Genomic DNA, 111,107 nt, shown 5'->3' on the forward strand with positions numbered 1-111,107 from the left:
GTCGCGGACCTGACCGACCAGCTTGCGATAGCGCTTGGCGAGACGGGTATTCTGGTAGGCGGTGAGATGCTTGGCGCGATGCTCGATCACCTCGTCCAGCGTCATGGCATCCAGCGTCTTCGGCGCAGCCACCTCGTCCGTTCCCTTCAGTATGTCGGCAAGACGCTTGGGATCGGCAACCGCGAGGCGGCCGAGGCGGAAGGCTTCCTTGTTCATCTTGATCGAGACGCCGTTGACCTCGATCGCCTGCTCGATCGCTTCCGCAGAGAGCGGCAAGAGACCCTTCTGATAGGCATAGCCCATCATCATCATGTTAGTGGCGATGGCATCACCGAGCAGCTGCTCGGCCGGCTTGGTGAAGTCGAAGAAGACGGAATCCTTGTGCAGCGCCGTCTCCAGCACCGCATTGAGCTTGCGGGTCTGGAAGTTGAAATCGCGATTGAGGATGAAATCGGCGGTGGGGATGACGTGGCTGTTGATGATGCCGCGGGTGCGGCTGGTGTCGCAGAGCGTGATGGTGTCCTTGGCGACCGCCACCACCTCGTCGGCCGCGAGCACGAGATCGGCGGTGCCGGTGACGATGCGCGAGCAGGTGACTTCCGCCGGATGATCCGACAGGCGGACATGGCTGAGCACCGCCCCGCCCTTTTGCGCGAGGCCCGACATGTCCAGGATCATCGAGGCCTTGCCCTCGATATGCGCGGCCATGCCGAGCAGCGCGCCGATGGTGAGCACGCCGGTGCCGCCGACACCGCCGACCGCGATGTTATAGGGCTTGTCGAGTGTCGGGCGCGATGTCGGCTCGGGCAGCTCGCCGATCTCAACGAGTTCGGCGGGCGCGCGGTGGCGCGGCGCGCCGCCATCGATGGTGACGAAAGACGGACAGAATCCTTTCAGGCAGGAATAGTCCTTGTTGCAGGATGACTGGTTGATGGCGCGCTTGCGGCCGAACTCGGTCTCCAGCGGCTCGACCGAGATGCAGTTCGACTGCACCGAACAGTCGCCGCAGCCTTCGCAGACGGCCGGATTGATCATGACGCGCCGCGCCGGGTCCTCCATCAGCCCGCGTTTGCGGCGACGGCGCTTCTCGGCGGCACAGGTCTGCACGAACACGATCGCGGAGGTGCCCTTGAACTCGCGGCACATCTTCATGACGTTGTCGAGCTCGTCGCGGTGATACTTCTTGACGCCGGGCGCGATGGTATCGGCCGGATAAGCGTCCGGGTTTTCGGAGACCAGATAGAGCTCGCGGATGCCTTCGGCATAGAGCTGCTGGGTGATCTGCTGCGGCGAGAGATCGCCGTCGTGGCGCTGGCCGCCGGTCATGGCCACAGCGTCGTTGTAGAGGATCTTGTAGGTGATGTTGGCCTTGGAGGCGATCGCCTGGCGGATGGCGAGAATGCCCGAATGGAAATAGGTGCCGTCACCAAGATTAGCGAAAATGTGATTCTCGTTGGTGAAGGGTGCGATGCCGACCCAGGGCACGCCCTCCCCGCCCATATGGGTGAACGTCTCCGTCGAGCGGTCCATCCACAGCGCCATGAAATGGCAGCCGATGCCGGCGAGCGCGCGGCTGCCTTCGGGAACTTTCGTCGATGTATTGTGGGGGCAGCCGGAGCAGAAATACGGGGTCCGGGAGACGGGTGCGACCGCCTGCATTTGCGTGGCCTGACGGCCGTTGAACCAGTCGGCCTTGGCGCGGAGCATCTCCGCGATCTCGGGATTGAGATTAAGCCGGAGCAGTCGCTCGGTGAGCGAGGTCGCGAGCGAGGCGACGCTGAGCTCGGCGGCGAAGGTCAGGAAACGCTTGTCGTGCTCGTCCATCTTGCCGACGATGCGCGGGCGAACGTCGTCGCGCCAGTTGAACAGCTCCTGCTTGACCTGGTTCTCGACGATCTCGCGGCGTTCCTCGACGATGAAGATCTCCTCGAGCCCGACCGCGAACTGGCGCACGCCTTCCGGCTCCAGCGGCCAGGGCATGCCGATCTTGTAGAGGCGAAGGCCGATTTTGGCGGCGACCTCCTCGGTGATCCCGAGCTCGCGCAGCGCCTGCCGCACGTCCTCGTAGCTCTTGCCGGATGCCATGATGCCGAAACGCGCGTTCGGCGAGTCCATGGTGACGCGGTTGACCTTGTTGGCGCGGGCAAAGGCGATCGCGGCAAAGCCCTTGTAGTCCTGCAGGCGGCGGTCCTGCTCGAAGCGGTCGTCGGGCCAGCGCAGATTGAGGCCACCGGGCGGCAACTCGAAATCGGTGGGGATGATGAAGGGCTTCATCTCGTCGGTGAGGTCGATCTCGGCGGTGGTCTCCACCGTCTCCGTAATCACCTTCATGCCGACCCAGCAGCCGGAATAGCGCGACATCGCGATGCCGAGCAGGCCCATCTCGATCATCTCGTGGATGCTCGACGGATAGAGATAGGGCATCAGTGCCGAGATGAAGGCATGGTCGGACTGATGCGGGACGGTGGAGGATTTCGCGCCGTGGTCGTCGCCGGCAAGGCAGAGCACGCCGCCGTTCTTGGCCGAGCCCGCGGCATTGCCGTGGCGGAACACGTCGCCGCAGCGGTCGACGCCAGGACCCTTGCCGTACCAGATGCCGACCACACCGTCATACTTGGCGCCCGGCGAGAGGTTGAGCTGCTGCGAGCCCCAGACGGCGGTTGCGGCGAGGTCCTCGTTCACGCCTGGCTGGAACTTGATATTGTACTGCTCGAGATGCTTGCGGGCGGCGAAGAGTTGCTGGTCGTAGCCGCCGAGCGGCGAGCCGCGATAGCCGGAGATGAAGCCGGCGGTGTTGAGGCCATTGGCGCGATCGCGCCGGATCTGGGCCATCGGCAGGCGCACCAGGGCCTGGATGCCCGTGGTGAAGACGTGTCCGGTCTGCTGGGTGTATTTTTGATCGAGACTGATCGGACCCTGGTTGATGCCCATGCTGTCCTCTTTAACCGCCCTGTTCAGGTCTTTGTCACTTAGCGTCGCTTAAGCCGTTGCATCCCCGTTGTTTTTAGCTAGGGCGCGCCGACCACTTCCGCCACTCTATGTCGGATATTTCACGATCCGCATCACAAATCTGGACCAAAGGGAGCCTCGGGTAAAAATCGCAATTTCGTGGCCTGAAACACGCTGAGCATTTTCAATTTGTGTCACCATACCCCCGCCGTCGCGAAATGAATTGATGCTCCTTTCACGCAGGTGGGGTCGATTGGTCGCAGGAGAGGCTTTCGATGCGGACGATTCTGGCTGGCTTGGCTCTTGCGGTTTTGGCGTTGTGCAGTGCGATTGGAAGCGCGGCCCGTGCCGCCGAGCCGTCGCCAGAGCTGATCGCCTATGGCAAGGCGCTGGTCGAGGCCGGCGGCTGCGCGGGCTGCCACACCGCTGATCCGGCAAGGCCCTTCGCGGGCGGCAAGCGCATCGACACCCCCTTCGGCGCGATCTATGCGCCGAACCTGACGCCGGACCGCGATGCCGGGATCGGCGCCTGGACGGATGCCGACTTCACCCGCGCCATGCGCTATGGCATCGCGCCGGATGGATCGAACTATTATCCGGCCTTCCCCTACCCTTACTTCACGCGGATGACCAAGGACGACACGCTGGCGGTCCGCGCCTATCTCGGCACGCTCGCACCGGTGGCGAGCGGCAACAAGCCACCGGAGCTGCGCTGGCCGTTCGGCTACCGCGGCCTGATGCGGATCTGGAACGCCATTTATTTCAAGCCCGGTCTGTTCGAGCCGGATCAGAGCCAGAGCGCGGCGTGGAACAGAGGCGGCTATCTCGTCACCGGTCTCGGCCATTGCGGCGCATGCCATACGCCGAAGAACTATTTTGGCGCCGACAAGCAGGCCCAGGCGCTCTCGGGCAACGAGGTCGGCGGCTGGTACGCGCCAAGGCTCGATGGCGCTGCGCGCACCGGGCTGAAATCCTGGAGCGAAGCTGATATCGCGGAGTATCTGCAAAGCGGACGCAACGCGAAAAGCCATGCCGGCGGCCCGATGGCCGAGGTGATCGTCAATTCCACGGCGAAGATGAGCGATGCCGATATTCGTGCGATCGCGCTGTATCTGAAAAGCCTGCCGCCGGCGCGACGCGAGACGATCGTGACGCCGCCGGACGAAGCCGAGATGAAGGCCGGCCAGGCGGTCTACGCAAAGCTCTGCATCGCCTGCCACGAGGCCGACGGCACGGGCAGCCCGCGAATCTATCCGCCGCTGCCGGGCAATGCGCTGCTGCAATCGATCAATCCGTCCTCGACCCTGCGCATCATCCTCGACGGCGCCCACACCGTGACGACGCCGCGTGCGCCGAACACCGGCGAGATGCCGGGCTATGCCAATCTGTCCAACGGCGAGATCGCCGCGGTGGCGAACTACATCCGCAATTCCTGGGGCAATGCCGCGCCGCTGGTGACGCCGTCGCAGGTAGCGAAGGCAAGGAAGGAGGAGTAGCTCGCCGCTGCCGCCCCGACGACATGGATGGAGCTACCGCTCCTCGTTGTCCGTGAACACGAACTTCGGCATCTCCCATTTGTAGCGCACCGCGAGCAGGCGGAAGCTGATGCCGAGGACGAAGGTCAGGATGGTCCAGAGCTCCGCGTTGAGCTGCAGGCCGAACGCGGTCGCATAGAACAGCCCCGTCACCACCGAGACGCTGGCGTAGAGCTCGGAGCGAAACAGCAGCGGCACGTCGTTGCAGAGCACGTCGCGGAGCACGCCGCCGGCGCAGCCCGTCACCATGCCGGAGACGATGACGATGGGCAGCGTCGCATCCATCTGCCAGGCAACGTCGCAGCCCGCCATGGTGAAGATCACGAGACCGATCGCGTCGAGCACGATGAAGGCGACCTTCAGCCGGTGCACGAGACGCGCGATCAGAATGGTGACGAAGGCGGCGCCGCCGGCGAGCGCGAGATAAATGGGGTTGGCGACCCAGGCCAGCGGATAATGTCCGAGGAAGAGATCGCGCAGCGTGCCGCCGCCAAGCGCGGTGATGCAGCCGAGGAAGCAGACGCCTAACCAATCCATGCTGCGACGCCCGGCAGCGAGCGCAGCCGTCATGCCCTGTGCGGCCACCGCAACCAGCAACAGGAAATGCAGCACGGTATCGGTCGGCGGCAGGCTCCACATCGCCCTGTTCCCCTCCTCGCAATGGAACTCACGCGCGGGATTCCCGACGGAACAGGTTCCCGATTCCCGAGAGTAGAGCAACATACGACGAAAGCATTGGGTGGCGCGGAACAGAAGCTCGCAGCTGAGGGTTGTCCCGAAGTCATAACCCGAGGAGAACCAATCGATGGCTGACGACCGTTTTCCCAACGATCCGTACCGCCCGAACCTCGCCGACGATGAGTATTCTCGCGCGGTGCGCCGGGATGCCGACCTGCAGGCCGATCCCGAGCTCGGCGAAGGCCCTGCCTCCAGCGGCAAGATCGCGCTGTTTGCGGTGGCGGTCGCCCTGGTGCTGGGCGCCGTGTTCTACGGCTTGAACAACACCACCACCAACAACCAGGCGGGCAATACCCCGTCAACGCAGACTGCGCAGCAGGCGCCGTCCGCCAATCCGGCCGCCCCTCCCGGCATGCGTGACGTGACGCCGCGGAGCAACACCGAGCCGGGCGTGACCACGGGTGCTGCGCCGAGCAAGCCCGCCCCGGATACGCAGACTCCGTCTGACGGCGCGAAGTAGCAGCCGCAAGCTGGAGCGGCGGGACCTCACATCCCGCCGCTTTTCGTTTTCGTAGCTATGCGCTTGCCTAAAGCGCGATGAGATTTGGATGAATCGTCATCGCGCTTTAGCTTGTTGTTTACGCATGATCTTTCCGGAAAACCGCTTCGCACTTTTCCGGATCATGCTTTAGCTGAACATCTTGTTGAGCTCACCGCCGGGATAGCCGCTGCCGAGCTCTGCGAACGTGCCCTTCTCCGCCATCTCCTTTGCCGCGCGCATGAAGCCGCCCCAGGCAGCGCGGGCGAGCGAGCCGCCGACGCTGATGCGCCGGACGCCGAGATCTCCGGCCTCCCGCAGCGACAGGCCGGACGCGCCGATCAGAAGGTTGAACGGCTTTGGATGCACCGCCTTCACCACCGCGACGATGTCCTCGCGGCTCTTCAGGCCCGGCGCGTACAGACAGTCAGCGCCGGCATCGGCATAAGCGGTCAGGCGGTCGATGACGAGCTTGAGATCGGTCACGCCCCAGAGATAGGCTTCGCAGCGGCCGACCAGCAGCGTGCCGCTGTCACCGATCGCCTCGCGCGAGGCCTTGATGCGCTCGACCGCGAGCGCGCGATCATAGAGCGGCTTGTCCTTGTCGCCGGTGGAATCCTCGATCGACAGGCCCGCGACGCCGGTGCGCACACAGCGCTCGACATTGTCGGCAACCTTATCCGGCTCGACCGCAAAGCCGCCCTCGAAATCGGCGTTCACGGGGATGTCGACGGCCGAACTCAATGCTGCCAGATGCTGACAGACGTCCTCGACGCTGACGTGATTGTCCGCCTTGCCGATGGTCCAGGCAAAGCCCGCGCTCGATGACGCAATCGCCTTGAAACCGAGATGCTGCAACGCTTTCGCGCTGCCGACATCGACCGGATTGGGCAAAATGAAGCAGCCGCTCTCGTGCATCTTCCTGAACGTCGCGCGCTTGTCAGCGGTCGTCACATGCATGTTTCTCTCCCTTGTTGGCCGCGCAGACATAGGCGCGCGGTTTCAAGTCCGCTAGTGCGCATCGTGCACGGCGCGGCTGTCCTTCGGGGCCTGCTCGCGGTCGGTCATGCTGTAGTCTCGGATCACGCTGGCGATGCGCAAATGATAATCCGCGAAGATTTGCGCGCGGCCTTTTGCCTGGGTGCGGCGGTGCTCCATGGTGTTGCGCCAGGCCGCCACCGCTGCCTCGTCCCGCCAGAACGACACCGACAAGATCTTGCCCTTCTCGGTCAGGCTCTCGAAGCGCTCGACCGAGATGAAGCCGTCGATGGTCTGCAGCAGCGGCTTCAGATCGGCCGCCAGGTCGAAATAGTCCTGGCGGTGTTCCGGCTTGGGCCAGACCTCGAAGATTACGGCGATCATGGGCGTCTCCTGCTGTTGGTCGGCTACAATACCACCTTGCGCAGGAAGGTGCGCTCTTCGGCGAGGATGAATTTGTTCTCCTCGGCGAAATGGAAGTTCGCCATGCCCTCGGCGTCCTGTCGCAGCCGCGCGCGATAGGCTTCATAGGCGGCCAGGCTCTCGAAGGTGATCAGCGCGAAGGCGATGTTGTTGGTGCCCTCATGGGGCATGAAATAGCCGATCAGGTCACCGCCGCATTTCGGGATGATGGTGAGCCAGCGCTTCGCATATTCCTCGAACTGCGAGCGCTTGAAGGGATCGAGCTGGTAACGGATGAAGACGGTGACGGGCATGCGGGATCTCCTCTGTTTCCACATCGTCATTGCGAGCGCAGCGAAGCAAATCCAGGAATCCCTCCGCGGAAAGGGTTCTGGATTGCTTCGTCGCAAGAGCTCCTCGCAATGACGACTTGGTGAGAGGCTACGCCCTTGCCTGACCACAATGCTTCGGCTACCATCGAAGCATGAAATCAGGCCCCGACATCGCCATGGTCGCCTCCCTGGTCGGCGACCCCGCCCGCGCCAATATGCTCACCGCGCTGATGAATGGCCGCGCGCTCACTGCCAGCGAGCTGGCACAGGAGGCCGGCATCACACCGCAGACCGCGAGCTCGCATCTCTCGAAGCTCGAGGCCGGCGGCCTCGTCGAGCCGGAGAAGCAGGGCCGGCACCGCTATTATCGCCTCACCGACGACGACGTCGCCGGGGTGCTCGAGGGACTTGCCGGCCTCGCCGCGCGGACCGGCCACATGCGCGTGCGCACCGGACCGAAGGATCCTGCGCTGCGTCGCGCGCGGATCTGCTACGACCACCTCGCCGGCGATCTCGGCGTGCAGATGCTGGACTCCCTGCGCCAGCGGCAGCTGGTCAGGCAGAGGAAACAGGACATCGAACTCACGACTGAGGGCGAGCGCTTCCTTGCCAAACATCTGCAGATCTCACCCGACATGCTCAGCCACCCACGCCGCCCGGTGTGCAAGGCCTGCCTCGACTGGAGCGAGCGGCGTCACCATCTCGCCGGGACGCTGGGCGCGGCCCTGATGCAGCGCTTCGCCGAGCTGAAATGGGCCTGCCGCGATGCCACGCCCGGCAGCCGCGTGGTGAATTTCACCCGCACCGGCGAGAAGCAGTTCGCCGCGTTGTTCGGGAATGGGAAGGACTGATCACGCACTCCACCTGTGATCGCACATTTGCGTGTGATTGGATGATCTCGTTATGGCCCGGCTTGACCCGGCCATCCACGTCTTTATGGCCACCGTCATTCCGGGATGGTCCGAAGGACCAGACCCGGAATCTCGAGGTTCTCAGGTGCGCAATTGCGCACCTGAGTTCGCTGCTTCGCATCGCCCCGGAACGACGTTGCCAAACACGGGATTTCGAATGAACCGCCTCCTCCCAGCCGCGCTCGCTGCCGCCCTCGTTACAATCCCACCCCCAACACACGCCGCCGATACCGCGCCGCGCGAACCCTATGGCATCGCGCTCGAAGGCTTTGCCTATCCCTACCCCGTGCACCTCTTGCCTGTCGTCAACGACGGCGAGCAGCTCAGCATGGCCTATATGGACGTGGCGGCCGCCCAGCCGAACGGCCGCACTGTCGTGCTGCTGCATGGGCGCAATTTTCCGTCGAGCTATTGGGCACCCGTGATCAGGATGCTGAGCGAGGCCGGCTTTCGTGTCGTGGTGCCGGACCAGGTCGGCTTCGGCAAATCCTCCAAGCCGCAGAGCGAGCTGCATTTCGACAATCTGGCGCGCAACACCATTTCGCTGCTCGACCATCTCAAGATCGACAAGGCCGAGATCGTCGCGCATTCGCTCGGCGGCATGCTGGGCGTGCGCATCGCCCGCGCCTATCCGGATCGCCTCGCCCATCTGGTGCTGACCGCGCCGATTGGCCTCGAGGACTACCGCCTCTACGTGCCGCCGACGCCGACCGAAAAGATGATGGAGACCGAGGACAAGCTCACCGCCGACGGCTATCGCAAGCAGCTCCAGACCAATTACGCGATCAAGCTGCCGCCTGAGGCGATCACGCCGTTCATCGATGCCCGCTTCAACATCAAGGGCAGTCCCGATTATCCGCGCTGGCTGCGCGCCTTCGTCTCGTCCGGCCAGATGATTTATCGAGAGCCGGTGGCGCACGAGATCCCGCTCATCGCGTTGCCGACGCTGTTCATCATGGGGGCCGACGATCACAACGCGCCGGGCCGACCACTCGCGCCGGAGGCGCTGCGGGCCAAGATGGGGCAGAACGCCGAACTGGCGAAGGCGCTGGCGGCGAAGATGCCGAATGCGCGGGCCGAAGTCATTCCCGACACCGGCCATCTCGTCTTCCTGGAGGCGCCGGAGACGTACAGGGAGGTGGTGCTGGGCTTTCTCGGCCGCTAGCGCCACATGCGTATCGTCTGAGGCAGGATGCGTGGAACGTTCATGCCGCATTCAGATCGTGATTGGCAGGCTTGGCTCGCGACGTGTTGGCAGGTCCCTGATTTAACGTGTCGAATCGTGTCTCTTGATTCATCCTGCGCTGCAAGCGCCCCTAAGCCTGACCTCAAGGACAAGAAGGAAGATCCAATGAAATACCTGTTTGCGGCCGTCATGCTCGCCAGTGCGGTCGTCGGTTTCAGCGAGGCGGCCAGCGCCGCCGGCGGTTGCGGCCCGGGCTGGTATCGCGGCCCCTATGGCGGCGGCTGCCGTCCGATGCGCGGCGCGGTCGTCGTTCGCCCCGCCCCCGTGGTGGTCGCCCCGGCGCCGGTCGTCGTTGTGCCTCGCGCGCGCGTGTGCCCCTACGGCTTCCGCTGGTACGCCGGCCGCTGCCGCCCGATCTGATCTCGTCCATTTGCGTTGCGGAGTGGCCGCGCGGCGAAAGCTTGCGCGGCCATTTCCTTTAGATTGCTCCCGACGATTCCATCCGCCGTGGAACTGGAGCGCCTTGGAACCAAAACGGGGATCGCCAGCTGCGATCCCCGTTCAATTTCCGCCGTGGGGCGAACTTACCAGTAGTGGCGGCGGTGCCAGCGCCGGTGATGCCGGCGCCAATGACGGCGGCGCCAGCCCCAATGGTGGCCGCGCCCATGCCAGTGCACCTGCTCAGGCGTCAGCTTGGCGGCTTCCTCGCTGGTCGTGACGGCAGGATGAACGTCGGGACTGCCTTGCGGCGTGCGGGCGGCATTACCAAGCGGCTGCGGTGACAACGGCGCGGCCTGCGCGGCGGTCGCGGCGAAGGCGGCGGCGCCCGCCGTCATCCCCAATGCAAGTTTCAAAAAGTTCCGGCGCTCCATGACTTCTTCCTCTTGGATCATCGTAAGAGTGATGCACAAGGAGTGTCGCGATGACGACATGAACCGAAGCTGAATCGCATATTCAGATTCACGATGAAGCCGAGAGGCGAAGCGCCCGGATTACGCTTGCGCCTCATCCGGGCTACAGGATCTCGTCGCGAACTCCTGCGCCAGCACCAACGTCTCGCGCGAGCGCTTCACGTCGGGCCAGTCGCGGTTGAAGTCGGCAACGAGCCTTTGTAGCGCATCACCTTGCAGCATCGCATTCAGCTTGGCCTCGTCATCGAACTGATACATCGCCTGGTGCAGGGAAGGATCGTCCAGGCTCCAGAAGCGCCAGGCCTTGGCTATGCCGAACGCCTTCGCTGCATCGGGCAGATGTTCCGTCTCGTACCATCGGTCGAAGGCGGCGCGCTTGTCGGGATCGGTGATGATGGCGCGGACGATGAAGAACGCTGACGGCATCGGGTTTCCTCCCATTGTTTGCGGCGAGACTAGCCGCTTCGGCAGCCGGGTACAAAAAAAGCTGGCGCCCATGTCGGAACGCGTGTTCTTCGTACGACCTTGCTTCGAACTACGACATGGAGATGCGGCATGGCCGACCTCACGCTGACCACCTTCGACTGGGTTCCCGAGATGCCCAGGGGTTTCGTGCGCGACCTCCGCGTGCGCTGGGCACTGGAAGAAGCCGCCCTGCCCTATCGCGTCGCCAGCGTGCCGTTCGGCGATCGCGGCGCGGCGCATCTTTCGCACCAGCCCTTCGGCCAGGTACCGTGGCTGACCGACGGCGACCTCTCGATCTTCGAGAGTGGCGCGATCCTGCTGCATCTCGGCGAACTCAGCGAGACGTTGCTGCCAGCAGATCCGCGCGGCCGCAACGAGGCGACGAAGTGGGTGTTCGCGGCGCTCAATTCAGTGGAGATGCCCAGCCTGCCCTGGACCATGTACAAATTCATGGGCATTGACGACGGTTCGCCTGCCGTGAAGTTCGTAGACGACTTCTTAAAGCTCCGCCTCAAGCACCTCGAGCCGGTGCTGGCTGCCCGCGAATGGCTGGCGGGCCCCTTCTCCATCGCCGACATCCTGATGGCAGACGTGCTCCGGGTGGTCGATCGCTTTGAGGGACTGGCGAACAGCCCAGCCTGCCGCGCCTACGTGACGCGCGCCACGGCGCGGCCGGCGTTCGTCAAGGCGCGCGCCGACCAGATCGCTCATTTCGCGGCGGCGGATAAGGCGCGAGGCTCGTGAAGGCGCCTCACACCAGCTTGAGCGGCGTATCGGCGACCACACGAAGATCGATGCTGCCGATCAACGCTGAACGCCGCGCCTCGGCGGCACCGATGGCGTCTTCCGTCTGCCGCAACGTGCTGATGTTCGAGCCGAGCGAGACGATCCCACCAAGAACCAACGCGATCGAGCCGAGCGCCGCGGTCTGACCGAAGCCAAACAGGCCGAGGATCGTAACGAGCAGCAGCGCCGCCCCGCCACCGATGGCAATCTTGGACGCCAGGATGTATTTGCGGCACCGGTCGGCGATCTCGGCGAGCGCCTCGATCCGATCTTCGATCTGTGAAATTTCATCGGTCAGATCGTCTTCGGTCATTGGATTTCAAGATTAGGAGCTCGATTGCGGATGGAGCGTCGTCGCTAGGTCATTCTCAGCCAGGCAGCTTGCCCCCAACCGTCCATTCGAGGCACCATGCGGTTTTGTACATAAAAGCGCCTGTGACCTCCTCACAACGGCAAATTGTCGTGCTTCTTCGCCGGCATTTCCGTTTTCTTGTCCTTCAGCATCGCCAATGCCCTTGCGATCCGCTTCCTCGTCGAGTGCGGCATGATGACGTCGTCGATGTAGCCGCGCTCGGCCGCGATGAACGGCGACAGGAAGCGGTCCTCGTATTCCTTGGTTCTTGCGGCAATCTTGTCGGGATCGCCGAGGTCGCTGCGAAAGATGATCTCGACCGCGCCCTTGGCGCCCATCACCGCGATCTGGGCGGTCGGCCAGGCGTAGTTCATGTCGGCGCCGATCTCCTTGGAGGCCATGACGTCGAAGGCGCCGCCATAGGCCTTGCGGGTGATGATGGTGACCAGCGGCACGGTGCACTGCGAGTACGCGAACAAGAGCTTGGCGCCATGCTTGATCAGGCCGCCATATTCTTGGCTCGTGCCCGGCAGGAAGCCCGGCACGTCGACGAAGGTGACGATCGGGATGTTGAAGGCATCGCAGAAGCGGACGAAGCGCGCGGCTTTCCGCGAGGCGTCGCTGTCGAGCACGCCGGCCAGCACCATCGGCTGGTTGGCGACGAAGCCGACGGTGCGCCCCGCAATGCGGCCGAAGCCGGTGACGATGTTCTTGGCGAAGGCTTCCGCGATCTCGAAGAAATCGCCCTCGTCCACGACCTTCAGGATCAGCTCCTTCATGTCGTAAGGCTTGTTCGGATTATCGGGAATCAGCGTGTCCAAGGACATGTCGACCCGCTCGATGGAGTCGAAGCTCGGCCATTCCGGCACGCCGTCGGTGTTGTTGGACGGCAGGAAATCGATCAGGCGCCGCATCTGCAGCAGCGTCTCGACGTCATTCTCGAAGGCGCCGTCCGCGATCGAGGAGCGCGTGGCGTGCACCGAGGCGCCGCCGAGCTCTTCGGCGGTGACGACCTCATTGGTCACGGTCTTCACCACGTCGGGGCCGGTGACGAACATGTAAGAGGTGTTCTTCACCATGAAGATGAAGTCGGTCATCGCCGGCGAATAGACGTCGCCGCCGGCGCAGGGGCCCATGATGACGGAGATCTGCGGGATCACGCCCGAGGCCAGCACGTTGCGGCGGAACACGTAGGAATAGCCGGCGAGCGCGGCAACGCCTTCCTGGATGCGGGCGCCGCCGGCGTCATAGAGGCCGATGATGGGCGCCCTCGCCTTCATCGCCATGTCCTGGAGCTTCGTGATCTTCAGCGCGTGGGTCTCGGACAGCGAGCCGCCGAACACGGTAAAGTCCTTGGCGAAGACGAAGGTCTTGCGGCCGTTGACGGTGCCCCAGCCGGTGACGACGCCATCGCCCGGCACCTTGGTCTTCTCCATGCCGAACTCGGTGGAGCGGTGCTCGACGAACATGTCGAACTCCTCGAACGATCCCTTGTCGAGCAAAAGCTCGATGCGCTCGCGCGCCGTCAGCTTGCCGCGGGCGTGCTGCGCCTCGATGCGCTTCTCCCCGCCGCCGAGCTTGGCGCCGGCACGACGATCTTCAAGGGCGTCCAGAATGTGTTTCATTTGCTCCCGCCAGGTCTTAAGTGATGCGGGGTTCTAACACGGCATTTTGCGGGCCGGAAAGCCGCTTTCGCGGTCGCAGGGCTGCCCTGCCGTAGCGGGAAAGCGCAAGGAATTACAGAGTTTTGGCACGAAGAGGCGGACCATGGATGAGGGCGTAGCCGAGACCGGCACGGCGACCGGCGGCGTCAGGCTGCTCTTGCGGCTGGAGGGGCTGACGCTGTTTGCAGGCATGACCCTGCTCTACGCCGCCTGGGGCGGCTCCTGGATGCTCTACCTGCTGCTCTTCCTGGCGCCGGACTTGTGCTTCCTCGCCTACCTGTCGGACGCGAGGTTCGGCGCGATCGTCTACAACGCTGCCCACAGCTACATGGCGCCGGTTACGCTGATGACGCTGGGCTTCGGCCTTGCCTCGCCCCTCACCTTGTCCATCGCCTTGATCTGGCTCGCCCATATCGGCATCGACCGGGCGCTGGGCTATGGCCTGAAATATTCGGCCGGCTTCGGCTTCACCCATCTCGGGCGGATCGGACGGCAGGACAGGACCTGACCTCTCGGTCTTGGCGGCGGACGGGACGGCAATTTTGCCACGGCTTTCCGTTGACCGGATCAGCCGATTCAGGCTTGCTGCAACTCGCGGACAGGCGCCGAATGTAGCGTGAGCTCAGTCGGTACGGCGGCGGTCATCGCGCCCGACTGGCCCCTTTTGGCATTCACACATGTCCGCGACGGTCGTCCCCCTGCCGCCGAACAGCGCGTCCGAAACCATCGACTTCCTGCGGAGAATGGCCAGCATGGTGTCAGGGCGCAACGGCGAGAAGCTGCTGCGCGCAGCGAGCCTGATCCAATCGCTGTCACAGCGGGCAATGTCGGCGGAGCGGCTGTTTCACGAGGCGCAGCAAGAAAGCAGACGCCATGCGGAGCTGCATGAGGCCGCCGAGCTCGCCTCCGATGCCATGATCGGGCAGATCGAGACGATGCGGACGCAGCTCACGGAGGTGACCAGCGCTGCCGCCGCCGAGCGCACCGCATTCGATGACGAGCGCGGCAAGCTGCTCTGTCTGATGCAGGATGCGGAAAGCCATATCCGCAGGCTCACCGCCGAGCTGGAGGCGCTGCGCGCCTCCGTCGACGGCTTCAACGACACCGTCGTCTCCGTGCCGATCGAAGTGCTGCGGCAGGCGCGCACGCAATTCGATTACCTCTCGAACGGCTTTGCCGGCAGAGGCGATGTCATCTCGCAGGCGATGAGCGAGATCGGCGGATTTGCGATCGACCAGGCGCTGACGGCGAAGAAGACGGCCGACTCGGCCTGAGGCGGATGCGCGCGGGCCCCTCACCATGAGGAGCCAGCACGTTCCCGCAGGGCAAAAGATCTCATCAGGAAGTCCGCCCAGGCATCATTGTCCCCTTTCCCGGTCGCGAGGCCAACCCGGCAGCCTCGGCGAAACCGGCGGACCTCCAAGAACCGTTGTCCGGTTCGCGCGTTGGAACGGTCAAATCCCTACGATGGAGATCCGCAAATGACAGGATATGGTATTGCGCGGGCAGGCCTACTCATGACGGCGCTGTGCCTTCCTTGTAGGGCTGATGCAGCCCAGGCTGCGGCATCTCCGTTTGTCGCCATGGCCGGCACATGGTCGGGCGGCGGCACGCTGAGCACGACCGATGGCGGGCAAGAGCGCCTGCGCTGCCGCGCAGCCTACAACGTCGCCGCAAGCGGCACCGAGCTTCGGCTCAATCTGAGATGCGCCAGCGAAAGCTACAATTTCGATCTCACGGGCGATGTCGAATATCGCGGCGGCGCCATTTCCGGCTCATGGAGCGAAGCCACGCGCAACGCATCCGGCACGATCTCGGGGCGCGCGGTCGGAGACCATGTCGACGCAGCCGCGCGCGGCAACAACTTTTCGGCCAATCTGTCGCTGACGACGCGGGGAAGCCGCCAGAGCATCTCGATCCGCCCACAGGGCACCAATGTCACGGGAGTTTCGTTGGCGCTCAATCGGCGCTAGATCGCGCCAATCTCGGCGAGACACGCCTGCGTCAGCGGCATTCGCTCGGCGATGAGCCGCTGCTCGCGGCAATCCATGTTGAGCGCGAATACGGTGTGCGCCTCGCCCTTCTCGGCCCAGCCGACCATCCAGCCCAATGACGGCTCACCGCGCTCGGCCCCCAGCAATCCGGACTTGGCGCGGATGACGCTGTCGCCGACCTTGGTCACCGGCAGGATGTCGGCGACGAGATCCTGGCTGCGCTTGCTGATCGGCAGCGCACGGCGGCGCAGCCGATCGACGAAATCGATCTGTTCAACCGGATCGATGCGCAGAGCACCCGTGAGCCAGAACTGGTCGATGCCGCCGCCGATGTCGCGATTGCCGTAGTCGAACTCGTCGATATATTTTTGCATACGCTCCTGGCCGATGCGGCGCGCGATCTCCTGATAGACCGGCACCGCGCTGACCGCGATCGCGCTGCGCAGCGTGTGATCCTTGTTCCAGGCCTCGATCGGACGCTTGACGCCGTCCCAGGGAAATACGTCCTTGTCGGGATCGGCGACGACACCGGTCTCCAGCGCGATCAGCGAGTTCGGAATCTTGAAGGTCGAGGCCGGCAACTTGCCCTCGCCCGAGCGCTCCTTGTCGCTGGCGACGATCAGATAGTCCTCGACCTTGTAGCCGACGAAGGTGCCTGACGTACCGAGATCGGTGAAGCGTCTTGCAAGTGTGTCGCGGATTTCGTTGCGCGGCGGCGCGACATGAGCGCGCGCAGGTAGCGGCAGGATCGCGGTTGCGGCGAGGAGGCCGAGGGTGGAGCGGCGGGTGAGCAAGGGCGGTGTCCATTGAGCCATGAAAGGGACGGCTACAATGCCGCCGATATCTGGTCAAACGATGACAGCGTGCTAGCGTCCCCGGCCCGACAGCCGCAGCACGAACACCAGCACCTCGGCGACGGCTTTGTAGAGATCCGGCGGAATCTCCTCACCGAGCTCGACCTTGGACAGCGCGCCGGCCAGAATTTCGTTCTCCTCGATCGGGATGTCGTGCGCTTTGGCGATCTCGACGATCTTTTCGCCGATCGTGCCCCTGCCCTTGGCGACGACGACAGGCGCGCCAGAACCCTTCTCGTAATGCAGCGCGATCGCGAGCCTGGATGGATCGCTCATGTCGCTCGATCCAGGAAGTGGCCGGCGCGGGCCGGCGCCGGTTGCGGCGGCGCGCCGTCGCGGACCACGATATCACCGGGGTTGAGCTCGGCCCTCGTCAATGCCCGGCTGAGCTCACCGACGCCCGCACGGAGCTGCTGCGCCGTTGCCGGCCGCTCCGCCCACATCCGCACGAAGGTCTTGTCGCCGTTCAGCGTGATCAGCGCATGCACGGGCCCCGCCGGCTCGACATTAAGCGAAAAGCGCGCGCGCCAGGCGCGCTTGGCGGGATCGGCGGGCTCGTTGCCCCCATCGCGCGAGATCTCGAACTGCGCCATCGCGGTGCCCTGCGGGGTTGCGAAGGGAATCTCGAAATTCCACTGCGGCACGGCCGGATCGATGCGATGCCCGCTGGCATCGGTGCGATCGGGAAGCGAGGCAACTTGCAACAGCGTCTGCCGCGCGATCGCGGCATCGGTATCGTCGAGCAGGCGATGCACGATGGCAGCGAGCGGCGTATCCGGCGCGAGCGATGGCGCGGCGATGGACTGCGGCGCGGGCAATGCACCGCGGAATGGCGGCGGCGGCGCGTGTGCGGCCTCGAGGATATCGCCATCCGGCACGGCCTTGTTGGCTCCCGGCGCGTTGCCGGTCAGGCGCGGCAGGTTTTGCGCAACCTCTTGCAGAAGGCTCGCGGCAAGACCTGCGGACATGGTCCGTGTCGCCGCCTGCGAAACGCCACCTGCGATGTCGGCGAGCACGGCAGCCGCGGGATTGGCGCTGCGCGGCACTTGCGGCTGTTGGGCGAGTTCGGTTGCTGGCGATGCGGCCTGCGCCGGCTCACCTGCTGCCGCCGGTGCGGCGCCGGCCTGCGGTGTCCCCGCGGCGCCAGTCGGAACCAAGGTGCCCTGCGTCGGCGGCACCGCGGTCTCAATCGTGGCCAGTGCCTGGCGCAGCACCAGCAGCGCCGCTTTCAAATCGGGCATTGTGCCAGACGACGGCGTCGCGCCCGCGGCGAGCGAAGCCTCCAGGAAAAGCCCTGATTTCTGGAAGGCCGATTCGATATCGCCGCCACCGAGGCCGGTGTCGAGCGGCGTCTGCTGCGCCAGCACGTCCAGCACCGCCTGCTTCAACCCCGGGGGCAGATGACTGCCGGTGACGACGGAGGCCAGATTGGCAAACAGCGGCGCCTGGCTGCCCTGCCTGGTGACGGCCTCGGCCGAAGCCACCGTGACGGCGACCTGCTCCGAAGGCGTCAGCGTGCTGCGTGCTGCGCCAGCCGATGGCGCAAGCGGCGGGCTCTCCACCAGCGAGGCCGCACGCGGCGTCAGCGTGACCAGGTCGGCGGACGCCTCGCCTGCCCCGCCCACGATGGCGAGGCGGATGGTACCGTCCTGCTGCGACACCGCCAGCTGGAGATTCTGCCCGGGCGACAGCGCGACTTCCGACATCACCTCGAGCGATAGATTTGCGATCGCGATCCGCACCAGATTATCGGCGAGGACGCTGACCACCCTGGCATCGACGACACTGCCGGCTTGAATGACAAGATCAGGTGTCGCCGCGTCAGCCAAGGGGCTTGCGGCGCTGACGGGAACGATGGAGGTGACCGGCGTCGGCATTTCAAGAGCCTTGGGGAGCGCCGGCTACCCTAACGCTGCGTCGTAAACCTCTCGTTAAGGACCTGTGGGCGGTCTTACGGCCGCCAGCACCGCCACGGCCGCCTCGAAATCCCTGAGGCGGACGGCCCGACGTTCAGCTGCTTCCTCGTCCACGCCCCATTGCTCGGCGTTCCAGTCCTCATCGACATGGGCGGCGGCCCAGACCTGGCCGGCGTCCCGCGCGCCATGGGCGAGCGCCAGCGCCAGCAGCGCCGAGCCGGTCAGGGTGGTCACCACGTGGAGCGCGGCGACCGACCAGGCATCCTGCGGCAGCGCGGCGCGTGCGGCCCGAACGGCCTCCTCCGGCTGCTTCACATGCATGATGCCCTCGGACAGGATGAAATGCGCGCCCAGCGTCTCCGCGGCCCAGAACAGCACGGGATCCCAGTGCGCGGCCTCGCGGGCGACCAGTCCCTCGGGATGGCCGGCACGATAGAACAGCAGGTCAGACTCGAAATATTTTGCGAGGTCGGCGCTGACGAGCTCGACGCGGTCGACGACTCCCTCCACCACACTGTTGGCTATCCGCGTCAGCGGCATGGCCAGGGGATCGATCGTCTCGCCCTGGGCTGCCCATTCGGCGGCGACTACATCCGCGAGCTCGCGCGAAGGGATCACCACCTGACGACCGGACGGCGTGCGGATCGGCTTGCCGTCGAGCACAACGACATACCCGCCCTCGGCCTCGCTCACGCCCGCCTCCTGGTAGAAGCGCTTGCGCTGCGGCGGACGTGCCGATTGGCGTGCCGCCTCGCGCGGATCGGTCGGGGATTGCCCCGCAGCTTCATCGAACAATTCGCGCATGTCGGTGTTTCGATCCCTTGTCGTCAACCAAGTTACCAGTGCCGTCGTGGCTTCGCCACGATGACGATGGAGCTGCTAGTTCGCGCAACTGCGCGCATAAGTGCCGCGATCGGCCGGGCCCAGTCCTGCGGCTGCAGCGTCGTCGAGGCACTTCGAGACGCGATCGCTGAACGAATTACGCGGAAGCGGCCGATCGTTGTAACTCGGCGGCGCATCGAGCCGCGGAACCTTCGGCGCCTCGATCTTCGGCGGCGGTGGCGACGAAGGCGGCGGAACGACCTGCGAGGGGGCCGGCAACACATATTGTGCCTGAGCCCCATGCCCCATGAGCAGCGCGATCGAAGCCATGAGACAGATCGAGAGCCGTTTCATGGGCCATATGTTGTGCTGCGACCGCTCCCGTTCAACTCAGCTATTCTTCAGGCGCGTTTTCGATCGGATCAAATCTGGCTGCGTCAAGCCCGAGCAGGTTCCACGACTGCTGCATGTGTGGCGGCAACGGCGCGGTGGCGTCGATCACGCCGCCGCGCGGATGCGGAATGACGATGCGCCGCGCCAAGAGATGCAGCCGGTTTTGCAAACCACCCGGCAGCTGCCAGTTCTCGATATTGAAATATTTGGGATCGCCAACGATGGGATGGCCGATATGAGCCATGTGGGCGCGCAGCTGGTGGGTGCGGCCGGTCACCGGCTTCAACGAGACCCAGGTCAGCTTGTTGCCGGCGGTCTCGACCACCGCATAATAGGTCACCGCGTGGCTTGCGCCTTCATCGCCATGCTGGGCGATGCGCATGATGGTGTCCTCCTCGCCCTCCTCTTTCGCCAGGAAGGTCGAGATGCGGCCCTGCTTGGGCTTGGGCAGACCGGGCACCAGAGCCCAATAGACCTTTCGCGCCGAGCGCGAGCGGAACGCGCCGGTCAGATGCGAGGCGGCAAAGCGCGTCTTGGCGATCAGGAGACAGCCCGACGTCTCCCGGTCGATGCGGTGCACGAGGCGCGGCTTCTGGCCCTTGGCGTCGCGCATCACCTCCAGCATCTGGTCGATGTGGCGTGTCATGCCCGAGCCGCCCTGCACCGCAAGGCCGGCAGGCTTGTTCAGGACGAGGACGTCGTCGTCCTCCCAGATCGTCATCTCCTTCAGCGCCTTGAGCGTCTTCTGCGCAGCTTCCGAAAGCTCGCCGACCACCTTCGGCGCGTCGAGCTTCAACGGAGGAATGCGGACGCTCTGTCCCTCCTCCAGACGGTCCTTGCTGTCGACGCGCTTGCCGTCGACGCGCAGCTCGCCTTTGCGGACGACGCGTTGGATGTGGGAGAACGACAGGCCGGGAAAGCGCGCTTCGAGGAAGCGATCGACGCGCATGTTGTTCTCGTCCGCCGTCACGGTGACGGTCTGCACCTTGGTCGGCAGCAATGCTTCGACCGGTTTTGCCGGCGCAGCTTTTTCCAACATAACTTTGGGCGTACGCCGCTCGGCGTGCTCGCCCGCAAAGCGGGGTGGCTTGCTGCCGGGCTTGCCGCCCGGACGCGACCCCACCTTCTTCGCGCCGCGCGTCTGATGCGGACGCGCGTCCTCACGCTCGTCACGCGAACGGGGCCTTGGATTCATTCTTTTGATGCGGCGGCTCATGATTGCCTGCCTAGCCTAAAAGCGGCCTTTCGTCACGACGAAATGGTCGCCTCTAGCGCGAGCCGCCCCGCTCCTTGCGCAGCTTGGCCCAGTAATCCAGCCGCTTGCGGATCTCGCGCTCGAAGCCGCGCTCGGGCGGGTCGTAGAAGGTCTGGCGGCCAAGGGCTTCCGGGAAGTAGTCCTGGCCTGAGAAGGCATCCGGGGCGTCGTGGTCGTATTCGTAACCGGTGCCGTAACCTTCCGACTTCATCAGCTTGGTCGGGGAATTGAGGATGTGCTTTGGCGGCAGCAGCGAGCCGGCCTGCTTGGCAACTTGCATCGCGGTGCCGAAAGCGGTGTAGACGGCGTTCGATTTCGGCGCGGTGGCGAGGTAGACGACAGCCTGCGCAATCGCGAGCTCGCCTTCGGGATGGCCGAGAAAGTCGAAGGCGTCCTTGGCGGCATTGGCGATGACGAGCGCCTGCGGATCTGCAAGTCCGATGTCCTCGACCGCCATGCGCACGACGCGGCGGGCCAGGAACAGCGGATCCTCGCCGGCATCCAGCATGCGCGCAAGATAATACAACGCGGCGTCGGGATCGGAGCCGCGCACCGACTTATGCAGTGCCGAAATCAGGTTGTAATGGCCGTCGGCCGACTTGTCGTAGATCGGCGCACGGCGCTGCAGGATCTCCTGCAACTGCGCGGCATTGAAAATCTCGTCCGCTCGCGCCGAACGCCAGACCTCTTCGGCAAGCGTCAGCGAGGCGCGGCCATCGCCGTCAGCCATCCGCACCAGCACCGCACGCGCCTCGGCATCGAGCGGCAGCTTCTTGCCCTCGACCGCTTCAGCATGCGCGAACAATTTTTCGATCGCAGCAGCATCGAGCGAGCGAAACACCAGCACGCGTGCACGGGACAGAAGCGCCGCGTTGAGTTCGAAGGATGGATTCTCGGTGGTGGCGCCGACCAAGACGACGGTGCCGTCTTCCATCACGGGCAAGAACGAATCCTGCTGGGCGCGGTTGAAGCGATGCACCTCGTCGACGAAGAGCAGCGTGCCCTTGCCCATCTCGCGGCGGGCGCGCGCGGCATCGAAGGCCTTCTTCAAATCGGCGACGCCGGAGAACACCGCCGAAATCTGCTCGAAATGCAAATCCGTCGCGTCCGCCAGCAGCCGCGCCACCGTGGTCTTACCGGTACCCGGCGGGCCCCAGAAGATCAGCGAGCCGAGCGTGCGCGTCTCCAGCATGCGCGTCAGCGCACCGTCGGGGCCGAGGATGTGGTCCTGGCCGACGACCTCCGACAATGTGCGCGGACGTAGCCGGTCCGGCAGCGGATGCGGAGCCTCGTGGTCGAGCCCTGCCGCGGCAAAGAGAGTCGGCGTCTGCTGTGGTCGCTTCGGACTCATCCGCCCAGCGTGACGTTGATCTGCTGGCCGCCGCGCACCAGCGTGATGCGCCAGAGCCGCGGCCGCTCGCCTGCGGCCTTCTCGAGGTCGCCGGTCCTGCCGATCTTCTGGTTGTTGACGGCGAGGATGATGTCACCCTTCTGGAAGCCGACACTTGCGGCCGCGGTATCGCCGCCGATATCGGTGATCACCACGCCTTCGGTGTCGGCATCCAGATGCAGCTCGTCAGCGACCGCCGGCGTGATGGTCGCAATCTTCGCGCCCTGGAACGGCGACCGCGCGGTGATGACGAGCTCGTTGCGCCCGGTGTCGGGTGCGGTCTCCAACGCCACGGTCAGCTTGACCGGCTTGCTGCCGCGCTGCACGTCGATTTGCGCGGTGCCACCGAGCGGACGGGTGGCGAAGCGGTAGTCGAAAGCGTTGGGATCATCCACGGTCTGGCCGTCGATCCCGGTGATGAGGTCGGAGGACTTCAAGCCGGCCTTCGCCGCGGGGCCATTCGGCACCACGCTTGCGACCAGTGCACCGGTCGGCGAGCGCAGGCCGAGGCTTTCGGCGATCTCCGGTGTCACCGCTTGCAATTTTGCCCCGAGCCATGGCCGCTTCACCGCTTTGCCGCCGCTCTTGGCGGAGGCGACGACGACGCGCACCATGTTGGCGGGAATCGCAAAGCCGATGCCTTGCGAGCCGCCGGAGCGCGAATAGATCGCCGTGTTGATGCCGGCGAGCCTGCCGCTCATGTCGACCAGGGCGCCGCCGGAATTGCCGGGATTGATCGGCGCATCGGTCTGGATGAAGAACTGGTAGTCGGTGATGCCGACCTGCGTGCGCGCGAGCGCCGAGATGATGCCGTGGGTCACGGTCTGCCCGACGCCGAAAGGATTGCCGATCGCGAGCACGACGTCGCCGACGAGCAATTCGTCGGAATTGGTGAAGTCGAGGGTCGGGAATTTCTCCTTGGTGTCCTTCAGGCGCAGCACGGCGAGATCGGTGCGGGAATCCTTGAGCAGGATCTCGGCCTCGAACTCGCGCTTGTCCGACAGCGACACCTTGACCTGGTCCGCGCCCTCGATGACGTGCACGTTGGTGACGACGAGGCCGGAGGCATCGACGATCACGCCGGAACCGAGCGAGCGCTGCATCTGCTCGGGCTGCTGGCCCGGCACGCCGAAGAAGCGGCGAAAGATCGGGTCGTCCAGCAGCGGATTGCGGTTCTGCACCACCTTGGCGGCATAGACGTTGACGACCGCCGGCTGCACCCGCTGCACGATCGGCGCATAGGACAGCCGCAGCTCGGCCGGGGACGACGGGACGCGGCGGTCCTGCGCTGAGGCCGGATTGAAATGGGCCGAAAAGGCCATGCACAATGCGGTGACGGCGGCAGTCCAGGTCGATCGAAACATTCCTACCTCTTGGAAAAGACGCCGGAATATAGGCGCGTTCGCCCCTCAATAGAAGGGCGCCGGACGGCAATATTCGCCCCCTTTTTCCGGTGTGTCCGGCCTGCAAGCCCAGTGTGCGAATCGGCAATTTGGCCAGACTGTCCATTGGCATGATGCGCATCATCCAGCATTGTGGTGAGAAGCGGATTCGGTTGCAGCGAATTAACACCAGTGGGAACCCACGCAACCGGGCGCAGCGTCGCGGGGCAGTCATCGATCACACCTAGGCTCTCCGTTCGCGACTTGGGAAGTGACTTGGGAAGTGACTTGGGAAGTGACTTGGGAAGTGACTTGGGAAATGACTTGGGAAGTGACTTGGCAAGTGACTTGGGGAAGTTCGTCAAACGATGGAGGCGTAACGTGAGCAGGACAAGAATTGCAGCCACGGCGATTGGTCTCGCCGGCGTGCTGGCGGCCTCGCAGGCCCAGGCCCAATCGGCAAGCAGCAGCGAGCAGGAAATTGCGCTGCTGAAGCAGCAGCTGAAGCTGCTGGAGCAGAAGCTCGACAAGCTACAAAGCCAGACCGCGGCAAACACCGCCGCGACAGCGAAGGCCAGGGCCGAGGCGAAGGCCGAAGCACGTTCCGAGGCGAAGGCGGTCGTCGCCAACGCCAACGCGGCAATCCCGCTCAAGGGACCGGCGCATCCGTCAGGGGTCGTGGTGACGATGCCGAACAACCGGCCGACCATCTGCACCGCCGATGAGGCCAACTGCGTTGCCATCACCAGCCGCGTGCACTGGGATGTCGGCGGCTACGACTACCGTCCAAACACGGCAGCTACCGTGCCGCAAAAGCTCGACAGCGGCGAGAACGTCCGCCGCGCACGCATCGGCGTCACCGGCAAATTCCTCAATGACTGGAATTTTGCGCTGATCTACGACTTCGGCGGCTCCTCCGACGGATTCGGCGGCGCCGCGCCGGGATCGCTGCCGGGCGGCGGCGTCTCCGGCGTCGAGAACGCCTATCTCAGCTACACGGGCCTGAAGCCGTTCGGCGGACGGATGGCGATCGAGGCAGGCATCATGGACCTGCCCTACACCCTGGACGAGGCCACGAGCTCCAACGACATCATGTTCATGGAGCGCGCCTCGCCCGGCGTGATCGCGACCAATATCGCCGCCGGCGACTTCCGCTCCGCAGCCGGTGCGCGCTGGTTCAACGATCAGCTCTGGATCGGCGGCTATGTCACGGGACCATCGACCGGTGCGATCCATTCCGCCTCGAGCGCTGCCCCCGCGGGCACGAGCGAGCAATATGGCGCCGTGGCGCGTGTCGCCGGCAATCCCGTTAGCGGCAAGGACTATTCGGTCCATATCGGCGCCGACGCGCAATGGCTGATCCAACCGCCGCGTAACTTGATCGCCAACACCCAGACGGTCACGCTCAGCGATCGTCCGGAGTTGCGTCTCGACCCGAGCACGCTGATCTCCACCGGCGCCATCGCCAATGCCTCAGGCGCCCAGGTCTACAGCGTCGAGGCGGCGGCGACCTACGGGCCGTTCATTGTCCAGGGCGAGTATTTCTGGTACAATGTGGATCGCACCGCCAACACCGGTGTGCCTCTCGTCGGCGCACCGAGCCTGAAATTCCAGGGCGGCTATGCGCAGGCCGGCTACGTGCTGACGGGCGAAGGCCGGACCTACAATGCGGCGAACGCGGCCTATAACGGCGTCAAGCCGGCGCATCCGTTCTCGCTCGACGGTGGCGGCTGGGGTGCATGGGAGATCGCGGGACGCTTCTCGACGGTCGACCTCAACAATCAGTTGGGAACCGCGACCGGCGTCGCCGGCGGCCGGCAGACCGTCTACACGCTCGCGCTCAACTGGTACGTCAACGGCAATGTGCGCTTCATGCTCGACTATTTGCACGGAACGGTGTCGCGACAGGCCTCGCCGCTCTCGACCGCCGATGTCGGCTCGAAGTTCGACGCGGTGGCGATGCGCACGCAGTTCGCGTTCTGAGACTCTACACCTCTCCCATTGGGAGAAGTCGCGCCGAAGGCGCAGGTGAGGGGTTACGTCGCATCGGAGACGACGGTACCCCCTCACCCGAATTGCTTCGCAATTCGACCTCTCCCCGCTGGGGAGAGGTGAAGAACGACGGCGCCGTTCAACCAGTTACGCCGCGCGCTTCTTCTTCACGACCGGCGGCGGCGGCGCGCAGGACAGCCGCTCCTGATGGCTCTCGCCCCAGGCCTTCAGGATGTCGATGACAGGCTTGAGGCTCTCACCCAGCTCCGACAGGCAATACTCCACGCGCGGCGGCACCTCGGCATAGACCTTGCGGATGACGAGATTGTCCTCCTCCAGCGCGCGAAGCTGTTTTGTCAGCATGCGCTGGGTGATGCCGGGCATCCGGCGGCGCAATTCACCGAAGCGCTGGGTTCCGCTCTGCAGGTGATAGAGGATTACGCCCTTCCACTTGCCGTCGATCAGGTCCAGAGTCGCCTCGACGGAGCAGCCGGGACGACGAGCAAAATTGCGCCGTTTCATGCGTGATTTCCCAATAGTATCCAAACAGGGACTATATCCCCAAATTTACAGTACTTGCCAAATTGAGGCCAGGGCGACAGTTAGAGCGGCGGGCGAACACGCCATCTGATGGAGACAAGCCATGAAGGCCGTCGGCTACAAGAAATCGCTTCCGATCGAGGACGCGGATTCACTGATCGATTTCGAGACCGCAAAGCCTGAGCCCAAGGGGCGCGACATTCGCGTCGCCGTGAAGGCGATCTCGGCCAATCCGGTGGATTACAAGGTGCGCAAGCGCGCCGCCCCGCCCGAGGGCGAGACGAAGATCCTCGGCTATGACGCGGCCGGCGTGGTCGATGCCGTCGGCCCCGACGTGACGTTCTTCAAGCCGGGTGACGAGGTGTTTTATGCCGGCTCGATCCTGCGCCAGGGCACCAACGCCGAGTTCCACCTGGTCGACGAGCGCATCGTCGGCAACAAGCCGAAGTCGCTCTCGTTCGCGCAGGCAGCAGCCCTTCCCCTCACCTCCATCACAGCGTGGGAATTGCTGTTCGACCGTCTCGGCGCCGTGCCCGGCAAAAGCGTCGATCCGCGCACGCTCTTGATCACGGGCGGAGCCGGCGGCGTCGGCTCGATCCTGATCCAGCTCGCGCGCCGCCTCACCGGATTGACCGTGCTCGCCACCGCAACGCGGCCTGAATCGCAAAAATGGTGCCTCGATCTCGGCGCCCATGCAGTGATCGACCACGGCAAACCGATGAAGGAGCAGATTGAGAAGCTCAAGCTGCCGCCGGTCGCGCTGGTCGCAAGCCTCACCTTCACCGATCAGCACTATAAGGCGATCGCCGATTTGATGGCGCCGCAGGGACGGTTCGGCCTGATCGACGATCCGCCCGAGTTCACCATGAGCACGTTCAAGGGCAAGGCGATCTCGGTGCACTGGGAATCGATGTTCACGCGCTCCTCGTTCCAGACGCCCGACATGATCGCGCAGCATCATCTGCTCAACGATGTCGCCGACCTCATCGACAAGGGCGTGTTGCGCACCACGCTCGACCAGACCTTTGGCACCATCAACGCCGCCAACCTCAAGCGCGCGCACGCGCTGCTCGAGAGCGGCAAGTCACGCGGCAAGATCGTGCTGGAGGGGTGGTAGGCGAAGACCTCGTAGGGCAGTGGTGGGCTACGCCGAGTGATGAGTTAGCCATGCGAACGCGCAAAGCGCAGCTCGCCTGGCGTAACCCGCCTCTTCTGCTTCCGCGGAAACACACGCCGAGCAGATGCACCTCGCGCATCTGCCCGGCTACCCAGCTACGAACCTGTCTCTACAAGGTGGCTGGCCCCGCCCTCTCCTACTTTGCCTGGGCTGCGGTCTGGAGCGCCTTCCAGTCGAATTTTTCAGCGAGCGCCAGCCCTTCCTCCTCACTGAGGCCGTCGAAGGAGAAATTGAACAATGCGTCCTTGCCGAGCGCCACGATGAGCGTGCCGGATTTCTGCGGGGTGTTATAGTTCTTGAGCACCTGCATGCCATGCATGGTTGCCGACATGACGTGACCGTCAGGCGTCTGGATATTCATTCCGCTCTGGATCGGCGCCAGCGCGCCGGTGGCCGCCTGCCCAACCATGATTGCGGCCTGGACTCGCGCTGAGCCGCGCGTGTAGTCGCGCGTCGCGGTGGTCATGCTGGCCTCCGACATCTGCATCGACATGCCGTCCGCCTTGCCGCCTTCCCATCCGGCAAGATCGATCAGGAGCGGCAGGAGCCGCTGAAACGGTTGGTCTGCACGCGAGGGCGAAAGCGGCCACAGGATCGTCAGGGCAAGAAAAAAACCGAAAAGCTTAAATCGCGACTGAAGCATTCTCTTCTCCCGGTTGGGCTACCGGGCGAGCATAGCAACGCTTCATTGCGCGAGAAAGTTCTCACGCCGGCGGCACACCCTCGACGAACATCAGACGCCGCTCCAGCGCCGTCCGCCGCAGCTTCAGCGCCTCGGCATATTCCGGCGAGGTGTACCATTCCTTCAACCTCGTCATCGAGGCGAATTCGACGATGACGATGGCCTTCGGCGGCAGGTTGCCTTCGGCAAGCTCGGCCCTCGCGCCGCGGACGAGATAACGTCCGCCGTACTGCGCGATGGTCTTGGCGGCGAGCGCGCGATAGGCCTCGAATCCGTCGGGGTCGCGCATCTCGACTTCGGAAATCACATAGGCCGCCATGCGCCACCTCAGGCGATCGTGTTGACGATGCCGCCCTCGGCGCGCAGCGCTGCGCCGTTGGTTGCGGACGCTTCCTTGGACGCGACATAGACAACCATGTTGGCGATCTCGTCGACGCTGGCAAAACGCTGGATCAGAGAGCTCGGACGATGCTGTTTGACGAAATTGGCCGCGGCCTCGTCCACGGACTGCCCGTTTTGCTTCGCGAGGTCCTTCACGAATGTCTCGACGCCTTCGGACATGGTCGGGCCCGGCAGCACGGAGTTGACGGTGACGCCGGTGCCGCGAGTGAGCTGCGCGAGGCCGCGCGCAACTGAAAGCTGGGCCGTCTTGGTCATGCCGTAGTGGATCATCTCGACGGGAATGTTGAGGCCGGACTCGGAAGAGATGAAGACGATGCGGCCCCAGTTGCGCTTGAGCATGCCCTTCATGTAAGCCCGCGACAGCCGCACGCCGCTCATCACGTTGACCTCGAAGAAGCGGCTCCAGTCCTCGTCGGGGATGTCGAAAAATTCCTTCGGCTCGAAGATGCCCGCGTTGTTGATGAGGATGTCGACCTCGGGCAGAGCGGCCACCAGCGCCTGGCACCCCGCAGCAGTGGAGACGTCCGCGGCGATGCCGCGGATCTTGGCGCCCGTCGCTTCCAGCTTGCGTACGGCTGCATCGACCTTGTCCTGGCCGCGCCCGTTGATGACGACGCTCGCACCCGAGGCGGCAAGGCCCTTGGCGATGGCATGGCCGATGCCGGCGGTCGAGCCGGTCACCAGCGCTGTTTTTCCGGAAAGGTCGATGTTCATGCACTATCTCCATCAGATCGATGACGGGGATATCGGACGCGGCGGATCGGGATGCAATCGGTGCTCACCAAGCAGTGAGGGCCCGCGCTCTTCCTGCGCCCCTTGGACGCCGCGCATCGCTGCTGGAACGATTGTTGCTTGGCCATTCCGAGATTCTCCTGCTCACATGGAAACGGAAGCAACGCGATGAAAAGAACGGCTTTAACGGTTGTGCTCGGGGTGGCCGGTTTGATTGCTGGCAATGCGCCCGCACCGGCTCAGGCGGTCTATCCGGAAAAGTCGTTGCAATTGATCGTCCCCTTCCCGCCGGGCGGCGCCTCGGACGTGGTCGCGCGCATCATCGGCGGCGAGCTGGAGACGCGGCTCGGCAAGCCCGTGATCATCATGAACCGTCCCGGCGGCGGCACCACGATCGCGGCGAAGGAAGTCGCGCGCTCGGCGCCTGATGGATATACCCTGTTCTTCAGCTCGAACTCGAGCTTCACGCTGCCGGCCGCCGTGAAGGAAAGCGTGCCTTACGACGCGGCCAAGGATTTCGAGCCGCTCGGCCAGGTCGGCAAGATCACGCTGGTGCTGGTCACCTACAAGGACAACCCGATCAAGGACGTGGCTGCGCTGGTTACCGAAGCGAAGGCCAATCCCGACAAGCTGTCGCTGGCATCGTTCGGCGTCGCGACCGTGTCACATTTTGCCGGCGAGCTGTTCAAATCGGCCGCCGGAATCAAGATGGTCCACCTGCCCTACAAGGGCAGCGCGCCGGCGATGAACGACCTGATCGGAAAACACATCCAGTATCACGTCGACACTGTCATCGCGGTCAAGCCACAGATCGACGCCGGCACGGTCAAGGTGCTCGCCGTGTTCTCGGCCAAACGCACGCCGTTCCTGCCCGACGTACCAACGCTCGCCGAGCTCGGCTATGGCAATATCGACTTCGCGTCATGGGGCGCCGTCGTCACTCCCAAGGGCCTGCCGCCGGCCGTTCACGACAAGCTGTCGGCAGCCCTGGAGGAGACGATCAACAGCCCGTCCGTGACCGAGCGCTTCACCAAGGTCGGCTTCGAGCCGGGCTTCACGCGCTACAGCGATTGGGCGGCAGCCATCGGCAAGGAGACCGCCGAAATGAAGGACATCGCGCAAAAGGCGGGGATCAAGGAGGAATAGTCCTGCGGATCCGCACAATTCCGGGAACAAAAAACGGCGCCCGAGGGCGCCGTTTTCAGTACATATCTGCAGAAACAGCTTACGCCGCCTCGGCTGCCTTCTCCTGCACCGGACCGGAATCCTGGCCCTTGGCGTCGACGTCGCGATCGACGAACTCGATCACGGCCATCGCGGCGTTGTCGCCGTAGCGGAAGCCGGCCTTGATGATGCGGGTGTAGCCGCCCTGGCGGTCCTTGTAGCGGGTCGCGAGCGTATCGAAGAGCTTCCTGACCATGTCGACGTCGCGCAGCTCCGCGATCGCCTGGCGGCGCAGCGACAGGCCGCCCTTCTTGCCGAGGGTGACGAGCTTCTCGACGATCGGGCGGAGCTCCTTGGCCTTGGGCAGCGTGGTGACGATCTGCTCGTGCTTGATCAGCGCGGCCGCCATGTTGGCGAACATCGCGCGGCGGTGCTCGGCCGTGCGGTTGAGCTTCCGATGAACCTTGCCGTGACGCATGTGTGTAGTCCTTACGTTAAAACTGCCGCGACGGTTCGTCGGACATGTTGCTCAGGTGGGCTGCCTGCGTTCGCCCGCGAAAGCGCGACGCGCTTTCGCTTTCTTGGTTGAGCATGATCCCTATCGGAAAACCGCTTCGCACTTTTCCGGGACTATGCTCTCAGTCATTCCGGGGCGGCTCGCAGAGCCGAACCCGGAATCTCGAGTTCCGGGTTCGATGCTCCGCATCGCCCCGGAACGACGAATGCTCAGTAGTGATCCTCGAAGCGCTTGGCGAGCTCGTCGATGTTCTCCGGCGGCCAGCCCGGCACTTCCATGCCGAGATGCAGACCCATCTGGGCCAGCACTTCCTTGATCTCGTTCAGCGACTTGCGGCCGAAGTTCGGGGTGCGGAGCATTTCCGCCTCGCTCTTCTGCACGAGGTCGCCGATGTAGACGATGTTGTCGTTCTTCAGGCAGTTGGCCGAACGCACCGACAGCTCGAGCTCGTCCACCTTCTTGAGGAAGGCCGGGTTGAAGGCGAGGTCCGGGATGATCTCCTGGGCGACTTCCTTGCGCGGCTCTTCGAAGTTGACGAACACGTTGAGCTGGTCCTGCAGGATGCGCGCGGCGTAGGCCACGGAATCATCCGGCGTGATCGCGCCGTTGGTCTCGATCGTCATCGTCAGCTTGTCGTAGTCGAGGATCTGGCCCTCGCGGGTGTTCTCGACCTTGTAGGAGACCTTGCGGACCGGCGAGTACAGGCTGTCGACCGGGATCAGGCCGATCGGCGCGTCCTCGGGACGGTTGCGCTCGGCGGGCACGTAGCCCTTGCCGGTCGAGACCGTGAACTCCATGCGGATCTCGGCGCCCTCGTCGAGGGTGCAGATCTGCAGATCGGGGTTAAGCACGACCACATCGCCGACGGTCTGGATATCGCCGGCGGTGACGACGCCCGGGCCCTGCTTCTTCACGACCATACGCTTGGGGCCTTCGCCCTGCATCTTGATCGAGATGTCCTTGATGTTGAGCACGATGTCGGTGACGTCCTCACGGACGCCCGCGATCGAGGAGAACTCGTGCAGCACGCCGTCGATGTGCACCGACTGCACCGCCGCGCCCTGGAGCGAGGAGAGCAGGATGCGGCGCAGCGCGTTGCCGAGGGTTTGGCCGAAACCACGCTCGAGCGGCTCGGCGACGATGGTCGCGAAACGCGAGGGATCGCTGCCGGGCGTGACCTGGAGCTTGTTCGGCCGAATCAGTTCTTGCCAATTTTTCTGGATCGTCACTGTTTCACCCATACAGGCCAGTCAATTTGATCGTTCAAATACTGGCGTTGGAGAAAGGCCGCGGGTCACTCCCGCGGCTTCTTAGTAAAGTCATTGCGGGCGCCGATGGGCCCGCAACTTGGTATCAAACGCGCCGGCGCTTACGGGGACGGCAACCGTTGTGCGGGATCGTGGTCACGTCGCGGATCGAGGTGACGGTGAAGCCTGCGGCCTGGAGCGCGCGGAGCGCTGACTCGCGGCCCGAACCGGGGCCGGCGACTTCGACTTCCAGCGTGCGCATGCCGTGCTCCTGCGCCTTCTTGGAGACGTCCTCGGCGGCGACCTGCGCGGCGTACGGCGTCGACTTGCGCGAGCCCTTGAAACCCATCGTACCGGCCGACGACCAGGCAATCGTGTTGCCCTGCGCGTCGGTGATGGTGATGGTCGTGTTGTTGAACGACGAGTTCACATGCGCGACGCCGGAGGCGATGTTCTTGCGCTCACGACGACGAACGCGGGTGGCTTCCTTGCCCATTGAGTCCCTTTCCTGAAGATCTCAAACGCCGCCGTAATGCCAGCGGCTACACCTGTGGAACGAAAAGCGCGTGGCGAACGGGTCATCCCCTTCCGCCACACGCCGCGACTGGATTCGAAAACTTACTTCTTCTTGCCGGCGATGGCCTTGGCCGGGCCCTTGCGCGTACGCGCATTGGTGTGGGTGCGCTGACCGCGCACCGGCAGACCGCGACGATGACGCAGGCCGCGATAGCAGCCGAGGTCCATCAGACGCTTGATGTTGATGCCGACCTCACGACGCAGGTCGCCCTCGACGAGATAGTCACGGTCGATGACTTCGCGGATCTGGAGCACTTCGGCGTCGCTGAGCTGATTGACGCGACGATCCTCGGGGATCTTCACCTTCTCCATGATGTCACCGGCGATCTTCGGGCCGATGCCATGGATGTACTGGAGCGCGATCAGCACGCGCTTGTTGGTGGGAATGTTCACGCCGGCAATACGGGCCACGGCCTTCTCTCCTGTTGCCGACCCCTCGTCAGGAATCGGGCTTTAAGTGCTTGCTCTCTCGGGCAGGTGTTCACAAACGCGAACACGACGCCCACCCCCGGTCTTCCTGGGGCCCGGCATCGTCTGAAACTATCCGACTTGGATGCGGGGCTTATTAGGGGATTCCGGGGGCTTTCGTCAACCGCTGCTAGCGCTTGGCTCGCTTTTTCGTGACCTTTTTTGCAGCCTTTTTGGCCCCTTTTTTGACGGCCTTCTTGGCCGTCCTTTGGGCTGCCATTTTGACCGTTTTCGTGGTCGCCTTCTTGGCCTTCCCGGCCTTTTTGACCGACTTTTTGACGGTTTTAGCCGCTCTGGTGGCCTTTTTGCCTGCCTTCGGCGACTTTTTGGCCGATTTCTTCGCCGTCTTGGTCTTTTTGGCCGGTCCCGACTTGGCTGCGCTTCGGGCATGCGTCTTGGGCTCGACCGCGCCCAGCGCCAGGAGCTGGCGGTGGATGGCGCGGGTGACCTCGTCGATGGCCATCATGCCGTCGATGGTCGAGAGCTTCCGACGCTCGGAATAGTAGTGAATCAGTGGTTCCGTCTGGCTGCGGTAGCTGGCAAGCCGTTTGGTCAGGACCTCCGGGGTGTCGTCGAGCCGGACCTCCTCGCCGCGCTCCCGCATCTGGGCAACGCGAGTTTCGACGCGGCTCAGCAGCGCGCTCTCATTGACACGGAGCTCGATCACGGCGTCGAGCTTGAGATGCTTGCGCTTGAGCAGCTCGTCCAACGCCTCGGCCTGCGGCACGGTGCGCGGGAAACCATCGAGGATGAAACCGTTCTTGGCGTCTGGCTGGTCGATGCGGTCGGAGATGATTCCCACCACGACATCGTCGGGCACGAGGCCACCGCTGGCCATGATCTCCTTGGCTTTCAGCCCGACAGGCGTCCCGGCCGCAACCGCGGCACGCAGCATCTCGCCGGTCGAGAGCTGGATGATGCCATAGCGCCGCACCAAGAGCTGCGCCTGGGTCCCCTTGCCCGACCCCGGCGGTCCCAGAAGTATAATTCTCATCGGCGTACGCCCCCCCGGATTGGTGAGCGATACGTCGCGCACCTGCGTTTGAAGATCAAGGACAGTGCAAACCACAATCGGCTGCGCACCGCTACCCATATCATAGGGGAGCGAACGCCCGGACGCCAAGAAGGCCTTGGAAACCAGTGATTGCGTCGCAGTAGGAGCTGCTCTGCCGATGCAACCGGGTGGCTCGCTGGTCGCATCCGGTCGCACCGTGCGCTCTTCGCGCGGCGAATCGGCGGCGCAGTAGCGCCGCCTTCAGGCGAGGCCGCGGTTAGCGGCGGCGACCGCGCAGCTTGGACTTGCGGATCAGGCCTTCGTACTGATGGGCCAGCAGATAGCCCTGCACCTGCGCCACCGTATCCATGGTGACACTGACCACGATCAGCAGCGAGGTGCCGCCGAAGTAGAACGGCACCGAGGCGTAGGAGATCAGGATCTCCGGGATCAAGCAGACGATGGCGAGATAGATCGCGCCGAGCACGGTGATGCGCGACAGCACGTAATCGATATATTCGGCGGTGCGCTCGCCGGGACGGATGCCCGGAATGAAGCCGCCATGTTTCTTCAGATTGTCCGCGGTCTCGGTCGGGTTGAACACGATCGCGGTGTAGAAGAAGGCGAAGAACACGATCAGCGCGAGATACAGGATCAGGAACAGCGGACGGCCATGGCCGAGCTGGGTGGTGATCCACTGGAACCATTCCGGCCCGCTGCCCGCGTTGAAATTCGCAACCGTGGTCGGCAGCAAGAGCAGCGAGGATGCGAAGATCGGGGGGATCACGCCCGAGGTGTTGAGCTTGAGAGGCAGATGCGAGGACTGGCCCTCGAACATCTTGTTACCGACCTGGCGCTTCGGATACTGGATCAGGAGCCGGCGCTGGGCGCGCTCCATGAACACGATGAAGCCGATCACGGCGACAGCCATGACGATGACGACCAGGATCAGCCCGGTCGACATCGCGCCCTGACGGCCGAGCTCGAGCATGTTGGCGAGCGCCGCGGGCAGCTCGGCGACGATGCCGGCGAGAATGATCAGCGAAATGCCATTGCCGATGCCGCGCGAGGTGATCTGCTCGCCCAGCCACATCAGGAACATGGTGCCGCCGGTCAGGGTAATCGCCGTGGACAGGCGGAAGAACATGCCGGGGTCGCTGACCACGTTGCCGGCGCCTTCGAGACCCACCGCGATGCCATAGGACTGGAACGCAGCCAGGATGACGGTCAGGTAGCGGGTGTACTGGTTGAGCGTCTTGCGGCCGGCCTCGCCTTCCTTCTTCAGCGCCTCGAGCTGCGGCGAGACGGTGGTCAGGAGCTGGATGATGATCGAGGCCGAGATGTACGGCATGATGTTCAGCGCGAAGATCGCCATGCGGTGGATGCCGCCGCCGGCGAACATGTTGAACATGCCGAGGATGCCGCCCGCCTGGGAGCGGAACACCTGCTCCCAGATGTTGGGATCGATGCCCGGCAGCGGGATGTAGGTCCCGAGCCGATAAACGAGCAGCGCACCCAGGGTGAACCAGATGCGCTTCTTCAGTTCGTCGGCCTTGGCAAACGCGCCGAAATTGAGATTGGCTGCCAGTTGTTCCGCTGCAGAGACCATCTTGGACTTTCTCCCGCCGCCTGTTGCGCCGTCATGCCCGCGGCCGGGCTAGTTTAGCGGACGCCGGACATTATCTGGGGCTCGGCTTCGATAAGTCCACGTCCCGCATGCGTAAAGGCCCGCGCGCCGCGGGCCGATGACGCAGTTGTTACGCCGCCTCGCCTTCTTCCTTGGGCTGGGCGAGGATCTTCACCGAGCCGCCGGCCTTCTCGACCGCCGCGATAGCGGTCTTGCTCGCGCCGTGCACCTCGATGTTGAGCTTGGACTTGAGCTCGCCGCGGCCGAGCAGCCGCAGGCCGCCCTTGGCGCGACGCAGCACGCCACCCTTCACCAGGGCTTCGACGTTGACGACGCTGCCGGCGTCGATCTTCTTGGCATCGACCGCTTCCTGGAGCCGGTCGAGATTGATCTCGGCGAACTCGACGCGGAAGATGTTGTTGAAGCCGCGCTTGGGCAGACGGCGATGCATCGGCATCTGGCCGCCTTCGAAACCCTTGATGCGCACGCCCGAACGCGCGGTCTGGCCCTTGCCGCCGCGGCCGGACTGCTTGCCCTTGCCGGAACCGATGCCGCGGCCGACGCGCATACGCTTTTTGCGCGAGCCGGCGTTGTCGGCGATATCGCTGAGCTTCATCGCCCTTCTCCTTGTGTCTTGCGCACGATCTTCACCGAAAACCGCTTCCCGCTTTCCGGGATCGTGCGCCTTTGCTTACTTCTCGTCGACGATGCGGACGAGATGGTGAACCTTCTCGATCATGCCGCGGACCGCCGGAGTGTCCGGCAATTCGCTGGTACGGCCGATCTTGTTGAGCTTGAGCCCGATCAGCGTCGAGCGCTGCGAGTGATGGCGGCGAATCGCGCTGCCGATCTGCTCGACCTTGATCGTCTTTGCGGCCTTGGCCATGTGGATCTACTCCGAAAAGCTTCCGTTAGTCGGCAGCCGCCTCGGCGTCGCCGCCGATACGACGGGACTGGAGGGTGGACACCTTGATGTTGCGGCGGGCTGCGACCGAACGCGGCGAATCCTGATGCTTCAGCGCGTCGAAGGTCGCGCGCACCATGTTGTACGGGTTCGACGAGCCGATCGACTTCGCCACCACGTCCTGGACGCCGAGCGTCTCGAACACGGCGCGCATCGGGCCACCGGCGATGATGCCGGTACCGGCCGGAGCTGCACGCAGGTAGACACGGCCCGCGCCATGACGACCGGCAATGTCGTGATGGAGCGTGCGGCCCTCGCGCAGCGACACGCGCGTCAGGTTGCGCTTGGCGGACTCGGTCGCCTTGCGGATCGCCTCAGGCACTTCGCGCGCCTTGCCGTGACCGAAGCCGGCGCGGCCCTTCTGGTCGCCGATCACGACCAGCGCTGCGAAACCGAAGCGCTTGCCGCCCTTGACGACCTTGGCCACGCGGTTGATGTGGACGAGCTTGTCGACGAACTCGCTGTCGCGCTCCTCGCGCTCCCTGCGTTCACGTCCGCCGCCGCGTTGATCGCGTCCACCACGTTGTTCGCGTTCAGCTGCCATGGTTTTTCCAATCCTTCAGAGGCTTACGCCCCAATCCTCAAATTCTGTTAGAAGCTCAGCCCACTCTCACGCGCCGCGTCGGCCAGAGCCTTGACGCGCCCGTGATAGAGATAGCCGCCGCGATCGAACACGACTTCCTTGACGCCCTTCTCGACCGCGCGCTCGGCCAGCAACTTGCCGACTGCTTTCGCTGCATCGATGTCCGCACCGGTCTTGCCGCCGTCGCGCATCGACTTCTCGAGCGACGAGGCAGAGGCCAGCGTCTCGCCCCTCAGGTCGTCGATGACCTGGGCGTAGATGTGCTTGGACGAGCGGAACACCGACAGACGCGGACGGCCGCCGGCGGAACGGCGCAGCTTCAGCCGCACACTCCGCTTGCGCCGGGCATTCGTAACCTTGGCTTTCGACATGACCGGCTCCGTTACTTCTTCTTGCCTTCCTTGCGGAAGATGAATTCGCCCACGTACTTCACGCCCTTGCCCTTGTAGGGCTCCGGCGGACGGTAGGCGCGGATCTCGGCGGCGACCTGACCGACGCGCTGGACGTCGCTGCCCGCCACCGTGATCTCGGTCGGCTTCGGCACGGTGATCGTGATCCCCTCGGGGATCGGATAGATCACGTCATGGCTGTAGCCGAGCGCGAGCTGGAGGTTCTTGCCCTGCATCGCGGCACGATAGCCGACGCCGGTGATCTCGAGCTTCTTCTCGAAACCCTTGGTGACGCCTTCGACCAGATTCGCGACCTGGGCGCGAGCGGTGCCGTACAGCGCCCGCGCGCGGTTGGTCTCGGCCCGCGGCTTGACGTTGATCTGGCCGTTCTCGAGCTTCACCTCGACGTCGTCGTGGACGATGAACTGAAGCTGGCCCTTCGGCCCCTTCATCTTGACGGTCTGGCCGTCGACGGTCGCGGTAACGCCCGACGGCACCGTCACAGGCTTCTTGCCAACACGTGACATGGATCGAAAATCCTTCTCAGAACACCGTGAAGAGGACTTCACCGCCCACATTCGCGTCGCGCGCGCTGTGGTCGGCCATGATCCCCTTCGGCGTCGACAACACCGAAATGCCGAGTCCATTGTTCACCCGCGGCAGGTTCTTCACCGAGGCGTAGACGCGGCGCCCGGGCTTGGAAACGCGTTCAATCTCGCGGATGACGGGCTCGCCGTCGAAATACTTCAGCTCGATCTCGATCTCGCTGCGGCCCGAGGAATGCTCGAGCGTGGCGTAGCCGCGGATGTAGCCCTCGGCCTTCAGAACCTCGAGCACGTTCTCGCGCATCTTCGAGCCAGGCGTGGAGACCTTGGTCTTCGAACGCAACTGCGCATTGCGGATACGGGTGATCAGATCGCTGATTGGATCGTGCGTAGACATCTAAACGACCCTCCTTACCAGCTGGACTTCACGAGGCCCGGGACCATGCCCTTGGAGCCAAGGTCGCGCAGCGCGATACGGGACAGCTTGTTCTTGCGGTAGTTCGAGCGCGGACGGCCCGACAATTCGCAACGCATGCGGATGCGGGTCGCCGACGAATTGCGCGGCATTTCCGCCAGCTTCAGGGTCGCGGCGAACCGCTCCTCCATCGGCAGCGTCTTGTCGGCGATGATCGCCTTCAACCGCTCGCGCTTGGCGGCGGCGTTCTTCACCATCCGCTTGCGCCGGTTGTTCTTCTCGACTGAACTCTTCTTTGCCATGCTTGGCTCCTGGGTATCCGCGTTTGAGAGGCTCTAGGTCAGCGTCTCACTGCCGGAACGGGAAATTGAAAGCGGTCAACAAGGCCCTCGCCTCTTCGTCGGTCTTGGCCGTGGTGCAGACGGTGATGTCCATACCGCGAGCTTCCGCGACCTTGTCGAAGTCGATCTCGGGGAAAATGATGTGCTCCTTGATGCCGAGCGAATAGTTGCCACGGCCGTCGAAGCTCTTCGGGTTCAGACCGCGGAAGTCGCGGACGCGTGGCAGCGCGACATTCACCAGGCGATCGATGAACTCGTACATGCGGGCCTTGCGCAGCGTGACCTTGCAGCCGATCGGCTGGTTCTCACGCAGCTTGAAGGTCGCGATCGCGATGCGCGAATAGGTCACGATCGCCTTCTGGCCGGCGATCTGGGTCAATTCGGCAGCGGCGGTCTCGGCCTTCTTGCGGTCGTTGACCGAATCGCCGACGCCCATGTTCAGCACGACCTTGTCCAGCCGCGGAACCTGCATGACGTTCTGGTAACCGAACTTCTCGGTCAGAGCCGTACGGATCTTCGCGTCATATTCCGCGCGCAGGCGCGGTGTGTAAGCGGCCTCAGCCATCGATCTCAGCTCCCGAGCTCTTGGCGATGCGAACCTTCTTGCCGTCCGCCAGAATCTTGAATCCGATGCGGGTCGGCTTTCCGTCCTTGCCGACATACGCGATGTTGGACAGGTGGATCGGCGCCTCTTTCGAGATGATGCCGCCCTCCTGGGCCTGCGTCTGCTTCTGGTGACGCTTGACCATGTTGATGCCGCGCACCAGCGCGGTGCCGGCGTCGGGACGAACCTCGAACACTTCGCCGGTGCGGCCCTTGTCGCGGCCGGTCAGCACGACGACCTTGTCGCCCTTGCGGATCTTCGCAGCCATCACAGCACCTCCGGCGCGAGCGAGATGATCTTCATGTGGTTCTTGGCGCGCAGCTCGCGCGGCACGGGCCCGAAGATACGGGTGCCGACCGGCTCGGACTGGTTGTTGATCAGGACGGCGGCGTTGCGGTCGAAGCGGATGACCGAACCGTCGGCGCGGCGGATGTCCTTGCGGACGCGCACCACGACGGCCTTCATCACGTCGCCCTTCTTCACCTTGCCACGCGGGATAGCTTCCTTGATCGAAACGACGATGATGTCGCCGATCGTTGCGTAGCGGCGCTTGGAGCCCCCAAGCACCTTGATACACATGACACGGCGTGCGCCAGAATTGTCGGCCACGTCGAGGTTGGTCTGCATCTGAATCATTGATGCACCTCGTCCTCTTTCTCTTTGCGCCAGCCCAGCCGGCGCTCAACATTTCCCTGAAGTCAGTCGGCTAGAGCCAACAGATCAGGCGCTTTTCTTGTGTTCGCCCCGGATCACGACCCAGCGCTTCAACTTCGAAATCGGCTTCGTTTCCTCGATCCACACCATGTCGCCCGGCTTGAACTGGTTGCTCTCGTCGTGCGCGTGGTAGTTCTTCGAACGGCGGATCGTCTTCTTGTAGATCGGGTGCGTGAAGCGGCGATCGACGCGCACCACGATGGTCTTGGCTTGCTTGTCGCTGACGACCACGCCCTGCAAAGTACGTTTCGGCATCTTCGTAAGCCTCTTACTTCTTCTTCGCGCGCGTCTGCGCGGCGACGGTCTTGATCCGGGCGATGTCACGGCGAGCCTCGCGCAGGCGCGAGGTGTTCTCGAGCTGCCCGGTGGCGCGCTGGAAGCGCAGGTTGAAGCGCTCCTTCTTCAGGTTCAGGATGGCATCATCCTGCTGATCGGGGCTCATCGCACGGATGTCTTCGATCTTCATCTGGGCCATGGCCATTACTCCGCAATGCGCTCGACGAAGCGCGTCTTGATCGGCAGCTTGGCGGCCGCCAGGGTCAGCGCTTCACGCGCCGTCTGGGTGTTGACGCCGTGAATCTCGAACAGCACCCGGCCCGGCTTGACGCGCGCGACCCACAATTCCGGCGAACCCTTACCGGAGCCCATGCGGACTTCGGCCGGCTTCTTGGACACCGGAACGTCGGGGAACACGCGGATCCAGACGCGGCCGGCGCGCTTCATGTGACGGGTCAGCGCGCGACGGGCGGCTTCGATCTGACGCGCGGTGACGCGCTCAGGCTCGGTCGCCTTCAGGCCGAACTGGCCGAACGCCAACGTCGCGCCCGAAGACGCAACGCCGTGGATGCGGCCCTTATGCGCCTTCCGGAACTTCGTTTTCTTAGGTTGCATCATGGCTTTAAGCCCTCAAATTCTCAGGTCAGCTCAGGCTGCAGCCGCGTCGCGGCGCTGCCGGCCGCCACCACCGCTACCAGTGCCCTCGCCTTCGGCCATTCTCTTGTCCTGGGCCATCGGATCGTGCTCGAGGATCTCGCCCTTGAAGATCCAGACCTTGACGCCGCAGGTGCCGAAGGTCGTGAACGCGGTCGCAACGCCGTAGTCGATGTCGGCGCGCAGCGTGTGCAGCGGCACGCGACCTTCGCGGTACCACTCCATGCGCGCGATTTCCGCACCGCCGAGACGTCCCGAGCAGTTGATGCGGATGCCCTCCGCGCCGAGGCGCATCGCCGACTGCACGGCGCGCTTCATGGCACGGCGGAACGCCACGCGGCGCTCGAGCTGCTGCGCGATCGACTCCGCCACCAGCGTCGCATCGAGCTCCGGCTTGCGGATCTCGACGATGTTGATGACGACGTCGGACGAGGTGATGTCCGCGACCTTCTTGCGCAGCTTGTCGATGTCCGCACCCTTCTTGCCGATCACCACACCCGGACGGGCCGAGTGGATGGTGACGCGGCACTTCTTGTGCGGACGCTCGATCACGATGCGGGCAACGGCAGCCTGCTTGAGCTCCTTGTGCAGGATCTCACGGATCTTGACGTCCTCGTGCAACAGCTTGCCGTATTCCTGCTTGCCGGCGAACCAGCGGGAATCCCAGGTCCGGTTGATGCCGAGACGCAGACCGATCGGATTGATCTTTTGACCCATCGTGTTCTCCTGCGCCCTTAAGCGGCGGCTTCAGCTTCGACCTGACGAACGATGATCGTCAGCTGCGAAAATGGTTTGTAGACACGGCCCGAGCGGCCGCGGCCACGAGCGGCAAAGCGCTTCATCACGAGGCCGTTGCCGACGAAGGCCTGCGCAACGACGAGATCGTCGACGTCGAGGTCGTGGTTGTTCTCGGCGTTGGCGATAGCCGATTCCAGGCACTTCTTCACGTCGACCGCGATCCGCTTGCGCGAAAACTGCAGGTCGGCGAGCGCAGCAGACGCCTTCCGGCCGCGAATGAGCTGGGCGACCAGGTTGAGCTTCTGCGGGCTCACCCGCAGCATCCGGGCGACCGCCTTGGCCTCGTTGTCGGCGAGGCTCCGTTCGCGCTTAGGTTTGCTCATCGTTTAATCCTCAAGCCTTCTTGGCTTTCTTGTCGCCGGAGTGGCCATGGAAGGTCCGGGTCGGCGAGAACTCGCCGAACTTGTGACCGACCATTTCCTCGTTGACGGCCACCGGCACGTGCTTCTGACCGTTGTAGACGCCGAAGGTCAGGCCGACGAACTGCGGCAGGATCGTCGAGCGACGGCTCCAGATCTTGATGACGTCGTGACGGCCGGACGCACGGGCGGCATCTGCCTTCTTGAGCAGAGAACCCTCGACGAACGGGCCTTTCCAGACTGAACGAACCATGTCCGGCGTTCCTTACTTCTTCCGCTTGTGGCGGCTTAGGAGAATGAATTTGTTGGTCGACTTGTTGGTACGGGTCTTCTTGCCCTTGGTCGGCTTGCCCCACGGAGTGACCGGGTGACGACCGCCCGAGGTGCGACCTTCACCACCGCCGTGCGGATGGTCGATCGGGTTCATCGCGACACCGCGGTTGTGCGGCCTGCGGCCCATCCAACGCTTGCGACCGGCCTTGCCGATCGAGGTGTTCATGTGATCCGGGTTCGACACCGCGCCGATCGTGCCGCGGCAACGGCCGTGCACCAGGCGCTGCTCGCCCGAGTTCAGGCGGATGATCACGTAATCCTGGTCGCGACCGACGAGCTGGGCGTAGGTGCCGGCGGAACGGGCGAGCTGGCCGCCCTTCCCGATCTTGACCTCGATGTTGTGGATGATCGTGCCGACCGGCATGTTGCCGAGCGGCATGACGTTGCCCGGCTTCACGTCGACATAGTTGCCGGCAATGATGGTGTCACCCACGGCCAGGCGCTGCGGCGCCAGGATGTAGGCCTGCTCGCCGTCCTGATACTTGATCAGCGCAATGAAGCCGGTGCGGTTCGGATCATACTCCAGCCGCTCGACGGTCGCGGGGACGTCGACCTTCTCGCGCTTGAAGTCGACGGTGCGCAGCGTCTGCTTGTGACCACCGCCGCGGAAACGCACGGTGATGCGACCAGTGTTGTTGCGGCCGCCCGAGGACTTCTTGCCCTCGGTGAGCGCCTTGAGCGGCTTGCCCTTGTAGAGGGCCGAACGATCGACCATGACCAGCTGGCGCTGGCCTGGCGTCGTGGGATTGAATGTCTTCAGTGCCATCGTCGTACGACCTTACAGACCGGTGGTGACGTCGATCCGGTGACCCTCTTCGAGAGTCACGATCGCGCGTTTGCTGTTCGACTGCGAGCCGATGGTGCCGCGGAAGGCCTTGACCTTGCCCTTGCGGACCAGCGTGTTGACGCTCTTGACCTTGACGTCGAACAGCTTCTCGATCGCTTCCTTGATCTGCGGCTTGGTCGCCTTGGCGGCCACCTTGAAAAGCACTTTGTTGTGCTCCGAAGCGATCGTCGCCTTTTCGGTCACGACCGGCGACAGGATCACGTCGTAGTGGCGAGGCTCGATGTTCTTGCTCATTTGAAGCGCGCCTCCAGCGCATCGATGGCGGCCTTGGTCAGAACGAGTTTCTGACGGCGCAGGATGTCATAGACGTTGATGCCCTGGATCGGCAGCACGTCCATGTTCGGGATATTGCGAGCCGCGGCGGCGAAACCGTTGTTGAGCTCGGCGCCGTCGATGATCAGCGCATTGGTGAGCCCGAGGCCCGAGAAGTGGCCGAGCAACGCCTTGGTCTTGGCGGTCTCGAGCGCGGCCTTCTCGATCACGACGAGATCGCCGTCCTTGGCCTTGGCCGAGAGCGCATGCTTGAGCGCCAGGGCGCGGACCTTCTTCGGCAGGTCGGTGGCGTGCGAACGCACCACCGGACCGAAGGCACGGCCGCCGCCGCGGAACTGCGGCACGCGGGCCGAGCCGTGACGAGCACCGCCGGTGCCCTTCTGCTTGTACATCTTCTTGCCGGTGCGCCAGATCTCGGCGCGGCCCTTGGCCTTGTGCGTGCCGGCCTGGCGCTTGTTGAGCTGCCACTGCACGCAGCGCGCGATGATGTCCTCGCGCGGCTCGAGGCCGAAAATGGCGTCGGAGAGCTGGACCGAGCCGGCTTCCTTACCTTCGAGGGTGGTGACCTTCAATTCCATCTCACGCCTCCTGCGTAGCCGGAGCGGCTTCCGCGTCGCCAGCAACCTTGAACTTGCCGGGCTTCGGAGCTTCCTTCGGCAGCGGCTTCTTGACGGCATCGCGCACGCGGATCCAACCGCCCTTGGAGCCCGGAACGGCGCCTTCGACGAGGATCAGGCCCCGCTCGACATCGGTCTGGACGACGCGAAGGTTGAGCGTGGTGATGCGATCGACACCCATGTGGCCGGGCATCTTCTTGTTCTTCCAGGTCTTGCCGGGGTCCTGACGGCCACCGGTCGAACCGATCGAGCGGTGCGAGATCGACACACCGTGCGTGGCGCGCAGACCGCCGAAGTTCCAGCGCTTCATGCCGCCGGCGAAGCCCTTACCGACCGAGGTGCCCGTGACGTCGACGAACTGGCCGACGACGAAGTGGTCGGCCTGGATCTCGGCGCCGACCGGGATCATGGCATCCGCAGAGACGCGGAATTCCTCGACCCGGCGCTTCGGCTCGACCTTGGCGACCGCGAACTGGCCGCGCTCGGCCTTGGGCATGTAAACGGTCTTGCGGCTGCCCGAACCGAGCTGGAGCGCGACGTAACCGTTCTTCTCTTCGGTGCGGTGGCCTACGACCTGGCAATTGCCGAGCTTCAGCACGGTCACGGGGATATGTTCGCCAGCCTCCGTGAAGACCCGCGTCATCCCGACCTTTTGTGCGATCACTCCGGAGCGCATCGGCTTGCTTCCTGTTCTCTTTGTCCGCTTTTGGCGAACGGGATCCAAAATCTTAGAGCTTGATCTCGACGTCGACACCGGCGGCCAAGTCGAGCTTCATCAAAGCATCGACGGTCTGCGGGGTCGGATCGACGATGTCGAGCAGGCGCTTGTGAGTGCGCATCTCGAACTGTTCGCGGCTCTTCTTGTCGACGTGGGGCGAACGGTTGACGGTGAACTTCTCGATGCGGGTGGGCAGCGGAATCGGTCCGCGGACCTGCGCGCCGGTGCGCTTCGCCGTGTTCACGATCTCACGGGTCGACGTATCGAGGATACGATGGTCGAACGCCTTGAGACGGATACGAATATTTTGGCCGTTCATTGCCGTGGTCTCTCTTCAGTGGGTGGCGAATAGCGAATAGCGAATGTCACCATTCGCTACTCGCCGTCCCTTTTCTCGTAATTACTCGATGATCGAGGCGACGACGCCGGCGCCGACGGTGCGGCCGCCTTCGCGGATCGCGAAGCGGAGCTTCTCTTCCATCGCGATCGGCACGATCAGGTGCACTTCCATCGCGATGTTGTCGCCCGGCATCACCATCTCGGTGCCTTCCGGCAGGTGCACGACACCGGTCACGTCGGTGGTGCGGAAGTAGAACTGCGGACGGTAGTTGGTGAAGAACGGGGTGTGGCGACCGCCCTCTTCCTTGGTGAGGATGTAGGCCTCAGCCTTGAACTTGGTGTGCGGCTTGACCGAACCCGGCTTGGCCAGAACCTGGCCGCGCTCGACGTCCTCGCGCTTGGTGCCGCGGAGCAGCGCGCCGATGTTGTCGCCGGCCTGGCCCTGATCGAGCAGCTTGCGGAACATTTCGACGCCGGTGACGGTGGTCTTCTGGGTCGCACGCAGACCGACGATCTCGATTTCCTCGCCGACCTTGACGACGCCGCGCTCGACACGGCCGGTCACGACGGTGCCGCGGCCCGAGATCGAGAACACGTCTTCAACCGGCATCAGGAACGGCTGGTCGATCGGACGCTCCGGCTGCGGAATGTACTCGTCGACGTTGCGCATCAGCTCGAGGATGGCGTCGTGGCCGAGCTTCTTGTCGGAGTCTTCGAGAGCGGCAAGCGCCGAACCCTTGATGATCGGGATCTTGTCGCCGGGGAATTCGTACTTGGAGAGCAGCTCGCGGACTTCGAGCTCGACGAGCTCGAGCAGCTCCGGGTCGTCGACCATGTCGCACTTGTTGAGGAACACGACGAGCGCGGGCACGCCGACCTGGCGGGCGAGCAGGATGTGCTCGCGGGTCTGCGGCATCGGGCCGTCAGCGGCCGACACGACCAGGATCGCACCGTCCATCTGGGCGGCGCCGGTGATCATGTTCTTGACGTAGTCGGCGTGGCCGGGGCAGTCGACGTGGGCGTAGTGGCGGTTCGTGGTCTCGTACTCGACGTGCGCGGTCGAGATGGTGATGCCGCGCGCCTTCTCTTCCGGCGCCTTGTCGATCTGATCGTACGCGGTGAACGTCGCACCGCCGGTCTCGGCGAGGATCTTGGTGATCGCCGCGGTCAGCGACGTCTTGCCATGGTCGACGTGACCGATGGTGCCGATGTTGCAGTGCGGCTTGGTACGTTCAAACTTTGCTTTGGCCATTTGACTCTCCGTTCAATCGTCGGCTTGAGACCGACGATAATCAGGCAAACTTCTTCTGGACTTCTGCCGACACGTTGGCCGGCGCTTCTGCGTAGTGGTCGAACTGCATGGTGAAGGTCGCGCGACCCTGGCTCATGGAGCGCAGGTTGTTCACGTAACCGAACATGTTCATGAGCGGCACCATCGCATTGATGACGTTGGCGTTGCCGCGCATGTCCTGCCCCTGGATCTGACCGCGCCGGGAATTCAGGTCGCCGATGACCGAGCCGGTGTAGTCTTCCGGGGTCACAACTTCGACCTTCATGATCGGCTCGAGCAGGACGGACTTGCCCATCTGCAGCGCTTCGCGGAAGCAGGCACGCGAAGCGATTTCGAAGGCGAGCGCCGACGAGTCGACGTCGTGATACTTGCCGTCGACGAGCTGCACCTTGACGTCGACCACGGGGAAGCCCGCGACCACGCCGGACGACAGCACGCTCTCCAGGCCCTTCTCGACGCCGGGGATGTATTCCTTCGGCACCGCACCGCCGACGATCTTCGATTCGAACTCGAAGCCCTTGCCGGGCTCGTTCGGCTCGACGATGAACGACACGGCCGCGAACTGGCCGGTACCGCCGGTCTGCTTCTTGTGGGTGTAGCTGTGCTCCACCCGCTTGGTGATGCGCTCGCGGAACGCCACCTGCGGCGCGCCGATGTTGGCGTCGACCTTGTAGGTGCGCTTGAGGATGTCGACCTTGATGTCGAGATGGAGTTCGCCCATGCCCTTGAGGATGGTCTGGCCGGACTCATGGTCGGTCGACACGCGGAAGGACGGATCCTCCGCCGCGAGCTTGGCCAGCGCCACGCCCAGCTTCTCCTGGTCGGCCTTGGACTTCGGCTCGATCGCGATCTCGATGACCGGCTCGGGGAATTCCATCTTCTCGAGGATGACCTGATGGTCGGGATCGCACAGCGTGTCACCGGTGCGCGCTTCCTTCAGGCCGGCCAGCGCGACGATGTCGCCGGCATAGGCTTCCTTGATGTCCTCGCGGTTGTTTGCATGCATCAACAGCATGCGCCCGATCCGTTCCTTCTTCTCGCGGGTCGAGTTCACGACGCCGGTGCCGCTCTGCAGAATGCCGGAATAGATGCGGCAGAAGGTGATGGTGCCGACGAACGGGTCGTCCATGATCTTGAACGCGAGCAGCGCCAGCGGCTCCTTGTCGTCCGCCTTGCGCACGACTTCGTTGCCCTTGTCGTCCGTGCCCTTGATCGCGGGCACGTCGAGCGGCGACGGCAGATAGTCGACGACGGCGTCGAGCAGCGGCTGCACGCCCTTGTTCTTAAAGGCCGAGCCGCACAGCACGGGATAGAACGCGCCGGTCAGCACCGCCTTGCGGATCAGGCGTTTCAGCGTCGCCTCGTCCGGCTCCTTGCCGTCGAGATAGGCGGCCATGGCGTCGTCGTCGAGCTCGACGGCGGCTTCCACCATCTTCTCGCGGTATTCCTTGGCCTGGTCGACGAGATCTTCCGGAATATCGACATAATCGAACTTCGCACCGAGCGATTCATCGTTCCAGACGACGCCCTTCATCTTCACGAGATCGACGAGACCCTTGAAGTTGTTCTCGGCACCGATCGGGAGCTGGATCGCGACGGGCTTGGCACCCAGACGGTCAACGATGTCGGACAGGCACTTGAAGAAGTCCGCACCGATCTTGTCCATCTTGTTGGCGAAGACGATACGCGGAACCTTGTACTTGTCGCCCTGGCGCCAGACGGTCTCGGTCTGGGGCTCGACGCCCTGGTTGGAGTCGAGCACGCAGACGGCGCCGTCGAGCACGCGCAGAGAACGCTCGACTTCGATGGTGAAGTCGACGTGGCCGGGCGTGTCGATGATGTTCAGGCGCTTGCCGTTCCAGAAGGCGGTGGTCGCAGCCGAGGTGATCGTGATGCCACGCTCCTGCTCCTGCTCCATCCAGTCCATCGTCGCGGCACCTTCGTGCACTTCGCCGATCTTGTGGCTCTTGCCGGTGTAATAGAGGATGCGCTCGGTCGTCGTGGTCTTGCCGGCGTCGATATGCGCCATGATACCGAAGTTACGGTAGTCCTCGATGGCATGTTGGCGGGGCATGGGGTGTTCCTTGCGAGTCCGTTTGTTTCGCCGTTACCAGCGATAATGCGAGAAGGCGCGGTTGGCTTCCGCCATGCGGTGCACGTCTTCGCGCTTCTTGACGGCGTTCCCCCGGTTGTTCGATGCGTCCAAGAGCTCCGCCGAGAGCCGCTCGGTCATCGTCTTCTCATTGCGCTCGCGCGCGGCCGCGATCAGCCAGCGGATGCCCAGGGCCTGCCGGCGGGTCGAGCGAACCTCGACCGGAACCTGATAGGTCGCGCCGCCGACGCGGCGGGAGCGCACCTCGATCGTCGGCATGACGTTCTCGAGCGCCTGCTCGAACACGCCGAGCGGGTTCTGCTTGGTCTTGGACTCGATGATGCCGAACGCGCCGTAGACGATACCTTCGGCGACCGACTTCTTTCCGGCGTACATCACCGAGTTCATGAACTTCGTGACGATGATGTTCCCGAACTTCGGATCCGGGAGAACTTCGCGCTTTTCCGCAGAGTGGCGACGAGACATAGGCTTGGTTCCCGCTTACTTCGGACGCTTGGCGCCGTACTTCGAACGGCGCTGCTTACGGTTCTTGACGCCCTGGGTATCCAGAACGCCGCGGAGGATGTGGTAGCGCACGCCGGGCAAGTCCTTGACGCGGCCGCCGCGGATCATGACCACCGAGTGCTCCTGGAGGTTATGACCCTCGCCGGGGATGTAGCCGATCACCTCGAAGCCGTTGGTCAGGCGCACCTTGGCAACCTTACGAAGCGCCGAGTTCGGCTTCTTCGGGGTCGTGGTGTAGACGCGCGTGCAAACACCACGCTTCTGCGGCGATTGCTGCAGCGCCGGCACCTTCTTGCGCGACTTCTGCACTTCCCGCGGTTGAGCGATCAGCTGGTTGATCGTCGGCATTCTGGCCTTCACCCTTTTTCTGCCGCGGCCCCTCTCGGGTCCGCTGTCTTGCCGCGGCCCGTCACCGGGTCCGCAAATTCTGTTCGAGCCACCCGCCCGAGGGGCCACCTTGCGCGAAATAACCCACGCAAAGCGAAATTGCGCCAACCGCTCCATCAACGAGCGGAAAGCGCTTCGACGCCACAGAGGACCGCAGTAGTGAGGCCGTTCAGCGTAACGCCGCGGCCCGCGCACTGAGGTCATGCATCCGAATTCGATCTCAAGAGAACATGCTCAAGAGAACTAAAGTCGCACTGGCATTGCCTAGCTATGATCGACAGCGTTTGAGCGGCATTCGTCGAGGTTGGTGCCCGCCTTTACGACCCCTTATGGATCTAGTCCTTGGGGATCAACGGGTGGCCCGTTCCGACGCTGGCGATGCTCACCGCCTGTCGTTAAGTGAGGCGCTTTCTATAAGTGAGAATCGGTCAAGTCAAGGTGAAACGACAGTCACAAAGCGCCTCACGTGCCTGCAGAAATAGCCTCCTGGCCGCCTCCGCGCACCCGTCCGACATGGGAACGAAGAGTCCGATCTGCTAGGCTCGAAAGAGGATTATACCCGGATTAAATATAGTTTTATTATCAAACAGAGGGCTTTTTTCTGCCCATACACAGATCTGACGGCTGGCGAACAGGCTTTCCAGCATTCCCGGCGTGCCGCGTTGGGCGGTCTCGCGGGGATTTCGATGGGAGTGGTCGATCCGCGGGGGCCGATCCCCCAAACCGCTTGTCGAAAAAAGTTGGCGGCTCCACGTCGGCCGAACGCCTTGCGCAACAGAATCAATGAGTCGGTGCTGGACCACACGCGCTTGGGAGACGAGACATGGATCGGCCAAGCCGGCTCCCTTGGAGCCGAACGCCTCCGGTCACTCCTCCTCGTCCTCGTCGTCCTCGTCGCTGTCGTCGTCGGCGTGAGCCGACACGCCATGCGGCTGGTGGATCTGATCGTTCCACAGCTTGCGATAGGTGCCGTTCTTGGCGAGCAGCTCGGCATGGGAGCCGCGCTCGATCGCCCTGCCCCCTGAAATCACGATGATCTCGTCCATCTCGACCACCGACGCGAGGCGGTGGGTCGACCAAATCATGGTGCGGCCCTTGGCGAGCTTCAGCAGCGTGCGGTTGATCGCGGCTTCCGTGGTCTGGTCGAGGGCCGAGGTGGCTTCGTCCAGCAGCAGAACGGATGGGTTACGGATGATCGCACGCGCGATCGCGATGCGCTGGCGCTGGCCACCCGACAGCGTGTCTCCGCGCTCGCCGACCTGCGTGTCGTATTGCTGCGGCAGGCTCATGATGTAGCGGTGGATCTCGGCCTTCTTGGCCGCCTCCTCCACCTCTTCGTCGGTCGCCCCCTCCTTGCCGAGCCGGATGTTCTCGCGGATCGACATGTTGAACAGCATATTCTCCTGGAACACCACCGCCATGCTCCGACGCAGCGAATCCAACGTCACCTTGCGGACATCGACGCCGTCGATGGTGACGCGGCCTTCATTGGGCACGTAGAGCCGCAGAATCAGATTGAGCAGCGTGCTCTTGCCGGAGCCTGAGGGGCCGACGATGGCGATGCGCTTGCCGGCCTTGAGCTTGAGGCTGAGATTGTCCAGTACCGGTGTCTGACTGCCCTCGTACTGGAAGGTGACGTGATCGAAAGTAATGTCGTTGGTGATGCGCGGCAGATCGGGCGCGCCGGGGCGATCGGCACCGCGGGTCGGCTCGTCCAGCAGCTCCTGGATGTGGCGGATCGCGGCGGCCGAGGAGATCGACACCGGGATGAAGTGCATCACGTGGGCGATGTTGTAGGAGACCTCCCAGAACGCGCTCTCGAAGGTGACGAAGGTGCCGATGGTGATCTGGCCCTTGGTCGCCAGATAGGCGCCGATCGCGAGCACCACGAGGTGCAGGAGCAGCACCGAGACGGTGACCGTCCGCTCCACCATGGTCGACAGGAACGCGGCCGAGGCGATCTTGTTGCGGGTCTCGTCGTTGCGCAAGGTGAAGAAGCCGAACATCTTGCGTTGCAGGCTGAACGCCTTGATCACGGCCTGCGCCGCCACGTTCTCCTGCACCATTCCGAGCAGCGCGCTCTCGTTGAGCTTCTGCTCGTAATTGGCCTGCACCGCTTTCGGCGTGAGGATGCGCGGGCCAATCAGCGTGATCGGGAACACCAGAAGCGCGACCACCGCGAGCTGCCAGTTCAGGAACAGCATCAGGATGATGCCGGCGATCAACTCCAGGAACGGCAGCGCGGCGCTGTTGGCAAAGGTCTTGACCGAGCCTTCGAAGGCCGAGAGGTCGACCGAGAAGCGTGACAGGATCTCGCCGCGCTTGGTGCGGCCGAAATAGGCCGCCGGCAGGTCCTGGACGTGCTCGAACAGGCGCTTGCGGACATCGGAGATGATGCAGGCGGCAAGCCGCGCGTCCCAGCGCTCGTACCAGACCGCAACGATCGAAGTGAAGATGCCGGCGACGGCGAGCGCGCCGAGTATCTTATAGAGCGCCTGAAAATCCTCCTCGCCGAGTGCGTCGTCGATCAGGAACTTGAGGCTGAGCGGCATGATGACGTTGAACAACGTCTCGACCACGACGCCGAATGCGACGAACGACAGCATCCGCTTGTAGTTGGAGAGATAGGGTTTGACGAACCCGACGATGGTCGCGAGCGCGCCGGCGGCTTCCCGCGCGGTAAAGACGACGAGGTCCTCGTCCTCGTCGTCGAGCTCCAGCTCGTCATCCTCCTGATCCTCGTCGTCTTCGAGGTCCGGCTTGGCGAGGGCAAGCTTGTCGTCGAGCTCGGCCGCCTCTTCCGCGGCGAGCTTCTGTTTGTCGGGCGGGAGGGGCTTGGACGCCATGAAACCAACCGATGCTGACGGCCGGCCTGACCGCAGAGAGAACCAGAAAATAGCGGCAACCGCTATTGCACCGATTCTATGCGATCAGGATGAATTCGGCAAAACAATTGGCGAATCCGACCTGCCCCGCGGCTAGTCCTCGTCCTCGACTTTATCGAAGAACGAATAGCGCAAGGAGTCCGCGTCCGCATACCACTGCCCCGGCCCCTTGTTGGCGGCGAGCGTCGCCTCCCAGAGCGCATCGGTACAATCCTTGCGGTGCATCGAAAGCTCGAAACCGTTGCCGAAGAACAGTTCGGACCATTCCCACCAGGTGCCGAGCTTCTTGACCCCACGCAGGAGGTCGTAGCGGTCGATCAATGCCGGCGCCATGTCCGAGGTGATCGAGCCGAACACGAGGCCGGTCTTGACCACGCGGTTGAGCTCGCGGATGGCGCGGGTCACCTGCTTCGGGGAGACGTGGCAGAGGCTGGTCTCGAAGACGAAGTCGAACGTGCCGTCCTTGAACGGCAGGTCGGTGATTGATCCGAGCTTGTTGTACTTCTTCAGCGCTTTCGGCGTCTTGGCATGGATGGCCCGATTGTTCTCGATTCCCCAAGCGTCGATGCCGCGATCGCGCAGCGCGCCGACCAGCTCGCCGCTGGCGGAGCCCGCGACCAGCAGCTTGGCCCCCGCAGCCTTGCCCCAGACGATGTCGATCAGCCTGGCGAGGTAATCGGGATCGGTGAAGTGCCGCCACGCTTCGTGATAGGGGCCGAGGCCGCGATAGTTCTCGAAATAATCGCGATCGATCTTGTTCGAGAGCGGCTCGTTCTGCTGCGCGCGTTCGCGGCGCAGGCGCATCATCTCGGTCAGGATGATGTCGGTCGCCGCGTCCGAGGAGTCGAGCAGGCCGTTCAGCGTCGAATCGAACAGATAGTCGCCGACCACCACGATGCCGGGATGCTCCTTCGGCTCGGGCCGGTGATTGGTCATGACGTCGCGCACGGGCAAGCCGCCCGGCAGCGCATTCACCGACGACAGCCAACGGTGGATCTTGCCTTCCATGAAATGCAAACGCGCATCGCCGAGGGAAGCCGGCAGCGATTTCAGGGCGGCATCGATCAGCTCCTGATCCGACAGATTGGCAAAAGCCAGCGCGTCGGAGCCGGGAATGAGCCAGTTCAGAACGCCATGCTTGCCGACGTCGTGGCGCGCGCCCTCGTTGTAAACGCAGCAGCCGCCGAAGGCCTCCGACATGAACCAGGCGCCCGGAATCTTCTCGCCCCAGAACGGCTCGTCGAACAGGATCGAGACGCGCAGATAATGCGCGGGGCGGTCGAAATAGGCGACGTGCTTGACCATCGACTTGCGCAGCTGCTCGCCCTCCCAGCCGAGGGTGGCGAGCCAGGAATGCGGCAGGCAGACCAGCACGAGATCGAAGTCGCGGGTCTCCGGTCCCTTGCCGTTCATCATCTTGAGCTGATAGCGGCCGGTCGGCGCCTTGCCGACGGTGAGCACGCGGTGATTGAGCTGGATGTCGGCATTGACCTCCGACTGCAGGCACTCGATCAGCTGCTCGTTGCCATTCTGGATGGAATAGAGGCCGATATAGCCGTCGACATCCATCAGATAGTTCTTCAGCGCGTTGAGACCGTTGGTGTTGTGGCTCTCGGTCGCGATGTCGGAGCGCGCCATCACCTTGAAGAAACGCTTTGCCGTGTCGTCCTCGACCTCCTCGTCGAGCACCTGCTCGGCGGTCTTGTAGGCCCAGGGATTCTCGTTGTCGTGCGCGCCGACGCCCTCGTAATATTCGATCGGCGACATCACCTCGGTACAGCGCTTGCGGAACGCCTCGATCGCGGCCGCGGTCTTGGCGCCGTACTTGCGGCGCATGCCCGGCACGTCATTGAGGAGCTCGCCGCCGAAATGCACCTGCTCGGCGTCCATGGGAATGGTCTGGAGGCCGAAATGCTGGATCAGCTCGCGCAGCGGATCGGGGCCGGTCATCGAGTAATCGTAGATCTCGGCAACGCCGGCCTCGTACATGGCGGGCGCCGAATCGAATTTGCGCGTGACGATCTTGCCGCCGAGCCGGTCGGAGGCCTCGTAGATGGTGACGCGGCAGAGATCGCCGAGTTTGCGCTTCAGATACCAGGCGCTCATCAGCCCGCCGGGGCCGCCGCCTACGATTGCGAGATCAAGCATGAGAGTTCCGTGGTCTTCGGCCCCTGCCCCGTCGCGGGACCACCGGGCTAAGCTCTCCTAGCAGAAGCGCTTTTGCGGCTGAAGGAAAGATGAACAAAGATTTTCCCGCATCGCAGCAGGCGAAGGAAACAGCAAAAAAAGGCCGGCAAAAGCCGGCCTTTTCATTGTCCCCAGTATTCCTACGGATGAATCATCATTCCGCAGGCGGCAGCGCCATCGGCTCCGCTTCCGGCGCGGGCGACACGACGGCCGCCTGCTTCTCGCGCTCATCCAGGATCAGCTTGTCGCGCTTCATGGCGACTTCGCGGATCTTGGCCATGGAGGCGCCGGTACCCGCCGGGATCAGCCGGCCGACGATGACGTTCTCCTTGAGGCCTTCGAGCGGATCGATCTTGCCGTTGACCGCCGCCTCTGTGAGGACGCGGGTGGTCTCCTGGAACGATGCCGCCGAGAAGAAGGACCGGGTCTGGAGGCTCGCCTTGGTGATGCCGAGCAGGACCGGCGTTCCCGTGGCGGGCTTCTTGCCCTCTTCCTTGGCCTTCGCGTTCAGCGCGTCGAACTCGATCTTGTCGACCTGCTCGCCGGAGATCATGTCCGTATCGCCCTGATCGGTGATTTCCACCTTCTGGAGCATCTGACGGACAATCACCTCGATGTGCTTGTCGTTGATGAGCACGCCCTGCAGCCGGTAGACCTCCTGGATCTCGTTGACCAGATAGGCCGCGAGTTCCTCGATGCCCTTCACCGCAAGGATGTCGTGCGGCGCCGGGTTGCCTTCCACGATGAAGTCGCCCTTTTCGACGACGTCGCCGTCCTGAAGGTGGATGTGCTTGCCCTTCGGGATCAGGTACTCGCGCGGCTCGTCGGTCTTGTCCATCGGCTCGATCGAGATGCGACGCTTGTTCTTGTAGTCGCGCCCGAACCGGATGGTGCCCGCGATTTCGGCGATGATCGCCGCATCCTTCGGGCGCCGAGCCTCGAACAGTTCCGCCACCCGCGGCAGACCGCCGGTGATGTCACGCGTCTTGGCGCTTTCGGTCGAGACACGGGCGAGGATATCGCCCGGCTGGACCTTGGCTCCGATATCGACCGAGAGAATGGCGTCGACCGACAGCATGTAGCGGGCATCGCCGCCACGGGCGAGCTTGAGCACCTTGCCGTCCTTGCCCTTGACCACGATGGCCGGACGCAGGTCCGAGCCGCCGCGCGTCGAGCGCCAGTCGATGACCACGCGCTTGGCGATACCCGTGGCTTCGTCGAGCGTTTCCGAGATCGACTGACCCTCGACCAGATCCTCGAAGCCGATGGTTCCCTCGACTTCGGTGAGCAGCGGACGGGTGTAGGGATCCCACTCCACGATACGCTGGCCGCGCTTGACCATGTCGCCCTCGTCGACGTGCAGGCGCGAACCGTACTGGATACGGTGCGTCGCACGCTCGGTGCCGTCGGCATCGACGATCGCAACGACCATGTTGCGCACCATCGCGATCAGGTGACCTTCGCTGTTGCGGGCGATGGACTTGTTCCTGATCACGATCTTGCCGTCGAAGTTGGCTTCGACGAAAGACTGCTCGTTGAGCTGCGCCGCACCGCCGATATGGAAGGTGCGCATGGTGAGCTGGGTGCCCGGCTCGCCGATCGACTGCGCCGCGATGACGCCGACCGCTTCGCCGTGATTGACCGGCGTGCCGCGGGCGAGGTCGCGGCCGTAGCACTTGCCGCAGATGCCGTTGACGAGTTCGCAGGTCAGCGCCGAGCGGATCTTCACCTCCTGGATGCCGGCCTGATGGATGGCATCCACGTGGCTTTCTTCCATCAGCGTGTCGCGCTTGACGATCACCTTACCCGAGCCGTCACGCACGTCTTCGCAGGCCGTGCGTCCGAGGATGCGCGAGCCGAGCGAGGCGACCACGGTGCCGGCGTCGACGATGGCGCGCATCTTGATGCCGAGCTTGGTGCCGCAGTCACTCTGCGTGATGATGCAGTCCTGCGCCACGTCGACGAGACGACGGGTCAGGTAGCCGGAGTTCGCGGTCTTCAACGCGGTGTCCGCGAGGCCCTTGCGGGCGCCGTGGGTCGAGTTGAAGTACTCGAGCACCGAGAGGCCTTCCTTGAAGTTCGAGATGATCGGCGTCTCGATGATCTCGCCCGACGGCTTGGCCATCAGGCCGCGCATGCCGGCGAGCTGGCGCATCTGGGCCGGCGAACCGCGGGCACCGGAGTGAGCCATCATGTAGATCGAATTGATGTCGGCGTCGGCTCCGCTCGCCGTCTTCTTGGTGGCGGAGATCTCCTTCATCATCGCCTTGGCGATTTCTTCCGTGGCCTTCGACCAGGCATCGACGACCTTGTTGTACTTCTCGCCGTGGGTGATCAGACCGTCGTTGTACTGCTGCTCGAAATCCTTCGCCAGCGTACGAGTGGTGTCGACGATCTTCCACTTGCCGTGCGGCACGACCATGTCGTCCTTGCCGAACGAAATGCCGGCCTTGAACGCATTGTAGAAGCCGAGCGCCATGATGCGGTCGCAGAAGATCACCGTCTCCTTCTGGCCGCAGTGGCGGTAGACCTGGTCGATGACGCCCGAGATCTCGCGCTTCGTCATCAGCTTGTTGATGATCTCGTACGAGATCCGCGGATTCTTCGGCAGCAGGTTGCCGAGCATGACGCGGCCGGCGGTGGTCTCGATCCAGCGCTTGGAGACCTTGCCGGTCTCATCCATGCCTTCCCACCGGTACTTGATCTTGGTGTGGAGGTGGATGACCTTCGCATGCAGCGCGTGCTCGAGCTCGGCCATGTCGCCGAACACCTTGCCTTCGCCGGGCAGGCCTTCGCGCATGATCGAGACGTAGTACAGACCGAGCACGATGTCCTGCGACGGCACGATGATCGGCTGGCCGTTCGCCGGATGCAGGATGTTGTTGGTCGACATCATCAGGACGCGCGCTTCCAGCTGCGCCTCGAGCGACAGCGGGACGTGCACGGCCATCTGGTCGCCGTCGAAGTCGGCGTTGAACGCGGAGCAGACCAGCGGGTGAAGCTGGATCGCCTTGCCCTCGATCAGCACGGGCTCGAACGCCTGGATGCCGAGGCGATGCAGCGTCGGCGCGCGGTTGAGCAGCACCGGATGCTCGCGGATCACCTCGTCCAGGATGTCCCAGACCTCGGGTCGCTCCTTCTCGACCAGCTTCTTGGCCTGCTTCACGGTGGTGGACAGGCCCTTGGCGTCGAGCCGCGAATAGATGAACGGCTTGAACAACTCGAGCGCCATCTTCTTCGGCAGGCCGCACTGATGCAGGCGCAGCTCGGGACCAACCACGATCACCGAACGGCCCGAATAGTCGACGCGCTTGCCGAGCAGGTTCTGGCGGAAGCGGCCCTGCTTGCCCTTGAGCATGTCGGCGAGCGACTTCAGCGGGCGCTTGTTGGCACCGGTGATGACGCGGCCGCGCCGGCCGTTGTCGAACAGCGCATCGACCGCCTCCTGAAGCATGCGCTTCTCGTTGCGGATGATGATGTCGGGCGCGCGCAGCTCCATCAGCCGCTTCAGGCGGTTGTTGCGGTTGATGACGCGGCGGTAGAGGTCGTTCAGGTCCGACGTCGCGAAGCGGCCGCCGTCGAGCGGCACCAGCGGACGCAGGTCCGGCGGGATCACCGGGACCACGGTCATGATCATCCATTCCGGCTTGTTGCCGGAGTGGCGGAACGCTTCCACGATCTTCAGGCGCTTGGCGAGCTTCTTGTGCTTGATGTCGGAGTCGGTCTCCTGCATCTCGGCACGCAGCGAGGCTTCGAGCTTCTCGAGGTCCATGCCCTTGAGCAGCTCGCGGATCGCCTCGGCACCGATCATGGCGGTGAAGGAATCCTGGCCGTACTCGTCCTGCGCCTTCAGATACTCGTCTTCCGACAGGAGCTGGCGGTCCTTCAGCGCGGTGAGGCCCGGCTCGAGCACGACGTAGTATTCGAAGTAGAGGATCCGCTCGAGATCCTTCAGCGTCATGTCGAGCAGGAGGCCGATGCGCGAGGGCAGCGACTTCAGGAACCAGATGTGGGCGACGGGGGCTGCGAGCTCGATATGGCCCATGCGCTCGCGCCGGACGCGCGACAGCGTGACCTCGACCGAGCACTTCTCGCAGATGATGCCCTTGTACTTCATGCGCTTGTACTTGCCGCACAAGCACTCGTAATCCTTGATCGGCCCGAAGATGCGGGCGCAGAACAGACCGTCGCGCTCGGGCTTGAAGGTCCGGTAGTTGATGGTCTCGGGCTTTTTGATCTCGCCGTAGGACCAGGACAGAATCTTCTCGGGGGACGCGATCGAGATCCGGATCTGGTCGAAGACCTGAGCCGGCGTCGTCGGGTTGAAGAGATTCATAACTTCTTGGTTCATCGTCTTCTCCTCGCGTGCCGGTCGCCTCCGGCCGCAAATTCGAAAATCACTCAAGCGGGGCGCCCTGCCCTCAAGGCCTCGGGAGGGGCGCCAATGCCCGGCCGTGAAGGCCGGGCATGACAGGTCGAATTACTCGGCCGCTTCCGACGTCGGCGCCGGTCCCATCTTGGAGTTGTGCAGGTCGACGTTGAGGCCGAGCGAGCGCATTTCCTTGACCAGCACGTTGAACGATTCCGGAATACCGGCCTCGAACGTGTCGTCGCCGCGCACGATCGCCTCGTACACCTTGGTGCGGCCGGCGACGTCGTCCGACTTCACCGTCAGCATCTCCTGGAGCGTGTACGCCGCGCCGTAAGCCTCGAGCGCCCACACCTCCATTTCGCCGAAGCGCTGACCGCCGAACTGCGCCTTGCCGCCCAGCGGCTGCTGGGTGACGAGCGAGTACGGACCGATCGAACGCGCATGGATCTTGTCGTCGACGAGATGGTGCAGCTTGAGCATGTAGATGTAGCCCACCGTCACCTTGCGATCGAACGGATCGCCGGTGCGGCCGTCATAGACGGTCGACTGCCCCGAAGCATCGAGACCGGCAAGCTTCAGCATCTCCTCGATATCGGCTTCCTTGGCACCGTCGAACACCGGCGTCGCGATCGGCACGCCGCGGCTGAGGTTATGGCCGAGTTCGAGCAGCTCGTTGTCGTTGAGCGACTTGATCGTCTCGTCCTCGCCGTAGACTCTCTTCAAGGTTTCCTTCAGCGGCTTGATGTCCTGCTTCGACAAATAGGCATCGACCGTCTGGCCGATACGCTTGCCGAGACCGGCGCAGGCCCAGCCGAGATGGGTCTCGAGGATCTGTCCGACGTTCATGCGCGAGGGCACGCCGAGCGGATTGAGCACGATGTCGGCATGCGTGCCGTCTTCGAGGAACGGCATGTCCTCGATCGGCACGATCTTCGACACCACGCCCTTGTTGCCGTGGCGGCCGGCCATCTTGTCGCCGGGCTGGATCTTGCGCTTCACCGCGACGAAGACCTTGACCATCTTCATCACGCCGGGCGGCAATTCGTCGCCGCGCTGAAGCTTCTCGACCTTGTCGAGGAAGCGCTGTTCCAGCCCCTTCTTCGACTCGTCGTACTGCTTTCGCATGGCCTCGATCTCGGCCATCAGCTTGTCGTTGGGCGAAGCGAACAGCCACCACTGCGACTTCGGGTACTCCTCGAGCACCGCACGGGTGATCTTGGTGTCCTTCTTGAAGCCCTTCGGACCCGCAATGCCCTGCCGCCCCTCGAGCAGCTCGGCAAGACGGTTGTAGACGTTGCGGTCCAGGATCGCCTGCTCGTCGTCGCGGTCCTTGGCGAGGCGCTCGATCTCTTCCCGCTCGATCGCCAGCGCACGCTCGTCCTTGTCGACGCCGTGACGGTTGAACACGCGCACTTCCACGATCGTGCCCTGCACGCCCGGAGGAACGCGCAGCGAGGTGTCGCGGACGTCGGAGGCCTTCTCGCCGAAGATGGCGCGCAGGAGCTTCTCTTCCGGCGTCATCGGGCTTTCGCCCTTCGGCGTGATCTTGCCGACGAGGATGTCACCGGCGCGCACTTCCGCACCGATGTAGACGATACCGGCTTCGTCGAGGTTCTTCAGCGCTTCTTCCGAGACGTTCGGAATGTCGCGGGTGATTTCCTCAGGTCCGAGCTTGGTGTCGCGGGCCATCACCTCGAACTCCTCGATGTGGATCGAGGTGAAGACGTCTTCCTTCACGATCCGCTCGGAGAGCAGGATCGAGTCTTCGAAGTTGTAGCCGTTCCACGGCATGAACGCGACCAGCACGTTCCGGCCGAGCGCGAGCTCGCCGAGATCGGTCGACGGACCGTCGGCGATGATGTCGCCCTTCTTGACGATGTCGCCGACCTTCACCAGCGGACGCTGGTTGATGCAGGTCGACTGGTTTGAGCGCTGGTACTTCATCAGACGGTAGATATCGACGCCCGACTTGGTCGGATCGAGATCTTCCGTGGCGCGGATGACGACGCGGGTGGCGTCGATCTGGTCGATCACGCCCGAGCGGCGCGCCGCGATCGCGGCGCCGGAGTCACGGGCAACGACGCCCTCCATGCCGGTGCCGACGAACGGCGCCTCGGCGCGGACCAGCGGCACCGCCTGGCGCTGCATGTTCGAGCCCATCAGCGCGCGGTTGGCGTCGTCGTTCTCGAGGAACGGGATCAGCGCCGCGGCGACCGAAACGAGCTGCTTCGGCGACACGTCCATGTAGTCGACCTTGTCGGGCGTCATCGGCACGACGTCGCGCGTCCCGCTCGAGCGGCAGACCACGAGGTCTTCGGTGAAGCGGCCCTTGGCGTCGACCGGCACGTTGGCCTGGGCCACGGAATAGCGCCCTTCCTCCATCGCCGACAGGTACACGACCTCGTCGGTGACACGACCATCCTTGACCTTCCGATACGGCGTCTCGACGAAGCCGTACTTGTTCACGCGCGCGAAGGTCGCGAGCGAGTTGATCAGGCCGATGTTCGGACCTTCCGGCGTCTCAATCGGGCAGATGCGGCCGTAATGCGTCGGATGCACGTCGCGCACCTCGAAGCCGGCGCGCTCGCGGGTCAGACCGCCCGGTCCAAGCGCCGAGAGACGGCGCTTGTGGGTGATCTCGCTGAGCGGGTTGGTCTGGTCCATGAACTGCGAGAGCTGCGAGGAGCCGAAGAACTCGCGCACGGCGGCAGCCGCAGGCTTCGCGTTGATCAGGTCCTGCGGCATGACCGTGTCGATGTCGACCGAGGACATGCGCTCCTTGATCGCGCGCTCCATGCGCAGCAGGCCGATGCGGTACTGGTTCTCCATGAGCTCGCCGACCGAACGCACACGGCGGTTGCCGAGATGGTCGATGTCGTCGATCTCGCCCTTGCCGTCGCGCAGATCCACCAGCGTCTTGATGACGGAGAGGATGTCCTCCTTGCGCAGCGTGCGCTGGGTGTCCGGCGCATCGAGGTCGAGGCGCATGTTCATCTTGACGCGGCCGACCGCGGAGAGGTCGTAGCGCTCGGCGTCGAAGAACAGCGACTGGAACATGGCCTGGGCCGATTCCAGCGTCGGCGGCTCGCCCGGACGCATGACGCGGTAGATGTCGAACAGCGCGTCCTCACGCGTCATGTTCTTGTCGGCCGCGAGCGTGTTGCGAATGTAGGGACCGACATTGACGTGGTCGATGTCGAGCAGCGGCAGCTCCTTGTAGCCCTGCTCGTTGAGAGCCTTCATCAGCTTGTCGGTGATCTCCTCGCCGGCTTCGGCGTGGATCTCGCCGGTCTTCGGATTGACGAGGTCCTCGGCGACGTAGTTGCCGACCAGCTCCTCGTCCGCCATGCGCAGCGCCTTCAGCCCCTTCTCCTGGAGCTGGCGGGCGGCGCGGACGGTGAGCTTCTTGCCGGCCTCGAGCACGACCTTGCCGGTGTCGGCATCGATCAGGTCGTTGACGGTCGAGTAGCCGCGGAAACGGTTGGCGTCGAACGGAACGCGCCAGCCTTCCTTGGTCCGCTTGTAGAGGATCTTCTTGTAGAACGTGGACAGGATCGCTTCGCCGTCGAGGCCGAGCGCGAACATCAGCGACGTCACCGGAATCTTGCGGCGACGGTCGATACGCGCATAGACGATGTCCTTGGCGTCGAACTCGATGTCGAGCCAGGAGCCGCGATACGGGATGACGCGCGCTGCGAACAGCAGCTTGCCCGAGGAATGGGTCTTGCCCTTGTCGTGATCGAAGAACACGCCGGGCGACCGGTGCATCTGCGAGACGATGACGCGCTCGGTGCCATTGACGATGAAGGTGCCGTTCATCGTCATGAGCGGGATGTCGCCCATGTAGACGTCCTGCTCCTTGATGTCCTTCACCGACTTGGCGCCGGTTTCCTCGTCGATATCGAACACGATGAGGCGCAGCGTCACCTTGAGGGGTGCGGCGAAGGTCATGCCGCGCTGGCGGCACTCGTCGACGTCGTATTTCGGCTGCTCGAACTCGTAGCGGACGAATTCCAGCATCGAGGTGCCCGAGAAGTCGGAGATCGGAAACACCGAGCGGAACACCGCCTGCAGACCCTCGTCGAGACGGCCGCCCGGGGGTTCGTCGACCATCAGGAACTGGTCATAGGACGCCTTCTGAACCTCGATGAGGTTCGGCATCTCGGCGACTTCCTTGATGTGTCCGAAGAACTTGCGAACGCGTTTGCGACCGGTGAATGTCTGCTGCGCCATCGTGGCCTCTCATTTTCGTCGCCCGCTCTGGGCGCGCCGTCCGGAACGCGGCTGCCACCGCTTTCCGGGTTGAATTTTCGAACCCGTCTTGGGGGCCAGAGACGCAGCTTCAGGTGCGAATGTCCTGAATCCGTTCTTCAGACCTTCAAAACGCAAAACGACGCGCGGGGCGCAGATGCGCGCCCGCCCGTCACAACGATCGTCTTCACGGACTGCAAAAGCCCGAAATAGCCTGCTCTCCCAACGGCTTACAGGGAAATCCGGCATCCCTGCCCACCGCGCTTTCGTGCTGCCGACCCGATATGGGGCGACAATAGTGCAGATTCGAGGGTCAAACCCTCAAATCCCCACACTTTTTCGTGTTCGGCCTGCGTAGGGTCGTTCCGTCGCATGCCTTTTGCATTCGGCCCCTGTCTTTCAGGTCGTCATGGCCGGGCTTGACCCGGCCATCCACGATCTTCGGACGAGATCCCGGGCCTCGCTTCGCGAGCCCGGGATTTCGCTGAAGTAACTTGCGTTACTTCAGCTCGACCTTCGCGCCAGCCTTCTCGAGCTGGGCCTTGATCTTGTCGGCTTCTTCCTTGTTCACGCCTTCCTTCAGCGGCTTCGGAGCACCCTCGACGAGGTCCTTTGCTTCCTTCAGGCCGAGACCGGTGATGGCGCGGACTTCCTTGATGACCTCGATCTTCTTGTCGCCGGCGCTGGCGAGAACGACCGTGAACTCGGTCTTCTCTTCCGCCGGAGCGGCAGCGCCGCCGCCAGCACCCGCCGGGCCGGCCACGGCGACAGCCGCGGCAGCCGAAACGCCCCACTTCTCTTCGAGGAGCTTCGCGAGTTCAGCAGCTTCGAGCACGGTGAGGCTCGAGAGGTCGTCAACGATCTTCTGCAAGTCAGCCATTGTTCAGTTTCCTTGAGTGTAAGTCTGGTTCGGGTTTGAGTTTTGCGAAGGGCGTCAGGCCGCTTCGCCCTTTGAGGCATGAGCCTGGATGACGCGCGCGAGCTTGCCCGCGGGAGCGTTGGCGAGCTGGGCCAGCTTGGTCGCCGGGGCCACGATGAGGCCGACGATCTTGCCGCGCAGTTCGTCAAGCGACGGCAGCGAGGCAAGCGCCTTCACGCCGTCGACATTCAGGACGGTCTTCCCCATCGATCCGCCGACGATGACGAACCTTTCGTTCGCCTTGGCGAATTCGATGGCGACCTTCGGCGCCGCTACCGGATCGTTCGAAGTGGCGATCACGGTCGGTCCCTTCAGCATGGGACCGATGGCAACGACGTCAGTGCCTTCAAGAGCAATTTTGGCGAGACGGTTCTTCGAGACCTTCACCGCAGCGCCCGCCTGCTTCATCTGCTGGCGCAGCTTCTGCATCTGGGCGACGGTGAGGCCGGAATATTGAGCAACGACCGCGACGCTCGTGGTCTTGAAGACCTCATTGAGCTGTTCGACCGCTTCTTTTTTTGCCGCTCGTTCCACAGCAAGCTCTCTCCGGTTGGCGGTCATCGCGAGAAGCGGGACCGCCGGGTTGCACCCATCGTCCCGCCCAAACCTGAACCTCCGGGTCAAAAACCCATCAGACACGCCGGGCAAGACGACAATTCAAAGCCTGCCCTCCGGGAGCCCGTTAGAGGCCCACGGCGTGTCGAGGTCCGAACCAGACCCTTTTCGCGAAGCCAGCCCTTAAAGCTGGGTGCGAAGTGAAATCCGGTCTTCACCCGTCTATGCAGGCCATGCGATTAAGCCGTTGAGAAATCGAAATTTCCCGCGGGCGCCTGCAGTCTTGGACAGGACAAGGTCAGCCGGCGAACCGTCCGACCTCTGCCCGCACCCCAGCCAACCGACGGGTTTTCCTTCCTTTTCCGGCAAATCCTTGCGGACGTCCTGAAAAGGAATGATCTCCTGCCGTGTCGGGTTTTCGGAATGCGTGCACGGACGCGCCAGCCGAGGCCGGCACGTCCGGAGGCGGTTCTTTAACCGCTCCGGGCCTGCTTGCCAAGAGCAAAATTCACACCAGTTCCAAGCTATTGCCGACAGGGCTTGGGATGGCCCAACAGGGACCGATTCAGGCCGATTTGACGGCGTAAGGCAGCGGCTTGCCCTCGAAAAACGCCGCCAGGTTCGCCAGCACACAATTCTGCATGGCAACGTGCGAGTCCAGGGTGTGGCCGCCGATATGGGGGCGAACACGACGTTCGGGAGCGCGGTCAGCGCGTCGGGCGCGTGCGGTTCCTTCTCGAAGACGTCGAGGCCGGCCCCCGCGATGGTCTTGTCGGTGAGCGCCGCGACCAGGGCCTTCTCGTCGACGACGGAGCCGCGGGAGATGTTGACGACGTAGCCGTCCGCGCCGATTCGCCTGAGGATATCGGCGTTGACGACATGTTGGGTCTCGGCCCCTGCCCGCACCGCGATCATCAGCACGCTGCACCAGTCGGCCAGCGCCTCCAGCGACGGGAAATATTGATAGGGCAGATCGTATTTGGTGCGACTGTAGTAGCCGACCTCGCTCTCGAAAGCGACGCAGCGCGCGGCGATCTTGCGTCCGATCTCGCCCATGCCATAGACGCCGATGCGGCGGCCGGGCATGCCGGCCTGGGGACGCATCATCGGCGATTGTTTCGAGGCCGCCCAGTCGCCGCTGCGGACATACTGGTCGGCCACCAAAATCCGCCGCGTCGTCGCCAGCATCAGGGTCATCGCAATGTCAGCGACGGAAGCCGCATTTGCGCCCGGACTGTGGCCGACCGCGATATTGCGGGCGGCGGCGGCCTTCAGGTCGACGCCGTCATAGCCGGTGCCGTAGCAGACGATGACGCCGAGCTTTGGAAACAGGTCCATCGCCTCTGCCCCCAGCGGCGAGCCGCCCGCGGTCAGCAGCGCACGGATGCCGCCGAGCACGTCGGCCGGAAACACCTCCCGCGCCGGCTTGCCGCCGGTGTCGAGCAGTTCGAACCGCTCGGCGAAACGCACCATCATCGACTTGGGAAAGCGCGAGTAGATCAGGACCTTGTCAGCCATTGTTCTTGTTTCCAGTCAACGCCACCACAAACGACGAGGGGCGGAATCGGTCGCCCAATTCCGCCCCCCGCCTCATGCAATTTTCAAACTTCAGCCGAGAATGGTCCCCGGCTCGACCTTCACGCCGGGGCCCATCGTCGAGGACACCGCAACGCGCTGGATGTAGGTGCCCTTGGAACCGGCCGGCTTCGCCTTGGAGACGGCGTCCGCGAGAGCCTTGATGTTCTCGACCAGCTTCTCCTCGGAGAACGAGGCCTTGCCGACACCGGCCTGCAGAATGCCGGCCTTCTCGACCCGGAACTCGACCGAGCCGCCCTTGGCACCCTTCACCGCACCTGTGACGTCCATGGTCACGGTGCCGATCTTCGGGTTCGGCATCAGGCCGCGCGGGCCGAGCACCTTACCGAGGCGGCCGACCAGCGGCATCATGTCGGGGGTGGCGATGCAGCGGTCGAAATCGATCGTGCCGTTCTGCACCTTCTCGACCAGGTCCTCGGCGCCGACGACGTCGGCACCCGCAGCCTTGGCCTCATCGGCCTTGGCGCCGCGGGCGAACACGCCGACGCGGAGCGTACGGCCGGTGCCGTTCGGCAGGGTCACGACGCCGCGGACCATCTGGTCGGCGTGACGCGGATCGACGCCGAGATTGATGGCGACCTCGATGGTCTCGTCGAACTTCGCTTTCGCGCGCTCCTTGACCATCTTGATGGCGTCCGCGAGCGGGTAAAGCTTTTCGCGGTCAATGCCTTCGCGGGCTTTGTTCAAACGCTTTCCGATTGCCATGGCCGCTTACCCCGCAACTTCCAGACCCATCGAACGGGCGGAGCCCTCGACCATCTTCATGGCCGATTCGATGGTGTCGCAATTCAAGTCCTTCATCTTCTTCTCGGCGATCTCGCGCACCTGCGCCTTGGTCACCTTGCCGGCCTTGTCACGGCCCGGCGCCTTCGAGCCGGACTGGATCTTGGCCGCCTGCTTGAGGAAGTAGGACATCGGCGGCGTCTTCATCTCGAAGGTGAAGGAACGGTCCGCATAGATGGTGATGATCACCGGGATCGGGGTGTTCTTCTCTTCCTTCTGGGTCTGGGCGTTGAACGCCTTGCAGAACTCCATGATGTTGAGACCGCGCTGACCGAGCGCGGGACCGATCGGGGGCGAAGGATTCGCCGCACCGGCCGGGACCTGAAGCTTCAGGTATCCGGTCACTTTCTTTGCCATGTATCACTCCTGTTGTGCCGGCGATTGCCGGCGGTTTCAGGTTCGTGGTCTGGGTCGGATGCGGCTGGCAACCGCCCTCTCCCTCCCACGGCCTCTCTTTGCGCGAAGCCTTTCGGCCTCACGCGTTACCCGGTCAGACCTTCTCGACCTGACCGAATTCCAGCTCGACCGGCGTCGCGCGGCCGAAGATCGACACCGCGACCTTCACGCGCGAGCGCGCCTCATCGATTTCCTCGACCACACCCGAGAACGAGGCGAACGGGCCGTCGGCCACGCGCACGTTCTCGCCGATCTCGAACGACACCGACGCCTTCGGCCGTTCCACGCCTTCCTGCACCTGGTGCAGGATGCGCATGGCCTCGGCTTCCGAGATCGGCATCGGCTTGTTTTCCGCGCCGAGGAAGCCGGTGACCTTCGGCGTGTTCTTGATCAGATGGAACGCCTCGTCGGTCAACTTCATCTTCACCAGCACGTAACCCGGGAAGAACTTGCGCTCGGCGTCGATCTTGCGGCCGCGGCGCACTTCCGTGACCTTCTCGGTCGGAACCAGCACCAGCTCGAACAAATCCTCGAGCCCACGCTGCTTGGCCTGCTCGCGGATCGATTCGGCGACCTTCTTCTCGAAGTTCGAATAGGCGTGGACGATGTACCAGCGCTTGTCGGACACTTGAGCGGTTGCTGTTGCCATCAGTGAATGCCCAGGACGAAGGTGATGAGGTAGCGGATGATCTGGTCGGCGGCGAAGAAGAAGATCGAGGCCAGCGCGACCATGACGAACACCATGATGGTGGTGATCGTCGTCTCGCGGCGGGTCGGCCAAGTGACCTTGGCAGTCTCCGAGCGCACTTCCTGCAAGAACTTGAACGGGCTGACTGCCATCGTCTAGGGTCCAGCGTCCGTCGACAGACGCGAATGAATTTCAGGGATCCGAACAGCCGACGTTGGCCCAGCCCTCTGTCTCGAAGGATGAGCCGGAAACCGGGCTCGATTGTTCGGGGATTTCAAAGCCGCGCCGGAGATCCGCGTCTAACGGGCCGGCTGCGAGTGCGGGGTATCTACTGCGGATGGGGCCAAAGGTCAAGATATAGAGAGTTCGTGCGGGCAAGCCGCCTTCCCCCGGACGGCCGTGCAGAGACCATGTGGATCAAGGGGTTATCCACCGCCCGCAAGGCGCCGGGGAGACCATCGGCAGCCCGGCACAGTCAGTCGGCCCGATCCACCATGGAAATGCCAGGCAGCGGCACCACGAACTTTCCACCTTCGGCGAAATAGCGAGCGTGCTTTGCCCGGATCGGGTCGACATAGCGCCAGGCGAAGACCACGACGAAGGCGGGCTTGCGCTCGTAAAGGGCGGCCGGAGGCAGAATCGGAATGTCGTAACCCGGGCCGGCCATCACGTTCCCCTTTTTTGGGTCGTCGTCCACCAGGAAGTCGATCTTGTTCTCCAGGCCGAACTGCGGAAGCAGGGTCGTGGTGCCGACCGAGACGCCGTAGCCGGCGACCAGCTGACCACGCGCATGGGCGGCATCCGCCATCGCGACCAGCTCGTCGCGGATGGCAGCGATCCTCTTCACATAGGGCGCATAATAGGCCGGCTGATCGACACCGAGCCGGTCCTCCTCCGCGATGAAGCGCGCGACCTCCGCGGACGGCTTCTTCGCACCGCCGGCGCGCTGGACCGTCACGCGGATCGAGCCGCCCTTGGTCCAGATGTGCTGGACGTCGATCACTTCCATGCCAAGCCGGGCGAAGAAGCGCGTCAGCGGCTTGATGTTAAAATAGGACAGATGCTCGTGATAGACGGTGTCGAGCAGGTTCTTCTCGGTGACATCGACGCCGTATTGCGTTTCGAACACGAACAATCCGTCCGGCGCAAGCACGTCGCGAACCCCGATCACCAGCGGATCGAGATTGTCGACATTGGCGATCATGTTGTTGGCGATCACGACGCTCGCCGCACCATGGCTCTGCAGGATGCGGTGCCCGATCGCATCGGTGAAGAAATCGCCGATAGTCTCGATTCCCGCTTCCGTCGCGCGCCGCGCGATGTCGACTGCAGGATCGACACCCAGCACACGCATGCCGCGCTCCTTGAAGAAGCCGAGCAGCGATCCGTCGTTGCTGCCGAGCTCGACGACCAGCGAACCCGGCGCGATGCCGAAGCGGCTGACGACGTCGTTGGCATAGCCTGCGAAATGCTCCCGCAGGCCGAGCGAGAGCGAGGTTGTATAGACGTAGTTGCGGTACTGGATCTCCGGATTGCCGACATGGAGAATCTGGAGATGGCCGCAGTCCCTGCACAGATGCAGCGCCATCGGTACCGCAGCCCGGAAGACGGGATCGTCGACGCTGGCGTTCGGCACCTGGAAGTTCGGCGTGCCAATGGGCATGCCTGCCATCGGGACGACCAGCTCTTGCTTGTCCGAATGACACAGGCGGCAGGTATGGCGGACGTAGAACAGGTTTTTCATCGTGGGACCGAAAAATGAGATGCGCGAGCGAGTGAGATAATCCCACCCTGTGAAGACCAGATCGGCAATGGGCTCAAGCGGGTCATGGGTGGCTCGAGGCTTCCTTACCCAGTTCGTAGCTGGGAGCTTCCTGCGCCGCCTGGGCCGCTTTGTCCGCCGAATACGAGCCACGCTCCGGACTGGCGAGCCAGATGACACCGCCGACGAGCCCGATGATCACGCTGATGGCCCCCAGCAGGAGCGACACTGACAGCGCCTCCTCGGACGGCACACCCGCCAGGCCGAGGCAGGCGACCATCGCCCCCTCACGCACGCCCCAGCCGCTGATTGAGATCGGAACGGCCGTCAACAGCACAACCGGCGGAATCAGGATGCCCGCGTCCAGGATCGAAAGCTGCGCTCCGACACCGCGCGCCAAGGCGTAGCAAGCCGCAGCGGTCACGAGATGGATGAGGAGCGCCGATCCGAAAAGCAGCGCGCGGCTCTCGGACTGCAGGAGAAGAAACCTGACCAGCGTTCCGAACCGGACGAAGCTTGCGATCGCGGGAAGCGCGATGAGGCGTTTCGGCAGACGACCGAGCGTCAACAGGATCACGGTGCCGGCGACGCCCGCCAGCGTCAGTCCGCCAATGGCCAGGATCGCGGCCTGATTGGACACGCGGGACAGCAGAAACGGCAATCCGGCCGCCATCAGCACGACCAGCCCGATCAACGCGGTGAAGCGGTCTGCCGCAACGCCCTTGACCGCCTGCGGCCACTGCACGCCACGCTGGCGCAGCAGCCACATCCGCACCGCGTCTCCGCCGACCGATGAGGGCAACACCTGATTGAACCAGAGGCTGATCATGAGGATCCGCCAGCCCGCGCGCCAGTCGAGCGACACGCCGAGCGCGCGCATGATCAGCTCCCACCGTCCGTTGAGCACGAAGGTCTGAAAGAAGATCAGCGCAAGCGCGGCGCCGAACAGGACGGGATCGACCGAGACAAGATGATTGCGCAACTGGCGCAGGTCGAGACCACGCGCGATGTAGACCAGCACGGCAATCGAGAGCAGCAGCTTCACCGAAAACAGGGCCGCATGCTTGAATCGCGACTGCATCAGATGCCCGCCTCAGGACGCCGGATATTCCGCACGACCGATGACGAGGTCGATCGCGGCCATCATCCAGAACTGGTGCGTGGTCTCGACGATGTTGTAGCTGCGGCTGTCGACCCAGAAATTGACGTCACCGAGATTGCGCAGCGGATTGTCCGCATTCATGCCCGACAGCGTGATCACGTCGAGCTTCATCGCGCGCGCCTGCGTAACCGCGTTGAGGATGTTCTTCGAGCGCCCCGACGAGCTGATCGCGACGAGGCAATCGCCGGTACGGGCATTGAGCCGCACGGCATGTGCGATCCAGTCCTCGAACCCGTAATCGTTGGCAAGGCACGACATCATGCTCGCATCGCTGAAGCAGAGTGCAGGCACCGATGCATTCTTCGCCAGATCGATCGCCAGATGCGAGGCGATGCCGGCCGAGCCGCCATTGCCGATGAAGATGACGCGACCGCCATGCTCGCGCGCGCGCAACCAGGACGCGCGTGTGGCGGAGATCCTGGCAAAAATACCGTCATCGACGGCCGTCGCGCGATGCAGGCGCCCGACGTAATCGTCGAGGAAGGCCTTGTGATCTGGATCGACGGTCTCGGCAGGCATGGGCTGGCGGCTCGATTGCAACATGATCGGGTGATACCGGCTATTACCGAGGATTGCAAAGGTATAATACTTGCAAAGTTTGCGAGCGGCTGGTAGTCGGCTTTCGGGTTTCACTCAACATTGGCGGGCCTGTTTCGCTGGGCATTCGCGTCACGGATGTTCCCCATGAAATGCATCGTTACTGGCGGCGCCGGTTTCATTGGAAGTCACCTCGTCGATCGCCTGCTCGTTGACGGTCACGAAGTCACAGCGCTCGACAATTTCGTGATCGGACGCGCCGAAAATCTGGCCGCGCATGCCGGTTCGGATCGGTTGAAGGTTGTGCGGGCGGACGTCACCGACCTCGACGCGATCAAACCGTATTTCCACGGCGTGGATTGGGTCTTCCATCTCGCCGCGCTGGCCGACATCGTTCCCTCGATCGAGTCGCCGATCCCCTATCATCGCGCCAATGTCGACGGCACGGTCAACGTTCTCGAAGCCGCGCGGCACGCGGGAGCGAGCCGCTTCGTCTATGCGGCGTCCTCGTCCTGCTACGGCATTCCCGACGTCTATCCGACGCCGGAGAGCGCCGAGATCCGGCCGATGTATCCCTACGCGCTCACCAAGAATCTCGGCGAGCAGTGCGTCATGCATTGGTGCCAGGTCTACAAGCTGCCTGCCGTGGCGCTGCGCCTGTTCAACGTGTTCGGACCGCGCCATCGCACCACCGGCACCTACGGTGCCGTGTTCGGCGTGTTCATGGCGCAGAAGCTCGCAGGCAAGCCCTTCACGGTGGTCGGCGATGGCGAGCAGACCCGCGACTTCACCTTCGTCAGCGATGTCGCCGATGCCTTCGTGACCGCTGCGCGCTCCGATGTCTCGCACGAGATATTCAACGTCGGCTCGGACAACACCTACAGCGTCAACCGGCTGGTCGAGCTGCTCGGCGGCGACAAGGTCCACATTCCCAAGCGCCCCGGCGAGCCCGACTGCACCTACGCCGACATCAGCAAGATCAAGCGTATCCTGAAATGGACGCCGAAGGTGAAGTTCGAGGACGGCGTCGCGACGATGTTGAAATCGATGGACCAGTACAAGGACGCTCCGCTGTGGACGGTGGACAAGATCGCCGATGCAACCAAGGATTGGTTCAAATATCTCGGTGACGACAACGCCACGCCGCAGAAGGCAAGCCGTTGAGCAGGTTCGTTCAGTCCCGACATTTGCCGCCAGCCGATCATTTCCGGGCCGGCCATCTGAGACCTACCGTCGCTTTGGGTACTTCACATGGATAATGCTGCGACAGACAAGCCGACCGGCCATCCTGCACCGCACGAGAAGATCAAGACGATCGAGGAGCTGGGCGAGATTGCGCGCGCCGCGCAGGCAAAGGGGCTGACCGTCGCGCTCTGCCACGGCGTGTTCGATCTGGTGCACCTCGGCCACGTCCGGCACATCCTGGCGGCGCGCAACGAGGCCGATGTGGTCATCGTGACCATCACCGCGGACCGTTTCGTCAACAAGGGTCCGGGGCGGCCGATCTTTCCCGAAAACATGCGCGCCGAGATGCTGGCCGCGCTCGGCACGGTCGACTGGGTTGGCATCAACCGGACCTCCAGCGCCGAGCCGGTCCTCGATACCGTACGCCCCGACATCTATGTGAAGGGCTCGGACTACGAAAACCCTGAAGATGACGTCACCGGCAAGATCGCCACTGAGCGAGAGGCCGTCGAGCGCCATGGCGGCCGCATCGTCTTCACGCGCGACGTGACCTTCAGCTCCTCGTCGCTGCTGAACCGCTACTTCGACATCTACGACCCCCCTCTGCGCGACTACCTTCAGAAGGTGCGCGAAGGCGGCGGCGCCGAGCGCCTCCTGAAGCTGATCGACAAGATCCAGGACATGCACGTCGTGCTGGTCGGCGATACCATCATCGACGAATACCAGTACGTCACGGCGCTCGGAAAGGCCTCCAAGGAGAACATCGTCGCCACCCTGCTCAAGAACGGCGAGCAATTTGCCGGCGGCGTCATCGCGGCGGCCAATCACGTCGCAAGCTTCTGCAAATCGGTCGAGATCGTCACCACGCTCGGTGGCAACGACTACCCTGAAGAGTTCATTCGCGCGCATGTCCGCCCGAATGTCACGCTCACGCCGATCCGCGTTCAGGGCCGTCCGACGACCCGCAAATTGCGGTACGTCGAGATGGGCTACCTGCACAAGCTGTTCGAAGTCTACACGATGGACGACACGCCGCTCGACGAGACCGCGCGCAAGGAGATCGACCGCGTCACGGCGGAGCGCGTGCGCGGCGCGGACGTGGTCATCGTCACCGATTTCGGTCACGGCATGATCGCATCCAGCACGATCGACACGTTGATCAAGAATTCCAAGTTCCTGGCGGTCAACGCCCAGAGCAACAGCGGCAACCACGGCTACAACCTGATCACGAAGTATCCGCGAGCCGACTACATCTGCATCGACGCGCCGGAAGCCCGGCTGGCCGCCACCGACAAGTTCAACGACATCGCTTCGGTGATCGAGGACGGCCTGCACCGCAAGGTCGATTGCGACAACATGATCATCACGCACGGCTCCTTCGGCTGCTACCCCTTTTCGTCGAAGACCGGCGTCGCGCGCGTGCCCGCTTTCACCAAGACCGTCGTCGACACAGTCGGCGCCGGCGATGCCTTCCTGACGATTACGGCGCCGCTGGTGGCGGCCGGCGGCAACATCGAGGACGTCGCCTTCATCGGCAATGCGGCGGGCGCGATCAAGGTCGGCATTGTCGGTCACCGCAACTCGGTCGAAAAGGCCCCGCTGGTCAAATTCGTCACCGCATTGTTGAAATAGCGCAAAAGAAAAATTCCGGAGAGCGACAGTGATTGGTCAGAAATGGAATGTGATGGTCACCGGTGGCGCCGGCTATGTCGGCAGCGTGCTGGTTCCTCAGCTGCTGGCGGCGGGCCACAACGTCACCGTGCTCGATCTGTTCATGTATGGCGAGGACGTCTTCAACGCCGTTCGCGACAATCCGAACCTGCGCCTGATCAAGGGCGACATTCGCGATGAGGCCGCGGTCAACGAGGCCCTGCGCGGCAACAACGCTGTGATCCACCTCGCCTGCATCTCCAACGACCCTTCGTTCGAATTGGATCCGGCACTCGGCAAATCCATCAACTACGATTGCTTCCGTCCGATGGTGCGCGCCGCGAAGAAAGCCGGCATCAAGCGCTTCATCTACGCATCGTCCTCCAGCGTCTATGGCATCAAGGATGAGGCCGAGGTGACCGAGGAATTGTCCTGTGAGCCGCTCACGGACTACTCGAAATTCAAGGCGATGTGCGAGACCGATCTTGCCGATGAGGCCGCGTCGGGCTTCGTCACCTGCACGGTTCGTCCCGCCACGGTCTGCGGCTATGCTCCGCGGCAGCGGCTCGACGTCGTCGTCAACATCCTGACCAACCTCGCGGTCAACACCGGCCGCATCCGCGTGTTCGGCGGAACGCAGAAGCGGCCCAACCTGCACATCGAGGACATGTCCGCGGCCTACCTGTTCCTGCTGCAGCAGGATGACGCGAAGATCGACGGCAAGACCTACAACATCGGCTACGAAAACCACTCGCTGATGAAGATCGCCGACATCGTCAAATCGGTGGTCGGAAACAATGTCGACGTGGCGGTCGAGCCGACCGACGATCTCCGGTCCTATCACGTCTCCTCGGAGAAGATCCGCCGCGAGCTCGGATTTGCGCCGACGCACACCATCGAACAGGCCGTGTCCGGCCTCGTCGATGCCTTCAAGGCCGGCCGTCTGCCGAACTCGCTCAACGATCCCCGGTATTTCAACATCAAGATGATGCAGAACATCAGCCTGAAGTGAGCGGCGTGCGGATCGGCATCGATTTCGACAATACGATCATCTGCTACGACAAGGTCTTCGCCGCCGTCGCGCGCGAGCGTGGACTGGTGCCGGAGAGCTGGGACGGGCTAAAGACCGACGTACGAGACTATCTGCGATCCCGCGCCGGCGGCGAGCTCGACTGGCAAGCGCTGCAAGGCTTCGTCTACGGCAAGGGAATTGGCGGCGCCGAGATTTATCCTGGCGTTCGCGAGTTCCTCGCTGCGTGCCGCAACGCCGGCGCGAGCGTCTACATCGTCAGCCACAAGACGCAGTTCGGCCATCAGGATCCTGACCGCGTCGACTTGCGCGAGGCCGCGCGCGGCTGGCTGAGGGGTGCGGGTCTCATCGGCGCAGCCGATGCGACGCTGGCCGTGAGCGACATTTATTTCGAGGATACGCTGGCGGCCAAGGTCGAGCGGCTCGCGAGCCTGCAGCTCGATATCTTCATTGACGATCTCGTCGATGTCTTCGAGCAGCCGCATTTTCCAAAAACTACGCGATCGATCCTGTTCACGCAGTCGCGGCCTCCCCATCCCAAGCATTGCGAGCCGATCGCGACCTGGGCCGATATCCACCGCGGAGTGTTCGCGGCATGAGCGAGCCCGAGCTGAGCGCGCAGGATGCGATGGCAATCGGCAGCCGCCTGGCCAGTGCAGCGGTCGCGGCCGCCCAACCGGCGCGGTCCGGCGGCAACAACCGGGTGTTTCGGCTGGAAATGGCGGAAGGACCGCCCCTCGCCCTCAAGCACTATCCATCCGACGGGCGCGATCGCCTGGGACAGGAATATGACGCGCTCTCGTTTCTGTCGCGCCACGGCATCACGTCGACGCCGCGCCCCATCGCGAAAGATCCGGCAGCATTCTGCGCACTGTATCAATGGTTCGATGGTGACGCCGCGGTCCTGCATCCCCGGCATGAGGATGCCGACCAGCTGGCCGATTTCCTGATCGAGCTGCAAAGGCTGCGCAACGCTGAAGGTGCTGAGACTTTGCGGAACGCGTCAGCAAGCGTCTTTTCGCCCGAGGCAGCCATCGCCCAGTACGAGCAACGCCTGGACGCGTTGAGGCGGGCCTCGGATGATCATCCGGATCTGCGCGCGTTTATGGACGGCAGCCTGGTTCCCAGCACTGCCATCGCAATCCGGCAGCTGCGTCGACGCTATGCGGAACTTGGCCTTGATCCCGCAGCGGACCTCGCGCCCGCCCATCGCGCATTGAGCCCATCGGATTTCGGATTGCACAACGCGTTGCGCGCCGGCGATGGCAGGCTGCGATTCATCGACTTCGAATATTTCGGCTGGGACGATCCGGTCAAGCTCGTGTCCGACACCGCGATCCATCCCGGCAGCAATCTACCCGCGGCCGGTGCCAACCGACTGATCGAACGGCTCTCGCGCGCGTTCGAAGCTGGGGATGACGCGTTTGCGATCCGCCGTGACGTACTGTATCCTGTGTTCGGGGCGATTTGGTGCCTGATTGTCCTGAATGCCTATTTGCCGGAAAGCCGCTCCCGGCGCGCCCTGGCTGCGCAAGGTGGCGATCTGACGGTCCGCCTTGCCGGCCAGCTCGAAAAAGCCCGCCGGCTCCACCAAACGATTTGCCAACGTGATCCAGATCTCACCCCACGCTGAAGCCGCTCTCACCTGCACGCTGGACGAGCGCAGCCTTTATTTGCGCCGCCTGGTGCTCGGTTCTGTGCGTTCCGCGGGACGCGGCCATGTCGGACCTGCCCTGTCGCTGATCGAGATGGTCCGCGTGCTCTACGACGACGTGCTGCGGATCGATCCGAACAATCCGCGCGATCCCGATCGCGACCGTGCCATCCTCAGCAAGGGACACGGTTGTCTGGCGCTCTATGCGCTCTTGGCCGATCGCGGCTTCTTCCCGCTTGCGGAGCTGGTAGGCTTTTGCGGGCCCGACAGCATTCTGGGCGGGCATCCCGAATACGGCATGGTGCCGGGCGTCGAGGCCTCGACCGGCGCGCTCGGCCATGGCCTGTCGATCGGTGTCGGCCTCGCGCTCGCCGCGCGCATGCGCGAGCGCAGCTACCGGACCTTCGTGCTGCTCGGCGACGGCGAGATCAACGAGGGATCGGTGTGGGAAGCCGCCATGGGTGCGGCCAAGCACGGCCTCGACAATCTCGTCGCGATGATCGACTACAACAAGCTCCAGAGCTACGGACCGACGGATTACGTCCTGCCGCTCGAACCCCTCGCGGACAAGTGGCGCAGCTTCGGCTTCGCCGTGCAGGAGATCAACGGCCACGACGTCGGCGCGTTGCGCACCGTCCTGAAGCAGGTCCCGGCCGTTCCAGGCAAACCCACCGCGATCATCTGCCATACCGTCAAGGGCAAGGGTCTGCCGGCCGCAGAATCCAACGCCGACTGGCATCACAAGAACAAGCTGACCGACAGCGAGCTCGACGCCATCCGCGTCGCCGTCGGCGATTTTTGATCGGCTCCCCATGCGCAACACCGCGATGAACATGGTCCACAAGCTTGCCGCGCGCGACGAGCGGGTGCTTTACATCGGCTCCGATCCCGGCGCCGGCACGCTGCGCGCGATGAGCAAGGAGTTTCCCAAGCGCCATCTGATCGAGGGCATTTCGGAAGCGCACATCATCGGCATGTCGGCCGGTCTGGCGATGGAAGGCTTCGTGCCCTACGTCAACACCATTGCGACCTTCCTCACCCGCCGCTGCTACGAGCAGGTGGCGGTCGACCTCTGCCTGCACAACCTGCCGGTGCGGCTGATCGCAAATGGCGGCGGGCTCGTCTACGCGCCGCTCGGTCCCACCCACCAGGCGATCGAGGACATCGCCATCATGCGGGCACTGCCGAACATGACGGTGATCTGCCCGTGCGACGCCGACGAGGCCGCGCGCATGATGGAGCAGACGCTGCACTGGAAGGGCCCGATCTACATCCGGCTCGGCAAGGGCGGTGACGCGATCGTCTCCAAGGCCGAGCACGGCTTCGAGATCGGCAAGGCCATCCTGATGCGCCCGCCGGGCGACGTCCTCATGGTGACCACCGGCATCATGCTCCAGCGCGCCCTCGCGGCCGCCGACATGCTGGCCGCGCAAGGCATTCGTGCCGGCATCCTGCACATGCATACGGTGAAGCCGCTCGATACGGCGGCACTTCTGCAGGCGATCCGCGGCACCAAGCTGGTGGCGACGTTGGAGGAGCACGTGCCCTCCGGCGGCCTCGGCAGTGCCGTCGCAGAGGCGCTGATCGACAAGCTCGGCTCCGGCTTCCCCGCGATGCTGCGGCTGTCGCTGCCGGACCGCTTCATGCACAATTACGGCTCGCAGGACTCGCTGCTGAAGAAGCACGGGCTCTCCGCCAACGCGATCGCGACCTCGGTCGAGCATGCGCTCGCGGCGTCGCGCACCTCTCCTCAACTTCATTCCATCTGACGGGCCACATGTACGACGTTCGATATTCCTATCTGCTCGAGCAATTCGCCGATCCCGCACCGATCCTGGCCGAAATCGGCCGCTTGGTCGCGACCGGTGATTTCACCCTTGGCAAGCCTGTCGCCGAATTCGAGAAGCGCTTTGCCGAGTTGATCGGCGTGCGTCACGCCATTGGCGTGGGATCAGGCACAGACGCGCTCAAGCTGCCGCTCAAGGCGCTCGGCATCGGCCATGGCGACGAGGTCATCACCGCCGCCAACACCTTCATCGCCACCGTCGGCGCGATCGCGGAAACCGGCGCCACCCCGGTGCTTGTCGACTGCGATGATTCCTTCTGCATGAACGTCGACCAGGTCGAGGCCGCGATCACTGAGAAGACCAAGGCCATCATGCCGGTCCAGTTGACCGGCGAGGTCACCGACATGGGCAAGCTGATGCCCATCGCGCAGCGCCACAACCTGCCTGTAGTCGAGGACGCCTGCCAGGGCATCTTGTCGGAGTTTGCGGGCAAGCGGTCCGGCACCCATGGCATCGCGGCCGGCTTCTCTCTGCATCCGCTCAAGAACCTCAACGTCTGGGGCGATGCCGGCGTCGTCGTCACCAATGACGACGGCATGAACGAGAAGCTCCGCCTGATCCGCAATCACGGCATGAAGAACCGCGACGAGATCGCGATCCTCGGCTGCAATTCGCGACTCGATTCCCTTCAGGCGGTGGTCGGCAACTGGCTGATCGGCCAGACCAGCGAGATCACGCGGCGCCGGATCGAGAATGCGGCCTACTACGATGCGGGTCTCGCCGGCCTGCCCGGCCTGCGCGTCCCGCCGCGGCGGCCCAACGTGAAGCACGTCTATCATCTCTACATGGTGTTCGCCGAGCGCCGCGACGAACTCTACAAGTACTGCCTGGACAACGGCATCGAGGCCAAGATCCACTATCCGATCCCGCTGTATCAGCAGGAAGGCCTCAAGCATCTCGGCTACGCCCCCGGCACCTTCCCGGTCACCGACCGCCACGCCAAGGAAGTCATCAGCTTCCCCGTCGACCAACATCTGACGCGCGCCCAGCAGGACCGGGTCATCGAAACCGTTCGGAAATTCTGCCATGGACGCTGACACCGGCCGCCGGCGCATCGGTTACGTCAATCTTCCCGCGCAATTCGAGGAGGAGCGCGGCGAGATCATGCAGGCGGTCGAGGGCGTATTCCAGCGCGGCGACTTCATCGGCGGGGCGGCGGTCGGAAAGCTCGAGGAGGAACTGTCGGCCTATCTCGGCTCGCCGCATGTCGTGACGCTGAATTCCGGCACCGACGCGCTGATCCTCGCCATGCGGGCGCTCGACATCGGCCCCGGCGACGAAGTCATCACCCCTCCGAATTCGTTCGTGGCATCGACCGCCGCGATCATCGCGGTCGGCGCCACGCCGGTGTTTGCCGACGTGCTGCCGGACCAGAACGTCGATCCAGCCGCAGTCGAGGCCGCCATCACTCCGCGAACTAAGGCGATCATGCCGGTGCACCTGACCGGGCGCATGGCCGACATGACCCCGCTGATGGCGATCGCGGCCAAGCATGCCCTTGCCGTGATCGAGGACAGCGCCCAGGCGATCGGCTCGACCTATGACGGCCGGATGAGCGGCACCATCGGCACGTTCGGCTGCTTCTCCGCCCACCCCTTGAAGAATCTCAATGCCGCCGGCGATGCCGGCTTCCTCGTCACCGCCGACGGCGATCTCGCCGCCAGAATCCGCCGGCTGCGCAATCACGGCCTGATCAACCGCAGCGACGTCCAGGAATGGGGCATCGTGTCACGGCTCGACACGCTCCAGGCCGAGGTGCTGCGGATCCGCCTGCGCCACCTGCCGTCGGTGATCGAACGCCGGCGGCGCAACGCCGCGCAATACCGCGCCGAGCTCGCCGGCCTACCGCTGTTCGTTCCGCCCTGCCGCAACATCGAGTTCAACACCTTCCACACCTTCGTCGTGCAGACCGATCGTCGCAACGACTTCCAGAAATATCTTGCCGAAAAGGGTATTGAGACCGCGATCCACTATCCGGTTCCAATCCACCTGCAGCCGGCGGCGGCGCATCTTGGTCATGGCCGCGGCGCGTTCCCGGTGACGGAACGGCAGGCAGACCAGATCCTCACCCTCCCCATCAACCAGTTCCTCTCGGCTTCCGACATCAGCTATATTTGCGCGACCGCCCGGGAGTATTTTGCATGACGGACACGGACTTCCTGCACGCCGACGAGCAGGCGCTGGCGCAGCGCTTCATCGACGACGGCTTCGTCACCACGCCGGCCGACGATCGCGCCGGGCTCGACCGGATCCAGCGCCGTGCCGCCGAGCTCGCGGCGGACTATCTGAAGCTGCCGCACAGCAACGATCCGTATGCGATGCTCGACACTATCCACACGCGCGTGAGCGTAGACGATCTCAACGGACTGCGGCTGCACGTCTTCACCGGCCTCAACGCCGAGCCCTGGTTCCGGCCGACCTACTTTCGTCTCGCGCGTTCGACGATCGAGACCATCGTCGGCAACGAGCTCTGCATGCAGCGCCGCGTCAATCTCAGCATCCAGCTCCCCGGCGACAGCTCGTCTCTGCTCGCCACCCATTCCGACGTCTGGTCCGGCGACTCGCCGTTCGAGGTCGTGGTGTGGGTGCCGCTGGTCGATGTCCATCGCACCAAATCGATGTATCTGCTGCCGCCGTCCGTCAACGGTGAGATGCAGGAGCGGATGGCCAGCCTGCGCAGTGCCGAAGAGCTGTACAAGACCATCAAGCCGCACGCGAGCTTCATCGAGATTCCCTACGGTCACGTCATGCTGTTCAACCAGACCCTGATGCACGGCAATCGCGTCAACGAGGAAGCCGGCACGCGCTGGAGCATGAACTGCCGCTTCAAGAGCATCATGTCGCCCTATGCGGACAAGCGCTTCGGCGAGTTCTTCGAGCCGATCCTGCTGCGCCCCGCGACAAGGGTCGGCATGCAATACAAGCTGCCGGGAGGCTTCCATGGCTGAGCGGGCCGGTCATCGCGGCTATATCGGCGCCCGGCCGCTGAACGGCAGCCGCACCCCGCAGCACGTCCAGAACATCGTGATCCGCGACTATGCGCGGCGCAAGAACCTGCACTATCTGCTGAGCGCCGCCGAGCACACCATGCCGGGCAGCTACATGGTGCTCGAGGACATCCTGGACGAGCTGCCGCAGCTGCGCGGCCTGATTCTCTACAGCATCTTCATGCTGCCGCCCGACGAGGCACGACGGCGGCAGATTTACGACCGCGTGCTGCGCGAGGGCTGCGACCTCCATGCTGCGGTTGAGGAGATCACGCTGGCGTCGCCGAAAGATATCCAGGCCGTCGAGGACATTCTGCTCGTCAGCAAGTTCGCAACCATCCTGTGACGATGCAGCGGACCGATTGATGGCCGAGATCAACCTGCTCCAGCCGATGCACGCATCGACCAAGCGGAACTACGTTCAGCGGGTCGTTGAGCACGACAAGGCTGAATCCGCCACCGTCGCGCGGCAATGGGGACGCGACTACTGGGACGGCGACCGGCGCTACGGCTACGGCGGCTATCGCTACGACGGACGGTGGCGCCCGCTGGCGCAGACTCTGATCGACCGCTACGGCATCAGGCCGGGCATGAGCGTGCTCGACGTTGGTTGCGGCAAGGGCTACCTGCTCTACGAGTTCACCCAACTCGTGCCCGACCTAAGGATCGCCGGCATCGACATCTCCGAGTACGGCATCGCCAACGCCAAGGAAGAGGTGCGGCCGTATTTAAGGGTCGGCAGCGCCGTCGAGCTCCCCTATCCCGATCACAGCTTCGATCTCGTCGTGTCGCTCGGCGTGCTGCACAATCTTGCGCTCGAGGACGTGTTCCGCGCGGTGCCCGAGATCGAACGCGTCGGACGCGGCACCTCGAAATATCTGATGGTCGAATCCTTCCGCAACGAGCGCGAGAAGGCGAACCTCCTCTACTGGCAGCTCACCTGCCTGAGCTTCCATGGTCCAGAAACATGGGCCTGGATCTACGACAAATGCGGGTACCGGGGCGACCATGGGTTCATCTTCTTCGAATGAAGCAGGCCTGCGCCGGCCGGCCTCTTTGCGCGCGCAGAATCCGGAAGTGTATTATTCGGATGACCCCATCGTCACCGCGGACGACGCCACGATCGCGGAGCTGAAGCGCATCGCCGCCGGCAATCCGCGTCTGCGCAGCCGGCTGTGCACGCACCCCGACCCGTTGTCCGGCCTGCATGAGATGCTGATCGTGCATCACCGCGAAGCCTATGTGCGGCCGCACAAGCATTTCGGCAAGCCGGAGTCCTTTCATCTGATCGAGGGCACCGCGCGGATCGTCATCTTCGAGGACGACGGCCGAATTCGAGATGTGCTCGACATGGCGCCCTACGGTCAGGGCAAGCTGTGCTACTACCGGATGCCCGAGGAAGTGTTTCACTCGATCCTGATCACGTCGGAATGGCTGGTGTTTCATGAAACCACCTCCGGCCCGTTCGATCCCTCCCGCACGGCATTCCCCGACTGGGCGCCGGACGGCAGCGACGCAGCGGCGGTCCGAGGCTACCTGGCCGAAGTCGACGCTCTTGCGGCCGCGTATCAAGGCAGATCGCCCCTGGCGTAGACGGTCGCGATGAACATCCAGAACGAACGCGCGCCATCGGACGCCGTCTACCTGTGGGTCGCCGGAATTCTTGCCCTTGCTGCAAGCGCCCCGGCGCTGTTTGCCCGGCAGATATTCGGCGACGACTGGACGGTTTACTACATCTACTGGACTGAAGGCGCGGCGAGCGTCGCCCGCCTGATGTGGCAGGCCGCCCATGGCGGCTATGCGATCCCGATGGAGCTTTTCGTAGCACTCGGTTCGGATACGCCGAGCCTCGCCGCACGGATCACCGGGCTGACGTGCCATTTGCTGAGTGGCCTGCTGCTCTATCGGGCCTTGGGGCTGTCCGCCTATACCCGCCCCGTCGCGGCGCTGACCGCCGCACTCTTCCTGCTGACTCCGTTCTATGTCATCCGGCTGACTTTCAACGCGATCTACGATTTCTTTCTGGTCTTCTATCTCCTGTCGCTCGTGCTCATGGAGGCGCGATCGCGGGCGCTTCGATGGATCGCGCCGCTCTGTCTGTTCTTCTCGCTCTCGCTGGAGACCTTGATCGCGCTCGAGCCGTTGCGTTTGCTGGTCGCCTGGCGTGCGGGCGAACGGTGGACGGCATGGCTCGCGCGGCTCGTCCCATTCTGGCTGATGATCGTAGCGGTTGTCGTGCTGCGAGTGACGATCATGGGAAAAAGCGGCCATTACGCCGAGCAATATGCTCCGGTACACGATATCAATGTCGTCGCCGCCGCGTTCGTCACGCATCTGCGCGCATTTCCCCGCGCTGTGGCCTACGCCTTCGACTACGCTGCAGCGATGTTCGGCCGCGGAGTCTTTGCTGCGCTCATGCTGACGGTGATTGCCGTTTGCGGGCGCCTGTCGCGGACCAAATCTCCCTTCACCTCTGCAAGATCCCTTCTGCTGCTCCTGCTGGGGACCGTAATCACAGTGCTCGGCGCCGTTCCCTATGCGCTGGTCGGCATCTACGGGGATGTGACGCGCGGCGAGTCGAGGCTGCTGTTTCCCTCGCAGTTCGGCGTTCTGCTGCTCCTGGCGACAGCGATTCAGCTGGTTCCGAGCGCGCGGCTCAGGGCGGCGCTCGCGGGCTCCGTCATCGCCGTGTTCGCGTTGTCGATGGCCCACGATGCAAAATGGCTGCTATATGACGGCCTCGTCACCACGGATCTGACGCGCCAGGTGCGGGCGGCCCTGCTTGCCGACCCTGAGCCGAAGGTTGTCGAGATCAAGATCATCCCCGCCAGTTGGACTCTGCTCTTCAGACAGCGCTGTCTCGGCGCGGCCGATATGAACGCTGCGCAGATGATCCTGCGAGATGGGCAGCGCCAGCCGTCATTTGCCTATACCGACAACTGCGGCGATTTCACCAATCCAGCTTTTGTGCCGGCGGGCCGCTGCCCGGTGTCTTACATCGACGACAGCCAGCCCTGCCCGGCGCGACGTGAAACGTGGCAGTATCAGGCCACACCGGGCATCCCGCCGCTTGATGAAATGGGCCTGCTCGAACTGCTGGCGTCGGAGCGCCGCACCGCTTCGTCCACAACAGGAGGCCGCGGCCAACTGACCCGGACTGCGGACGGTCGGCAGGTGCCGCTGCCGCGGAGCGAGTACCGTCCTCCCTGTAGCCGGGCTGGGGTACGGCCTCTGCTCTGGTTGCTGGCAATGCCCGCTCCGGCCTGCGACTAGCGCCTTGGCGCCAGCCACAGCCCGAGCGAATCTCCCCCCGTTATTTCTTCAAATAGAGGTCAAGGTCTTTTCCGCTCTCCGCAAGGCGATACTGCTTGCTGAGAACATCCTTGATCCTCGCCTCCGCCCAAGCGTAGCCCAACGAGGAGCCGCGATCGATAAACAGCTTGTCCGCATTGGCCAGGCTCATATCGAGGTGATGCAGGTCAAAGACCGAGATGGACGGAACGAAGTAGTATTTGGGAGCCCGTTCCGCCTCCAGCAAGAATACCCAGTCAATTCGCGAGATAAGGGCCGCACGCTCATCTGGACCGACATGTTTCTTGATCAGGTCGAGATCCTGTTGGGGCGCGTAATACTCATCGCCTTTCCATTGCGTGAGTGGAAAGGGATGCACCGTATTCAGCGCGATGCTGGGGTAGCGCAGATACGACTGCATGCCGTGCGGAATCGTCGGCTGTTTCGGATCAAAGACGAAGCAGACGTAGATCGCCGTCAGTGCAAACGCAGCTGAGCATGCGGAGCGTCGCCCTGCGCTTCCCCAGTGAGGAACGACATATCTCTCGATGAACTGCCGAAGCCACCAGGCCGACACGATCAGATGGGGCAGCGAATTTTGATGCCAAACCGCGAGAAGCGAACGGTTCACCCATTTGAAGGTCAGGAAACATCCAATGATCGCGAGGAACAGGATGGCGGCGCGATCCGGTGAAGGACGCTCCGCACCCAGAATGAACGACCGGGACAAGACGGCGATCGTCGCAACCGCAAGGCCGGGAGCCAGCAGGTTGCTGATCAATCCCCAGTTCAGGCCCCAATCGATGAACTCGAGCCCCCACATCGCCTTTCCATACAGGAGGATCGGCTCAAAAAGATCGGCATGAAAGGCGAAGCCCAAGGCATTCCTGCCATAGGCTGCCGCGGAGATTCCGTAGAACGCAATCAGGGCCGATACCGTGACGATACTCGCGAGCCTGAACCGCCCGGGGATGCGGGCAAATACGACGAAGAAGGAGATCGCACCCGAAACAGTGATGGCGATTCCGGTTTCAAACATGATGCAAAGGGATGCCCCCATGACGACGCCGAGGAGACATGCCGACAGTGCATCGGGCCTTCTATAGAGCCGGACGAAAAGTCCGACAGCGATCATCAACAACGGAAATCGGATCGGCCAGGCCGACGGACCAAACAGCGAATTGCCCTCGGTCTGGAAGTTGAGAAAGAATGCCGTGACCGTAATCGCCGCGCCCCAGAAGACCGACTGGAACAGCCAGGAGATCAGCAGAAACGCGGAAATGTAGAACAGCGTCGTCACGGTGCAGATCGTCCAGACGTAGTTCTCCAGCGTATGCAGAAGCGATGGAGTGAGCAGATGGAAAAACAGCGGTCCTGTCAGCAGCGAGTAGTGTGACGTGTAGTCAGCGCCGAGGCTCAAGGATGGAATGAACCTATAGAGCGCCGGTCCGATCATATAGGACACGATGTGCTGCTCGGGTCCGATGCGCGCCGCCATCGAGGTGATGGAGTGCGGGAACATCAGTACCGTCAGGATCGCGGCAAACACCACCAAGAACAGCAGCCGTCGAATCGTCCACAGCGTCCAATTCTCATCCGCAAGCAGTTGTGGCGCTCGGTACGATCGGGTCGTCGGCAGGTAGTGCGGATGCAGCACCCCTGCCGCCAGGACGATCGTGGCAAGCAGTAGCGGCAGCCATGCGATATGTTGGCGAAGCGGCTGATAGCCGAGGTGCAGGAGCGGAATGCCGATTGCGATGCAAGCCAGGCTGATCGCTAGCCGGGACTGCCGCCTGAAATAGCCGAGCCAGATGGCGGCCAGGACAGGCCCGATCACGATCCAGCCGGTCAGCAGGTATTTTTCGAAGAACTTGATCTTGATTCGATCCGGCTCCAGCTCGAGAGACGTCACCAGCGACTTGTCGATGGCGTTGAAGTACCTGACGCCCAGCGGATCGGAGAGGGACATTGGCCACGAGAACAGCGCGAGGAAAAATAGTGCAAAAGCCATCGCCACGACCAGATCGTTCAGTTCGTTGTCGTGCTGCCGTCCTAGCTTCATGGAAACCTCGTGGGTGACATGACCCAACTAGTGCTGTGGGGAGGTCGAGACTGCGTCTGGTTACTCAGGTGGTCGGAAAGAACGGCGAAGCCCTGCGCCGCTGCTTTGACAGACGAAAGACATGGCAGGCGCCTCGCTTGTCAAACCAAATGTTCATCGCTGGTCCACGGGAAAGCAACTTGAGTACATCTGCACGAACGGTCGCATCGCGCGGCGCTAATGCGCGACCGGCAAGAATCGCTGCCTATCGGAAATCTGCTGGGGCAGCCTGGCGACTGGGCTGCGGCGGCACTGCGTCCTGATATACGGATTGTCTAGGAGTTACAATCGCTTGAGCGCGGCGTTCGTGGCGCTTTGCCCAGTAGATGCGTATCGGGCCGAAGCCGCCTTCGCAACGGCTTCTTAACGCTTGCAAGACGTCTGCCCGGCTGGTAGTTGCTGCCTTTCCGGCACCTTCAGCTGGTGTGCCTGTCCGATCGGGGCATGGGGCTTGAGATGCTTCGTTACCAGCCGCATCAACTCCATCGAAAGTCATCGTGTCTGAACCCGTGAGCAAGAACTGCCGGCTTTGCCATGCCAACGACCTGCGACCGGTCATCGATCTCGGCCTGATGCCGATCGCGCATCGTCTGCTGCACAGCAGGGACGAGCGCGAGGAACGATTTCCATTCGAGGTGCTGGCCTGCGGTGCGTGTGGCCTTCCGCAGATCGTCGAGCCGATCGATCCCGATATTCTCTATCGCCAGTTCAACTACAATTTCAGCAGTTGGAAGCCAGAGCCGCATCAGCCCGATGAGCTCGACACCATCGCGCAGTTTACGAGACATCACTCGGTTTTCGAGATCGGCTGCAACGATGGCCTGTTCATGGGCAAGCTTCGCGAGCGCGGCGCGAAGGTTCTGTTTGGCGTGGAGCCCAACCCGGTCTCCGGCAAGATCGCCAGCGAGCGCGGCATCACCGTGTATTCCGAGATGATCAGTCCGGCCCTGTGCCGCGACGCCGTGGCAAAAGCCGGCAAATTCGATCTCGTCATTGCGCGGCAGGTGCTAGAGCACATCGTCGATTTCGAGAACTTCTTCGAGTGCGTCAAGCTCGCTCTGAAAGAGGATGGTCTGCTGTTCATCGACGTTCCGGACTTCGCGCCGGGATCGTCGGTCGGAGATCTCTCGGTGCTCTGGGAGGAGCATGTCAGCTACTTCACGGAAGCCACCTTGCTCGCCCTGCTGGCGCGCCACGGCTTCGAAACCGTCTCGATGAAGAAGTACAATTTCAGCGGCGGCACCCTCGCGGTTGCCGCGCGCCGCAAGCAAGGCGAGATCGCCGCGCCGACACCGTCGCCTGGGGTTGGCGAGAAGTTCGCGCAGCTCGCCCGCGAATACGGAGCACGCCTTCGGCCCGCCCTCGCAAAGTTTCGGGCACGCGGCACTCAGGTCGCGATCTACGGAGCCGGCTGCCGCGCCTGCACCTTCACCAATGCCCACGAATTGGCAGACCTGATCGACCTCTCGGTCGACGACCAGACTGAGCGTCAAGGGCTCTTTCTGCCGGGAACCCGTATTCCGATCCGGTCGCCTGAGGAGTTGCGGGACCGCACTGAGCCGCTGATCTGCCTGCTCGCGGTCAACCAGGAGAACGAGACCAAGGTCAGCACCCGCCTCCGCGAAGCGCTGAAGCGTCCGCTGAATATCGTTTCGGTCTTTGCTCCATCCGACATCTGGCGTGAGCTGGATCGGCTCGAGGCCGCAGCAGCAGGCTAGGCGTAATGGCTGACGCGAAGCTGTTTCAATACTACCAGCGCCAGAGCATTCTGCCGACGTTCGGCAACTTCAAGTCTGCGGCTGAACTGAACGCTTATGCCGCCCAACGGCGTGCGCTGTTCCTGGACAAGCTGTCGTTGCCTCCCCGGTTGTTTCGCGATGCCGAGGTGCTCGAGTTCGGCCCCGACTCCGGCGAGAACGCGATGGTGTTTGCCGGCTGGGGCGCGAAGATGACGTTGGCGGAGCCCAACCAGCAGGCGCATGAGAAGATACGCGCCTACTTCGATCACTTTGGACTGTCGGATCAGCTTCGCGAACTCGTTCTGGCCGATGTCGAGGGATTTCGCGGTCAGCGCCGCTTCGATCTCGTGGATGCGGAAGGTTTCATCTATACCGTACAGCCGACCGAGACCTGGCTGCGCATCGTCCACGACCTGCTCAATCCCGACGGTTACGCCGTAGTCTCCTACTATGAACGCTATGGCGGGTTTTTCGAGCTCGCGCTCAAGGCGATCCATGCGGCCGCCAAGGCGTTGACCGGCCTTCCTCCGGAGGACAGCGCAAAGCGTCTGTTCGACGCGAAATGGAACAGCATTCCCCATACCCGCCGGTTCGAATCCTGGTTGATGGACGTCCTCGAGAATCCGTTCGTCCGTTACCGCTATTTTATCGACGCTGCGACGCTGCGCACCTCCGCCAATGCGCTCGGTTTCGACGTCCACGCGGCGTGGCCCTCTTATGACGACACGCTGGCGGTCTACTGGCACAAGAAGATATTGTCCGATGATGAGAAGCTGCGCCGCGCAGAGCAGCATCTTCGTCGCAGCCGTCTCAGCTTTCTCGGCGGACAGAAGCTGTATTTGGTCGGACCGATCGAGGCTGTCGATACGATCTGTGCCACGATCGAGCGGCTGGCCGTTGAGATCGACCGATTGATCGACGATCCGCTTGGCGAAGGTCTGGCGAGAATCATATCCGATCTGGACGCGCTCCGCAGCGCTATCAGGACCACAGACGTCCTGGCTGACGACATCGCCGACGTCGCCTCGTTCCAGGCGACGCTCGATAGCTTCTTGCGGATATTCGAGGCGATCGGACGCCGGGACAGCGACGGCCTGGCCGCTCTCACCCGGTCGGACGAACCTTTCATCAAGATGTGGGGGCAGCCGGCGCATTTCCTGGTCATGCGCAAGCGCCTCGGGCCGTCACAGGATGTGTAGAAATTGACGCCGGGGATTGGCATCATCGGCATGGGCATGGTGGGCCAAATGTGCCACCTCGCCAATTTCATTTCCAATCCCGCCTGCCAGGTGGTTGCCGTCGCCGACCTGCGACCTGATTTGGCCGCGGCCGCCGCCGCAAAGTTCGCGGTTTCGCGCGTCTATCGTACGCACCGGGAATTGCTCGACGACGATGCCGTGTCCGCCGTCGTCGTGGTGACGAGGCGACGCGCCACTGGTCCCATCGTCCTCGACGCGCTCAACAGCGGTCGCCATGTGCTCTCGGAAAAGCCGATGGCATATACGACCGCTCAAGCCGCGGCCCTCGTTGAGGCCGCCCGAAAGCACGACCTGATCTACAGCGTCGGCTACATGAAGCGTCATGACGCCGGCGTTGCGCGGGCGCGTTCGCTGCTGGCGCGGCTTCGGGCGGATGGATCGCTCGGACTCATCATCGGAGCTCGCGCATGGTGTCTCGGTGGCCTCACCGGTGCCTCGGCCGACAACTTTGTCATGACCACGGAAACCCGTCCTGAGGGGCTTGAGCTTTGGCCGGATGGGCCCGACTGGATGCCGGCGGCGATGCGGCCGCGCTATGATACGTTTTTGAACGTGTTCAGCCACATCATCAATCTCGCGCGCCATGTGCTGGGCAGTTCCCCCACATTGCACGCGATGCCGACGGCAACCGCGCCGGAAACCGGCATGGCGCTCGACTTCGCCGGCATTCCCTGCGTCTTCGAGTTCGCCAACAAGGTCTCCGGTCCATGGCGGGAGGGACTGGCGGTTGAGTTCGAGCGTGGCGCCGTAACAATCGAATTGCCGGCGCCCTTTGCCGAAGAGGAGGCCTTGGTCACCCTCGATCAGGACGGTCAACGCTCGCAAATGGCACGTGGACGAAGCTGGGCATTTCGCCGGCAAGCCGAAGCATTCGTCTCGGACCTGATCGGACATACATCACCATCTGCCTCCGGCGAGGACTCATCCATCGATATCGCGCTGGCCGAGGCGCACTGGAAACGCGGTCTTTAGCATGAATATCGTACCGGGCCCGGCGCAAGCCGTCGCGATATGCCTCAGTGCTGCACTTCCATTGTTGTTGCTCGCCGTGGCCCGTGCCACGAGCGTACGCGGCGCCGGTCGGACCTTTCGGATCGGCGTGAGCCTCGCAACAGCCTTGTTTGTCCTCGCCAGCCTAGTCCTTCCCGGTGAGCGGCACTTCGATGATGTCCTCGCCGGCGCCTTCCTGCTGGCCACGGGCATCTTGCTGTCCTACGTATTCTGGAGCCTGCTCGCCTGGGGCTTTACCCTGACCTTGCTGACGTCGCTGGTTCAGGCCGGCCGCCCAATGACGTCGGACGAATGGGCTACCGCTTATATGCGGGGCGGCAATCTCGGCACGTTCGCCCGTAATCGGCTGAAGCTGCTGCTCGGCTCCGGAATGGTTGCTTCAAGCGACGGCAAGCTCGTGGCGACAGCCAAAGGCACGATGGTCGCTGGCATCGTCAGACTCATTCGTTTCGTCACGGGACTCGGACACGCGCCATGATGTCGTTTGTCTGGGGAGCCATCGGGATCATCGTGTTCATCGTCGTTGCGCCCGCCATGCAATGGATGGCGCGACGCGCGGCACGGCCGTTGTCGCCCACGATCGTCCTGGCGATCGCCGCCGTCCTCTCACATGTCACCAGCATAATCCTCGGCGCCATGACGGTCCCGCAATTTCAGTATTGGAACGCCGCTTCGATCTTCAGCTTCGGCGTGATGAGCTACGTCTTTGCCTTCGGCGCCGTCTACAAGTCGGTTTCGCTTGAGATCATGCTCGATATAGCCGAGCGACCCGGGCGCGAATCGTCCCTCGTGGAGGTGGTGGAGCATCGGATTCCGGATGTGTTCCTTGGCAGGACCAAGATACTGGTCGAGTCCGGCCTTGCCGAGTACATCGGCCCGACCTTTGCCCCCACTGCGGCGGGCCGGAAATTGGCCGGCAGGATCACGCGACTCCGCCGCCTTTTCGCCATTGGCGATACCGGTCTGTATGATTTTTCGGACTAGTTGCGCAGAACACACACATCGCCGGTTTCGTACCGGGTCGTGTTGTTCGCTCGGCTCTGATGACCTAAAGTTTCGCTAGAGTTCCAGTTGTACAGGGTAGCCAGCACCGGCGACATTGCGATGACACCTTCCAGGGCGGCAAGAAAGCTTACGATCGTCATCCCTGCACTGAACGAACAGGACAAGATCGCCGACACCATCGACGGCGTGCTGCCGCTCGCCCGCGAGCTGCTCGACGATTTCGAGATCTTCCTGATCGACGACGGCAGCACCGACGCCACCGGTGCGATCATGGACGAGTTCGCGGCCGGCGAGCCGCGCATCATCGTGCATCACAACGCCGTGCGGCGGGGCGTCGGCGCCGGCTTCGAATATGCGCTGTCGCGCGCGAAATTCGATGCCATCACGCTGATTCCCGGCGATCACGCCTTCCAGAACGAGGGTATTGCCCGGATGTTCAAGGCGGCGGGCGCCGCGGACATCGTCATCACCTATCGCGACAACCAGTCCGACCGCTCCGTCAACCGCTCCATCCAGTCGCATTCGCTGCGGTTCATCCTGAACTGCCTGTTCGGCTTCTGGCTCTCCGACTACCACAGCATGATCGTCTACCCCGTGAAATGGCTGCGCCAGATCGCGGTCAAGGCCGACGGCTACGGCTATCAGATCTGTGCGCTGATCTCCCTGCTCCAGCTCGGCCTCACCCACGTCCAGGTCCCCGTGAGCCTGAATGCGGAGCTGAAGGGATCGTCCCGCGCGCTGCGGCTGCGCACCTATTTCGAGCTTGGCGGGACCATCGTGTCGCTGCTCCGCCGCGTTCCCATCCGGAACGTCGATCTCAGCCAGATTCCCGCCGACGCGGAGCAGAGCCCGGCGCGCTAAACGGCGCTCCGCGGATCTCAGCGTAGGGTATCCGGCGTTCGTGCTCGCCTTTTGGCGGTTGGTACGGGACGCCTTGTCCCTATCCCGCCAGCGTCCAATCTAAGTGATTGATTTTACTGGCAGGAGTGGCAGGGCTCGAACCTGCGACCCCCGGTTTTGGAGACCGGTGCTCTACCAATTGAGCTACACTCCTATAGACCCAGCGTCGCCGCGGATCAGGGGCGCTTTCAAGCACAGAGAGCGGCCGGTTTGCAAGGGTGAACCGCGCCGGCTTCGCTTGTTTGTGTCCGGCTTTCCGGGCCACAGTCCATTGGCCATAACGAAAAACAATCGGGAGTGCCCATGACCGTTACAGCGACCGCCACAGCCGCCCAACAGGCACCGATCGCGCTTCACACCCCGCCTTTGCCGGAGGCCCGCCCCGAGACGCTCGGGCTGTCGCGCCCCCGTCTCCAGGCCATGTCCGATGCCTTCAGCCGCGAGATCGACAAGGGAACCGTTCCCGGGGTCACCGTGCTGGTGGCGAGGGGCGGCCAAATCGGCTGGTTCGAGGCGCTCGGCAAGCAGGGCCCGGCGGGCGCGGCGCCGATGGCGCGCGATTCGATCTTCCGCATCTTCTCGATGACCAAGCCGATCGTCTCGGTCGGCATCATGGCGCTGGTCGAGGACGGCCAGCTCCTGCTCAGCGACGCGGTCGCAAAATTCATCCCGGAGTTCGCGAGCCAGCAGGTCGGCGTCGTCAAGGACGGCAAGTTGGAGCTGGTGCCGCCGACGCGGCCCATGACCGTGCAGGACCTGCTCCGCCACACCTCCGGCCTCACCTACGAGCACCAGGGCGACGGCCCTGTGCACAAGCTCTACCAGGAATCCCGCGTCCGCAGCCGCAAGATCACCAATGCCGAGCATGCCGCACTGGTGGCGAGCTTTCCGCTGGTCTGCCAGCCCGGCGCGGAGTTCAACTACAGTCGCTCCACCGACATCCTTGGCCGCATCATCGAGGTCGTCATCGGCAAAACGCTCGGCACGTTCCTCACCGAGCGCGTGCTCGCGCCGCTCCAGATGGCCGAGACCGGCTTCTCGACCGCCGCGGCCAATGCCGGGCGTATTGCCGAGCCATTCGCGACCGACCCCTGGACCGGCGACAAGGTCGCGCTGTTCAACATGCTCGAGCAGCCGGTGATGGAGTCCGGCGGCGGCGGCCTGGTCTCGACCACGATGGACTATGCCCGCTTCTGCCTGATGCTGCGCAATGGCGGCACGCTCGACGGCAACAGGATCATCGGCCGCAAGACGCTGGAGCTGATGGCGTCCGATCATCTCGGGCCGCATGTTGTGACGAATGGCACGCTGCTGTCGCCCGGCCACGGCTTCGGTCTCGGCTTTGCCGTGCGCCGCGAGGCCGGCATTGCCCCCTTCCCTGGCAGCGTCGGCCAGTATTTCTGGAGCGGCATTGCCGGCACGTTCTTCTGGATCGATCCGAAGGAGGATCTGTTCGCGGTCTTCATGAGCCAGGGCCCGGGCCAGCGCGACTACACGCGAACCCTGGTGCGGGATCTGGTTTACGCGGCGGTGGAGTGAGGTCCGCGCTTAGGGTTCTGCGCTCTATCGCCTCAACTGATCGTCGCGCCGCCGTCGATCACCATGGTCTGGCCGGTCATGAAGTCGCCGGCCTTCGAGCCCAGGAACACGGCCGCGCCCGCGATCTCGTCGGGGATGCCGATACGCAGCAGCGGCGAGCGTGAGGTCGAAGCCTTCAGGTTCTCCGGATTGTCCCACAGAGCTTTCGCGAAATCGGTCTTGATGAGGCCGGGCGCGATACAGTTCACGCGGATATTGTGCTTGCCGTATTCGCAGGCGAGATTGCGCGCGAGCTGCATGTCGGCGGCCTTCGAGATCGCGTAAGCACCGAGGATGGTCGAGCCCTTGAGGCCGCCGATCGAGGAGACGATGATGATCGAGCCGTCCTTGCGCTCGATCATCTGCGGCACCACCATCGAGATCAGCCAATTGTTGGCAACGATGTTGTTGTCGAGGATCTTCCTGAACTGATCGTCGGAGATGCCGGCGAGCGGACCGTAATACGGATTCGACGCCGCATTGCAGACCAGCACGTCGATCTTGCCGAAGGCGCGGTTGCTCTCGTCGACGAGGTTTTGCAAATTCTCTTTCGACGAGATGTTCGCGGCGATCGCAACGGCGGTGCCCTTGCCGAATCTGTCGTTGATGCTCTTCGCCACCTGCTCGCACACGTCGGCCTTGCGCGAGGAGATCACCACCTTGGCGCCGTGCTCGGCCATGCGCTCGGCGATCGCGAGCCCGATGCCGCGCGTCGATCCCGTGATGACGGCGACTTTCCCCTTCATGTCGAACAAGGTCATGTTTCTCTCCCAGATTGACTTTCGTATTCAGTGTCAGGCGAGCTTCTTGACTTCCGGTCCTGCCGGCTGATGCATCGCCGCGTGCGCGTCATCTGCGATCCAGGGCTGCTGGTTGACCATCGGCAGCCGCCAGACCGTGCGTTCGGGACTGGCAAAATAGTCCAGCCGCGTCACCGAGCAATTGTCGATGTCGAACGAGAGCCCCCGCTCCGGCTGGCCGTCGAGCGCAAGCCCGAGTGCCGCCTTGATGGTGCCGCCATGCGCGACCGCGATGATGTCCTGCCCTGCCGCCTCGTTGTTGATCCGCTCGATGGTGCGGCGCGTGCGGTTGTAGAGATCCATGAAGCTTTCGCCGCCTGGCGCGGGCTCGTTGATATCGGCGAACCAACTGGCGCCGACGGGACGGCTCGCGATGAATTCAGCGCGGTTCATGCCCTGCCAGCGGCCGAGATTCTGCTCGGCAAGATCCGCTTCCCACTTCATCGACGCAGGCCTTGGAAAACCGGTGGCCCAGATCGCCTCGGCGGTCTGATGAGTGCGCATCAGATTGCTCGAATACCAGACCGCCTTACGTGGCAGCACCTTGGCAACAGCGTTGAACACATAGGTGTCGCTGGTATCGCAGGCGATGTCGGACTGGCCGTAGATGTTGCCGCCGTCATTGCGCACTGGCGCGTGCCGGACCCACCACCATCGTGTTATGACCACATTCGGCCTGTCTGCACCAGCCATCGAAACCCTTCCATCCCGTGTGATGTCGCTGTACGTCAGTAACGAACGTGTCTCAAGACACTTTACCGTTTGAAATCTTGTTTGAAATTCCGTCGCGCGGCAAGGGCCGCGTGCGAGCAAAGGGAGAAGCGCATGGGCCGCCTGCAAGGCAAATCCGTCATCATCACCGGCGCCGGCAGCGGCATCGGCCGCGCCGCTGCGCTGCTGTTCACCAAGGAAGGCGCCAGGCTGATTGCGGTCGATCGTACCGAGGCGGTGAAGGAGACCGTCGAGGAGGTGAAGAAGGCCGGCGGCGTTGCGGAAGCCATGGTGGCGGATGCCGGCTCCGAGGCCGACGTCATCGCCGTGATCGACAAAGCGGTGAAGACGCATGGCCGGCTCGACGTGATCTGGGCCAATGCCGGCATCTCCGGCGGCCTCGTTCCGCTCGCCGAGCAGACAGTGGAGCACTGGCAGGAGATTTTGCGCGTCAATCTGATCGGGCCGTTCCTGGCGGTGAAATACGCGATGCCGCACATGGTCAAGCAGCAGTCCGGCGCGATCGTGCTGACCGCGTCCGTCGCGGGCCTCAAGGCCGGCGCCAGCGGGCATCCCTATGCGGCGAGCAAGGCCGGCGTGATCAGCCTGGTGCAGACCACGGCCTATTCGCTCACCGGCACCGGCGTGCGCATCAACGCGGTGTGCCCGGGCCTGATCGAAACCGGCATGACGAAGCCGATCTTCGACCGCGCCAAGGAGCGCGGCACCCAAGACAAGATCGGCCAACTCAATCCGCTGAAGCGTGCCGGCCAGCCGCACGAGCTCGCCGCGATGGGGTTGTTTTTGGCGAGCGACGAAGCGTCCTATGTGAACGGCCAGGCGTTCCCCGTCGACGGAGGCTTGACGGCATCGATGCCGTATACGGGGAAGCCGGTTTAGTTCGTACACTTTTGTGTCCCGGACGCGCTGCAGCGCGCAAGCGTTGCGGCGCCGAGCCGGGACCCAGCAGGCCGCGGCATTTGCTGCAGCATGGGCCCCGGCTCTGCAGCGCATCGCTAGAGGAGCGCTGCGCTGCGTCCGGGGCACGAGGCCTGAATCTTCGCGCACGGCTGCCTCAACATCGTCATTGCGAGCGGAGCGAAGCAAATCCAGAAATGCATCCGCGAAAAGACTCTGGATTTGCTTCGCTGCGCGCAATGACGGAGCAAGTGGCGCCGGCGTCGCTCTGCGGCCGGCATCTGAATTGCAGACACGCCTTCGCATCCTCGCGGCTCATCTCGCCCGAGCTTTGCTTCGTCGCCTCACCCTCAATTGAAAGAGCAACTGTGGCGAAGTAGCCCGGCGATCGGCCGGCCTCAAGGCTGGCGCTGGCGCGCCCCGCCTGCGGCGGCTGACGGCCTTGACCCCGTCCGCTCACCGGTCTGTTGGCTTTGCATGCGCTCGGCCGAGGTCCGAGCGCGAGATAGGCGCGCTCGTCAGGCCACCCTGTATTTCTTCGGATCCCACGTCTCGCCGCGCGCGATCATGGTGTTGAGGATGATGATCAGCTTGCGCATGCAGGCGACGATCGCGACCTTTGGCGGCTTGCCCTTGGCAATCAGCCGTTCGTAGAAGGCCTTGAACACCGGATTGTTCAGCGTTGCGGCACCGACACAGGGCATGTAGAGGGCATTTCGCACCCAGCGGCGGCCACCCTTGATGCAGCGTTCACCTCGACGTTTGCCGCTATCATCGTCATAAGGAGCAACGCCCATCAACGCGGCGGCAACTTCGTCGCTCACCTGCCCCAGCTCCGGTAGTCCTCCAAGCAGCGCCATTGCGGTCCCCTCAGCAAAGCCTGGTACGCTCTGGATGATCTCGGCGCGTTTGGCAAAGTCCGGCGTTGTCTTGATCGTCGCCGCGATCGCGGTCTCGAGCGCGGCGATTTCGTCAGCCAGCTTCTTAAGAAGACGCGCGCGAGCCTCTGAACAAGGGCCGGCGCCTCATGCTCCTTCTGCATTTCCAGGCGAGCCCTGACGTCAAGCAGGCCTTGGCGTCCCTTCACCAGTGCCTTCATCTCCTCGTGAGCGGGATTGTCGACTTGGCTGGGAGCCTCGCCGAATGTCTCGGCGAACCAGGAGATCATCTCCGCGTCGATCTTGTCATTTTTCGCAAGGCGTCCCGCCGATTCCGCAAAGTGGCGAACCCGTTTGGGATCGACGATCCGTACTTCCAGCCCTGCTTGGCGCAACGCCTTGGCCCATACCCGCTCGTAGCCGCCGCTTGCCTCCATCACTGCCTTGCCGACCTGATGCTTGCGAAGCCATGCAATCAAGCTCCGTCGCCCCGCCGCGGTTGTTGGGCAAGTCTTCCGCTCCGTTACGGTCCGAATGCACGCATCAATCTTGTCTTTAGCGACATCGATGCCGACGACAACCAGATCGTCTTGTGTCATCATCCACTCCCTTCCTTGCCTGGTACGGGCTCGCAGCCCTTGCAACTGTTCGGGTTCAGGAAGACACCGGAGCTGTCCCTTGCTCTTTAGCAGGCTCTGTCGCCTTTGGGCGCAACGGGCTCAGTTCCGGCAACGGGCGGTTCTGATCCAACCGCCCGTTGCCACATTCTGGCAGATTTCGGGGACACAAGGGCGCAGGGAAGACCGCATAGGCGTTAAGTTTGTTCTTGAGTGTTGGAATCACACGTGATTCCAAGGCGGGATGGCAGACGAATCGCTTCTGAACGAGGACTGGACGAGAGTGGTTACGCAGCTCGGCGGGGCTGCGCAGCTTGAAATAAGTGCGCGCCAGACGAAGGCTTTCGTGCGGCGGCGCCAAATTCCAGATGCGGTGGCGTTACTTCGGCTGATGCTGGCCTATTGTCTGGGTGAAAGAGGGTTGAGATCGACAGCCGCGTGGGCCGCTTCTGTTGGCCTTGCCGACCTCAGCAGCGTGGCGTTGTTCTATCGCCTGCGTCAATGTGGCGATTGGTTTGCAGTGCTGGTGGAGGGCTTGCTCGCTGCGGCAGCCCCGAAAGCGAGCCGAGGCCGCCTGATCCGCATTATCGATGCGACGACAGTGCCTCAGGCAGGACCGGCTGCGCGCAGGAACAGTGAGCTTTGGCGCGTTCATAGTGCATTCGATCTGCCATATGAGCGCTTTGGTCACTTCGAGCTGACAGATCAGCAAGAAGGCGAAACGTTTGACCGGATACCGGTGGTCAAGAACGAGATCCGCATTGCTGACCGCGCTTATCTACAACCTGACCGCATCGCCGCTGTGCGCGACGCCGGGGCAGACGTTTTGATCCGAGCGGGCTGGAAGAACGCACGTTGGCTTGATGCCAAAGGCCTTCCGTTCGATCTGATGGCCCAATTGCGTGCGGCGAAGGCGCACGGACTGATCGATCGGAGGATTTGGATCAAACGCAAGGACGGTGCGCCTCTGGCTATGCGTCTGGTCGCAGTCAAGAAGCCCGCCGGTGCAGTCGCGGCTTCGCGCCGTAAAGCCCGGCGCGACGCACAAGACGAAAACCGCGTCATCTCCAAAGAAACTCTGGAAGCCGCGGATTGGGTCATTCTGGTCACGTCGCTCGCGCGGGACGAGTTCTCCACCAAGGATGTACTCGCGCTCTATCGACTGCGATGGCGCATCGAACTTGGCTTCAAGCGACTGAAGAGTCTGATTGGTCTCAAGACGCCACCTGGAACCGATCCGCGCTCCGCCAAGCCCTACTTGCTGGCACACCTCTTGATCATCCTGCTGCTCGAGCCGCTTGCCCGCGACTTCGAGGACTCTCCCCGCTGGACGCAGGCCGCCTGACGGCACCTGGCGCTTGGCGTGTTTTGCAACAACTCGTTGCATCCTTGCTACAAGCGATCATTCCACAACCAACCATCCGTTGCTTTCGCCGCAGAAAGCGAGCGCTTGGGCGGCACCTGCGCGAGCCTCCTCGAAAACGTCCGTATCAATCGATGCTCGCGCTACCTTAACGCCTATGGGGAAGACCGGGAGCCGGTTGGCTCCCATCGACCGCCATGCCAAGAGCAGATTGCGTATGCTTCATGCACGGCGGAGAAACAGGGCAACCGGAGACATCCCGGCCTTCCCTGCGCAGTGGTTTGACGGCTTATGTCGTGCTCTCCTCGGGGAGCGATGCACTATTGCCCCCGTCGCCTTGCGGATGGCTGATGCACGTGCCCGGTCGGGCCGCCACATCACCGCAACACTTGGCGCACAGACCCCGGGCGCCAGGACCACACGATTTTGCCGTACGCGAACCGCACCCGTCGTTGGCGCGAGGTCTTCGCTCACGGTTGCCCGCCCCGCAAAACCCTTCGCGCCGGTGCAACCCACGTCCACCGCCGCCCGGCCCGCGTTCGTGACGATCGCGATACGCCCCTCTTCCTTGGGCCGGATTGCGGCGAGACATACGCCGTTTCCGAATTTCGGTAAAGCGGAATGTTTTTGGCCGGGTGCGTTGACCCACCGCTCGCGTGTTTTGCCCCACGGTCAACGCAAGGGATTGTGGCCCGGATCGAGAGCTGCGGAATTTCCATCGCATCCGCAGATGCAGCGGCCCCGGATTGCGCTGCGCTCCATCCCCGGGCTACGGATCTGTGTTGATTTGCCCGACCGGCCATCACGTTGGTATGGTTCCTGCAGGCAACTCAGCCTCCATTTCCTGACCAGACCGAGACAATGCAGAGCTCAAGACCCGATCGCATCCGCAAACTGCTTGCCGACCTCGTCGGCTTCGACACCATCAGCGACCGCACCAACCTGCCCCTGATTGCCCATATCGAGAGCTACCTCGCCGCATTCGGCATCAAGAGTGAGCGCATCGTCGACGCGACCGGGCAGAAGGCCTCGCTCTGGGTCACGATCGGGCCGGACGACCGGCGGGGCTTCGTGCTGTCGGGCCATACCGACGTCGTTCCCGTCGTCGGCCAGGACTGGAGCCATGATCCGTTCAAGCTCGTCGAGCGCGACGGCAAGCTCTACGGCCGCGGCACCACCGACATGAAGGGTTTCGTCGCGGTGTGCCTTGCCATGGTGCCGGAGATGGTGGAGGCGAGGCTCAAGACGCCGATTCATCTGGCGATCTCCTATGACGAGGAGATCGGCTGCGTCGGCGTGCGGCCGATGCTGCGTGAGGTCGCGAAGAAGCAGGTCAAGCCGCTCGGCGCCTTCATCGGTGAGCCGACCCAGATGCAGGTCATCATCGGCCATAAGGGCAAGCACGGCGTGCGCGCCACGTTCCGTGGGCTCGCCCGTCATTCCTCGATCGCGCCCGATGGGGTGAATGCGATCGAATATGCCGCCGAGTTGATCGTCGAGATCCGCCGCCGCGCCGTAGCGCTCGCGGCCGCGCGGTCAACCGACAGCCTCTACGACGTTCCGCACTCGACGCTGCTCACCAGCATCGTGCATGGCGGCGCGGCGCTTAACATCGTGCCCGACACTTGCACGGTGGAGTTCGAATGCCGCGGCATCGGCATCACCGAATCGCGCGAGGTCACGGATGCGATCGTCGCCTGGGCCAAGGCCGAACTCGAGCCGACGATGAAGGCGAAGAATGCCGAGTGCGGCATCACGTTCGAAGAGATCCTCGACTACCCCGCGCTCGACACCGCCGCCGACGCCCCGATCGTCACCCTCGCCAAGAGCCTTGCGGGCCGCAATGACCATGCCAAGGTCGCCTTCGGCACCGAAGCCAGCCTGTTCGCCAGCATGGCCGATGTCCCCGCGGTGGTGATCGGCCCGGGCTCGATCGCGCAGGCGCATACGCCTGATGAGTTTGTGGAGATGGCCGAACTGGAGAAATGTGCGGGGTTTGTGGAGAAGCTGATCGCACATTGCGCGAAGAGCTAGGCGACAACCGGCAAACCCATGGCAGGGAAAGTTCGACCACAACTGAAGTCGCTCTTCAGTCCGGATGCCGATCCGATTGATCAATTCATGCCGGACGGACTGTTCGGCATTTTGATCATGGCGATGATTGGACCTGGACAGCTTGGGTGAAGAGTCGTTCGACTTCATGCTCTGCACTCCGGACTGGTTCGCTTCGCATATGAAGAGCGACATCGTCGAAGGGAGGCACTACTTCTTCGTCAAGGATTTCAATTACGCGGAACTAAAAAGGTTTGTAGAAGACTATTGCGTCAAATGCTCTGCAAACACATGGCGTGAGGTGGCCCAGAAGCTGGCTCGGCTCGGGAAATGGGAGTTTGAGGACTACGCGGAATACAAGCCTCCTCCAGTGGAGTGGTGAAGGCAGTGCGGTAGGGTGCGAGCATACGCAGTGGCTCGAAGAAAAGGCGGACAGAATGAGCCTCACCACAGCTGTCATGCCCCGGCTTGACCGGGGCATCCAGTACGCCGCGGCTTCTCGATTCAAGCACTGGCGTCTCTTGAATACTGGATTGCCCGCTTTCGCGGGCAATGACAGCGAGCATGTTGAAACGGCGGCGCTCCACAAGACAAAAGGGGGCTGGCTCCCAGCCGCGCCTTTGTTATCCCTACACCGCGCCCGCCTTCTGCGCGTACTCCCACGATGCCTTTGACAGCGGCACGGTGCGCTTGGCGGATTCGAGCGCCTTGGCGTTGGCGGCGGTGCCGTCGCGGACGCGGCCGGCGATGCCTTGGGTGATGCCGGCAAGACGGAACAGATTGTAGGCGAAGTACCAGTTGAGATCAGGCACCGTCATCTTTGTGACGTTGCAATAGATCTGCGCCGCCTCTTCCAGCCTCGGGATGTTGAGCGCCTCGAGGTCGGCGCCTTCCAGGCCCGGCATGATCCACTGCATCAACAAATAGGTGAAGTCGGCCATGGGATCGCCGAGCGTCGACAGCTCCCAATCCAGCACGGCCTGCACGCGCGGTTCCGTCGCGTGGAAAATCATGTTGTCGAGACGGTAGTCGCCATGGACGATCGAGACGCGCGCCTGCTCCGGCACGGTTCTCGGCAGCCATTCGGCGACCTTCTCGAACTCGGGAATGTGCTGGGTCTCGGACGCCCGGTACTGCTTGGTCCAGCGGTCGATCTGGCGTGCAAAGTAATTGCCCGACTTGCCGAAGTCGCCAAGGCCGATGGCATTGGGATCGAACATGTGGAGTTTCGCCAGCGTCTCGATCTTGCTGGTGAAGATCTTGCGCCGTGCATCGCGATCCTGGCTCGGCAGTGTCGGATCCCAGAACACCCGGCCCTCCTCCATCGACATGATGTAGAAGGCCGCGCCAATGACGCTGTCGTCCTGGCACAGCGCATAGGCGCGCGCGACCGGAAAGCCCTGCTTACCAAGGGCTGCAATGACACGGTATTCGCGATCGACCGCATGCGCCGACGGCAGCAGCTTGCCGAACGGCTTGCGGCGCATCACGTAGGAGCGCTTCGGCGTGTTGAGGCGATAGGTCGGGTTGGACTGGCCGCCCTTGAACTGGAGCACGACCAGCGGGCCTTCAAAACCCTCGACATGCTCGCGCATCCACGCTTCCAGGCGCAACTCGTCGAAACGATGCCGCTCCTCGACCGGCTTGGTGCCCGAGAATTCTTCGTCCTTTCTGACGCCGTCCGCCACGATGACGCTCCCTCTTCAGTCCTGACCTTGTGCAGGTCGAGCATGATCCTAATCGGTAACCGCTGACGCACTTGCGTCAAGCGGTCATTCCGAATGGGACCATGCCCTGTCGTTTCTTCAAGTCGGGAGCGCCGCCTGGCTCTCCCTCTTAGTGACTGGTAGAGTTTGCATACTTCCGAAGTTCGAGCCTGGCAATGGCGCGGTTGTGCACCTCGTCCGGTCCGTCGGCGAGACGGAGCGTGCGGATGTGGGCGTAGTCCTTGGCAAGGCCGGCTTCATCCGAGACGCCGGCGCCACCGAAGGCCTGGATCGCCTCGTCGATGATCTTCAGCGCCATGTTGGGCGCTGCGACCTTGATCATGGCGATCTCGGCCTGCGCGGTCTTGTTGCCGACCTTGTCCATCATGTCGGCTGCCTTGAGGCACAGAAGACGCGTCATCTCGATGTTGGTGCGAGCTTCACCGATGCGCTGCTCCCAAACGCTGTGCTCGACGATCTTCTTGCCGAACGCGGTGCGCGAGGCGAGCCGCTTCACCATCTTCTCCAGCGCCTCCTCGGCCTTGCCGATGGTGCGCATGCAGTGATGGATACGGCCCGGACCGAGACGGCCCTGCGCGATCTCGAAGCCGCGGCCTTCGCCGAGCAGGATGTTCTCCTTCGGCACCCGTACGTTCTCGAGCAGCACCTGGGCGTGGCCGTGCGGCGCGTCGTCGAAGCCGAACACCGGCAGCATCTTCTCGACCTTGATACCTGGCGTGTCGAGCGGAACCAGGATCTGCGACTGCTGCTGGTGCTTGGCCGCCTTGAAATCGGTCTTGCCCATCAGGATCGCGATCTTGCAGCGGGGATCGCCGACGCCGGACGACCACCATTTGCGGCCGTTGATGACGTAATGGTCACCATCGCGCTCGATGCGGGTCTCGATGTTGGTGGCGTCGGACGAGGCGACCGCCGGTTCCGTCATCAGGAAGGCGGAGCGGATCTCACCATCCATCAGCGGACGCAGCCATTTCCGCTTCTGTTCCTTGGTGCCGTAGCGGATGAACACTTCCATGTTGCCGGTGTCGGGCGCGGAACAGTTGAACACTTCCGAGGCCCAGGTGATGCGGCCCATCTCTTCCGACAGCAGCGCATATTCGAGATTGGTCAGTCCCGCGCCGCGGAATTCGTCGTCCTCGTGCTCGGACGGCGGCATGAACATGTTCCAGAGACCCTCGGCCTTGGCCTTCTTCTTAAGGTCTTCCAGGATCGGAATGACCTTCCAGCGGTCGCCGCTCTTGTCCTGCTGATCGTAAATCGGCACCGCCGGGCGCACGTGCTTGGCCATGAAGGACCGCACGCGGTCGAGCCATTCCTTCTGCTTGGGGGACATGTCGAAGTCCATGGGACGCTCCTCGCTTCTCTCTCGCTGGTACTTTTGCGCCGGACTGTCCTCCCGCCGTGCGCGGCCCGCAAGCGCGAATACGCGAACTGCGGGGCGCACCGGAACCCATCGCAATTGCAAATGAGTCCCGATCGCGGATTGACTTTCCCGGCCTTCAAACGATAGTTTCATACAAATGTTTGAATTGCAACTCCCTCGCTCACGGCGTCATTCCGGGGCAGCCCGCAGGGCTGAACCCGGAATCTCGAAATGTGGCGAGAGATTCCGGGTTCGACGCTGGCGCGTCGCCCCGGAATGACGGGACAAAGGTCATGGCCAGCGATCATACGAGGTCTGCCATTCTCGCCGCCGCCGAAAGGCTCTATGCCGACCGCGGCTTCGGCGACGTGACGTTGCGCGACATCGTCGCGGAGGCCGGCGTCAACCTCGCCGCGGTGAACTATCATTTCGGCTCGAAGGACGAACTGATCGCGGAATTATTCGTCACTCGTTCGGTTCAGACCAACCGCGAGCGCCTGCGCGAATTGAAGGCGGCGGAGGAGCAAGGCGGCGGCCGCGCGCCGATCGAAGTGATCCTGCGCGCGCTGGTGGGGCCGACCTTGCGCGGCTGCCTGGGGCCGGAGAACCAGCGCTCGACCGCCGCGCGCTTCATGATCCGCGCCTCGATCGAATCCGTGCCGCCGATCCGCCGCATCAAGAACCGCGAGATCGACCATTTGCGCAAATTCGCCGCCTCGATGCGCAGGTCCCTGCCCGAGCGCAGCGAGGTCGATATCTATTGGGGCCTCAACTTCGCACTCGCCATGGCGCACCACACCATCCGCGAGAGCGAGCGGCTGATCAAATTGTCGGAAGGCAAATGCGATCTCGACGACGTCGAGGACGTGGTCGGGCGCGTCGTCAGCGTCGCGACGATGGCGCTGACGGCGGCGAAGGTCGAAGCCAAACCGCGCGCGCTGGCGCGGGATGCGCGTTAGCTGTCATGGCCGGGCTTTTCACGGCCATCCACGTCTTGCCACGCAGCACAAAGAACGTGGATCCCCGGGACGAGCCCGGGCATGACGACCTCTGCTACATGCTCGAAGTGTAGCCGTAACGGCGGGCTACGCCCGCTGCGGCATCTCCTCGGCCTCTTCCTTGGCGAGCAGCAGCAGCATCTCGATGCCCATCTCGCCTTCCTGCGGCGATCGGATGAACTTTATCTCGTCGGCGCTCTGCCGCAATGCGGCAATGATGGCGACGGCCTGATTGGCGGTGGCCGCCTCGGTCGCTAGAATGGCCTTCTGGTCCTTCGCCTGGAACCCGATCGTGTAGGACATTCGCTTCCCTCCCGAACTCAAGTGGAAGTATCGAACCAGAGTCGGACGCAAAGCGGAAGCCTGTGCGACTACGGACCGGGACAATCTGGGGATTGCGGCAAGCTTCAGGCAAGTTCCAGCATCGCGCGCGCGTCCTGCGGCACAAGTCTTCTCAGCCTCCCCAGGAGGGCCCTCCAGGGCACGGTGATAGCGTCAGACAATCCCCTGCTGCTTCAGCTGCTCGATCTTGCCAGCATCGTAGCCGAGCTTGCCACTGAGCACCTCCTGGGTGTGCTCCCCGAGTAGTGGCGGCGCGCGGTAATCCTTGATCGGGGTCTCCGACAAAGTCAGCGCGTTGCGGACCAGCGACAGATCGGGCTCGAAGGGATGATTGACCTTGACCCGCATGCCGCGCGACTGCACGTGCGGATCGGAAAACACCTGCTCGAAATTGTTGATCGGACCTGACGGCACGCCCGCCTCCTCCAGCTTCTCCAGCCAGTAGGCCACCGGCTGCTTGAGGAACAAGCCGGCGAAGATCGCCATGATCTCCTTGCCGTGCACGACGCGGTCGTTGTTCTTGACGAAGCGCGGATCGTTCGCGAGCTCGGGCTCGCCGAGCACGGCGCAGGTGCGCTGGAACTGGCCGTCATTGCCGACCACCAGCATCAACTCGCCGTCGGCGCAGCGGAACACGCCGGCCGGCATGCCGCCATTGCCCCAGGTGCCGCGGCGCGGCGGCGTCTTGCCGTTGACGAGATAGATCTGCAGCCAATGCGACAAGGATGCGATGACGGTGTCGAACAGGCAGACGTCGATGTGCTGTCCCTGCCCGCCATTGGCGTCGCGATGGTAGAGCGCCGAGAGAATCCCGATCGACGCGTTCATGCCGGTCATGTAGTCGACGATCGAGGGGCCGACCTTCATCGGGCCCTCGCCGGGTTCGCCGTCGATATGGCCGGTGACGCTCATCAAGCCACCCATCGCCTGCAGGATGGCGTCATAGCCGGCACGCGGCGCATAGGGACCGGTCTGGCCGAAGCCGGTCACCGAGCAATAGATGATGCGGGGATTGATCGCTTTGATGGTCTCGTAGTCCAGGCCGTAGCGCTTGAGATCACCGACCTTGTAGTTCTCCATGAAGACGTCGGCGTCCTTGGCGAGCTCGCGGATGATCGCCTGCCCTTCCGGCTTGGCGATGTTGACCGTGACCGACTTCTTGTTGCGGTTGGCGCAGAGATAGAACGAATTGTTGTTGTTGGCCTTGCCCTCGGGGTCGGTCAGGTAAGGCGGGCCGAAGGCGCGTGCGTCGTCGCCGGTGCCCGGCCGCTCGATCTTGATCACCTCCGCGCCGAGATCCCCCAGCATCTGGGCCGACAGGGGCCCGGCGAGCACACGGGTGAGGTCAAGAATCTTGATGCCTGAGAGCGGCAAGGCCGACATGTCGATTTCCTCCGCGGAACTGATCTTGGAGCTGATTTTGGCGCGGCGGCGAGATCGCAGGGCCGCGCTCCCTGCGGATACACCATTTTCGCGCCCTGAGCACTGCACTGACGGCATACGGCCATCTGTTGCCGGGCGAGCGGCGCCGATTGCTGCTCGCAACTTTCCGCGCCGCGAAGATCGCCTTAGACCGCCACCGCCGCGATCGCGCGCGGCCGCCGCCGCCCGAGCAGGACCAGGATCAGCACCGTTGCGCAGGAGAAGACGAAGGTGAGACCGAGTGCGCCGCGGCTGCCGAACTGCGTCAGCAGCGCGACGAGCACGGGCGGCGAGATCGCCGAGGCAGATTGAGCGGCAGCGCGATCATCGACATCGCCTTGGCGAACTCGGCCTGGTCGTAGAACACCAGCGGAATCGTCGCCCGCGCCACCGCCATCGCGCCGCTGCCGGCGCCATAGAGCAGGATGAAGACGGCGACTGCCCAGGTGGCGCCCTCGCTCAGCATCAAGAGCAGCATGGCGACCGGCAAGGCCGTGCCGGCGACGAGCCCGGTCGTGATGCCGTCCCAGCGCCCGCCGCCCAGGAAATCCAGCCCGCGGGCGCTGACCTGGATCACGCCGAGCATCGAGCCGAAGGCCAGAGCCTGCGCCGGCGCCAACCCCTCCGCCCGCAACAGCTCGATCATGACGGCGCTGATGCCGAAATTGACGAAGGCGTTGAGCGTGATCACGGCGGCGACGAGGATGAAGGTGCTGCGCGGAATCGCCGGCGCATCGGAGCGCCTGTCCGGCGCGCTGCCATCGTCCGTCGCGACGCTGCGCCGGGGCGCCGCGAACGCATAGAGCGGCAGCGAAATGAAGATCAGCATGGCGGCATAGACGAGACACGTGCCGCGCCAGCCGAGATGACCGCTCAGGAACGAGGTGGTCGGCCAGAAGATGCTGCTGGAGAGGCCCGTCACCAGCATCAGCGCGCCGATCGCGCTCTTGGCCTGCTTTCCCGCGGCCTCGTTTAGCATGATATAGGCGCCGGTCGAGAGCGTGGCGCTGCCGGCGAGTCCAAGCACGATCCAGGCGGCGAAGTAGAGCACCGGCTCGCGCGCGAGCGACAGCAGCACGAAGCCGGGCGCGGTGACGATCGTGCCGACCATCATGACCTTGCGTGCGCCGTGCCGCGCAAAGAACTTGCCGAGCCAGGGCGCGCACAGCCCCATCGAGACGTAGAGAACGGACGTCCCCGCGAACACCGCCGGCAGGCTCATGCCGAGATCTGCGGCAAGGTCGCGGCCGACGATGGCGGGCAGCCCGATCGTCCCCCATCCAATCAGTTGCGTGACCGCGAGCACCACCAGGATGCCGATGAGCCCGCTGTCAGCCTTCAAGAATCGCATTCCAACCGTCGCCTGCCCGGCAGGCGCCGATCACGCCTGTGCATCTGCTTTACCTGCAGACTCGGCGCACGGGAACGCCGGCCGCCGAATGGCAGGAGGCAGCTGGGGGCATGTCGGGCGGTGGATGGTCGTCCCTACCCCGCGATTCCGAGCAAGGATCGCGCCTCGGCTGCGGTCGCAACGCGCCGGCCGTGCCGCGCGACCGCCTCGGCGGCGATGGCGACCAGTTCCGCGTTGCTGGCGGCGAGGCGCGTCTTGTCGATCCGGATATTGTCCTCGAGCCCGGTGCGAACCGCGTCGGCGCCGCGCGCGAGCGCCCAGCCCATCACCTCGGCTTGATGGCGGCCAATTCCGGCTGCGGTCCAGGTCGCTTTCGGAATCAGCCGCCTGAGCTGTCCGAGCAGAATGTCGAGCACATGCTCGTCTGCGGGCATGGCATTCTTGACACCCATGACGAACTGCACGTGCGGACGCGCGTCGATGAAGCCGGCCTCGATCAAGCGCCGGGCGCCATGCAGATGCGACAGATCGAAGATCTCGATTTCCGGCCGGATGCCGTTCGCCTTCATGCCGGTGGCGAGCGTTTCGACCAGCGCGGCGCTGTTCTCGTAGACGATGGTCGGAAAGTTCACCGATCCCGTGGAGAGCGAGGCCATGTCGGGCTTGAGGTAGAGCGACGATCCGCGCGCCGAGGGATCGCGCCCTCGCCCGCCGGTCGAGAACTGAACGATCATTCCCGGACAATGCTTTTTGATGCCCTCCTGCACCAGCGCAAAGCGCTCGGGGTCGGAGGACGGCGTCTCGTCATCATTTCGAACATGGATATGGGCGAGCGTGGCGCCGGCCTCGAAGGCTTGCTGCGTCGACTCGATCTGTTCGGACGGCAGGATCGGCACCGCCGGATTGTCCTTCTTGCGCGGAACGGAGCCGGTGATAGCGACTGCAACGACGACGGGGTTCATCCCTGGACCTCATGATGATCGCGCTCGCGCGCCCAAAGCCGAATAGACGTACCGTAAGGAGCCCTGCCGCTGCAAACGTCATCGATCGCAGCGGCGGGCTTGTTTGCGTTCCAAATCAGGTGGGAATTGCGGCCGCACCGTTCGCCGCCTCCGCACGCTGCCGCTCATAATCGGCCCGCGCCATCGGAACGGCCTCGGGATTGCCGAGATCGTCGATCTTGATCCGATAGGTTTCGCGGGCCGTCACCGCCGCGAGCGCCGCGATGACCGTGATGCCGAAGGCGATCGCGCCGACCGTCAAGGGAATGTTGGCCGAGCCCGGAGGCGCCACGGTCGCGAACAGAGCAGGAAGTAATGCAGTGATGGTCGTGCCGATATTCTGCGAGATCGCCATCGCC

General features: G+C 63.6%; 114 protein-coding genes, 1 tRNA gene and 2 pseudogenes (2 of these 117 running past the window's edge). 38 read left to right on the top strand and 79 right to left on the bottom strand.

Annotated features, from left to right (window positions below; all coding sequences use genetic code 11):
* Positions 1–2,931 carry the 5' portion of an indolepyruvate ferredoxin oxidoreductase family protein gene (locus P6U28_RS17770; RefSeq protein WP_407122864.1) on the bottom strand. It extends 561 nt beyond the left edge of the window, so the window shows 2,931 of its 3,492 coding nt (coding positions 1–2,931); its start codon is at positions 2,929–2,931; the stop codon falls past the left edge of the window.
* A gap of 293 nt (positions 2,932–3,224) precedes the next feature.
* Here P6U28_RS17770 and P6U28_RS17775 point away from each other — a divergent pair, with 293 nt between their 5' ends.
* A complete protein-coding gene (locus P6U28_RS17775; protein ID WP_122402733.1) occupies positions 3,225–4,445 on the top strand; it encodes a cytochrome c in 1,221 nt (406 codons plus the stop codon).
* A gap of 33 nt (positions 4,446–4,478) precedes the next feature.
* Here P6U28_RS17775 and P6U28_RS17780 read toward each other — a convergent pair whose 3' ends face one another.
* Positions 4,479–5,123: a trimeric intracellular cation channel family protein gene (locus tag P6U28_RS17780; protein WP_122402732.1), complete on the bottom strand. Its 645-nt coding sequence runs from the start codon at positions 5,121–5,123 to the stop codon at positions 4,479–4,481.
* 166 nt (positions 5,124–5,289) lie between these two features.
* Here P6U28_RS17780 and P6U28_RS17785 point away from each other — a divergent pair, with 166 nt between their 5' ends.
* On the top strand, positions 5,290–5,682 hold the full coding sequence (locus tag P6U28_RS17785) for a hypothetical protein (RefSeq protein ID WP_122402731.1): 393 nt from the start codon (positions 5,290–5,292) through the stop codon (positions 5,680–5,682).
* Positions 5,683–5,850: 168 nt separating this feature from the next.
* Here the strand turns inward: P6U28_RS17785 and P6U28_RS17790 are convergent, their stop codons facing one another.
* Genes P6U28_RS17790 through P6U28_RS17800 form a run of 3 tightly spaced genes read right to left on the bottom strand, consistent with a single transcriptional unit; the run spans position 5,851 to position 7,394 of the window.
* Entirely contained in the window at positions 5,851–6,660 is an 810-nt protein-coding gene (locus P6U28_RS17790; RefSeq protein WP_122402730.1) for an oxaloacetate decarboxylase, read from the bottom strand.
* A 51-nt stretch (positions 6,661–6,711) separates the two neighbouring features.
* Positions 6,712–7,062: an antibiotic biosynthesis monooxygenase gene (locus P6U28_RS17795; RefSeq protein ID WP_122402729.1), complete on the bottom strand. Its 351-nt coding sequence runs from the start codon at positions 7,060–7,062 to the stop codon at positions 6,712–6,714.
* Between the two features lie 23 nt (positions 7,063–7,085).
* Positions 7,086–7,394 carry an NIPSNAP family protein gene (locus P6U28_RS17800; RefSeq protein WP_122402728.1) on the bottom strand — a complete coding sequence of 103 codons (309 nt, stop codon included), beginning with the start codon at positions 7,392–7,394 and terminating at the stop codon, positions 7,086–7,088.
* Positions 7,395–7,564: 170 nt separating this feature from the next.
* On the opposite strand from P6U28_RS17800, the gene P6U28_RS17805 reads away from it, so the two are divergent.
* From P6U28_RS17805 to P6U28_RS17815, 3 genes are all read left to right on the top strand, one after another.
* Positions 7,565–8,263 (top strand): helix-turn-helix transcriptional regulator, encoded by a 699-nt coding sequence (locus P6U28_RS17805; RefSeq protein WP_122402727.1) that lies wholly within the window; start codon positions 7,565–7,567, stop codon positions 8,261–8,263.
* A gap of 217 nt (positions 8,264–8,480) precedes the next feature.
* On the top strand, positions 8,481–9,488 hold the full coding sequence (locus P6U28_RS17810) for an alpha/beta fold hydrolase (RefSeq protein WP_122402726.1): 1,008 nt from the start codon (positions 8,481–8,483) through the stop codon (positions 9,486–9,488).
* A gap of 186 nt (positions 9,489–9,674) precedes the next feature.
* Complete coding sequence (locus P6U28_RS17815) at positions 9,675–9,929, top strand: GCG_CRPN prefix-to-repeats domain-containing protein (RefSeq protein ID WP_122402725.1); 255 nt, start codon at positions 9,675–9,677, stop codon at positions 9,927–9,929.
* A 164-nt stretch (positions 9,930–10,093) separates the two neighbouring features.
* Here the strand turns inward: P6U28_RS17815 and P6U28_RS17820 are convergent, their stop codons facing one another.
* Positions 10,094–10,381, bottom strand: coding sequence for a twin-arginine translocation (Tat) (locus P6U28_RS17820; protein WP_122406605.1), 288 nt, complete (start codon positions 10,379–10,381; stop codon positions 10,094–10,096).
* Between the two features lie 120 nt (positions 10,382–10,501).
* A complete protein-coding gene (locus P6U28_RS17825; RefSeq protein ID WP_122402724.1) occupies positions 10,502–10,846 on the bottom strand; it encodes a hypothetical protein in 345 nt (114 codons plus the stop codon).
* Positions 10,847–10,975: 129 nt separating this feature from the next.
* Between P6U28_RS17825 and P6U28_RS17830 the strand changes: the two genes are divergently transcribed.
* The gene (locus tag P6U28_RS17830; protein WP_122402723.1) at positions 10,976–11,629 is read left to right on the top strand and encodes a glutathione S-transferase family protein; all 654 of its coding nucleotides are present in this window, start codon (positions 10,976–10,978) and stop codon (positions 11,627–11,629) included.
* Positions 11,630–11,636: 7 nt separating this feature from the next.
* Here the strand turns inward: P6U28_RS17830 and P6U28_RS17835 are convergent, their stop codons facing one another.
* Both P6U28_RS17835 and P6U28_RS17840 read right to left on the bottom strand, forming a co-directional pair.
* On the bottom strand, positions 11,637–11,984 hold the full coding sequence (locus P6U28_RS17835; protein WP_122402722.1) for a hypothetical protein: 348 nt from the start codon (positions 11,982–11,984) through the stop codon (positions 11,637–11,639).
* Between the two features lie 131 nt (positions 11,985–12,115).
* The gene (locus P6U28_RS17840; protein ID WP_122402721.1) at positions 12,116–13,648 is read right to left on the bottom strand and encodes an acyl-CoA carboxylase subunit beta; all 1,533 of its coding nucleotides are present in this window, start codon (positions 13,646–13,648) and stop codon (positions 12,116–12,118) included.
* Between the two features lie 142 nt (positions 13,649–13,790).
* On the opposite strand from P6U28_RS17840, the gene P6U28_RS17845 reads away from it, so the two are divergent.
* The 3 genes from P6U28_RS17845 (at position 13,791) to P6U28_RS17855 (ending at position 15,660) form a co-directional block, all read left to right on the top strand.
* Entirely contained in the window at positions 13,791–14,195 is a 405-nt protein-coding gene (locus P6U28_RS17845; protein ID WP_122402720.1) for a DUF4260 domain-containing protein, read from the top strand.
* Positions 14,196–14,364: 169 nt separating this feature from the next.
* Complete coding sequence (locus P6U28_RS17850) at positions 14,365–14,961, top strand: hypothetical protein (protein WP_129146123.1); 597 nt, start codon at positions 14,365–14,367, stop codon at positions 14,959–14,961.
* Between the two features lie 207 nt (positions 14,962–15,168).
* Positions 15,169–15,660 carry a hypothetical protein gene (locus P6U28_RS17855; RefSeq protein WP_122402718.1) on the top strand — a complete coding sequence of 164 codons (492 nt, stop codon included), beginning with the start codon at positions 15,169–15,171 and terminating at the stop codon, positions 15,658–15,660.
* Here the strand turns inward: P6U28_RS17855 and blaOXA are convergent.
* The 8 genes from blaOXA to P6U28_RS17895 form a co-directional block, all read right to left on the bottom strand.
* A complete protein-coding gene (gene blaOXA / locus P6U28_RS17860) occupies positions 15,657–16,496 on the bottom strand; it encodes a class D beta-lactamase (RefSeq protein WP_376707289.1) in 840 nt (279 codons plus the stop codon). The two genes, P6U28_RS17855 and blaOXA, sit on opposite strands and share 4 nt — an antisense overlap.
* A 51-nt stretch (positions 16,497–16,547) precedes the next feature.
* Entirely contained in the window at positions 16,548–16,811 is a 264-nt protein-coding gene (locus P6U28_RS17865; RefSeq protein ID WP_122402717.1) for an EscU/YscU/HrcU family type III secretion system export apparatus switch protein, read from the bottom strand.
* Positions 16,808–18,412, bottom strand: a complete 1,605-nt coding sequence (locus tag P6U28_RS17870) for a flagellar hook-length control protein FliK (RefSeq protein ID WP_162500232.1) — start codon at positions 18,410–18,412, stop codon at positions 16,808–16,810. Before P6U28_RS17870 ends, P6U28_RS17865 begins: the two co-directional genes overlap by 4 nt.
* Before the next feature lie 54 nt (positions 18,413–18,466).
* Positions 18,467–19,255 (bottom strand): ATP12 family chaperone protein, encoded by a 789-nt coding sequence (locus tag P6U28_RS17875; RefSeq protein ID WP_122402716.1) that lies wholly within the window; start codon positions 19,253–19,255, stop codon positions 18,467–18,469.
* Positions 19,256–19,330: 75 nt separating this feature from the next.
* Positions 19,331–19,627, bottom strand: a complete 297-nt coding sequence (locus P6U28_RS17880; protein ID WP_122402715.1) for a hypothetical protein — start codon at positions 19,625–19,627, stop codon at positions 19,331–19,333.
* A 40-nt stretch (positions 19,628–19,667) separates the two neighbouring features.
* Positions 19,668–20,882: an RluA family pseudouridine synthase gene (locus tag P6U28_RS17885; RefSeq protein ID WP_122402714.1), complete on the bottom strand. Its 1,215-nt coding sequence runs from the start codon at positions 20,880–20,882 to the stop codon at positions 19,668–19,670.
* 52 nt (positions 20,883–20,934) lie between these two features.
* Complete coding sequence (locus P6U28_RS17890) at positions 20,935–22,272, bottom strand: replication-associated recombination protein A (protein ID WP_122402713.1); 1,338 nt, start codon at positions 22,270–22,272, stop codon at positions 20,935–20,937.
* The gene (locus P6U28_RS17895) at positions 22,269–23,675 is read right to left on the bottom strand and encodes a DegQ family serine endoprotease (RefSeq protein WP_162500231.1); all 1,407 of its coding nucleotides are present in this window, start codon (positions 23,673–23,675) and stop codon (positions 22,269–22,271) included. Before P6U28_RS17895 ends, P6U28_RS17890 begins: the two co-directional genes overlap by 4 nt.
* A gap of 399 nt (positions 23,676–24,074) precedes the next feature.
* Here P6U28_RS17895 and P6U28_RS17900 point away from each other — a divergent pair, with 399 nt between their 5' ends.
* Complete coding sequence (locus P6U28_RS17900; protein WP_407122866.1) at positions 24,075–25,676, top strand: OprO/OprP family phosphate-selective porin; 1,602 nt, start codon at positions 24,075–24,077, stop codon at positions 25,674–25,676.
* A gap of 156 nt (positions 25,677–25,832) precedes the next feature.
* On the opposite strand, the gene P6U28_RS17905 is transcribed toward P6U28_RS17900, so the two are convergent.
* On the bottom strand, positions 25,833–26,207 hold the full coding sequence (locus tag P6U28_RS17905; protein WP_122402711.1) for a helix-turn-helix domain-containing protein: 375 nt from the start codon (positions 26,205–26,207) through the stop codon (positions 25,833–25,835).
* A gap of 121 nt (positions 26,208–26,328) precedes the next feature.
* On the opposite strand from P6U28_RS17905, the gene P6U28_RS17910 reads away from it, so the two are divergent.
* Positions 26,329–27,342, top strand: a complete 1,014-nt coding sequence (locus P6U28_RS17910; protein ID WP_122402710.1) for a zinc-binding alcohol dehydrogenase family protein — start codon at positions 26,329–26,331, stop codon at positions 27,340–27,342.
* Positions 27,343–27,538: 196 nt separating this feature from the next.
* On the opposite strand, the gene P6U28_RS17915 is transcribed toward P6U28_RS17910, so the two are convergent.
* The 3 genes from P6U28_RS17915 to P6U28_RS17925 form a co-directional block, all read right to left on the bottom strand.
* A complete protein-coding gene (locus tag P6U28_RS17915) occupies positions 27,539–28,045 on the bottom strand; it encodes a hypothetical protein (RefSeq protein ID WP_244607970.1) in 507 nt (168 codons plus the stop codon).
* A gap of 61 nt (positions 28,046–28,106) precedes the next feature.
* Positions 28,107–28,403: a DUF1330 domain-containing protein gene (locus tag P6U28_RS17920; protein ID WP_122402709.1), complete on the bottom strand. Its 297-nt coding sequence runs from the start codon at positions 28,401–28,403 to the stop codon at positions 28,107–28,109.
* A gap of 8 nt (positions 28,404–28,411) precedes the next feature.
* Complete coding sequence (locus tag P6U28_RS17925; RefSeq protein WP_122402708.1) at positions 28,412–29,200, bottom strand: SDR family NAD(P)-dependent oxidoreductase; 789 nt, start codon at positions 29,198–29,200, stop codon at positions 28,412–28,414.
* 186 nt (positions 29,201–29,386) lie between these two features.
* Between P6U28_RS17925 and P6U28_RS17930 the strand changes: the two genes are divergently transcribed.
* Positions 29,387–30,364 carry a tripartite tricarboxylate transporter substrate binding protein gene (locus P6U28_RS17930; protein ID WP_122402707.1) on the top strand — a complete coding sequence of 326 codons (978 nt, stop codon included), beginning with the start codon at positions 29,387–29,389 and terminating at the stop codon, positions 30,362–30,364.
* Positions 30,365–30,443: 79 nt separating this feature from the next.
* Here P6U28_RS17930 and rplQ read toward each other — a convergent pair whose 3' ends face one another.
* The 45 genes and pseudogenes from rplQ to P6U28_RS18155 all read right to left on the bottom strand — a co-directional run bounded on the left by rplQ (position 30,444) and on the right by P6U28_RS18155 (position 71,950).
* Positions 30,444–30,860, bottom strand: a complete 417-nt coding sequence (gene rplQ, locus P6U28_RS17935) for a 50S ribosomal protein L17 (RefSeq protein WP_122402706.1) — start codon at positions 30,858–30,860, stop codon at positions 30,444–30,446.
* Between the two features lie 248 nt (positions 30,861–31,108).
* Positions 31,109–32,140, bottom strand: a complete 1,032-nt coding sequence (locus P6U28_RS17940; RefSeq protein ID WP_029674561.1) for a DNA-directed RNA polymerase subunit alpha — start codon at positions 32,138–32,140, stop codon at positions 31,109–31,111.
* Between the two features lie 112 nt (positions 32,141–32,252).
* Complete coding sequence (gene rpsK / locus P6U28_RS17945) at positions 32,253–32,642, bottom strand: 30S ribosomal protein S11 (protein ID WP_007603045.1); 390 nt, start codon at positions 32,640–32,642, stop codon at positions 32,253–32,255.
* 122 nt (positions 32,643–32,764) lie between these two features.
* The gene (gene rpsM, locus P6U28_RS17950) at positions 32,765–33,133 is read right to left on the bottom strand and encodes a 30S ribosomal protein S13 (protein ID WP_027574068.1); all 369 of its coding nucleotides are present in this window, start codon (positions 33,131–33,133) and stop codon (positions 32,765–32,767) included.
* A gap of 187 nt (positions 33,134–33,320) precedes the next feature.
* Positions 33,321–34,184, bottom strand: a complete 864-nt coding sequence (locus tag P6U28_RS17955; RefSeq protein ID WP_122402705.1) for an adenylate kinase — start codon at positions 34,182–34,184, stop codon at positions 33,321–33,323.
* Positions 34,185–34,461: 277 nt separating this feature from the next.
* A complete protein-coding gene (secY, locus tag P6U28_RS17960) occupies positions 34,462–35,793 on the bottom strand; it encodes a preprotein translocase subunit SecY (RefSeq protein WP_129145684.1) in 1,332 nt (443 codons plus the stop codon).
* A 148-nt stretch (positions 35,794–35,941) separates the two neighbouring features.
* Positions 35,942–36,427, bottom strand: coding sequence for a 50S ribosomal protein L15 (gene rplO / locus P6U28_RS17965; RefSeq protein ID WP_036011044.1), 486 nt, complete (start codon positions 36,425–36,427; stop codon positions 35,942–35,944).
* A 75-nt stretch (positions 36,428–36,502) separates the two neighbouring features.
* Positions 36,503–36,697: a 50S ribosomal protein L30 gene (rpmD, locus tag P6U28_RS17970; protein WP_122402703.1), complete on the bottom strand. Its 195-nt coding sequence runs from the start codon at positions 36,695–36,697 to the stop codon at positions 36,503–36,505.
* A 25-nt stretch (positions 36,698–36,722) separates the two neighbouring features.
* Entirely contained in the window at positions 36,723–37,319 is a 597-nt protein-coding gene (gene rpsE / locus P6U28_RS17975) for a 30S ribosomal protein S5 (protein WP_014494507.1), read from the bottom strand.
* A gap of 47 nt (positions 37,320–37,366) precedes the next feature.
* Positions 37,367–37,729, bottom strand: coding sequence for a 50S ribosomal protein L18 (gene rplR, locus P6U28_RS17980; RefSeq protein WP_122402702.1), 363 nt, complete (start codon positions 37,727–37,729; stop codon positions 37,367–37,369).
* Positions 37,730–37,740: 11 nt separating this feature from the next.
* Positions 37,741–38,274: a 50S ribosomal protein L6 gene (rplF, locus tag P6U28_RS17985; protein WP_122402701.1), complete on the bottom strand. Its 534-nt coding sequence runs from the start codon at positions 38,272–38,274 to the stop codon at positions 37,741–37,743.
* A gap of 16 nt (positions 38,275–38,290) precedes the next feature.
* Complete coding sequence (gene rpsH / locus P6U28_RS17990) at positions 38,291–38,689, bottom strand: 30S ribosomal protein S8 (protein WP_122402700.1); 399 nt, start codon at positions 38,687–38,689, stop codon at positions 38,291–38,293.
* 14 nt (positions 38,690–38,703) lie between these two features.
* On the bottom strand, positions 38,704–39,009 hold the full coding sequence (gene rpsN, locus P6U28_RS17995) for a 30S ribosomal protein S14 (RefSeq protein ID WP_122402699.1): 306 nt from the start codon (positions 39,007–39,009) through the stop codon (positions 38,704–38,706).
* Positions 39,010–39,055: 46 nt separating this feature from the next.
* The gene (gene rplE, locus P6U28_RS18000) at positions 39,056–39,613 is read right to left on the bottom strand and encodes a 50S ribosomal protein L5 (RefSeq protein WP_122402698.1); all 558 of its coding nucleotides are present in this window, start codon (positions 39,611–39,613) and stop codon (positions 39,056–39,058) included.
* Positions 39,606–39,920, bottom strand: coding sequence for a 50S ribosomal protein L24 (gene rplX / locus P6U28_RS18005; protein WP_122402697.1), 315 nt, complete (start codon positions 39,918–39,920; stop codon positions 39,606–39,608). Before rplX ends, rplE begins: the two co-directional genes overlap by 8 nt.
* A complete protein-coding gene (gene rplN, locus P6U28_RS18010) occupies positions 39,920–40,288 on the bottom strand; it encodes a 50S ribosomal protein L14 (protein ID WP_007603030.1) in 369 nt (122 codons plus the stop codon). The genes rplX and rplN overlap by 1 nt, the downstream gene beginning before the upstream one ends.
* 84 nt (positions 40,289–40,372) lie before the next feature.
* Positions 40,373–40,621 (bottom strand): 30S ribosomal protein S17, encoded by a 249-nt coding sequence (gene rpsQ / locus P6U28_RS18015; RefSeq protein ID WP_024342452.1) that lies wholly within the window; start codon positions 40,619–40,621, stop codon positions 40,373–40,375.
* Positions 40,622–40,634: 13 nt separating this feature from the next.
* Positions 40,635–40,841: a 50S ribosomal protein L29 gene (gene rpmC, locus P6U28_RS18020; protein ID WP_011088144.1), complete on the bottom strand. Its 207-nt coding sequence runs from the start codon at positions 40,839–40,841 to the stop codon at positions 40,635–40,637.
* A 5-nt stretch (positions 40,842–40,846) separates the two neighbouring features.
* On the bottom strand, positions 40,847–41,260 hold the full coding sequence (gene rplP / locus P6U28_RS18025) for a 50S ribosomal protein L16 (RefSeq protein ID WP_407122872.1): 414 nt from the start codon (positions 41,258–41,260) through the stop codon (positions 40,847–40,849).
* Between the two features lie 30 nt (positions 41,261–41,290).
* Positions 41,291–42,013 carry a 30S ribosomal protein S3 gene (gene rpsC, locus P6U28_RS18030; RefSeq protein ID WP_122402696.1) on the bottom strand — a complete coding sequence of 241 codons (723 nt, stop codon included), beginning with the start codon at positions 42,011–42,013 and terminating at the stop codon, positions 41,291–41,293.
* 17 nt (positions 42,014–42,030) lie between these two features.
* The gene (gene rplV / locus P6U28_RS18035; protein WP_008549264.1) at positions 42,031–42,417 is read right to left on the bottom strand and encodes a 50S ribosomal protein L22; all 387 of its coding nucleotides are present in this window, start codon (positions 42,415–42,417) and stop codon (positions 42,031–42,033) included.
* A gap of 10 nt (positions 42,418–42,427) precedes the next feature.
* Complete coding sequence (rpsS, locus tag P6U28_RS18040) at positions 42,428–42,706, bottom strand: 30S ribosomal protein S19 (RefSeq protein WP_008136357.1); 279 nt, start codon at positions 42,704–42,706, stop codon at positions 42,428–42,430.
* A gap of 12 nt (positions 42,707–42,718) precedes the next feature.
* Positions 42,719–43,552, bottom strand: coding sequence for a 50S ribosomal protein L2 (gene rplB / locus P6U28_RS18045; RefSeq protein WP_060736369.1), 834 nt, complete (start codon positions 43,550–43,552; stop codon positions 42,719–42,721).
* Between the two features lie 12 nt (positions 43,553–43,564).
* On the bottom strand, positions 43,565–43,867 hold the full coding sequence (locus tag P6U28_RS18050) for a 50S ribosomal protein L23 (protein WP_025036992.1): 303 nt from the start codon (positions 43,865–43,867) through the stop codon (positions 43,565–43,567).
* On the bottom strand, positions 43,864–44,484 hold the full coding sequence (rplD, locus tag P6U28_RS18055; protein WP_091894751.1) for a 50S ribosomal protein L4: 621 nt from the start codon (positions 44,482–44,484) through the stop codon (positions 43,864–43,866). Before rplD ends, P6U28_RS18050 begins: the two co-directional genes overlap by 4 nt.
* Position 44,485: 1 nt before the next feature.
* Positions 44,486–45,199 carry a 50S ribosomal protein L3 gene (gene rplC, locus P6U28_RS18060; protein ID WP_122402695.1) on the bottom strand — a complete coding sequence of 238 codons (714 nt, stop codon included), beginning with the start codon at positions 45,197–45,199 and terminating at the stop codon, positions 44,486–44,488.
* 52 nt (positions 45,200–45,251) lie between these two features.
* Positions 45,252–45,560: a 30S ribosomal protein S10 gene (rpsJ, locus tag P6U28_RS18065; RefSeq protein ID WP_002712302.1), complete on the bottom strand. Its 309-nt coding sequence runs from the start codon at positions 45,558–45,560 to the stop codon at positions 45,252–45,254.
* 81 nt (positions 45,561–45,641) lie between these two features.
* Positions 45,642–46,832, bottom strand: coding sequence for an elongation factor Tu (tuf, locus tag P6U28_RS18070; protein WP_027574053.1), 1,191 nt, complete (start codon positions 46,830–46,832; stop codon positions 45,642–45,644).
* Between the two features lie 40 nt (positions 46,833–46,872).
* Positions 46,873–48,945 carry an elongation factor G gene (fusA, locus tag P6U28_RS18075; RefSeq protein WP_122402694.1) on the bottom strand — a complete coding sequence of 691 codons (2,073 nt, stop codon included), beginning with the start codon at positions 48,943–48,945 and terminating at the stop codon, positions 46,873–46,875.
* 33 nt (positions 48,946–48,978) lie between these two features.
* Positions 48,979–49,449, bottom strand: coding sequence for a 30S ribosomal protein S7 (rpsG, locus tag P6U28_RS18080; RefSeq protein WP_018647239.1), 471 nt, complete (start codon positions 49,447–49,449; stop codon positions 48,979–48,981).
* 15 nt (positions 49,450–49,464) lie between these two features.
* Positions 49,465–49,836, bottom strand: a complete 372-nt coding sequence (gene rpsL / locus P6U28_RS18085; protein WP_007603006.1) for a 30S ribosomal protein S12 — start codon at positions 49,834–49,836, stop codon at positions 49,465–49,467.
* 905 nt (positions 49,837–50,741) lie between these two features.
* On the bottom strand, positions 50,742–52,721 hold the full coding sequence (locus P6U28_RS18090; protein WP_129145683.1) for an ABC transporter ATP-binding protein: 1,980 nt from the start codon (positions 52,719–52,721) through the stop codon (positions 50,742–50,744).
* A gap of 132 nt (positions 52,722–52,853) precedes the next feature.
* A complete protein-coding gene (locus P6U28_RS18095; RefSeq protein WP_122402692.1) occupies positions 52,854–54,908 on the bottom strand; it encodes an FAD-dependent oxidoreductase in 2,055 nt (684 codons plus the stop codon).
* Positions 54,909–55,101: 193 nt separating this feature from the next.
* Positions 55,102–59,298, bottom strand: a complete 4,197-nt coding sequence (gene rpoC, locus P6U28_RS18100; RefSeq protein WP_122402691.1) for a DNA-directed RNA polymerase subunit beta' — start codon at positions 59,296–59,298, stop codon at positions 55,102–55,104.
* Positions 59,299–59,427: 129 nt separating this feature from the next.
* On the bottom strand, positions 59,428–63,552 hold the full coding sequence (rpoB, locus tag P6U28_RS18105) for a DNA-directed RNA polymerase subunit beta (protein ID WP_122402690.1): 4,125 nt from the start codon (positions 63,550–63,552) through the stop codon (positions 59,428–59,430).
* Between the two features lie 517 nt (positions 63,553–64,069).
* Entirely contained in the window at positions 64,070–64,450 is a 381-nt protein-coding gene (gene rplL, locus P6U28_RS18110; RefSeq protein ID WP_122402689.1) for a 50S ribosomal protein L7/L12, read from the bottom strand.
* 54 nt (positions 64,451–64,504) lie between these two features.
* Entirely contained in the window at positions 64,505–65,023 is a 519-nt protein-coding gene (gene rplJ, locus P6U28_RS18115; RefSeq protein WP_407122874.1) for a 50S ribosomal protein L10, read from the bottom strand.
* 586 nt (positions 65,024–65,609) lie between these two features.
* Positions 65,610–66,562, bottom strand: a pseudogene (locus tag P6U28_RS18120) (2-hydroxyacid dehydrogenase).
* 90 nt (positions 66,563–66,652) lie between these two features.
* Complete coding sequence (gene rplA, locus P6U28_RS18125) at positions 66,653–67,345, bottom strand: 50S ribosomal protein L1 (RefSeq protein ID WP_025037003.1); 693 nt, start codon at positions 67,343–67,345, stop codon at positions 66,653–66,655.
* Positions 67,346–67,351: 6 nt separating this feature from the next.
* Positions 67,352–67,780, bottom strand: a complete 429-nt coding sequence (gene rplK / locus P6U28_RS18130; RefSeq protein WP_011088164.1) for a 50S ribosomal protein L11 — start codon at positions 67,778–67,780, stop codon at positions 67,352–67,354.
* Between the two features lie 133 nt (positions 67,781–67,913).
* Complete coding sequence (gene nusG / locus P6U28_RS18135) at positions 67,914–68,468, bottom strand: transcription termination/antitermination protein NusG (protein WP_028146088.1); 555 nt, start codon at positions 68,466–68,468, stop codon at positions 67,914–67,916.
* Positions 68,468–68,659, bottom strand: coding sequence for a preprotein translocase subunit SecE (secE, locus tag P6U28_RS18140; protein ID WP_122402687.1), 192 nt, complete (start codon positions 68,657–68,659; stop codon positions 68,468–68,470). Before secE ends, nusG begins: the two co-directional genes overlap by 1 nt.
* Positions 68,660–68,982: 323 nt before the next feature.
* The gene (locus tag P6U28_RS18145) at positions 68,983–70,251 is read right to left on the bottom strand and encodes a methyltransferase domain-containing protein (RefSeq protein ID WP_407122875.1); all 1,269 of its coding nucleotides are present in this window, start codon (positions 70,249–70,251) and stop codon (positions 68,983–68,985) included.
* Between the two features lie 82 nt (positions 70,252–70,333).
* The gene (locus P6U28_RS18150) at positions 70,334–71,350 is read right to left on the bottom strand and encodes a lysylphosphatidylglycerol synthase transmembrane domain-containing protein (protein WP_407122877.1); all 1,017 of its coding nucleotides are present in this window, start codon (positions 71,348–71,350) and stop codon (positions 70,334–70,336) included.
* 12 nt (positions 71,351–71,362) lie between these two features.
* Entirely contained in the window at positions 71,363–71,950 is a 588-nt protein-coding gene (locus P6U28_RS18155) for an SIS domain-containing protein (RefSeq protein ID WP_407122878.1), read from the bottom strand.
* A 165-nt stretch (positions 71,951–72,115) separates the two neighbouring features.
* On the opposite strand from P6U28_RS18155, the gene P6U28_RS18160 reads away from it, so the two are divergent.
* From P6U28_RS18160 to P6U28_RS18225, 14 genes are all read left to right on the top strand, one after another.
* Positions 72,116–73,132 (top strand): SDR family oxidoreductase, encoded by a 1,017-nt coding sequence (locus P6U28_RS18160; protein ID WP_407122879.1) that lies wholly within the window; start codon positions 72,116–72,118, stop codon positions 73,130–73,132.
* Positions 73,133–73,219: 87 nt separating this feature from the next.
* Complete coding sequence (locus P6U28_RS18165) at positions 73,220–74,785, top strand: PfkB family carbohydrate kinase (RefSeq protein WP_407122880.1); 1,566 nt, start codon at positions 73,220–73,222, stop codon at positions 74,783–74,785.
* Between the two features lie 28 nt (positions 74,786–74,813).
* Entirely contained in the window at positions 74,814–75,815 is a 1,002-nt protein-coding gene (locus tag P6U28_RS18170; protein ID WP_407122882.1) for an NAD-dependent epimerase/dehydratase family protein, read from the top strand.
* On the top strand, positions 75,812–76,432 hold the full coding sequence (locus tag P6U28_RS18175; protein ID WP_407122883.1) for a hypothetical protein: 621 nt from the start codon (positions 75,812–75,814) through the stop codon (positions 76,430–76,432). The genes P6U28_RS18170 and P6U28_RS18175 overlap by 4 nt, the downstream gene beginning before the upstream one ends.
* A complete protein-coding gene (locus tag P6U28_RS18180) occupies positions 76,429–77,466 on the top strand; it encodes a phosphotransferase (RefSeq protein ID WP_407122884.1) in 1,038 nt (345 codons plus the stop codon). The genes P6U28_RS18175 and P6U28_RS18180 overlap by 4 nt, the downstream gene beginning before the upstream one ends.
* Positions 77,441–78,289, top strand: a complete 849-nt coding sequence (locus tag P6U28_RS18185; RefSeq protein ID WP_407122885.1) for a transketolase — start codon at positions 77,441–77,443, stop codon at positions 78,287–78,289. Before P6U28_RS18180 ends, P6U28_RS18185 begins: the two co-directional genes overlap by 26 nt.
* A gap of 10 nt (positions 78,290–78,299) precedes the next feature.
* Complete coding sequence (locus tag P6U28_RS18190; protein WP_407122886.1) at positions 78,300–79,256, top strand: transketolase family protein; 957 nt, start codon at positions 78,300–78,302, stop codon at positions 79,254–79,256.
* An 8-nt stretch (positions 79,257–79,264) separates the two neighbouring features.
* Positions 79,265–80,371 (top strand): DegT/DnrJ/EryC1/StrS aminotransferase family protein, encoded by a 1,107-nt coding sequence (locus P6U28_RS18195; RefSeq protein WP_157280570.1) that lies wholly within the window; start codon positions 79,265–79,267, stop codon positions 80,369–80,371.
* Positions 80,361–81,479 carry a DegT/DnrJ/EryC1/StrS family aminotransferase gene (locus P6U28_RS18200; RefSeq protein WP_407122888.1) on the top strand — a complete coding sequence of 373 codons (1,119 nt, stop codon included), beginning with the start codon at positions 80,361–80,363 and terminating at the stop codon, positions 81,477–81,479. The genes P6U28_RS18195 and P6U28_RS18200 overlap by 11 nt, the downstream gene beginning before the upstream one ends.
* Positions 81,476–82,282, top strand: a complete 807-nt coding sequence (locus P6U28_RS18205; protein ID WP_407122889.1) for a sporadic carbohydrate cluster 2OG-Fe(II) oxygenase — start codon at positions 81,476–81,478, stop codon at positions 82,280–82,282. Before P6U28_RS18200 ends, P6U28_RS18205 begins: the two co-directional genes overlap by 4 nt.
* On the top strand, positions 82,275–82,667 hold the full coding sequence (locus P6U28_RS18210) for an LIC12192 family sporadic carbohydrate cluster protein (RefSeq protein WP_407122891.1): 393 nt from the start codon (positions 82,275–82,277) through the stop codon (positions 82,665–82,667). Before P6U28_RS18205 ends, P6U28_RS18210 begins: the two co-directional genes overlap by 8 nt.
* 19 nt (positions 82,668–82,686) lie before the next feature.
* Positions 82,687–83,352, top strand: a complete 666-nt coding sequence (locus P6U28_RS18215; RefSeq protein WP_407122892.1) for a class I SAM-dependent methyltransferase — start codon at positions 82,687–82,689, stop codon at positions 83,350–83,352.
* Positions 83,330–83,914 carry a WbuC family cupin fold metalloprotein gene (locus P6U28_RS18220; RefSeq protein WP_407122893.1) on the top strand — a complete coding sequence of 195 codons (585 nt, stop codon included), beginning with the start codon at positions 83,330–83,332 and terminating at the stop codon, positions 83,912–83,914. Before P6U28_RS18215 ends, P6U28_RS18220 begins: the two co-directional genes overlap by 23 nt.
* A gap of 9 nt (positions 83,915–83,923) precedes the next feature.
* Positions 83,924–85,594 (top strand): hypothetical protein, encoded by a 1,671-nt coding sequence (locus P6U28_RS18225; RefSeq protein WP_407122894.1) that lies wholly within the window; start codon positions 83,924–83,926, stop codon positions 85,592–85,594.
* Between the two features lie 40 nt (positions 85,595–85,634).
* On the opposite strand, the gene P6U28_RS18230 is transcribed toward P6U28_RS18225, so the two are convergent.
* Positions 85,635–87,674 carry a hypothetical protein gene (locus P6U28_RS18230; RefSeq protein ID WP_407122896.1) on the bottom strand — a complete coding sequence of 680 codons (2,040 nt, stop codon included), beginning with the start codon at positions 87,672–87,674 and terminating at the stop codon, positions 85,635–85,637.
* A 536-nt stretch (positions 87,675–88,210) separates the two neighbouring features.
* Here P6U28_RS18230 and P6U28_RS18235 point away from each other — a divergent pair.
* The 6 genes from P6U28_RS18235 to P6U28_RS18260 all read left to right on the top strand — a co-directional run bounded on the left by P6U28_RS18235 (position 88,211) and on the right by P6U28_RS18260 (position 93,588).
* Positions 88,211–89,431, top strand: coding sequence for a class I SAM-dependent methyltransferase (locus P6U28_RS18235; protein WP_407122898.1), 1,221 nt, complete (start codon positions 88,211–88,213; stop codon positions 89,429–89,431).
* Positions 89,432–89,436: 5 nt separating this feature from the next.
* Positions 89,437–90,651, top strand: a complete 1,215-nt coding sequence (locus P6U28_RS18240) for a class I SAM-dependent methyltransferase (RefSeq protein WP_407122899.1) — start codon at positions 89,437–89,439, stop codon at positions 90,649–90,651.
* Positions 90,652–90,654: 3 nt separating this feature from the next.
* Complete coding sequence (locus P6U28_RS18245) at positions 90,655–91,683, top strand: Gfo/Idh/MocA family protein (protein WP_407122901.1); 1,029 nt, start codon at positions 90,655–90,657, stop codon at positions 91,681–91,683.
* Position 91,684: 1 nt separating this feature from the next.
* Positions 91,685–92,200, top strand: coding sequence for a hypothetical protein (locus tag P6U28_RS18250; protein WP_407122903.1), 516 nt, complete (start codon positions 91,685–91,687; stop codon positions 92,198–92,200).
* On the top strand, positions 92,197–92,706 hold the full coding sequence (locus P6U28_RS18255) for a hypothetical protein (RefSeq protein WP_407122904.1): 510 nt from the start codon (positions 92,197–92,199) through the stop codon (positions 92,704–92,706). The genes P6U28_RS18250 and P6U28_RS18255 overlap by 4 nt, the downstream gene beginning before the upstream one ends.
* A gap of 120 nt (positions 92,707–92,826) precedes the next feature.
* Entirely contained in the window at positions 92,827–93,588 is a 762-nt protein-coding gene (locus P6U28_RS18260; protein WP_407122905.1) for a glycosyltransferase family 2 protein, read from the top strand.
* Positions 93,589–93,705: 117 nt separating this feature from the next.
* Here P6U28_RS18260 and P6U28_RS18265 read toward each other — a convergent pair.
* Positions 93,706–93,781, bottom strand: a tRNA-Trp gene (locus tag P6U28_RS18265).
* 149 nt (positions 93,782–93,930) lie between these two features.
* On the opposite strand from P6U28_RS18265, the gene P6U28_RS18270 reads away from it, so the two are divergent.
* Positions 93,931–95,166 (top strand): serine hydrolase domain-containing protein, encoded by a 1,236-nt coding sequence (locus P6U28_RS18270; RefSeq protein WP_407122906.1) that lies wholly within the window; start codon positions 93,931–93,933, stop codon positions 95,164–95,166.
* Between the two features lie 32 nt (positions 95,167–95,198).
* Here P6U28_RS18270 and P6U28_RS18275 read toward each other — a convergent pair whose 3' ends face one another.
* Positions 95,199–95,966 carry an SDR family NAD(P)-dependent oxidoreductase gene (locus P6U28_RS18275; RefSeq protein WP_407122908.1) on the bottom strand — a complete coding sequence of 256 codons (768 nt, stop codon included), beginning with the start codon at positions 95,964–95,966 and terminating at the stop codon, positions 95,199–95,201.
* Positions 95,967–95,999: 33 nt separating this feature from the next.
* A complete protein-coding gene (locus P6U28_RS18280; RefSeq protein WP_407122910.1) occupies positions 96,000–96,698 on the bottom strand; it encodes a histidine phosphatase family protein in 699 nt (232 codons plus the stop codon).
* A gap of 132 nt (positions 96,699–96,830) precedes the next feature.
* Here P6U28_RS18280 and P6U28_RS18285 point away from each other — a divergent pair, with 132 nt between their 5' ends.
* The gene (locus P6U28_RS18285) at positions 96,831–97,616 is read left to right on the top strand and encodes an SDR family NAD(P)-dependent oxidoreductase (RefSeq protein ID WP_407122912.1); all 786 of its coding nucleotides are present in this window, start codon (positions 96,831–96,833) and stop codon (positions 97,614–97,616) included.
* Positions 97,617–98,152: 536 nt separating this feature from the next.
* Here the strand turns inward: P6U28_RS18285 and P6U28_RS18290 are convergent.
* Positions 98,153–98,494 (bottom strand): transposase, encoded by a 342-nt coding sequence (locus P6U28_RS18290; RefSeq protein ID WP_244608010.1) that lies wholly within the window; start codon positions 98,492–98,494, stop codon positions 98,153–98,155.
* Positions 98,455–99,114, bottom strand: coding sequence for a transposase (locus tag P6U28_RS18295; protein WP_407122915.1), 660 nt, complete (start codon positions 99,112–99,114; stop codon positions 98,455–98,457). Before P6U28_RS18295 ends, P6U28_RS18290 begins: the two co-directional genes overlap by 40 nt.
* A 259-nt stretch (positions 99,115–99,373) precedes the next feature.
* Here P6U28_RS18295 and P6U28_RS18300 point away from each other — a divergent pair, with 259 nt between their 5' ends.
* The 3 genes from P6U28_RS18300 to P6U28_RS18310 all read left to right on the top strand — a co-directional run bounded on the left by P6U28_RS18300 (position 99,374) and on the right by P6U28_RS18310 (position 102,926).
* Positions 99,374–100,474 (top strand): IS4 family transposase, encoded by a 1,101-nt coding sequence (locus P6U28_RS18300; RefSeq protein WP_122402213.1) that lies wholly within the window; start codon positions 99,374–99,376, stop codon positions 100,472–100,474.
* A gap of 879 nt (positions 100,475–101,353) precedes the next feature.
* Positions 101,354–102,526 carry an acetylornithine deacetylase gene (argE, locus tag P6U28_RS18305; RefSeq protein WP_407122916.1) on the top strand — a complete coding sequence of 391 codons (1,173 nt, stop codon included), beginning with the start codon at positions 101,354–101,356 and terminating at the stop codon, positions 102,524–102,526.
* Positions 102,527–102,653: 127 nt separating this feature from the next.
* Entirely contained in the window at positions 102,654–102,926 is a 273-nt protein-coding gene (locus tag P6U28_RS18310; protein ID WP_407122918.1) for an Imm8 family immunity protein, read from the top strand.
* 247 nt (positions 102,927–103,173) lie between these two features.
* On the opposite strand, the gene P6U28_RS18315 is transcribed toward P6U28_RS18310, so the two are convergent.
* Both P6U28_RS18315 and P6U28_RS18320 read right to left on the bottom strand, forming a co-directional pair.
* On the bottom strand, positions 103,174–104,232 hold the full coding sequence (locus tag P6U28_RS18315) for a phosphotransferase family protein (protein WP_407122920.1): 1,059 nt from the start codon (positions 104,230–104,232) through the stop codon (positions 103,174–103,176).
* 148 nt (positions 104,233–104,380) lie between these two features.
* The gene (locus P6U28_RS18320) at positions 104,381–105,616 is read right to left on the bottom strand and encodes an acyl-CoA dehydrogenase family protein (RefSeq protein WP_122402672.1); all 1,236 of its coding nucleotides are present in this window, start codon (positions 105,614–105,616) and stop codon (positions 104,381–104,383) included.
* 311 nt (positions 105,617–105,927) lie between these two features.
* On the opposite strand from P6U28_RS18320, the gene P6U28_RS18325 reads away from it, so the two are divergent.
* Positions 105,928–106,593, top strand: a complete 666-nt coding sequence (locus P6U28_RS18325) for a TetR/AcrR family transcriptional regulator (RefSeq protein ID WP_122402671.1) — start codon at positions 105,928–105,930, stop codon at positions 106,591–106,593.
* 126 nt (positions 106,594–106,719) lie between these two features.
* Here P6U28_RS18325 and P6U28_RS18330 read toward each other — a convergent pair whose 3' ends face one another.
* The 5 genes and pseudogenes from P6U28_RS18330 to P6U28_RS18350 all read right to left on the bottom strand — a co-directional run.
* The gene (locus P6U28_RS18330) at positions 106,720–106,935 is read right to left on the bottom strand and encodes a hypothetical protein (RefSeq protein WP_036010888.1); all 216 of its coding nucleotides are present in this window, start codon (positions 106,933–106,935) and stop codon (positions 106,720–106,722) included.
* A 192-nt stretch (positions 106,936–107,127) separates the two neighbouring features.
* Complete coding sequence (locus P6U28_RS18335; protein WP_122402670.1) at positions 107,128–108,357, bottom strand: CaiB/BaiF CoA-transferase family protein; 1,230 nt, start codon at positions 108,355–108,357, stop codon at positions 107,128–107,130.
* Between the two features lie 185 nt (positions 108,358–108,542).
* A pseudogene (locus tag P6U28_RS18340) lies at positions 108,543–109,747 on the bottom strand (MFS transporter).
* Between the two features lie 134 nt (positions 109,748–109,881).
* A complete protein-coding gene (locus P6U28_RS18345; RefSeq protein ID WP_407122923.1) occupies positions 109,882–110,709 on the bottom strand; it encodes a 3-keto-5-aminohexanoate cleavage protein in 828 nt (275 codons plus the stop codon).
* 115 nt (positions 110,710–110,824) lie between these two features.
* Positions 110,825–111,107 carry the end of an MFS transporter gene (locus P6U28_RS18350; RefSeq protein ID WP_122406598.1) on the bottom strand. 1,115 nt of this gene lie beyond the right edge of the window, so 283 of the gene's 1,398 nt are visible here — the last part of the coding sequence; the start codon falls outside the window, past its right edge; the stop codon is at positions 110,825–110,827.

This window comes from Bradyrhizobium sp. STM 3561 (assembly GCF_045571455.1).
Classification (GTDB): Bacteria; Pseudomonadota; Alphaproteobacteria; order Rhizobiales; family Xanthobacteraceae; genus Bradyrhizobium; species Bradyrhizobium vignae.

Excerpts from the sequence above, each read along its gene's own strand:
- P6U28_RS17805 (WP_122402727.1), top strand. The coding sequence starts at position 7,565 with ATGAAATCAGGCCCCGACATCGCCATGGTCGCCTCCCTGGTCGGCGAC.
- rplA (WP_025037003.1), bottom strand. The coding sequence starts at position 67,345 with ATGGCAATCGGAAAGCGTTTGAACAAAGCCCGCGAAGGCATTGACCGC.
- P6U28_RS17875 (WP_122402716.1), bottom strand. The coding sequence starts at position 19,255 with ATGCGCGAATTGTTCGATGAAGCTGCGGGGCAATCCCCGACCGATCCG.
- P6U28_RS17820 (WP_122406605.1), bottom strand. The coding sequence starts at position 10,381 with ATGGAGCGCCGGAACTTTTTGAAACTTGCATTGGGGATGACGGCGGGC.
- P6U28_RS17865 (WP_122402717.1), bottom strand. The coding sequence starts at position 16,811 with ATGAGCGATCCATCCAGGCTCGCGATCGCGCTGCATTACGAGAAGGGT.
- rpsS (WP_008136357.1), bottom strand. The coding sequence starts at position 42,706 with ATGGTTCGTTCAGTCTGGAAAGGCCCGTTCGTCGAGGGTTCTCTGCTC.
- fusA (WP_122402694.1), bottom strand. The coding sequence starts at position 48,945 with ATGCCCCGCCAACATGCCATCGAGGACTACCGTAACTTCGGTATCATG.
- P6U28_RS18300 (WP_122402213.1), top strand. The coding sequence starts at position 99,374 with ATGGCAGACGAATCGCTTCTGAACGAGGACTGGACGAGAGTGGTTACG.
- P6U28_RS17905 (WP_122402711.1), bottom strand. The coding sequence starts at position 26,207 with ATGAAACGGCGCAATTTTGCTCGTCGTCCCGGCTGCTCCGTCGAGGCG.
- rplV (WP_008549264.1), bottom strand. The coding sequence starts at position 42,417 with ATGAGCAAACCTAAGCGCGAACGGAGCCTCGCCGACAACGAGGCCAAG.
- P6U28_RS18320 (WP_122402672.1), bottom strand. The coding sequence starts at position 105,616 with ATGGACTTCGACATGTCCCCCAAGCAGAAGGAATGGCTCGACCGCGTG.
- P6U28_RS18200 (WP_407122888.1), top strand. The coding sequence starts at position 80,361 with ATGGACGCTGACACCGGCCGCCGGCGCATCGGTTACGTCAATCTTCCC.
- P6U28_RS18205 (WP_407122889.1), top strand. The coding sequence starts at position 81,476 with ATGACGGACACGGACTTCCTGCACGCCGACGAGCAGGCGCTGGCGCAG.
- P6U28_RS18295 (WP_407122915.1), bottom strand. The coding sequence starts at position 99,114 with ATGATGACACAAGACGATCTGGTTGTCGTCGGCATCGATGTCGCTAAA.
- P6U28_RS18210 (WP_407122891.1), top strand. The coding sequence starts at position 82,275 with ATGGCTGAGCGGGCCGGTCATCGCGGCTATATCGGCGCCCGGCCGCTG.
- P6U28_RS18145 (WP_407122875.1), bottom strand. The coding sequence starts at position 70,251 with ATGAAAAACCTGTTCTACGTCCGCCATACCTGCCGCCTGTGTCATTCG.
- P6U28_RS17800 (WP_122402728.1), bottom strand. The coding sequence starts at position 7,394 with ATGCCCGTCACCGTCTTCATCCGTTACCAGCTCGATCCCTTCAAGCGC.
- P6U28_RS17825 (WP_122402724.1), bottom strand. The coding sequence starts at position 10,846 with ATGCCGTCAGCGTTCTTCATCGTCCGCGCCATCATCACCGATCCCGAC.
- P6U28_RS17890 (WP_122402713.1), bottom strand. The coding sequence starts at position 22,272 with ATGAGTCCGAAGCGACCACAGCAGACGCCGACTCTCTTTGCCGCGGCA.
- P6U28_RS18240 (WP_407122899.1), top strand. The coding sequence starts at position 89,437 with ATGGCTGACGCGAAGCTGTTTCAATACTACCAGCGCCAGAGCATTCTG.
- rplL (WP_122402689.1), bottom strand. The coding sequence starts at position 64,450 with ATGGCTGACTTGCAGAAGATCGTTGACGACCTCTCGAGCCTCACCGTG.
- P6U28_RS17870 (WP_162500232.1), bottom strand. The coding sequence starts at position 18,412 with ATGCCGACGCCGGTCACCTCCATCGTTCCCGTCAGCGCCGCAAGCCCC.
- rpsK (WP_007603045.1), bottom strand. The coding sequence starts at position 32,642 with ATGGGCAAGGAAGCCACCCGCGTTCGTCGTCGTGAGCGCAAGAACATC.
- rpsE (WP_014494507.1), bottom strand. The coding sequence starts at position 37,319 with ATGGCAGCTGAACGCGAACAACGTGGTGGACGCGATCAACGCGGCGGC.
- P6U28_RS18180 (WP_407122884.1), top strand. The coding sequence starts at position 76,429 with ATGAGCGAGCCCGAGCTGAGCGCGCAGGATGCGATGGCAATCGGCAGC.
- P6U28_RS17795 (WP_122402729.1), bottom strand. The coding sequence starts at position 7,062 with ATGATCGCCGTAATCTTCGAGGTCTGGCCCAAGCCGGAACACCGCCAG.
- blaOXA (WP_376707289.1), bottom strand. The coding sequence starts at position 16,496 with ATGGCTCAATGGACACCGCCCTTGCTCACCCGCCGCTCCACCCTCGGC.
- P6U28_RS18090 (WP_129145683.1), bottom strand. The coding sequence starts at position 52,721 with ATGGCGTCCAAGCCCCTCCCGCCCGACAAACAGAAGCTCGCCGCGGAA.
- P6U28_RS18335 (WP_122402670.1), bottom strand. The coding sequence starts at position 108,357 with ATGTCGGCCTTGCCGCTCTCAGGCATCAAGATTCTTGACCTCACCCGT.
- rplO (WP_036011044.1), bottom strand. The coding sequence starts at position 36,427 with ATGAAGCTCAGCGATATCGCCGACAACGCCGGCTCGCGCAAAAAGCGT.
- rplN (WP_007603030.1), bottom strand. The coding sequence starts at position 40,288 with ATGATTCAGATGCAGACCAACCTCGACGTGGCCGACAATTCTGGCGCA.
- nusG (WP_028146088.1), bottom strand. The coding sequence starts at position 68,468 with ATGGCAACAGCAACCGCTCAAGTGTCCGACAAGCGCTGGTACATCGTC.
- P6U28_RS18165 (WP_407122880.1), top strand. The coding sequence starts at position 73,220 with ATGGATAATGCTGCGACAGACAAGCCGACCGGCCATCCTGCACCGCAC.
- P6U28_RS18345 (WP_407122923.1), bottom strand. The coding sequence starts at position 110,709 with ATGAACCCCGTCGTCGTTGCAGTCGCTATCACCGGCTCCGTTCCGCGC.
- P6U28_RS18290 (WP_244608010.1), bottom strand. The coding sequence starts at position 98,494 with ATGGCGCTGCTTGGAGGACTACCGGAGCTGGGGCAGGTGAGCGACGAA.
- rpsJ (WP_002712302.1), bottom strand. The coding sequence starts at position 45,560 with ATGAACGGCCAAAATATTCGTATCCGTCTCAAGGCGTTCGACCATCGT.
- P6U28_RS18285 (WP_407122912.1), top strand. The coding sequence starts at position 96,831 with ATGGGCCGCCTGCAAGGCAAATCCGTCATCATCACCGGCGCCGGCAGC.
- P6U28_RS18095 (WP_122402692.1), bottom strand. The coding sequence starts at position 54,908 with ATGCTTGATCTCGCAATCGTAGGCGGCGGCCCCGGCGGGCTGATGAGC.
- rplC (WP_122402695.1), bottom strand. The coding sequence starts at position 45,199 with ATGCGCTCCGGAGTGATCGCACAAAAGGTCGGGATGACGCGGGTCTTC.
- P6U28_RS17830 (WP_122402723.1), top strand. The coding sequence starts at position 10,976 with ATGGCCGACCTCACGCTGACCACCTTCGACTGGGTTCCCGAGATGCCC.
- P6U28_RS17780 (WP_122402732.1), bottom strand. The coding sequence starts at position 5,123 with ATGTGGAGCCTGCCGCCGACCGATACCGTGCTGCATTTCCTGTTGCTG.
- rpsH (WP_122402700.1), bottom strand. The coding sequence starts at position 38,689 with ATGTCTACGCACGATCCAATCAGCGATCTGATCACCCGTATCCGCAAT.
- rpsL (WP_007603006.1), bottom strand. The coding sequence starts at position 49,836 with ATGCCGACGATCAACCAGCTGATCGCTCAACCGCGGGAAGTGCAGAAG.
- P6U28_RS17925 (WP_122402708.1), bottom strand. The coding sequence starts at position 29,200 with ATGAACATCGACCTTTCCGGAAAAACAGCGCTGGTGACCGGCTCGACC.
- rplD (WP_091894751.1), bottom strand. The coding sequence starts at position 44,484 with ATGGAATTGAAGGTCACCACCCTCGAAGGTAAGGAAGCCGGCTCGGTC.
- rplX (WP_122402697.1), bottom strand. The coding sequence starts at position 39,920 with ATGGCTGCGAAGATCCGCAAGGGCGACAAGGTCGTCGTGCTGACCGGC.
- P6U28_RS18195 (WP_157280570.1), top strand. The coding sequence starts at position 79,265 with ATGTACGACGTTCGATATTCCTATCTGCTCGAGCAATTCGCCGATCCC.
- P6U28_RS17855 (WP_122402718.1), top strand. The coding sequence starts at position 15,169 with ATGACAGGATATGGTATTGCGCGGGCAGGCCTACTCATGACGGCGCTG.
- P6U28_RS18225 (WP_407122894.1), top strand. The coding sequence starts at position 83,924 with ATGAACATCCAGAACGAACGCGCGCCATCGGACGCCGTCTACCTGTGG.
- P6U28_RS18330 (WP_036010888.1), bottom strand. The coding sequence starts at position 106,935 with ATGTCCTACACGATCGGGTTCCAGGCGAAGGACCAGAAGGCCATTCTA.
- P6U28_RS17790 (WP_122402730.1), bottom strand. The coding sequence starts at position 6,660 with ATGCATGTGACGACCGCTGACAAGCGCGCGACGTTCAGGAAGATGCAC.
- P6U28_RS18230 (WP_407122896.1), bottom strand. The coding sequence starts at position 87,674 with ATGAAGCTAGGACGGCAGCACGACAACGAACTGAACGATCTGGTCGTG.
- rplB (WP_060736369.1), bottom strand. The coding sequence starts at position 43,552 with ATGGCACTGAAGACATTCAATCCCACGACGCCAGGCCAGCGCCAGCTG.
- secE (WP_122402687.1), bottom strand. The coding sequence starts at position 68,659 with ATGGCAGTCAGCCCGTTCAAGTTCTTGCAGGAAGTGCGCTCGGAGACT.
- rplP (WP_407122872.1), bottom strand. The coding sequence starts at position 41,260 with ATGATGCAACCTAAGAAAACGAAGTTCCGGAAGGCGCATAAGGGCCGC.
- rpsG (WP_018647239.1), bottom strand. The coding sequence starts at position 49,449 with ATGTCTCGTCGCCACTCTGCGGAAAAGCGCGAAGTTCTCCCGGATCCG.
- P6U28_RS18250 (WP_407122903.1), top strand. The coding sequence starts at position 91,685 with ATGAATATCGTACCGGGCCCGGCGCAAGCCGTCGCGATATGCCTCAGT.
- P6U28_RS17815 (WP_122402725.1), top strand. The coding sequence starts at position 9,675 with ATGAAATACCTGTTTGCGGCCGTCATGCTCGCCAGTGCGGTCGTCGGT.
- P6U28_RS17940 (WP_029674561.1), bottom strand. The coding sequence starts at position 32,140 with ATGGGTGAAACAGTGACGATCCAGAAAAATTGGCAAGAACTGATTCGG.
- P6U28_RS18325 (WP_122402671.1), top strand. The coding sequence starts at position 105,928 with ATGGCCAGCGATCATACGAGGTCTGCCATTCTCGCCGCCGCCGAAAGG.
- P6U28_RS18150 (WP_407122877.1), bottom strand. The coding sequence starts at position 71,350 with ATGCAGTCGCGATTCAAGCATGCGGCCCTGTTTTCGGTGAAGCTGCTG.
- P6U28_RS17955 (WP_122402705.1), bottom strand. The coding sequence starts at position 34,184 with ATGAGAATTATACTTCTGGGACCGCCGGGGTCGGGCAAGGGGACCCAG.
- rplK (WP_011088164.1), bottom strand. The coding sequence starts at position 67,780 with ATGGCAAAGAAAGTGACCGGATACCTGAAGCTTCAGGTCCCGGCCGGT.
- P6U28_RS17910 (WP_122402710.1), top strand. The coding sequence starts at position 26,329 with ATGAAGGCCGTCGGCTACAAGAAATCGCTTCCGATCGAGGACGCGGAT.
- P6U28_RS18280 (WP_407122910.1), bottom strand. The coding sequence starts at position 96,698 with ATGGCTGGTGCAGACAGGCCGAATGTGGTCATAACACGATGGTGGTGG.
- P6U28_RS17880 (WP_122402715.1), bottom strand. The coding sequence starts at position 19,627 with ATGAAACGGCTCTCGATCTGTCTCATGGCTTCGATCGCGCTGCTCATG.
- rpsC (WP_122402696.1), bottom strand. The coding sequence starts at position 42,013 with ATGGGTCAAAAGATCAATCCGATCGGTCTGCGTCTCGGCATCAACCGG.
- rplQ (WP_122402706.1), bottom strand. The coding sequence starts at position 30,860 with ATGCGTCACGGCAAGGTTCATCGGAAGCTCAACCGCACGGCCGAGCAC.
- rpsN (WP_122402699.1), bottom strand. The coding sequence starts at position 39,009 with ATGGCAAAGAAGAGTTCAGTCGAGAAGAACAACCGGCGCAAGCGGATG.
- P6U28_RS17920 (WP_122402709.1), bottom strand. The coding sequence starts at position 28,403 with ATGGCGGCCTATGTGATTTCCGAAGTCGAGATGCGCGACCCCGACGGA.
- P6U28_RS17850 (WP_129146123.1), top strand. The coding sequence starts at position 14,365 with ATGTCCGCGACGGTCGTCCCCCTGCCGCCGAACAGCGCGTCCGAAACC.
- rpmD (WP_122402703.1), bottom strand. The coding sequence starts at position 36,697 with ATGGCCAAGGCCGCAAAGACGATCAAGGTCGAGCAGATCGGCAGCGCG.
- P6U28_RS18215 (WP_407122892.1), top strand. The coding sequence starts at position 82,687 with ATGGCCGAGATCAACCTGCTCCAGCCGATGCACGCATCGACCAAGCGG.
- argE (WP_407122916.1), top strand. The coding sequence starts at position 101,354 with ATGCAGAGCTCAAGACCCGATCGCATCCGCAAACTGCTTGCCGACCTC.
- P6U28_RS18155 (WP_407122878.1), bottom strand. The coding sequence starts at position 71,950 with ATGCCTGCCGAGACCGTCGATCCAGATCACAAGGCCTTCCTCGACGAT.
- rpoC (WP_122402691.1), bottom strand. The coding sequence starts at position 59,298 with ATGAACCAAGAAGTTATGAATCTCTTCAACCCGACGACGCCGGCTCAG.
- P6U28_RS18050 (WP_025036992.1), bottom strand. The coding sequence starts at position 43,867 with ATGAGCAAGAACATCGAGCCTCGCCACTACGACGTGATCCTGTCGCCG.
- P6U28_RS18275 (WP_407122908.1), bottom strand. The coding sequence starts at position 95,966 with ATGACCTTGTTCGACATGAAGGGGAAAGTCGCCGTCATCACGGGATCG.
- P6U28_RS17915 (WP_244607970.1), bottom strand. The coding sequence starts at position 28,045 with ATGCTTCAGTCGCGATTTAAGCTTTTCGGTTTTTTTCTTGCCCTGACG.
- P6U28_RS18190 (WP_407122886.1), top strand. The coding sequence starts at position 78,300 with ATGCGCAACACCGCGATGAACATGGTCCACAAGCTTGCCGCGCGCGAC.
- P6U28_RS17885 (WP_122402714.1), bottom strand. The coding sequence starts at position 20,882 with ATGAGCCGCCGCATCAAAAGAATGAATCCAAGGCCCCGTTCGCGTGAC.
- P6U28_RS17785 (WP_122402731.1), top strand. The coding sequence starts at position 5,290 with ATGGCTGACGACCGTTTTCCCAACGATCCGTACCGCCCGAACCTCGCC.
- P6U28_RS18220 (WP_407122893.1), top strand. The coding sequence starts at position 83,330 with ATGGGTTCATCTTCTTCGAATGAAGCAGGCCTGCGCCGGCCGGCCTCT.
- P6U28_RS18255 (WP_407122904.1), top strand. The coding sequence starts at position 92,197 with ATGATGTCGTTTGTCTGGGGAGCCATCGGGATCATCGTGTTCATCGTC.
- rplF (WP_122402701.1), bottom strand. The coding sequence starts at position 38,274 with ATGTCACGTGTTGGCAAGAAGCCTGTGACGGTGCCGTCGGGCGTTACC.
- rpmC (WP_011088144.1), bottom strand. The coding sequence starts at position 40,841 with ATGGCCCAGATGAAGATCGAAGACATCCGTGCGATGAGCCCCGATCAG.
- tuf (WP_027574053.1), bottom strand. The coding sequence starts at position 46,832 with ATGGCCAAAGCAAAGTTTGAACGTACCAAGCCGCACTGCAACATCGGC.
- P6U28_RS17845 (WP_122402720.1), top strand. The coding sequence starts at position 13,791 with ATGGATGAGGGCGTAGCCGAGACCGGCACGGCGACCGGCGGCGTCAGG.
- rpoB (WP_122402690.1), bottom strand. The coding sequence starts at position 63,552 with ATGGCGCAGCAGACATTCACCGGTCGCAAACGCGTTCGCAAGTTCTTC.
- P6U28_RS17775 (WP_122402733.1), top strand. The coding sequence starts at position 3,225 with ATGCGGACGATTCTGGCTGGCTTGGCTCTTGCGGTTTTGGCGTTGTGC.
- P6U28_RS17895 (WP_162500231.1), bottom strand. The coding sequence starts at position 23,675 with ATGTTTCGATCGACCTGGACTGCCGCCGTCACCGCATTGTGCATGGCC.
- rplR (WP_122402702.1), bottom strand. The coding sequence starts at position 37,729 with ATGTCGAAAGCCAAGGTTACGAATGCCCGGCGCAAGCGGAGTGTGCGG.
- P6U28_RS17840 (WP_122402721.1), bottom strand. The coding sequence starts at position 13,648 with ATGAAACACATTCTGGACGCCCTTGAAGATCGTCGTGCCGGCGCCAAG.
- P6U28_RS17835 (WP_122402722.1), bottom strand. The coding sequence starts at position 11,984 with ATGACCGAAGACGATCTGACCGATGAAATTTCACAGATCGAAGATCGG.
- P6U28_RS18260 (WP_407122905.1), top strand. The coding sequence starts at position 92,827 with ATGACACCTTCCAGGGCGGCAAGAAAGCTTACGATCGTCATCCCTGCA.
- P6U28_RS17930 (WP_122402707.1), top strand. The coding sequence starts at position 29,387 with ATGAAAAGAACGGCTTTAACGGTTGTGCTCGGGGTGGCCGGTTTGATT.
- rpsQ (WP_024342452.1), bottom strand. The coding sequence starts at position 40,621 with ATGCCGAAACGTACTTTGCAGGGCGTGGTCGTCAGCGACAAGCAAGCC.
- P6U28_RS17810 (WP_122402726.1), top strand. The coding sequence starts at position 8,481 with ATGAACCGCCTCCTCCCAGCCGCGCTCGCTGCCGCCCTCGTTACAATC.
- rplE (WP_122402698.1), bottom strand. The coding sequence starts at position 39,613 with ATGGCTGAGGCCGCTTACACACCGCGCCTGCGCGCGGAATATGACGCG.
- P6U28_RS18270 (WP_407122906.1), top strand. The coding sequence starts at position 93,931 with ATGACCGTTACAGCGACCGCCACAGCCGCCCAACAGGCACCGATCGCG.
- P6U28_RS18160 (WP_407122879.1), top strand. The coding sequence starts at position 72,116 with ATGAAATGCATCGTTACTGGCGGCGCCGGTTTCATTGGAAGTCACCTC.
- secY (WP_129145684.1), bottom strand. The coding sequence starts at position 35,793 with ATGGTCTCTGCAGCGGAACAACTGGCAGCCAATCTCAATTTCGGCGCG.